The following is a 115,343-nucleotide window of genomic DNA, read 5'->3' as shown; positions in this document are numbered from 1 at the left end:
AGAGCCTGTGCGAGCTCGTCCTTGCTGATATTCTCGCCGTTTACAGCCTTTGCCATATACTTGCTGCCGTTGCGGATATAGCTGTCGAGCACGTAGGTACACTGATGGAACGCAAACTTGGACATATGTCTCTCATATTCGAGGACAGCCTTCTTTGCCTCTGCTAAGAACTTCTCCTCGGGTGCGAGGTCAGGCATTACGCCGTCGAATTCCTTCTGAGTAGTGTAGAAAGCGGTGCGTATCATGCGATTGTACACATTCGAGAGAAGCAGACCGTCCTTTACTACGGGGTCGGCATCCTCGGGCTTTGCATCGGGATTAAAGGGTTTTGGCATGAAGCTTACCGAGCGCTGACCGAGACCGAGACCGAGCCAGTGCATACGAAGCTGCTCGGGAGTGTAGTAATTGAGGAGGTCATCGGCCATAGGAGGTTTGACTGCTCCGGAGCTTGAAGCCTTCTTATCGAGGAAGAGAATGTGGTGGTTTGCCACAATAACGGGCAGCTGGAGCTCTCCGTCGGGAACATCAGCTGTCTTGGTATCGGAGCTCTGCTGTGCCATCCACATGGCAGGCTCGGCAATGCCGTAGAAGTAGATATTGTCCTGACCGATGAACTGATATACGGTCGAATCCTTGCTGCACCAGTAATCCTTCCACTCATCGCGGTCTCTGCCCTCTTTTTCAAGGTAGGTCTGTGTGAACGAGATAGGCGCCCAGAGAGATTCGGGCCAGACCCACACGGTCAGCCCTTCAACACCGTCCATGACGGGTGCGGGAACTCCCCATTCGATGTTACCCGTAAGACGGAAGGGAACAAGTGTCTTGCCTGTTCTGTAGCGTATGCCGTTCGCGGTGAGTATACGGCACGCCTCGTCGCAATCGGAGAGCTTGGTGAACTGTACCGTGAACGAAGGTTTCTTGGGCTCCTCGAGGTACTCATGTTCGGGCATGGTGTCCTTGAGAGTGAGGTATTTTTCCTCGAACTCGCGCTTTACATAGATAACGGGCGGCTTGAGGAACTCGTCTATAGTCTTCCATACAACGGGACGGATATCCTTGCGCTTTTTGAGCTCCTCGACCCAGTCCTTCATCAGCTGCTCATAGTCGCGGAGCTTGAAGTACCAGTTGGTGACGGGCTTCATCGTAGGAGTCTCACCTGTGAGCGTGCTGACGGGGTCAACAAGGTTCTCGGGCATATACTGATGTCCGAGGTCGCACTCGTCAGCGTAGCCCTTTTCGGAGGTACATCCTTCTACGGGACATTTTCCGATGACCTGTCTGCCGTTGAGGAAGCAGCCTGCCTTCTCATCGTAGAACTGCATGGTAGTTATCTGATTGAGCTGTCCCTTCTTGTGGAGCGAGCTGATGAACCAATCAGTGACCTCGGCGTGTATCTCCTTGGAGCGTCCGAGACCCGAAGCTGCAAAGAGGTTCGGTGATATGCCGTAGTCGTCGAGCGTCTTCTGCTGTTTGTCGTGGTTGCGCTGTACAAACTCTTCAAGGGAACCGCTGAACTCGCCGTTCTTGACCTTGACGCGCCAGCCCTCAGCTATAGGGGAGCCGTAGCAGTCGGTACCTCCGACGAAGATGACATTTTCCTTGCCGATACGGTCGCGCATGAAGCGGGCGTATGTGTCAGCAAACACAAACATTCCGCCGACGTGTCCGAAGTGGAGTTCCTTGTTGCCGTATGGCATACCGCCCGTGATGACAGCTCTCTTCGGGAAAACAGGGCGCGGTATCTCAAACGGCTTGTTGTTTTTTTCTTTCTTGTCAGACATATTTATGATTCCTTTCGGTGGATTATCAATCACATTTTATTATATCACATAAAGCACAAAATAGCAAGTGGACGCGGCGAAAAACTTTCGTTCCATCAAGCCTTGCCGCGAAAACTGAGGCTGCGTAGATCCTGATTATTGCTGAGCGCAAGCTATTTGTTGACAAAACCGCCCGACGGTGATATAATTGATTTGTATTTTACAGACATTTTCAAAAGAAAGAGGAATGACAAATGAAAACAGCGGTAATGACCGACACAAACAGCGGTATCACACTTGATGAGGGCAAGACAAACGGGATTTTCGTACTGCCCATGCCGGTAATGATCGACGGCAAGGATTATATGGAGGAGGTCACGCTCGACCACACTATGCTGTATAAGGCTCTCAGCGAAGACAAGGACATTGTTTCCTCGCAGCCTTCGCCGGGTGATCTCACTCAGATGTGGGATGATATACTTTCGCAGGGCTACGATGAGCTCGTGTATATCCCGATGACGAGCGGACTCAGCGGCTCTTGTGCGACTGCTACAGCTCTCTCCGCAGACTATGACGGAAAGGTCATTGTAGTTGACAATCACCGCATATCCATAACTCTGCTCGACTCCGTGTACGATGCGCAGTACATGGCTGAAAACGGTATGACGGGACAGGCAATCAAGGAATACCTCGAGGAGCAGACCTATAACAACGACATTTATATCACACTCCAGAGCCTTAAACGCATAATCAAGACAGGCAGGATAACCAAGGCGGGTGCCGCTATAGCGACAGTGCTCAACCTCAAACCCGTGCTGAAGATACAGGGCGGCAAGCTTGATGCATACGCAAAAGTAAGAGGTATGGACAACGCCGAGAAGAAGATGTTCGAAGCGATCCACAACGACCTCGAGAACAAGTATAAGGGCGTCCCGAAGGAGCATATGAGCATCGGCGCTTCGGGCACAATGGAAACTCAGGAGCAGATAGACCGCTGGGTCGGAATGATAAAAGCGGAATTCCCGGGGTATCACGTTACATACAGACCTCTGGCGTGCAGCATAGCGAGCCATGTCGGTACAGGCACTCAGGGTGTGGCAGCAGGTATAACGAAGCGTACGCTTGAACTGCCTTGAAACTGATAGTTAAAAGATTACAGGATCGTTTGAAGAAAAGTCTTTGATGCATTTAACGAAACTATAAAACGAAAAACAGCGGCACGCAAAATGAGTGCCGCTGTTTGTATACGGTTATTCTCTGCGAAGATAGCGTGAAGTCGCTTTCTTCTTTTTCTTTTCGTACATCATCTCATCCGCCTCGGTGATAAGCGTGAACAGCGTCAGGTCGTCCGTAACCTCGGACATTATCGAGCCGATGCTCGCCGATATCTCATACGGCTTATTGATAACGGAGTTGATATTCTCGAGATGCTTCTTGAAGTTCGTTTCAAGGTGCTCTATATCTCCTTCGTGGACTCCCGAGCCAAGTATGATGAACTCGTCTCCGCCGAAGCGTGCGCAGATGTAGTTCTTATCGCAGCAGCTGGCGATGACGCTTGCGAGACGCTGGAGCGCAAAGTCGCCCTCCTTGTGCCCGAAGTTGTCGTTGATGAGCTTCAGGCCGTCCATGTCGATGAAGGAAATGAGCATCTTGTCGCCTGTACGCTTGCAGCGGGTGAATATCGTGTCGGCTGCTCTGATGAAGCCGCTTCTGTTGTAGATGTTGCACAGCGGGTCGTTCACGTAGAGCTTGTCGAGCTCGTGTATCATGCTGTTGAGGTTTAGCAGCTTGCGGATATTCTCGATGGAGTGGCTGATATTGAGCATTATCGAGTGGCAGAGCATACTCTTCAGCGGGAATGGCGTATTCGTGATGATGTAGTAGCCGAGGCACACCTCACGGAAATGAAGCGGCAGGAAAAAGCTGACATTACCGCTGCTGCCGTCGCGGTAGGGATACATTGCGCTGCTGCTAAAGCTCTCGACCGCAAACTTTTTCTCGCCGTCGATTATTAGCGGTGCGCTCATCTTCTCGGTGTAGCCGCGTATCTGAGGCTTGTGTTCCTCGTGCTGCTTCCAGCCGTCGCGGAACGATTCGTCCCAGTTCGAGCAGAGGCATAGCGAGAAGCGTCCGAGATGAAGCTCATTGACATATCTTGCGATATCATCTATAACGTCCTCGAGGGTATCGTTGTCGGCGAGGTCGGTGGTCAGGCGGTTGAGCACCGCGATGTCGTGGTGACAGTCGTTTAGTCGCTTGAATACGTTCTGCTTGTAGCTGCTGACGTTCTCGTCATATTCGCTCTTGCAGCCGCAGCTCTCCGCAAAAACGGGAGTTGCCTGAAGCGATGATTCCTCGTCTGTATTCTTTCCCGAGATAATGTCGAGTATAGCCTGACACGCATGATATCCCGCGGCGTCGAGCGGTCTGTCTACCGTAGTTAGCGAGGGGGAGTAGTGGCGCGCGTTGAATGTGTTGTCAAAGCCCGTGACTATCACGTCATCGGGTACGCTGTATCCCTGTGCGCGGAGCTCCTCAATTGCCGCGAGCGCCATATTGTCGTTTGCACATACTATAGCGTCGGGTTTGGACAGCTTTGAGTCATTAAATTCCTTGACGGCTCTCTTTCCGTCCTCAGCGCGGAACTCTCCGAAGAATACGCGCCTTGTGTCAACGGTCAGACCGTGCTCTGCCATGACGCTGAGGAATGCCTGATATCTGTCCTCAGCCTCGGGATTTGTCAGAGGTCCAGATATATAGTTGACGAGCTTTGCGCCGTGTACCTCTATGACGTGCTCGACAATAGCGCGCATGGCGCTGGTGTTGTCTATCCTGATGTTGTAAAGCTCGGGATAGTCGTTGCAGTCAAAGACTACAGCGGGCAGCTTTGAAGCCTTGACGCGGTTTATAAGATTCTCCTTCTCGCTGGGGTCGCTGATGGTGTTGGTCATCAGGATAACTCCGTCGAAGCGGTCGAAGTTTATGAGCGAGTATATATTGTATTCACCGATATCATACTTTGAAATGGAGATAACTCCGCCTATCGGTGCAAAGCATGAGATGTTGACATCATGCTCCTTGGCAAATGCGATAATGCCCTCAAGTATGGCGTTCTGGTATTCCTCGTCTATGCCTGCTACTATAACGGCTATCTCGATTGGCTTTGACATTGGCTGTCACCCCTCGTTTGCGTTTATTTCAGCACATATTGCTGATAACCCTATATACACATATTAATTATATAATCTTATTCACTTCTTGTCAAGACGTTTTCACTAAATTTTCATCCAGAACGTCTGAACGATTTATACTAAATTGGTCTAAGAATTTTTAGGTTTACCTCACTTGAATTTTGTACGCGAATCTGCTATAATAGTACCTGACACATTTTAGGAGGTCTCTTATGAACAGGATATTCTGCATAATGGGAAAGAGCTCGTCAGGCAAGGACAGCCTGTATTCGGCTATAATAGGCAGTCTGGCACTCACCCCGCTCGTCATATACACCACCCGTCCCATGCGCGAGAATGAGAAGGACGGAAGGGAGTACCACTTCGTCGACCGTGAGACCTTTGAGAAGATGAGCTCTGAGGGAAGGGTCATTGAGAGCCGTACTTACAATACCAAGCTCGGAGACTGGACATACTTCACAGCAAATGACAACATTGACCTTGATTCACACAGCTATGCCGTCATAGGCACGCTTGAGTCGTTCGTGCCGATACGTGACTACTTCGGCGCGGACAGGGTAGTCCCGCTGTATGTCGAGGTCGAGGACGGCGAGAGGCTCGCACGAGCAGTGGAGCGCGAGCGCCGTGAGGAGGAACCGAAGTTCACCGAGCTCTGCCGCCGATTCATCGCTGACACTGAGGATTTCTCCGACGAGAAGCTTGCGGCGGCGGGAGTTGAGCGCCGTTTCGACAATACGGGCTCGTTCAATGAGTGCCTCAACGAGATGAAGAAATATATACTTTCGTTTGAATGAGAAAACGCTGTCTACCGTAATGATAGACAGCGTTTTTTTAGACTTTGCAGGTGTGTATGACCTTGACGGGACAAGCCGCCATGCATTCACCGCAGTTCTCGCACTTGTCGTAATCTATCGACGCGTGGAAGTTTTCGACCTTGATTGCGCCTGTCGGACACTTCTTCTCGCACATTTTACAACCGATACAGCCGTTCTTGCAAGCAAGCTTGGTCGCCTTGCCGTTATCGCCCGAAGAGCAGAGCACATCTATGTGTTTGGTTTTGGGCTTGATGCTTATCAGCAAATTCGGACATACAGCTGCACACTGACCGCACGCACCGCACAGAGCAGGGTCTACCTTCGCGACGCCGTTCACTATCCTGATAGCGTCGTGCTCGCAGACAGCCGCGCAGTCTCCGAGTCCGATACAGCCGAATTTGCACGAGCCGTTACCGCCGTAGAAGCGCTTTACAGCCTTGCAGGACTGCACACCGTCAAAGTCGAACTGAGGCTTTGTAGCTTCACAGTCGCCCGAGCAGTGTACCACAGCCGTCATAGGGACGACTTCCGCAGCCGTAGTACCGAGTATGTCGGCTATCTTGCCTGCGGCATCAGCTCCGCCTGGACGGCATAGATTAGTGGGAGCTCCCTTGGTGATGATAGCGTCGGCGTAGTCAGCACAGCCTGCGAATCCGCACGCGCCGCAGTTCGCCTGCGGCAGAGCCTCCGATATCTTCTCGATGCGTTCGTCCACCTTGACGTAAAATACCTTTGACGCTATAGTCAGCAGCACGCCCGCGAGAATGCCGCAGCCTCCGAGGATAAGAGCGGGGATCAGATATGTTTCCATGTCGGCACCCCCTTAGCTCATAAGTCCCGAGAAGCCCATGAAGCTTACGGAGACTATCGAAGCGGCGATGAGCGTTGCAGGCACGCCCTTGAATGTTTCGGGTATGTCGGCGTATTCGAGCTTTTTGCGTACACCCGAGAAGATGATGAGCATCAGCGCGAATCCGATTCCGCCGAACAGAGCATTCACGAGTGACTGTATGAAGGTGTAGTTGTTGTCGATGTTGATTACAGTTACGCCGAGAACAGCGCAGTTCGTCGTGATGAGCGGCAGATAAACGCCGAGTGACTTATACAGCGCGGGAACGCACTTTTTGAGAAAGTTTTCGACGAGCTGAACGAAAAGCGCGATAACGAGTATGAATACTACCGTCTTGAAATACTCGATATGATTCGGAACGAGGAGCCCGTGATAAATGGGGTACGTAACACAGGTCGCGCATATCATGACGAATGTTACCGCGATGCCCATGCCCGTTGCACTGCCGAGCTTCTTTGAAACGCCGAGGAACGGACAGATTCCCATGAATTTCGAGACAATAAAGTTGTCGGTTATCATTGCCGAGAGCATTATTGCAAGTATTGTCTTCATTACTTATCCGACTCCTTTGTACCGCATTTTTCTGCCATGGGACAGCCTTCACAGCCTCCGCAAGAGAGCTCCTGAGGAGGCTTCTTGTTTTTGAGTTTGTTTACTGCCGCGATTATGCAGCCGAGGGTGAAGAAGCCGCCTGCGGGCATGATAAACAGCAGCATTGGGTTAGAGTGCATTACGGGAATGTCCATGCCCATCCACTGACCCGCGCCTATTATTTCGCGGATACTGCCCATGAGGAAGAGGGCGAGCGTGAAGCCTATACCCATTCCTATCGCGTCGAACGCGGAAGCTATGACGTTGTTCTTGCTCGCGAACATTTCTGCACGTCCGAAGATTATGCAGTTTACGGTGATGAGCGTGAGGTAGATGCCGAGGCTGTCATACAGGCTCGGAACGAAGCCCTCGAGCAGGAAGCCGATGAGAGTAACGAAGCTTGCGATGATGACAATGAATGCGGGGATACGCACCTTGTCGGGAATGACCTTGCGCAGAGCCGAGATAACGATGTTAGAGCCGAGAAGAACGAACGTTGTGGCAAGACCCATTCCGATACCGTTCATTGCCTGTGTCGTAACAGCGAGCGTGGGGCACATACCCAGCAGCATTACGAGCGTGGGGTTCTCCTTGATTATGCCCTTTGTAAGCTCGCCGAAAAGTGAGTTCTTCTTATCAGCCATTGAGTATCGCCTCCTTGTTTTCATTGTAAGCATCGAGTGCCCGACCTACTGCTTTCATCATGCCGTTTGATGAGAAGGTCGCACCGCTGATGCCGTCAACGGCAGAAGCCTCGGCGTTCGAGCCTATGCCGTAGAACTGCTCACGGAATTCGGGGATATCGCGTACCTTCGAGCCGAGACCGGGAGTCTCGCCGAGAGATACGAACTCTATTCCCGATACCTTGCCGTCGGCGTCTATGCCGACCAGTATGTTTATTCCGTCCTTGGAGTAGCCGTCAGCTATGACCTGTATCGCAGTTCTGCCGTCGGAGGTAACAGCGACTGCCTCTATGCCGTCGCCGAAATCGCCCTCAACGAGCTTTGAATCGGTCTTGCCGAAGAGTGCCTCGACAGACGAGCTGAATTTGAGCTCCTTCTGCTCGGCGATGTTCTCTTTTGTGAGCTCATGAGCGAACACGAGAAGAGCCGAAGCCACAAGGCATATTATCGTGAGAACGAGGGAGGGGAGTATCTTATTCATTCTTCTCAGCCTCCTTTGCTCCGAGCACCTTTGTGCGTGTTAGCTGCTCTATGTACGGAGTCAGTACGTTCATCAGCAGTATCGAGAACGATACGCCCTCCGGGAATGAGCCGAAGCGTCTGATGACAAAGGTGATGAGTCCGCAGCCGAGACCGAATACTATCTTGCCCTTGGTGCTGATAGGAGTGGTGGCATAGTCCGTAGCCATGAAGAAGGCTCCGAGGAACACGCCGCCTGCGAGTATCTGATAAACGGGGTCGCCGCCGCTTACCCATGTGAGCACGAAGAGGCTGCCGATGAATGAGAGTGGGGCTGCGAGGTTGATTATTTTGCGTACTGCGAGGTAGAGTCCGCCGATGAGGAGCGCAAGAGCGCAGGTCTCGCCGAGACAGCCGCCTGTCTTTCCGAGGAAGAGGTCGAGATATGAGGGCATGAGTATCTCATCGGTCGTACCTCTGAATGAATCGAGGACAAGCGGGGTAGCACCCGATACTGCGTCAACAGCTTCATGTGTGAACGGCTCCACCCACCTTGTCATAGCGGCAGGGAAGCTCACCATGAGAACTATTCGTGCAGTAATGGCAGGGTTTGCGAAGTTCTGACCGATGCCGCCGAAGAGCTGTTTTACTACAACGATCGCAACGAATGAGCCTATCACCGCCATCCACAGTGGAAGCGTTGAAGGCAGGTTCATCGCCAGTATCACGCCTGTGACGACCGCCGATAGGTCGCCGATAGTGTTTTCACGCTTCATGAGCTTTCTGGTGAGGAACTCAAACAGAACGCACGAGCCGACACATACTGCCGTCAGCAGCAGAGCACGCAGTCCGAAGTATACACATCCCACTATGAGCGCGGGCATAAGTGCGATAATGACATTGAGCATTATCGTCGAGGTCTTCAGGTAGTTTTCGTCGTGCGGAGACGGCGAAACAATAAGTCTGTTCATGTTCTCACCTCACTTTCTTGGTATAAGAGCCTTCGCGAGCTGATTTGTCTCCGCGAGCTTTCGGTTCGCGGGACATACGTAGGTGCAGCTTCCGCAGTTCATGCAGAGCAGCACTTTCAGCTTCTTCAGGTCGTCGATATCTTTTATCCTGTATGCCCTGTCTATCTCGGCGGGCATGAGTCCGAGAGGGCATACGTTCACACATCTGCCGCAGCGTATGCACGCAGACGTCTTTCTCTCATCGTAGCTCTTGAATGCGAGCAGTGCGTTCGAGGTCTTGACAACGGGCATATCTATATCGGGTACGGACATCCCCATCATTGGTCCGCCCGCAATGACTTTTTTCAGTGCGTCGATGTCGGTCTTGCAGAACTCCATTACCTCGCGGAAGCTTGTGCCTATGGGGACGAGCACATTTTGGGGCTCGCCTACAGCATTTCCGTCGACGGTCATGCGGCGCGTGATGAGCGGCATACCGTCCTTGCTGTAGCGGTAAAGGAACGCGATAGTTGACACGTTCATGACTATCACGCCTGCGTCTGCGGGGAGAGTTCCTTCGTTGACGATGCGTCCCGTAGAGTTGTAGATGATGACCTTTTCTGCTCCCTGCGGATACGCAGATGGGAGCGTGATGATGTCGATGGTGTCATCCTTAGCAGCCATCTCGGTGAAGTTCTTTATCGCCTCGGGCTTGTTGCCCTCTATGGCGAGTTTTGCCTGCTTTATCCCGAGCATATCCTTCACGAGATTTATTCCCCCGATGACATCTTCGGGGTGCTCTATCATCTCGCGGTAGTCGGCGGTTATGTAGGGCTCGCACTCGGCGCCGTTGATGATGAGGGTGTCTATCTCAGCCTTGGGGTTCATTTTTATGTGTGTCGGAAAACCAGCTCCTCCGAGTCCGCATGAGCCGCTCTCACGAACAGCCTTGATGAAGCTCTCCTTGTCGGTGAGCACGGGAGGCTTGACCTCCTCCGAGACCTCCTGCTTTCCGTCTGTCTCTATCTCAACAGCCTTGCACACTGTTCCCATGGCGTTGCGGTAATCGGTCAGAGCCTTTACCGTGCCCGACACGCTCGAATGTACGGGGACGCTGAATGGCGCATCGCACTCGCCTATTTTCTGTCCGACCTTTACTGTGTCGCCGACCTTTACGAGAGGAGTGCACGGAGCTCCCATGTGCATCGACATGGGTATCCTCACCATTGCGGGAACGGGAAGCTCGACAGTAGCGCTGTTTTCCGTGTTTTTACGGTGATTCAGCTTTATACCGTTCAGTTTTTTCATATTTAGCTCCTTATAAATAAGAAATAAGTGTATTGTCCGAATGACAGCGAACATTTCTATTATACATTATATTATCATTTATTTCAAGTGGTTACTGCAAAAAAATTATGTTTTGGCAATAATTTTTCAAATATTGCGGTATTTTTAGCCTTTGCTTGCATTATCGGCATCGTTGTGATATAATATAACAAATATTTGGAGAATTGACGGGGCCTTTGCTGATGGTAGCCGAAAAATGATATTGGGGGAATCTATGATAAAGAAGTTTTTTTCAAGAGCAGGGAACATTCTTATTTATGCAGGGCTCGACCGTGAACAGTATGAAGCTATCAGAGCCGATATTGCGAACGAGAATACGAATCTGCTCAAATTTGCGTCATTCGTGGGAATGGTGATGTTTCTTCTGCTGATGATAATGGAGATGCGCACCGATAACTTTGCCAATGCTAATGCCTACAACTATATGCTTTCCTTAGTTGCTATGGTAATTATCCATTTCGGGGTGCGTTTCTTTGGAGAACAGCATCCGCGGATGATACTCGCACTCGTTTATCTCTTTATGATACTGCTGAATATCTATTCAGTTACGCTTTCGCTCCTCCACCCCGAATATCCTGCTGTTTCCGCGGAGGTATTCCTTGTGGCGATACCGCTTGTATTCATCGAAAGACCTGTTCGCCTTATCTTTATGACGCTTATTACGGGAGCTGTCATCTGCTTGTTTTCGTGGAAGATGAAAGAGCCCACCTATGCTGAGATGGACATTTGGAACACGGTATCTTTTTCGGCGCTCGCCATAATCGCGAACACTCTCCTTATGTGTATGAAAACTACTTCCATATACCGCAATCATCGAATAAAGTACCTCAGCGAGACAGACCTCCTTACAGAGGTCAAGAACCGCAACTGCTTCGAGAGGCGGCTGAAGCGCTACCCTGAGATGTGCAAAGAAAGGCTTGTCTGCGTGTATGCCGATATCAACGGACTGCATGAGCTCAATAATACTAAGGGGCACGAAGCGGGCGATGCTATGCTCAAATTCGTTGCTTCGGAGCTGAAAGATTTCTTTGGTCCCGAGCATACCTACAGGCTCGGAGGCGATGAATTCCTCGGAGTAAGGCTCGATGCTTCCGAAAGCGAAGCAAATGAGGCGGTCAAGGTGATACGCGAGCGGTGCAAGGTGAACGGGTATTATGTTTCGTTCGGCATTTCCGCTTGTAACAGGAACGGCGGGGATATGGACCTTTCCGTCAAGAAGGCCGAGGAGCTCATGTACCGCGAGAAAAAGGCTTTTTACGGCGAAGCCGCGAGAATATGATACAGTCGGAATTTGATATGAGGTGATGAAGATGAGATTATTCAAAAGAGCTGTATGCACGGTAACAGCGGCGGTGATGCTGCTGTGCGGTTCGGCATTCAATACTTCGGCAGCAGACGATATCGCTCATGACCCGTCCCGCGATGTACAGGCGGAGGGCGTGGGAAATCCATTCAATTACGGCGAGAGAAACACTCCTGCGGACGCCTCAACCGAAGAGATACGCGCGATAAATCATAAGATGTCCGTACAGGAGGTCAAGTACGCGCTTTACAAGGAGATAGACGAACACTGGGAACTGCTCCGCGTGAGGCTCGGTCAGGAAGAGCGTGAGAAGGTATACGCGCTGTTTCTCGGCATAGGTACGCGCGAGTCCACACTCGGTGAAGGCAAGGTCGGCGCTGACCATGAGACAGCTTTTTCTCAGGGCTTCGGCGTGAGCTCCGCCCACGCGTACGGCACTCTTCAGACCGCCGTCACTGCTTTCAAGGACTGCGACCCTACTTTTATGCCCGAGGACAACGTCCCCGAGATGTACCAGTACAGTCTCAGTGAGTCTACCTTCTATGACGCGATCATCTCGAACCATATGGGGATCCGCAAGATACTGCACTTTGTAGAGATAGGCATAAACGAAGAGGGGCTCGAGGGCTATCAGGTAGTACGCGGAGCTCTCAAGGGCTTCAATACGGGTTGGTGCGACTATCAGGAGCAGAATCCAGGCTACTATAAGGACTACCCCGACGAGATAATTGCCCTCGCTCACTGGTACTACGACGAGGGGCACCTCTACGACAACGAGTTCACTTGGACGAATGACCAGCGCGCCGAGAAGTACCGTTCCGGCGACAACAACTGGTGGGGCTGGTGGGGCGACGTCCAGCCGAGTATGGCTGAGATACAGCAGCAGGCTCCCGTAACGAGCTCCTCTGCTGTTTCAGAGACAACTACAGCGACCACAGCGGTCTCCGCAGCTTCGTCGTCAAGCGAAGCTATGTCCGATGTGAAGTACGGCGACGCGAACTGCGACGGAAATGTCTCTATTGCTGACGCGACGGCTATACTCCAGCACCTCGGCAACCGCGACAAATACGGCCTGAGAGCACAGGGGATGCTGAATGCCGATGTTGACGGACAGTCAGGCGTTACCGCCAACGACGCCCTTGTATTACAAAAACTGGACGCGGGACTTTATAAGCTTACCGACCTGCCGCTTGAGAACAAATAATGGCATCTGATATTTATTTCTCCACAGGCACTCTCCTAAGATATGCCGCGACGGGTATATTCGCAGCTGTCGTGCCTTTCCTGCTTGCATATCTGTGGCGCAAGCGCACGAATGAGAGCTGGTTGGTCTTTCTGGCGGGATTTCTTGCATATTTTGCGGCGGGAACTGTCCGCATCATACTTAGAGCCTTCATTTTCAGAGAGGGGAGCGCTTTCACGACCGACCCTTTCCTGTTCTATCTCGTGCAGGGGCTACTCTCCGGCGTATGTGAGGAGTCTGCCCGATATCTCGCTTTCAGGTACCCGCTCGGCAACAAGACGGCGCGCACGACCTCGGTAATGTACGGGCTGGGACATGACTGCTACGAGACTATAGCTGTAGGCACTATGGCGTCCTTCCATTACGTGCTCGACGGCATTGATTGGAATAATCTCGGTGAAGCCGAATTCACAAAAGGACTCGACGAAAAGGCGGCACGGAAGATGCTTGAAGGAGTGGCTGCTGCTGCCGATTATTCAACGCTTGACGCCGTGCTTGTGTGCCTCGACGGTCTTGCAGGAACGTTTACCCACATAGCGCTGTCAGTCATTGTGTTCAAGGCGGTGCAGACAGGCGATCGGAAGCGCTGGCTGCTGCTGGCGATAGGACTGCACACGCTCGGAAACTTCCTTTGCGGCTATCTGCCCCTCTCGGATACGGGTATGCACCTTTTCAGCATATTCTGGGCTATGTGGATATGCTGGTTCGCATACAGAGAGTATCAGAAGCTCCCGTATGCATAAAATTTCATAAAAATGCAAATTACCCCTTGACAATAGTCAGGGGGTGTGCTATAATATTTGGGTATCGTGTGAACGGTACATATTATCCTTGCCCGCATAGTGCTACGGGCGAAATCCAGAAGGAGGTGTACAAAAATGGCAAAGGTATCCGCAAAGTATGAAGTAATGGTTGTTTTCAGCCTCAAGGACGGAGAGGAGCCCATGAAGGCTCTCGTTCAGAAGTTCAAGGAGAGGATCGAGCGTCATGCCGAAGCTGTTGAAGTCAACGAGGAGTGGGGTAAGCGCAAGCTTGCATATCCTATCGAAGACGAGACAGAGGGCTACTACGTAATCTATACGTTCCAGTCGACACCCGACTATCCCGCTGATCTTTCAAGACGTCTCAACCTCAGTGACGGCGTTCTTCGCTCACTCGTTACAGTTATCGACTAATTTCTTCATCGTTTAGGAGGCGCCATATGAATAAGGTTATTTTGGTCGGAAGACTTACCGCAGACCCCGAGCTCAGACAGACTCAGAGCGGCGTTTCATCGTGCAGATTCACTGTTGCGGTGGACAGACGCTTTGCTGACAAGAATACAGGCGAGAGACAGGCTGACTTCATCAGCTGCACCGCTTGGAGACAGACTGCCGAGTTCGTTTCACGCTACTTTAACAAGGGCAAGATGATCTGTCTTGAGGGCAGCCTCAGAACAGGCAAGTATCAGGACAAGAACCACTCCGATGTAACACATTATACCACCGAGGTATTTGTTGACAATGTGGAGTTTGTCGGCGGAAAGAACGACAACGGCGGCTCACAGCCCCAGAATAACACTTATCAGGCTCCCAGACAGCAGCCTGCTGCTCCTGCGCAGCCCGCTCCTGCAAACGATAATATGTCTTACGGTAACTTCGGAGAATACGAAGAGCTCCTCAACGAGGACGATATGCCGTTCTGAAAACGGACTGAATCAATATTACGAAAGGAGAAATTGTCATGGAAAAGGAAAGAAGTGCTCGTCCTGCAAAGAAGCCCCGCAAGAAGGTATGTATGTTCTGCGCAGACAGGATCGAGAGAATTGACTATAAGGACCTTGCTAAGCTCAGAAAGTGCGTAACAGAAAGAGCTAAGATCCTTCCCAGACGTGTGACAGGTACTTGCGCATTCCATCAGCGCGAGCTCACATCTGCTATCAAGAAGGCAAGACAGGTTGCTCTTATGCCCTACGTTAGCGACTAATCAATAAATATTGGGGAGACGTGATCCGTCTCCCTTTTTATTTTGCCGAAAAAAATCGCGCCCCACCTCGGGACGCGAATGTGTATTCTGCCGCTGCGGCATCTAAGCGGCAGGATATGCGCTCAGCGCTCTACAGTGCTGACCGCGAGCTCCTCATTCCTGCGGAAGAGGAAGGAAATGCACCATACCGCAGAGACTGCTACAAGGATGTAGACAGCTCGTGCGAGGACAGTGCCCGCACCGCCGAATGCAAAAGCAACGAGGTCGAGGTCAAAGATACCGACAAGACCCCAGTTTATACCTCCGACGATGAGAAGTATGAGGGCGAGTTTATCCCACATAGATGTGACACCTCTTTTCGTGACGTTTATTCCGTTTGAAACGTTGATAAGCGCCTGAGAGTATTATGTCGGAGAACAGCATCTTTAAAACAGGAAATTACTGTAAAAAGAAAAAGGGCGCTTCCGAAGAAGCGCCAAGGTGTGTGTACTGTCATTTTTTATTGTTTAGCTTTGTTTTACTTAACGATGTACTTTTCAATGTCCTTCATGAACTTATCAGCGTCGTCAGTGTGAGCATTGAGCTCGATGGGCTTTGAGAGGTCCAGGCTGAAAATACCCATGATAGACTTTGCGTCTACAGCGTATCTTCCGGATACAAGGTCAATATCGAAGTCGTACTTCATAACGATATTAACGAAATCCTTAACGTCGTTGATAGCCTGAAGTGAAACGGTAGTCTTTGTCATAATTCATTACCTCCTGTTTTCGCTTGCGTGTGTGTGGGTTTCATATATATCTTCTCTTCCTTGCGGGCTCTTCCCTGTCCGCAACTATATATTACCACTTGTAAACGGCTATGTCAAGGCGATTTTTATAAATTCGGCATTTTGGCATAAAGAAATATGAAATCAATTTGACTTTTTAGGTATAAAGAATAATTATTTATACTGCACAAAAACGGATAGTCATTTTTGTGTAGTATTAACATGACAATTATGGTAATAATTCGTGATAAATGGGTGAAATATGTATAAAATATTTTTTATAACTTTCGGTTGCAAGGTCAGTCAGTACGAGACCGAGCTCTTGCGAAGCTGCTTCTCTGATTCGGGATTTGTTCCTGCGGACAAAGCGACCGACGCAGATGTCATTGTTGTGAATTCATGCACTGTTACGGGAAGCGGTGACAGTAAGTCTGTATACGCAGTAAGGAAGCTGCGAAAGGACGTGCCCGATGCTGTCATCGTGCTGACGGGCTGTATGCCGCAGGCTGCTCCCGAAGCGGCTGAGAGGGTCACGGAGGCTGACATAATCACAGGGACAAAGGAGCGTGCGAAGCTGCCCGAACTCGTTCTCGCTGCCCTGACTGAGAAGCGCCGTATCGTTGATATACAGCCGCTTGATAAGGACGAAACATTCGAGGAGATACCTTACGTTCCGACGGACAGCCATACCCGCGCCTTCGTTAAGATACAGGACGGCTGTGAGTGCTACTGCACCTACTGTATGATACCCTACGCGCGCGGACGCTTCCGCAGCAAGCCGCTCGATGACCTGCGGCGTGAGGTCGCTATGCTTGCCGCTCACGGACGGCGTGAAGTAGTGCTCACGGGCATAAATATCGCGTTTTACGGGCACAGAGAGGGGCTTCGCCTCGCGGATGCGGTGGAGGTCTGCTGTCAGACCGAAGGCATCGAACGTGTCAGGCTCGGCTCAATAGAGCCCGAGATGATGCTCCCCGACGACCTCGACAGACTTGCTGCCCTTCCGCAATTCTGCCCGCAGTTCCACCTGTCGCTGCAAAGCGGCAGTGCGGCTACGCTCAGACGCATGAACCGCCGCTATACGCCCGAAGAGTACGCTTTTCTCACCGAACAGATACGCGCACGTTTCCCTCAGGCTGCCTTCACTACTGATATCATGGTGGGATTTCCGAACGAAACTGAGGAAGAATTTGCCGAATCTATGGCATTTGCCGAGAAAATAGGGTTTTCGAGGATACACGTTTTTCAGTATTCTCCGAGACAGGGGACTCCGGCCGCGAAAATGGAGCAAATACCCGATGCGGTCAAGCACGAGCGCGCCGACCGAATGAAGGCTCTCGGAGAGCGACTTTCACGTGCGTATATGCAGAGCCTCGTCGGTCAGACTGTGCCGGTGCTGTTTGAACGCGAAAAATCGGAGGATTTCCATAACGGTCACGCTCCGGACTACACCTTAATAAAAATTTCACGGAAAAATTCAAAAAAAAGTTTGCGTAATCACATTTTTTATGTTACAATAGAAGATGTAGGCGATGACTGCTGCCTCGGACGTATCGCGTCGGAGGACGAGGTCTGACCTGAAAGGGGAGTTTCCCGTATTTCCAAGCTTAACGTTATTTTTATACATAAGGAGAAGAATAATATGGCTGTATTCAGAATCTATGCAGAAAAAAAGCCCGAATTCGCCGTCGAGGCTAAGTCTATCCTCAGCGACATCAGAACGTCCCTGCGGCTCGATGTCAAGGGTATCCGCGTTCTCAACCGCTACGATGCGGACAAGCTCAGCGAGGCTGACTTCAAAGCCGCGATACCTACCGTTTTCTCCGAACCCGCAGTAGACGTTGTATATGACAAGCTCCCCGACCTCGAGGAGGGCGACAAAGTTTTCGCAGTTGAGTACCTTCCGGGTCAGTTCGACCAGCGCGCCGACAGCTGTGAGCAGTGTATACAGATACTCCGTCAGGGCGAGCGCTGCCGTGTGAGAAATGCGAGGGTGTATATTGTTTCGGGCGGTATTTCCGATGCTGACCTTGAGCGTCTCAAGGCGTACATGATAAACCCCGTTGAGTGCCGCGAGGCTTCCCTTGATGAGGTCGATTCTCTTGATACAAACTATGAGATACCCGAGACAGTTGAAACTCTTGAGGGCTTTATCAACCTCAACGAGAAGGGACTTCACGCTTTCGTTGACCAGTTCGGTCTTGCTATGGACTATGACGATATCAAGTTCTGCCAGGACTACTTCCGCAGCAAAGAACACCGCGACCCCACTATCACCGAGATACGAATGATAGATACATACTGGTCTGACCACTGCCGTCATACCACCTTCCTCACGAATGTCGAGAACGTCAGCATCGTTACTCCCTACATCAAGGACACTTACGATATGTACCTCAATGTGCGCGAGGAGCTCGGCAGGAGCGACCGTCCGATAACACTTATGGATATCGGTACTCTTGCGGCTAAGAAGCTCAAGGCAGACGGACTCCTCCCCGACCTCGACGAGAGCGAGGAGATAAACGCCTGCTCGGTAAAGATAAAGGTCGATATCGACGGCAAGCTCGAGGACTGGATACTCATGTTCAAGAACGAGACCCACAACCACCCCACCGAGATAGAGCCATTCGGCGGTGCGGCGACTTGTCTCGGCGGAGCTATCCGCGACCCGCTCTCGGGCAGAAGTTATGTTTATCAGGCAATGCGCGTAACAGGTGCGGCAAACCCGCTCGTACCCGTTGCGGATACTATACAGGGCAAGCTCCCGCAGAAGAAGATAGTAGTCGGAGCTGCAAACGGCTACAGCTCGTACGGCAACCAGATAGGTCTGGCTACAGGTCACGTTGCTGAGGTATATCATCCGGGCTATGTAGCCAAGCGTATGGAGATAGGTGCTGTTCTCGGTGCTGCTCCCGCGGAGAATATCCGCCGCGAGGCTCCTGTTCCGGGAGATGTGGTCATACTCCTCGGCGGAAAAACAGGCCGCGACGGCTGCGGCGGAGCTACAGGTTCATCAAAGTCACACACTCTCGAATCTCTCGAGAGCTGCGGTGCCGAGGTACAGAAGGGCAATCCTCCCGAGGAGAGAAAGCTTCAGCGTCTGTTCCGCAAGCCCGAGGTGACAAAGCTCATCAAGCGCTGCAACGACTTCGGCGCAGGCGGAGTGTCGGTCGCTATCGGCGAGCTGACAGACGGTCTTGTTATCGACCTAAATGCCGTACCGAAGAAGTACGACGGACTTGACGGTACCGAGATAGCTATTTCCGAGTCACAGGAGCGTATGGCAGTAGTCGTTGCTCCCGAGGACGTTGAGACATTCATGGCTGAGGCTGCAAAGGAAAACCTCGAAGCTACACTTGTTGCTGACGTTGTCGAGGAGCCTCGCCTCAAGATGAACTGGAACGGCAGAACTATCGTTGACCTCTCGCGCGAGTTCCTCAACTCGAACGGAGCGCCCAAGTTCACTGATATAACCGTTGAGCTCCCCGAGGATACTTCTCCCGAGGAGGTAGAGGACAATGCCGAGGCGTGGACAAAGCTGATGGGCGGACTCAATGTCTGCTCTCAGAAGGGACTTATCGAGAAGTTTGACTCGACTATCGGTGCGGGAACGGTTCTCATGCCCTTTGGCGGAGTGTATCAGATGACTCCCTCACAGGCAATGGCAGCAAAGATACCTGTACTCAGAGGCGAGACCAATACCTGCTCGCTCATGGGCTGGGGCTACAATCCCGATATATCCTCAAAGAGCCCCTACCACGGCGCAATGCTCGCAGTTGTTGAGTCTATCGCCAAGGTAGTTGCGGCAGGCGGTACTTATAAGAAGTGCTGGCTCACTTTCCAGGAATACTTCGAGCGTACTCAGAACGACCCGAAGCGTTGGGGCAAGCCCATGGCTGCTCTGCTCGGAGCCTTCAAAGCTCAGCTCGAGCTCGGCTGCGGTTCTATCGGCGGCAAGGATTCGATGTCGGGCACATTTGAGAACATCGACGTTCCGCCCACACTCGTTTCGTTTGCTGTATCCACTGCAAAGGCTGACAAGGTAGTCTCTACCGAGTTCAAGCAGGCAGGAGATAAGGTAATATACATCGCTCCCGATTACGACGAGAACGGCCTTCCCGTATTTGACAGCGTTAAGGCTGTATTCGACAAGGTCGAGGACATAATTGCTGCGGGCAGAGCTGCTGCTATCTGGACTATCGGCTACGGCGGCGCAGCTGAGGGCATCGCAAAGATGTGCTTCGGCAACAGGCTCGGATTCGAGTTCACATCACGCATGACAGCTCGTCAGTTGTTCACGCCTTGTTATGGTGCATTCATCATTGAGCTTACAGGCGAGGCTTCCGATGATGAGAACGTTATCGGCAAGACCACCGATACATACAGGATAGATACGCTTGACTACACTCTCGGACTTGATAATCTCCAGCGCGTATGGGAGGGCAAGCTCGAGCCTGTATTCCCGTGCCGCATCAATACAACAGACGCTACACCTGCCAAGTACAGCTACAAGAATACCGTAACGCTTGCTTCCTCTGAGAAGTTTGCAAAGCCGAGAGTCGTTATCCCCGTATTCCCGGGCACTAACTGCGAGTATGACACTGCAAGAGCCTTCGAGAAGGCGGGTGCGTCGGCTGAGGTCATCGTTATCCGCAATCAGGCGGCAGGCGATATCGAGGCGTCCGTCGAGCAGTTCGAGAAGGCTATCCGCGAGTCGCAGATGATAATGATTCCGGGCGGATTCTCAGGCGGTGACGAGCCCGAGGGAAGCGGCAAGTTCATCACAGCATTCTTCCGCAACCCCATGATAAAGGACGCTGTTCACGACCTCCTCAAGAACAGGGACGGTCTCATGCTCGGTATCTGCAACGGCTTCCAGGCACTTGTCAAGCTTGGTCTTGTACCATTCGGCGAGATAGTTGACATGACAGATGATTCACCTACACTGACGTTCAACACCATCAACCGTCACCAGTCGATGATGGTCAACACACGTATCGCCTCGAACAAGAGCCCATGGCTCTATGGCACAGAGGTCGGCGATATCCACACAGTTCCGATCTCGCACGGCGAGGGACGCTTTGTAGCTCCCGAGAGTCTGATACAGAAGATGGCTGAGAATGGACAGATCGCTACTCAGTACGTTGACCTCGCGGGCGACCCGACTATGGATATCCGCTACAATCCCAACACATCGGTCGACGCTATCGAGGGCATCACTTCGCCCGACGGACGCGTTCTTGGCAAGATGGGTCACTCCGAGCGTAAGGGCAGCTTCATCTGCAAAAATGTTGCGGGCGAAAAAGACCAGCGCATATTCGAGAGCGGCGTGGCTTACTTCAAGTGATAATATGAATGAAAAAGCTCGGAAGCGGTATGCTTCCGAGCTTTTTGCTTTTATTCGGGGATATCATCTGATATCAGGCGATCGCTGTAGCTGTCTATCTTCCATTCATCGCTCTCCTTGACGCAGACAATGTTCAGCAAATGCTGATTGTTGTCTTGTGTCCTACAGGCAACAGTAAAATTAAAACTTGTCTCGTCGAAGCTGTTTATCTTGATATCATTCTGAGTGTAGCTGTAGATTACGGCATCTATGTTTTCACTGCGGTGGTAGAGCTTGCCGTCGAAGACCTTGAAAATCGGAGTTTCGACCACGTGTTCGTTCCAGAGGTATTCGTATCTGTTGAGAAAACTTTCCGTGAAATATTCCCTGTATTTCGCCTTTACATCCTCGGGCTTATCGAAATCGTAGCAGCGGTAATACTCGACCGTTCCGCTGCTTGTTTCGAGCTTTTTTTTCACCTGTTTATCTTCGCCGACATTCCAGCCAATCGTAAGATTCACAAATTGATTCAGTTTCATCATCAAACTGTCCGCAACGGCGTGAGGTTCATTACGGAGCATATCTTCCATACCAGCCTCAATTTGTGAGACCTCTGCGCTGAAGTCGTATTCCTCGGTCGCAACAGTTGTTTCAGACGTGGTCGTCACCTCTGTCATAGGCTCGTCGGGGACATGAGCGTTCCTGCTGAGGTATATCCCTCCGCCCACAATGCCGCCCACAAGGAGCAGGCTTGCTGCCGCAGTTGCAAAGCCGTACCATTTCGGACGCTTGTACTGCTCTACGCCGCTGACCTGTAACTCGTCGTCTGAATTGTTATTCATTTTGTTCAGCTTATCCATACTCATCTTCAACATCCTCTCTTTTTCTTTCGCGGTCAGTACCCTTCGCTCGGAAAGGCGCTCTAAACTCTTGTCGGATGCATTTTCAAGCATATTGAATCCATGTTCCATTTCACGCATCTCCTTTACAATGTGATACCGACTTCTGCCAGTGTTTTTCTGAGTTTGTCGAGGGCTCTCGATGCACGCATACGCACTGCCGAGGGCTTCATCGACAGCATTTTTGCTATTTCTGCCGAAGAGCGGTCATAGTAGTATTTTTGCAGGATGATCGTAGAATCGGGCTCACCGAGTTCGTCTATCTTGTTGAGCAGTATACAGCGGCGCTCCTCGAGTTCATGCTCGGATTCGATATCCGTACGCGATGCAACACCCGCGAGATAGTCGTCGGACTCTCCCGAATCATGTTCCGAACGGGAGGCGAATCTGTGATATGCGTTGATAGCGCGGCGCTTGGAGACAGTTCCGATGAAGCCCTTCATATCGCCTGCAAACTCGCCGCTGTTGCTGTAGGTGAGGAAAATGTCCGCAAAGATGTCGCTCACGCATTCCTCTATATCCTCGCGCTGAGCTACGCTTCGCAGCTTGTTGTATACAATTGCGTAGACGTAGTCGCAGTAGTTCCCGAACAGCGCGGCGTACGCCTTTTCGGGCGAGCTTTCCCGCAGTGCGCTGTATTCTGCTCCCGTCATGGCGCTGCCTCCTCTCTGAAAGTATCCCATGGAATTTGTGCTTTCATATATAACATTCAAGTTGAACACGCTGATTGTCACAAAAGCTGGATAAATATTAGCATATTTCGGGCAGGGAAGTCAAGTTGAAACGAAATATCCTCCTTCGCCCGCTTGCTATTATAGGAAGAGTATGGTATAATATAGAGTAACGTCTTTTTATGAGGTGAATTTATGGAACTCAAAGAAGTAATATTTTCGCTTGCCGATGCATACGGGGCTTCGGGAAGCGAGACTCCTGCGGCTAAGAGAGCCTGCGAGCTGCTGAGCAAGTATTGTCCCGATGCGAGGATCGTCAGCGGCAACGTGATAGGTTCATTCGGTACAAAGCGCGACGGACTGCCTCATTTAGTTCTCGACGCGCATATAGACCAGATAGGCTTCGTCGTTACAAGCATTACCGACGAAGGTTTTGTCAAGTTCGACCAGCTCGGAGGGATAGACCGCCGCCTAATCGCTGCTCAGCCTGTAATTATCCACGGAAAGCGTGATATATCAGGGGTCATCTGTTCGATACCTCCGCACCTGAGCGGAGGAAGTGAAGTCCCCAAATACGATGATACCGCCATAGATACTGGCATGAGCCATGATGAGCTCACGGAGATAGTATCGGAGGGCGACAGTGTGACCTTTGATGTGAAGTGCCGCTCACTCCTGAATGAGCGAGTAACAGGCGGAGCTCTTGACGACAGGTGCGGAGTTGCGGCGATTCTGTACGCATTGGAGCTCGCACAGGGCAGGGAACTCGCGTTTAATGTCACAGTTGTTTTCTCTTGTCAGGAGGAAGTGGGTGAGCGCGGAGCCAAGATAGGTGCATTTCAGCTTGTCCCCGATATAGCTCTCGCTGTGGATGTAAGCTTTGCAGCAGCGATAGGAGAGGACGAGCGCAAGTGCGGTAAGCTTGGCGCGGGACCTATGATAGGCGTGTCACCGTCGCTCTCGCGCGAGGTAACGGACGGGCTCATCTCCGCTGCGAAGACGGCTTCGATACCGTATCAGCTCGAGGTCATGAACAGCGGCACGGGTACCAATGCAGACCGCTATTCCGTGAACTGTTCGGGATGTAAGGCTTGTACCGTTTCTATCCCGCTCAGGAATATGCACACGCCTGTTGAGGTCATCGACCTCTCCGACGTGAGAACGACCGCGGAGCTCATTGCCGCGTATATAACGGAGGAAAAATGATGAAAGAACTGCTAAAGGAGCTTTGCCTAATCAACGGCGTATCGGGCGATGAATCGGCAGTCCGCGAGTATATCATCGGAAAGGTGAAGGACTTCTGCGATTACCGCGTCGACCCGCTCGGCAGCCTTATCTGCTTCCGCAGGGGCAGGAAGAGCTCGGACAAGAAGCTGATGATATGTGCCCACATGGACGAGGTCGGCTTCATAGTTACATATATCAATCCTGACGGCACACTTTGCTTCGACGAGGTCGGCGGAGTCAACACCACTGTCGCTATAGGCAGGCAGGTCAGAGTCGGAAAGAGCGGCATTGCGGGAGTTATAGGCTCCACTGCGGTACACAACCTTTCAAAGGAGCAGAAGGAGAAAGCTCCCGACTACGACGGTATGTACATCGACATCGGTGCAAAAGACCGAGAAGATGCAATGCAGTATGTCTCTCTCGGTGACTGTGTGTATTTCGATTCAGAGTTCACGGAATTAGGTGCAAATATAAAGTCCAAGGCAATAGACGACCGCGCAGGATGCGCTATGATGATTCGTCTGATACGGGAGCAGCCCGAGTACGACACTTACTTTGTGTTCAACGTACAGGAGGAGATAGGACTGCGCGGCTCGGGAGTGTCAGCGTTCAGCGTGGCTCCTGATTTTGCCGTTGTTTTAGAGGCGACCACTGCCGCCGACATTGACGGGGTGTCAGGAGCTAAGCGCGTGTGCTGGCTCGGGGACGGACCTGTCATCAGCTACATGGACAGGCGCACCATATACGACAGGGGACTGTACGACCTCGCTATGGATACAGCTAAGGAGCTGAGTATCTGCTGCCAGACCAAGACCAAGATCGCAGGCGGCAACGATGCGGGAGCCATCCACATCAGCGGCAGCGGAGTCCGCACCATTGCTGTATCGCTCCCGTGCAGGTATCTGCACAGCGCGTCCTGCGTTATCGCAGAGCGTGACCTTGAGCCATCGTACAAGCTTGTAAAGCGCCTTGCCGAGAGGATACACGAACTATGATAAAACTGATAAAAAGCGACAGTGAGCTCGACAGCGAGCTTCTGATGAAAACTCTCTCGGGACGCAAAATGCTCGCTTATATGAAGGCTTACGGCGCTGAGTACGACTTCTGCCGCTTCTACAAGATAATCGGCGAGTACGGCAACATAGGCGAGGGGTATATGTTCATCATCAACTCTACTCTGATAATATGCGGAGACGGTCAGCTCGAGGCTGATGAGGAGCTCCAGATATTCGTCAACATGAACCAGCCTTTCCGCATAGAGGGCGACCAGAAGATACTTGCGGGGATAGACAGGGGAGACCGCTATCAGGAGCTCAACCGTACCGTATTCGAGCTCGTTCCAGACAAAGACAGCTACAAATTTGCGGAAGAATACGTCGACTTTGACCCCTATCTCCCCGATGTATACCAGATACTGAGTGAGGGATTCCCGAATATTGCGGACTTTTCACTGTGGTACACCGATACGTCTCACCGCTGCCGACATGGTATCAGCCGCGTATTCACCTACCGTGACTGTACTACAGCTTCTATCGTTTTCGATATCGGCAACGAAGCACTGATAGGACAGGTCGCGACCAAGGTCTCGGCTCGCGGAAGCGGCTATGCGCGCGAGTTTTTGAAATGGCTCGCTCTTTTCCTTAATAACAACGGCAAGAGAGCCTTCCTTCTCGCGCTTGATGTAAGAGTGAGCTTTTATCGTGAGATAGGTTTCCGCGAGGTCGAGCACGAAGTCGTCCTCGAGCGTATCGACGTTGAGAAGGACAGCGTGACAAAGGGCATAATGAACTGAGAAAGGATAGTTTTGATGAATAACGGGATAAAGGATATATACGGATTTGACGACAAGCTCATGGAGCTCGCTCAGCAGGCGGAGGAGAACTGCCGCGAAGCGTTTGAAAGGATAGACTCCGTGGCTGAATACTGCGGAGCTAAGGTGCTGAAAGCGTTTGCGGACAACCGCGTCAGCGAGCCGTGCTTCTACGGTTCGACAGGCTATGGCTACGGAGATGTCGGCAGAGATGTCATAGATAAAGTTTTCGCGCAGGTACTCGGCACAGAGGATGCTCTTGTGCGCTTCAATTTCGTATCGGGTACGCACGCGCTCTCAACGGCGCTGTTCGGCGTTCTGCGCACGGGAGACAAGATAGTTTCCGTCACTGGCAAGCCTTACGACACGCTTGAGGAGGTCATCGGCATCGCGGGTGAGAAGGGGAACGGCTCACTCATGGACTACGGCGTCGAGTACGGACAGGTAGACCTTCTCGCTGACGGAACTCCCGACTTCGAGCGTATCACCGAAGCTGTCAGAGGAGCAAAGGTAGCGTATATCCAGCGTTCACGCGGGTATTCGCTGCGTCCCGCCTTCACTGTTGCGGACATTGAGAAAATGGTAAAGGCGATAAGGAAGGGCGCCCCCGATGCTATTGTTATGGTAGACAACTGCTACGGCGAGTTCGTAGAGACCCGAGAGCCCTCGGAGGCAGGAGCTGATATCATCATCGGTTCGCTCATCAAGAACGCAGGCGGCGGTATCGCCCGTACAGGCGGATATATCGCGGGAAGAGCAGACCTGGTGGAGCTGTGCTCCTACAGACTCACCTGCGTGGGAATGGGAAAGGAAGTCGGCTGTACGCTCGGAATGAACCGTGAGATGTTGCTCGGATTGTTCATGGCTCCGGACGTGGTAGCAGCGGCGCTCAAAACATCGGCGTTTGCGAGCGAGCTCTTCACAATGCTCGGCTACGAGTGTTCGCCGCGTAAGGACGACCCGAGAGGTGACATCATCACAGCCATCAGGCTCGGCAACGAGGAAAAGCTTTGTGCATTCTGCCGCGGCATACAGGCAGGAGCTCCCGTTGACGCATTTGTAACACCCGAGCCGTGGGATATGCCGGGATATACCGACAAGGTCATCATGGCTGCAGGAGCCTTTACCATGGGCGCTTCGATAGAGCTTTCTGCGGATGCTCCGCTGCGCGAGCCATATGCTGTTTGGATGCAGGGAGGCATAACATACACCAGTGGAAAGCTCGGTGTAATGCTTGCGGCGCGTGAGCTTGCATGAGCCAATAGTTACAAATAAGCGGAATATTGTAATAAAATTATTACAGAAATAATACAAAATGCTATAAATGGGCGGAATATTACCAATATAGGTTGACATTTGCGGTGATTACTGCTAAAATAGATATGATACATTGAAATAGTATCGCTATAATATAGGGTAAAGGAGGAACTGCTTTGGGAGAACGTAGATTCTGTTATAAGTGTATGGAAAAGTTTGACATGGATCAGCATATCTGCCCCCATTGCGGATTCGATGACACAACGCCGCACAATGCCATGTATATAACCCCGGGGACTGTCCTGCGCGACAGGTACCTTGTAGGCGTGCTTCTCGAGTATAACGGCGAGGGCGCTACATACATGGGATATGATATATCCACATCATGCAAAGTCATGCTCAGGGAGTATATGCCGATAAACCTCTGTACAAGAGTAAAGGGCAGAGCTACTATCAGCGTAAATTACAATAACCTCGCCAAGTACAAGGCATTCATGGCTGAGTATACCGAGCTCAACAAGTCGCTTGCAAGGCTCAGGAACAACTCTAACATCAATCCTGTTCTCGATATGTTTGCTGAGAACAACACCACTTATACAGTTTTTGAGTATATCAACGGAGTGAAGGTGCTCGATTACCTCAAGGAGAATGCGGGCGAGCTCAGCTGGGAACAGGTCTCAAAGATATTCCCGCCTCTCTTCACTACGATAGGCATACTTCATAACGCAGGGATAATCCACCGTGCTATCAGCCCCGAGACCATATACATCACCGATAAGGGCGAGCTGAAGCTCTCGGGTTTCTGCGTATCCGCAGTGAGAACGGCAAATGCCGGCCTCGAATACGAGCTTTTCAAAGGCTATGCCGCTCCCGAGCAGTACTCTGCGAGCAGCAGCAGCCGTCAGGGCTCATGGACAGATGTTTACGGAGTCTGCGCACTTCTGTACAGAGCGCTCACGGGTTGTATGCCGGTTGATTCCGTAACTCGTATGCAGCACGATGACCTCTGCGAGCCCGCCATGCTCAACAAGAGCATTCCCGCACACGTTTCGCGTGTGATCATGGAGGGTATGAACCTCGCAGGCAGGGATCGTATACAGACTATCACAGAGCTCGTGACAAGGCTTTTCGAGCAGCCCCCGAATGTTAGACCTGCTTTCGAGCAGGCTCACGTCGACAGCTATGCTAACGAGCCGGTACGTCAGGCAGCTCCAGTATACCAGCAGCCGCAGCAGCAGGCTCCGCCTCCGCCGCAGTATTATCAGCAGCCTCCTCAGCAGCCGTATTATCAGAATGATGACGACTACGACGAGTACAGCTATGAGAAGGTCAATACGGTTGACCGTATCAAAGTGCCGATAATCATTGGTATACTGCTTCTTGCGATACTTCTGATAATCGTTGTGTTCTTCATGAAAACTTTCGTGAACAGCGGCGATGACGAAAGCGATTCGTCAAGCTCGTCTATATCGAGTAATATCGTTACTACTGAAGCAGGCTTCACTACTGCTGATTCCTCGATGCCGGATACTGAAATGCCCGACCTTGTCGGAAAATTCTATAGTCTCACCGAGGAGAAGTACAAGGATTACTTCAAGTTTGAGGTAGAGTACGAATTCGACAACGAGACCGACCCCGACGTTATCCTCGAGCAGGATGTCAAGGCAGGCGAGACAGTTAAGCAGTACACTGTTGTCAAGCTCAAGGTCAGCAAGGGCAAGGAGGGCGCGAATATCCCGCCTTATGAAGGCCTTACTGTTTCACAGTATGAGAACGAGCTTCGCAAGGCAGGTATCACGAATTACTCCAAGGTCAAGTCGAGCCAGACATGGGGAACTCCCAACAGCATCACACAGCTTATGGTAGACGCTAAGGTGGTAGCTCCCGGAACATATTACAGCAACAAAGATTCAAAGAAGCTGATAGTTTACTATCTGCCAGAGGATGCACAGGTTACGCCAACAACAAAGGCTACAGAGGCACAGCAGCAGGTAATAACAACTACCGCTCAAGCGGTTGTCACACAAGCGCCCGAGACTACAAGTCCTCCTCCGGTGGTAACTACTCCGCCTCCGACAGACCCGCCTGTTGTTGACCCGCCGCCTGTAATAGAGCCTACGGAGCCTGCAACGACACCTGAGTACGGCGAGTGGTAAGTACGGCTTATAAACCAAGAAATCGGCACTCTTAGAGGAATGCCCTCTTGTGAGGCATAAACGATGATGACAGGCGCGATAATAAAGGCGCTCTGCATTACAAAAGTTTTGTCAGCAAAAAACAGCGGCACCTGTTATCAGGTGCCGCTGTTTTGGTAATAAGGAGGGTAAAAATGATTAGCGCTTACTTTTGTGAATCTATGACCTGTAACTCATAGGCGTCTGCGGCTGTAAGACCGTCGTATTCGCCTGTTACATCGCCGTTGAATTTGCCCTGTGCAGAGAGGTTGTATTTGTCCTTGTTAGCGATATTCTGCAATATCGCCACAGGGTCGGCAATAGTTACCTTGCCGTCACAGTTGGCGTCGCCTTTGAGTCCATTACATACGTCTATGCCGTCGCCTCCGCCAACAGTTGAACTTGATTGCCGCCAATGAATGTCAGGTTCCAAGTGTGTTGCTTCGTATATGTTTCGTGATATTTCCAGTTTTTCATCAAGGCTTATATCGTCGAGAGACTGACCGTTTGGCGGAACAAGTTCTACCATGCAATAATCTTTGTTTGTATAGGACATCCACACGGTATAGCCTTCAAGTTCTTTTTCAACATAATCACAGAAAGCTCCATACAGGTCAGTATCTCCATAAACTATTGTGTACGTCATAAGCCCTCTTCTGTATGGGCTATGTAGTTCTTTCATACTATACTTGTTTGTTATAAGCTTTCCGTCAGAAATAAGCTCTCGCTCTTTCATGAATTCCAGATACTCTATTGCTTCCTGCATTGTAATTCTTGAATGGGTACAGTTCCTCATCAGGCAGTATTTTCCTCCAGATGCCATTGACAGCCAGAACTGGACTTTCTCGAAGTCATCCTTGTACTCTTCATACAGAGCATTCTCAACATCCGCTTTGCTCACACCATCAGCAAGCTTGACCTGGATATCATGAGCGTCGTCGATTTTGTTGAACGTGCGAAACAGTGTGCCATCTTCGTTCACAAAAACACGATAATCATCTGATTTCTTTTCAGTGTCAAAAGTCCAGTCAAAGAAATCAATGTCATATATTTCTGTAAAACCCTCTGTAGCCTTTGCGATACCGTCAGAGTCTCCGTCGATATCCCATGCATTTGCCGCTGTCGGGGTCAGCATAACTGTTGCTGCCATTGCAGCCGCGATGATACCTGCTAATGTTTTTTTCATAAAAATGACCTCCTTTTAATATTGGTTTTCAACGAATTTAATGAACTCTTTAGCTCTGTCTTTGCCGATAAGAAAGCTCAACTTTTTGTTTGTGGGCGTGGTGATATAAAGATAGCCGTTTACCCTGACTTCAAAACTCAGAAAATCCTCTGGTATTGGAATGACAGTCGCTCCGAGCCAGACAGGCGGATCGGAAGCCCCCGGTCCGGCTTTCGCGTTTTCGTCCTTTTCCGCGAAAAGTATAGCGAAAGCGTCGTCCTTGTTTGCGGGGCGGGGACGGATGTTTGGATGATTATTGTCATTTACAAACTCTACCTTAAGATTGTTCTGAACATCGAGGTCTTCTGCAAACTGTTCGAGAGATGCAGGCTTGTAATCAAGATTGTGGTATATCAGGTTAAGGTCGGTGCCTTCAAATCTGATTGCAACAGCGTAATCGCCGCTGATACTCCCTATCTGATACACGTCTGCATTGAGGGTTTCGGGAAGTAACTCGGTGTACTCCGTCGGCTCAACGGATATCTCGGTCAGCAGCTCGCCGATATCCTCGTCAGCGATTGACTTGGTCTTCGGACTTGAAGATGTGCGTCTGTCGCTGGGAAAATAGTAATATTGCCAAAGCTGGTATTGGTTACCGTCGAACAAATCCAGATTCTTTACATTAGCTGCAACTAAGTCGAGATAAGTCATATCGCTCGGCATTGTTACGGCGGGCTGTGCTGCTGTCGTGGTTTGCGTGGTTTGCATAGAGACAGCGTCGGTTTGTGTGGTTGTCTGCATTGACGTTGATGTTGTCTCATTTGAGAAAGTGGTGGTTGTGACGGATGTCAACGTCGTTTCTGTTTTTATTATTGTTGTGGTCGTGACAGCGACCGTGGTCGAAGGGGCAGTTAATAAAGTATTGTTTGAGACGCTGTTATATTCCGCGGCATATTTTTTGTTAGTCTCAATTACAGTGTTAGACTGCTCGGGAACAGGTTTCTGCGGAGGCTTGAGAGCATTCGCACAAATACCTATGCCGATAACCGCCGCTGCTCCCGTACCAATAGCGAAAGTGCGAATTAACGATGTTCTGCGTCGTTTACGCTCTGCAATTATCACGTCACCGCGAGCCATTATGCTCTTTGCCTTTTCCTCATATCTGTCCATTGCTCTCCCTCCTCTCCAGTTCTTCCTTCAAAGCTTGTTTGGCGCGATATATGAGATTGGAGAGCTGACGGCTCGTTTTTCCCATGACTTTTGCAGCCTCCTCATTTGACATCTCCTCAAAGAATATCAGATAGAGGACCTGCGCATACTCGCTATTCAGTGCCTTGATTGCATGGTGCAGACTGATGTTTTGTTCGCCCTTTATGTATTCATCTTCGATATCAATTTCATCCGATAGGTAGACGTAGTCCTCGATAGGTACGACCGAGCCCCTTTTCAGCTTCTTCACATAGTTAAGAGCAGTATTCTTGCCTATTGTGTAAAGCCAGGTCTTAAACGAGTATTGTTCCTTATATACGGGTCTGTTGGTATAGAGCTTAAGGAAGGTCTCGTCGGCGGCTTCCTCGGAAACATGGATATCATCAACAATTGTGTTCAGGAAGAGCACGAGTTTATCGTTGTATTCCCGAACGAGCTCAATAAAAGCATCATTATCACCATTAAGGAAACGGAGGTAGCTACTTGCACCGTTACCCATAGATTACTCCTTTGCGAGAAACATATCCGAATTTGTTCTTCACTTATTATACAACCGCAACGTAATGGTTTTCTCACCAAAATCATATATTTTTATTATTTAACAGTATTTTACTGCATTACAAAAGTTTTTCAACGAAAGCAGCGGCACTCATTTATGTTGCCGCTGTTTTCTATCCATTGACAGAATAGACCTCGTAGTATATAATACAAGTTAAATAATAAAAATTTATTGAATCCGTGAGACTTTTTGACTTCTGAAAAGACTAACTTATAGAGCATAAAAAAATCTACAGAAAGGATATTTTTATGGATAACGGTGCAAGTAGCTACCGCCGTTTCCTTGCAGGAGATAGAGAAGGACTTGCAGAAATAGTCCGCGAATACAGTGACGGTCTTATCCTTTACATAAACAGCTTTGTAAAGAATATATGTGTTTCCGAGGAGCTCATGGAAGATGTTTTCGTTGAGATCGCTATGGTAATCAGGCTATCGGAAAATGAGGTGCTTGTCAGTGGCGTTGTCGAGGCAGACTCTGATTCACTTGGAGAGCAGGTCAACGAAATCACACTTCGCCCGACCTGTTACACGAACTTTCTGCCCGAGGAACTGACTGCACAGATTTACATCATTAATAGTAACAACTTAAAGAAACAAGTTGCCGTAAGATTTACGGGCTCGGAAAAATTTATTATTTACAATATCGTAAAGGCATAGAAATGACAATATAAAAAGGAGGGTTCACTATGAAAAAAACCATGATAAGAATGGCAGCGGCTGTACTGACTGCCGCAGGAATGCTAACACCTATGACTGCAAATGCTATCTATACCGAGGTATCGTTCGATTCTGAGCGTACGTCATTAATGCTTAAAGGATACACAGAAATTAATGATTGTTTTATCAGAGACGATCGCATTTTTATGAACGAGGACGGCACGCACTTCATAGCCTTCCACAAACTCAGAGATGAAGTTATGTTCACGAAGGCTGATGGCATTGAGCGACAGGATATTGAGGAATTGATAAGAAAGGACTATGCTGCTCCTGTATTCTTGACAGACAGTTTTTTCGGCGAATGGGAAAAAAGTTTCACAGTCGCAAACGCAGATCTGAAGACGCAAACCGAGATATGCGAACTACTCAAGGAAAAAGGCATGATAACAGACTGCACTCTTATAACTGAAAAATATTCCATGGCTGACTGGTATGGCAGGAGTGTGACAAGTTATTATACATGGTATCTCAAGTATAAGGGAGGAGAACTGTTCTGTGAAGAAAATGGAGTTCCCAAAAATTACAGTACAATTGACGCACTCTCTGAATACGTAAAAACCAAGCTTGAAGGCTACAGCGTAAGAGAGGTTAAAGATGATAAAGAAAAAACGACCTATGTCGAGCTCGTTCCTCCTGAGGAAACTACGCTGCTTGAACAGGTCGAGGTCGCGACAAGAATCGCAAATGATTTGGAGATCTATCCATTTTATGAATCTCCAGAAACTGCGGCGGAAAATGTTGAGTTTGGTACCAGCATTGATTTGTTCAACTCGGTGAAGGGCGATGCCAACTGCGACGGAAAGGCAACGGTCGCCGATTCGGTTGCAATACTCCAAAGCATCGCCAACGCCGATAAATATGCATTGTCTGCGCAGGGCAAGTTCAATGGCGATATTAGCGGAGACTATGATGGAATAACAGCCGCCGACGCACGTACCATTCAAGAGTGGGACGCCAACAGGTGACACAACTCTCCTCCACATTACCAAAACAGCGGCACCTGTTATCGGGTGCCGCTGCTTTCATCTCGTTCAGTCATATAGTTGACAACCGCGAATAATCCATGAGTACCTCAGATGCATCTGACGCATTGATTTTTCCGTCGCCGTTATAATCGTAGTTCATAAAAGTCAAGGATAAGGAATCATATGTTTGAGACAAGTCTAAAAACAGATCATAGTGAGTTGACAGCCATGAATACTTGGAGAGTATTTCAGAAGCATCAGCTGCATCTATTCGACCGTCGCAATTGATGTCTCCTGCCTTAACTTTATCAGTGAACTCGCCGTCATTGTCACGGTCAATATACAGGCTCAGCCCGCCTTTCTTATCAAATCTGATGAATACATCCTGTACAGCATTGAACTCGTAGTTGTACTGATTTCCATAGTCGCTGTCATCACTTTTTCCGCTAAGTGTCGAGCAGAGATATTTCCCGTTCACATCTCCCTTCAGCACGAAGCCGTTATTCTCACGTATTACGTCGATCTCAGATGAAGTACCCGATATACATACAGCGGTATAGCGTGTGCTGTCCGCAACTTCGTTCGGATAGTATCTCATCGACCACCTCAGCTTTTCACCGTTGGTCGACATTAAATGAGAAGTTCTGTCCTGAATGGTGAGTACAGCCGGCTGCTCATGGGTCTCGGTAATTGTTCTCGAAGTATTATCCCAAACAGTTATCATAGCAGTTTTATCGTTGTTCAGATCTCTGAATTCAGTTGATTCGGCAATAATTTTGTCAGCTTTGGTATAAAATATGTTCGTTTCATATCCTGTGATGTTCTTTATGGGCGAAACTTCTTTCCCGTACTCATCAAAGAATTTCGTATCGTAAATGATCTTATCCGGTATACCCAATACCACAGCTTTCATTTGAGGCTCGACATTTCGGTAATCACGCAGCAGGTCGGATCTGAATGCGTAGTATTCGGTGAGAGTAGCAAGATCCTCGTAGCTTTTGTCAGGATCTGCGGCCTTTGCCGTCATGCCTTGACTTGACAGCAAAACAATTGCTGCTGTAAAAAATGATATTGCTTTTTTCATAATAAAACCTCCGTTATTTTATAGTTGAAATAATACTGTTTATTTGTTCGGCTTCCATGTTCTCAAAGCCGAATATAGTCATGATACCATTGCTTTCATAGATGACCGATACTTCATAGTTATCGTTCACGGTCTGCTCGAACCACTTCGCCTGATGACCGTTGACAATAGTATCATGCTCTGAGATTTCTGAATCTCCCTGTGATATCAGGTCCTTATACTCATCCGGTGATACAGGATTCTTGAAGTATGCAAAGCTCATAAATCTCTCATCGTAACTATAAGTGAACTGGACTATAAAAGGCTTGACATCGATCATATCTGCGACAAATCCTGCGGGTATCATTTCCGGCGCTTCAACATACATTCCCTGTTCCTGACAAGCAGCGATTATATCCACGTGTTTGTAATCGGTGTTTTTATCACTTGAAACCGAAGACTCAATGATTTCCGGGCTATTGTTGATTACGCGATATATAGCGAATGCTCCACCTGAAATAATGATAAGAGCAGCAGCGATACCGGCTATCCTTGAGATAATATGAGGTTTGTATTTTTCAGTTCCGCTTACAGTTATTCCACCATTGTATGTTTCGGTGGAAGTTTTATGTGACTCTGCTTTATTTATGCTTCTGTTGAAAATTATCTCTCTTTGAGCAGGAGTAGTAAACTCGACAGCAGCTGCAAGTTCTTCGATAGTATTGTCATCTGCATGGTTGAGGATATCAAAAAAATTCTTTTCGTTCACTGTATATCCTCCTCTCCAATTCCGGCTTCAGAGAGCATTTCTTTCAGTCTCCTGACAGCTCTTGTACAGCGCATACGCACCGCTGAGGGCTTCAGCGAAACGATTTTTGCTATTTCTTTTGAATTCCTCCCGCAGAAATACTTCTGAAAAACTATCGTGCTGTCAGGTTCTCCGAGTTCAAGAGTCTTTTGTATGAGAAGTCTTCTTATCTCTGCTTTTTCAAACTCTCTGGACAGATCAGTCGTATCAGGAGCAGCATTCAATTCTTCTAACGGACTTGTAATTCCTTTAGAACTCAGACGCTTGTAATAATTAGCAGCATTCCTCCTTGCAATAATAGCAATAAATCCCTTCATTTCGCCGTCAAAAGCACTATTCTTGTCATAACCCGAAAAAATATCAGAAAAAGTATCGCTCACGCATTCGTCTATATCCTCACGTTCTGCAACGCCGCGAAGAAGTGAGAATACTATGGCATAAACATAGTTGATGTATTCGTCAAAAAGCATTTTCTGAGCGTTGTATTCCGATTTTTCAAGTTCATTACGGTAATCCTTGTCCGTCATCAGTATTCTCCTTTCATTTTATCTACTCCCTCGGTCGGGTTAAAGTGCAACACGCTAATGCATATTTTATCATAATAAGTCTGAGATGTATACAATGATCTTGGAATGAACAACTATTTCAAAATTTTAATATAATCCACACGAAAATAATACTTGACAAATCATTTCATCTGTGATAAAATATTTAAGCAATGCGGATATGGCGGAATTGGCAGACGTGAATGGTTCAGTTTGCGCTATAATAGTGAATAGAGTAATCGGTCTTGTTTGAGACCGATTTTTTATATAATAAGAACAGCGGCACTCATAACGAGTGCCGCTGTTTCGGTAATATTGGAGGATAATTCTTTTGTTCAGCGTATTCCTGCGTCCCACTGCATGATTACGCGGGCATCGTTGGCGGTAACGCCTTTTACACCGTCAACGTCGGCATTGTAGAGTCCCTGCTCCTTGAGAGCGTACTTGTCGCGGCAGCCTATATGCTGTAGAATCGCTACTGCGTCCGCGAGAGTGACATTGTCATCAAGGTTTGCATCGCCGTACTTAGTAAAGAGTAGGCTTGTATTCAATGTGGTCTCGGTTTCTGCAGCAGTTGTTGTGGTAGAGGCGTTAGCGGCTGTGTGCAGCGCGTCGGTGGTAGTCGCTTTATCAGCGTCAGCGCACGCAGTATTCACATACGGCTCCTTCGGTATCTCGGGAGTACCGATATAGAGGTAGCCGTCCCAGTCCTCAGCCACGGACACGATCTTTATCTTTTCACAGGCTTCAGCCTTTGCAAGCTGCTCTCTGTTCATATTGCACCATATCTGTCCGAAGTTTGGATAAGCGGTATCATCGTCGGGAACAACGTCTATTTCTGCGAGTATCTCATCGCCCATCTGCTTTCTCTGTTCGTTGAGCATTAGGTCATTGATTTCGTAACGTATGCGGCTGATTATCGTTTCTTTTATGATATAGAATTCTGTTTCCGAGGGAGGCTTGCTTTCGTCGAATGTCCAAACACCAATGTTTGTTTTATTCGGCTTTGAGAGGACATCTCTGTAGTTGGTACTGTCGAGCCCGTCCAATACCTCAGCGATCTTTTCCTCATATGTCTTAACTCTGAGGTCACGCTCTGCATTGACTCTTTCTTGGTCAATCTCATAGCTTATCTTTACGTATGCGTTCCCGTCAGCGGAATCAAATGCGGTGTAGGCGTTGTCGGAAACAAACTTGTAAGCCTCCGCTCTGAACGGCACGGCATTGGCTCCAATGAGCATTGTTAATGCAGTTATAGCTGCAAGTGTACGTGTTTTTTTCATAAGAATACCACCTTTCTGTTTTTTATTGTGTAGGGTCATAGTTTTCGTCGAATTTGCAGATAAATTCGTCTATTTTATCCTTATTTACCGAATAGAGGCTTTTAACGCCCAATACGTCAAATGCGACGTATCCATATCCGTCCCGGGGCTGTTTAATCACGGTAATAATACCTATTCCGTCATCTAATTCAGGCATTCTTACTCTGATTATGTACGAGACAGAAGAAGGAAAGAACTTTTGGGCGATACACTTGGACTCTTTGCTGTTCAGTAATTCTGCTAAGTCACTATATGATGGATAGCCAATAGGCTCTTCTCCAGGTTCATCATATCCTTTGTAAATGCCATTCAAAACGAGGTTTTTCTCAAGCTGAGTTCCTTCTGTCAATTCTTCAAATGTATCGAATTCAGCAAGATATTTCCAATAGAGCTTTGGTCACCGTTTACGTCACCGAGGTATTTCATATTAATCACTGTTGCGTAGTCGCTTGCAATATTTACGGATTGCTCTGAGTAGTATGTGAGTATCTTTGATGACTCCGTCGCGGTTTGCATCGGGGAAGTATTCTCCCGAATCTATCTTGCCGAACATCTCGAGCTGGTAGTCAGAGTAGACGTGTTCCTTGTTGAGGTCTTTGTACAGGAAGTCGTACAGCTCGTCATAGTATTTCTTCTTCGCAGTGACAGAGAGTAAAACATCGGAGAAAGCCTTCTCGGGGATGTATTGAGCGACTTCCATACTGCAAGGAGTTTTTCAAGCTCGTCATTTGTAACGGGAGTTTCAACCGTATATCCGTCGGGAACCATAGCTTCAAAATCTTCCACCCTGTAGCCGATAAGGCTTTCATCAAGTGCTTTTTCCTTTACAAACGCCTTTATATTCGCAAGAATTTCCTCATTATCCGCAACAACTATTATTTTCTTGTCCTTGTCCAGCTCGATAAAGGCGTCCATTGTTGGTGTGTTTGTTTCCTTGTCCCAGAGGTAGGTGCTGAGTGTTTCCGAGATATATGCTATATCTTCGGGCAGAATAAGCGACTCCTCTATCACCTTGTCCCTGTTCTCAATCTCCGCACCGCTCGCAAACGCCATATTAGGCGCGGAAGCCGCGCAGATACCGCACATTGCCGCAGTCATAGTTGCCAGTAATCTTCTTTTTTTCATAGTATTCACTCCTTTTCATTCTCAGCCCGTAAGCTGTTTTTCGCTGTTTGTTTTTTTCGTGGTGTACAGATAGTACCTTTCGTCGCCTTCAAACCTTACCGCTATTTTTTTTCCGTCATCATCTCCCGTGACCCTGTACGCGTCCGTTTCGCAGTGGTAGTAGACCTCTCCGAGCCAGTCATAGCCGCTCATATACGCCCTGCCGATATACTCGCCGACCTCGTCCTCCGAGACCTCCGCTTTGGCAGTCGAATAGAACGTGCGCGGCTCGCCGAGCTCCGCCATTATATACTGCTGATTGACCGTCATCTCGTCCCATGGTATGTATTCGCTCGGCTCTGTAGCGCCTTCATCGGGCGGCTGCTCCGTCAGAGAATGTCCCGACGGCTCAGATGTGGTAATGCTTGTCGTCGGCTCGGTAGCGGCTGTCTTCGTCTCGGTAACGACAGCTGTCGGAGCTGTTTCCGTTGGCGTCTGATACTGCACATCCGCTTCGCTTGTTGTGACGTTTACCTGTGTGCTTACTGTTGCAGCTCCCGTAGCAGCGGCTATATTTGTACTCCTTTGCTCTGTTTGGCGGCTGGTAGTTTGTGTGCTTTCAATCGAAGCCCAGCTCGCCGTTGTTTCTTCCGTTACTGCTACGCTTGCAGTCGGAGGCTTAATGCTCCTATGCTTCCAAAATCCAAATCCGAGAATAACGGAGAAGCAAAAACAGGCTAATACCGGCACGGTACGCTTGACTATCAGCCTGTGTCTGCTCTTTTTCTCCTGATACTCATCATATCTGGAAAGCAAGCTCTGGTACATTTCATTATGGTTCTTCATATTCAAAGCCCCTCCTTTCCAGTTCGGACTTTAACGCGAGTTTAGCTTGATACAGGTAGTTTTTGACCTGCTTTTCAGATTTCTTCATTATCAGAGCAATTTCAGAAATAGTGAATCCTTCAAAGTAATTGAGAAACAGTGCCTGCCTGTATTCAGCCTTTAGTTGGTGCAGTGCCTGATGAACCAGGCGTTTTTGTTCGGATTTTATGTAATTGCCCTCGATACTGTCCTCGACGGCAAGGTATTCCTGTGATTCCAGCGGAACGACACTGAGCTTTGAGTGCTTTCGGAGGTGTTTTGCAGTGATATTGCGCCCGATAGCAAAGAGCCATGTTTTGAATGTGCTTTTACTTGAAAACTTCGGACGTTTTGTCATTAATTCCAAGAAAGTGTCCTCGGTCATATCCTCAGCCAAATGGATATCTTGGACAAAGCTGTTCAGGTATAGCATTAATCCAGCTTGATATTCACATACGATTTCAAGCATTCCTTCATTGTCGCCCGCAAGAAAACGGCGGTAGCTACTTTCACCGTTATCCATAGGGGAGTCCTCCTTTCAGAAGCTCTGTTTTGCTTCTTTACTTATTAGTACCTTTTTTGAGAAAAAAGACTTAGTATTGTATCGATTTATTTTGAATAATCAAAAAGTTTGTTGAATGAGTACAAATATTATAATACAAAACTGGTTGAATTGCTATTGGAAATGCGATATGAAAAACATGATATAATATTAAAAAAATAAACCTAATATAAAGTTGAAAAAAATGCTTGACAACCTCTCTTGTTTGTGGTATAATATTTAAGCAATGCGGATATGGCGGAATTGGCAGACGCGTATGGTTCAGGTCCATATGTTCGCAAGGACATGCAGGTTCAAGTCCTGTTATCCGCACCATTCAGAATCCCCGAATTATCGGGGATTTTTTGTTTGCGTGGTTCCTTTTCCTGCACAGGCAATAGGCAATCTTTCGCGCGGATGTCAGGCTTTTGTGTCTGGCAATGGCTAACGTAATATAGCTGCTTTTCACTATCGTAGCGTATGAAAAGGCATTTTTGGACTATTGCGTCTGCCAATTAAAATAAAAGCCACAGACGCAATAGTCTGTGGCCTTTACAATAAACCAAATCAGAATCTACTGTATTTACTGAACAGATAGTATTTCAGTTTGTATAAGGAGCTTATTTTCGATGAAAAGAATAAAATCAAAAAAGAAAGTTGCAATTATCGTTCTTTTGAGTGCTATCGTATTATTGCTAATAGGCTGGTGGGCGTTTTGTGTGATGATGTATAATGAGAATTTTAATGTTCGCTGTGACAGCTACGAACCGCTGATGCTCCGAACAGAGGATTTCGATTCGCTGGAGTGCAGGGAATATTCCTTTTCCTCTGATAACGGACAGAAACTGGCAGGGTATCTATACAGTGCCGGTAACGATCAGCACGGCATCGTAGTCATTGCTCATGGATTCGGCGGAGGCGGACATAATTCCTATATGGACGTTGCAAATTTTTTTGCAGCAAATGGGTATTATGTATTTGCCTACGATGCTACCGGCTGTGATAAAAGTGAAGGTGAGGGTGTAGGCGGTGTTCCGCAGGGTGTGATCGATCTTGACCATGCGATCGCCTTTGTTGAAGATAATGATGAGATACCTGAGCTTCCGATCGTGCTTTTCGGTCATAGCTGGGGTGGATATAGTGTATGTGCTGTTCTGAACTACCACCCCGAGGTCAAAGCTGTGATCGAGTGTTCGGGCTTTAACAGTTCATCTGATATGTTTGAATCAGGCGGTAAGTCTCAGGCTGGAAATGTGATCTATGCGATGACTCCGTTTATCAAGATATATGAGCGTTTCAAGTATGGTAAATATGCTTCAGACACTGCGATGGACGGCTTTGAGAACACAGATGCATCAATACTGGTTTTGCATAGTGCAGATGATAATGTGATAGGTATTGAATATGGATACGATAAGTATTATGAGGAATACAAGGGCGATCCACGTTTTACCTTCATAAGATTTGAGGACAGAGGGCATAATGAAGTATTCAACGATCCTGATAACACATACAAAGATGAGTTTAATGCCGGATTTGACAAATGGCTCGAATCAATTGATTATGATTACAAAGCTGAAGAGAATACAGAGCGGTTTAAGGAAGACAAGGCTGAGTATATAACTGAAAATCTCGATCACACAAAATGGAGTACAAGATTAGATGAAGAATTGTTTGTCCAGTTTTTAGATTTTTATAATACAGCTATAAAATGACGTTCAGCAGGCAAAAAACATCTCATAACAGAATCTATGAGTCTATCCTGAAGCAAGATGAAAAAACTCTTTGTTTCGCGGTTCAGTTTTATGAGCCGTGATATTCTTGTATCACGAAAAAAGCGCCCGGAAGTGTTATGCTTCCGGACGCTGTTTATTTTATTCTCACTTTTCAATGAGCAGTTTTCTGAGCAGAACAAGGTCGAATGTGTCTATCCTGTTGTCCTTGCAGATGTCGCCGTTTCGCCAGCAGGTGAGAGTTTTGCTCTTGCTTATCAGCCACTCTTCGAGCATTACCAGATCTGCAATAGTCACCTCGCCGTCAAGGTTGACGTCGCCTGAAAGACTGTCGTTCTCGTACGGATAATTGATGCTGAACCAGTTGAGATTGAACAGGTATCCTTCGCCGCCCTTGAAAACAAAATATACATCGTTCACGCCGGTTGTCTTGTCTATCCTGCACTTCTGCGTAGTCCAGCTCTGCCAGCCGCCTGTTTCACTGACATCCATACTGCCGATGAGTTTTCCGTCCGGCGAGCCGAGATGTACTTCTACCGCACCGCTGCTTCCGTTAGAAGCAACGCGGAGGTTGATAGATTCTGCACCTCTGCCGAAATTGACGCCCTTGAATCCGATATAGTCGCCGTTTTCAATGTAAGCGACATCCCTTCCGCCTTCGTTACAGCTCTCGATGTCGATGCCGGACTGATCGTTGAAATCCTCTGCTTCGATGACATCGCCGGCAGGTGCAAGCGTTCCTGTTACCGTTACTCTGCATTTTGCTGTGAACTGTTTATCGCTCGGTTCAAGTGTTCTTACGATTATTTCGGCAGTACCTTCTGATAATCCGGTAACATTGCCCTTGCTGTCTACGGCTGCAACGAGGGGATTCGACGATGTGAACAGCGCGACCTTATCAGTGGCATTATCGGGGAATATATCAGCCTTTATCTGTGATGAATCACCGGCGTTCAGTGCGAGCGATTCTTTATCAAGCCGCAGTCCTGCAACATTCACACGGCCGCCGTTGAGCTTCCATTTTGCCTGTATCCGCTGATTGTACTCAGGCATTATAAACGTGGAGCGAGTGCCGTCAGCGCTGACAGGAGTCAAGTCCATTGCGTCTATTCCTACCTGCCATCCGTCAAATGTGTAGCCGGGTCTTGTTTTAGCGTCGATAGTGACGAGCTCGCCGGGCTTATGATACTCAACGACGGATGTTCCCATAGAATCGCCGACATTATTGAGCACGAGCACGCGCTTTTCTGCACGGGCTATCCTTATAAGATGCATATCTCTTGCGCCGACTGCCTCAAGCTTGGTTGAGCCGGCAGGTGTGAGGCGGAAAACGAGGAGCTGGTCGAGGTCGTAGCCTTCAAGTATCTTCACACGGACTGTCTTGCAGGTATCGCCGGAGCGGAATGTGACCTTCGGGTCGTCAACGAAGCTGAAATCCTTATCGACTCTTGCATCGCCGGCAACAGGAGTAACTTCAAATTCCATATTGCCCGAGGCAGGCTTGCTGAGCTTCAGTTCAAGCTCTATGACATCGCCGGGCTTTGCGGAGGAATTCAGAGCCGAGAAGCTCACATTCACATCTTCCGTGAGTCCGAGGCTCATGTTGCAGCCGACATCAGTTTTGGGATATACTGCGTATGCGCCGCGGTCAACACCGTTGTCTCCGGAGCCTATAGCAGGACTTCCTGCCTTCAGTCTGAAATCGTAAGCAGCAGCATTTTCAAACATCGGGTCCTGTGCAAGTTCGGTTTTTGAGCCTATCTGCTTGTTGAATGCGTCCACCGTAATCGACGGCTGCGACGGGTCCATATAGCGGACGTAGGTAGGCTTTCGTGCTGAATACCAGAGATTGCTGCGGAAGATATTTGAGCCGCCGCCTTTCAGGTCGATACCGTGCCATGCGTGGAAGCCGTTAACTGAGGTTTCCTTGACGAGAAGACCGACGGTGTCATTTCTGTTGTACATACTGTTTTCGTCTTCATAGGCGATATTGTTTCTCACCTCGTTGTTCCATGAGCGATCGAGAGAGATACCGTTTTTCAGATTGTATGTTACGTTGTTGACCCATCTTGCGTCCCATGTCGAGCCGGTGTCCCAGAAGGCGGAGAAGAGTCCGGATTCGATGCGCTGTGCCGGGAAATTCATAAAGTATTCCGAGCTGACAGGCATACGCTTGTTCGCATCAAGAGGCTTATTGTAGACGATGTTCTCATATGCCCAGTTACGCGTGCATTCCGATTCGTTGAACATAAAATATGCGGTGTTGTGCGCAACGTTTCTGACAGCAGTAAAATCGCGGACACTTATATCGAGCCAGATAGTACCGCCGTTCACCGAGCCGCCGGAGTAGTTGAAGGCGAAGGCATTATTTCTGTTGCCGTCAGCTCTTCCGCCGAGAGTGGACGACTCTGCACCGCCTGCACCCGCATTTTTACCGATAGCGCCGATAAACGTGTTTTCGGAGATTATGCAGTTCTGCGAATGATTGTCATAGCAGAGAGTCTCGCCGTATACGTTCTCGAAGTAGTTGTTGCGGATAACATTATCGGGTCCTGCTACCGGAATGGTAACATCGGGACGGTATACGCCCTGTGCTGACCACGACCACGGTGCGTTGTAAACACAGCCGATATTCTTGAACTGGTTATTCAGAACGACATTTCCTCTGCCCATAATATCAATGGTGCTGCGGGCATACTTGTAATCCTCGAAAACGAAGCCTTCTATCCATATATAATCACGTCCGAAGAGATTGAAAACGTCAGTAAGCTGATTTTTGCGTCCGGCGATAGAGTATTCGATACCGGCATTGTCATAGTGCTGTACCTCTGCTTCCTTCCATCCGGTGTCCTGAAGCCACTGAGCGCGCACCTGCGGAGTAACGGAGGAGCCGTCAAAAACGTCCTTGTGCTTGATTATGACCTTGCCGATGTCAGATGTCTTTTCGGGACGGAAAACTATCATTGCATCGACTTTTCCTGATTCCTTCGGTCTGATGTCGTCCTCGATGTAGGTGCCGGGACGGATAAGTACGGTCGTGCCGGCTGTAGCTTCTTCAGCGGCTTTTTTTATGGAGCGGTACGGATTTTCAGAAGAGCCGTTTCCGGAGAAGTCGTTTCCGTTCTCTGCAACGTATAGCACCCTTCCGCTGATTTCGGCTGCTTCAGCCTTTATCGTATTCATAAATCCGGTGTTTGCCGGAGTTGCGATACCGGCATAGCTGCACAGCAGAGCCGGTACCATTGCAAGGCTTAGAATGCCTGAGATGCGTTTTTTCATTTCCCAATTCCTTTCTGCGGTCGTATTACTTGCAGTAAATATCTGCATATTATCCACCTGTAACTATTATAATCGAATACGCTTCGATTAGCAAGATTCTATTGTATCACGCTATGAGACAATTTCACATAAAAGCGCATAATGATATGTCGGATCGTGTTGTGTCCTTATTCATAATATCACATATCAGTATGGCGGCATCAACGGTATCTTGGCAAAGATGTACTGCAACGGATCACTTTTCTGTACCTGTTGCCATTTATGGAATAATATGTTATAATGTGAACGGGAAGGGAGGGAGCAGCCAATGAAAAAAAGGCTGACCGTCGGAGTTGTCACAGCGGAATGCTACCGCGATTATATAGCTGAGATGATATGCGGTGTCATTGCTCAGAGCAACTGCGCAGACTGCAATGTCATCGTGCTTGCAGCAAGAAATAATTTTCAGGAGCCCATATCACCTCATATAGAACATGAAGCTGATATTTTCAAGCTGATAGAGCTTCCGGATCTCGACGGATTCATCTATGATCAGAATGCTTTTGCCCACTTCGGGATACAGAAGAAGCTCGATACTCTTCTCAAACGCACCGGAAAGCCGGTTATGATGCTGGACGCACGTGAACACCCTTTTTTTGAGAACACCGTTTCCCATGACCCTGAGACTTTTGCCATGCTTATCGAGCATATGATACAAGTTCACGGCCACAAAAAGATATACTGCCTGACCGGAACCAAAGGCACTTCTCAGGCTGAGGACAGGCTACAGGCATATTTCAGCGTTATGAAGCGGCACGGATATTATTACGATGATACATACTATACATACGGAGATTTCTGGCGGAATGCTCCGGTAGAATATGCGCAGCGTCTCATCAGCGGAGAGCTTGCGATGCCGGAAGCGGTAGTCTGTGCCAATGATATTATGGCAGATTCTCTGATCGCCGCTCTCAGCAAGGCAGGTATCAACGTTCCGTCTGATATTGCAGTAACAGGCTTTGACGGCTATCTCGACGATCCACAGAGCGACGTGAGTCTCACGACATTTCCGAAAAGCTGCTATCAGCTCGGTATCGACGCCTTCCGACGTCTTTACACGTTCATGACCGGAAGGAACTGCCGCAGAGCACCTTCAAGGAACGCTCAGATACAGATAGGGCACAGCTGCGGCTGTGTTCCGGTTCAGCGTCAGACAGAGAAAAGCCGCCGCGAGAGACACCTCGTCTCAAGATACAAGGAGTGGTTCTATCACAGTGAGGTACTGTTTGAGCTTATCCATACAAATACGCTTTATGACCTGCTATATCTTATCGCAAGCAGGATCTATCTCGTCTGCCATTGGAGAGATTTCCGCATATTCCTGACAGACCGTTATCTAAGGTCGCTGGAGCCGCATACTCATTTCCCGGCTCACGCTGACTTCTGCGAGGTACTCTGGACTGACAGGGCAGGAAAAAGCGGCGGAATTAAGGATGCCCCGATGAAGCAGTCGGACATCATTTCTTATCTGACGAATGATCCGGAGCATCCGAGCGCATATTATCTTTCACTTCTGCATATGGACGAGCGGCAATTTGGTATAGCAGCGTTGTCATTCGGCAGGTTGCCTTGCTGCTATCAGTCGGAATACTGCACACTTATCAGCTATCTGTGCCTTGCCTTCGAGCAGCTTGAGGAGAAAGTGAAACTCGGAGCAAATGGAAGGGATGCTGTAAGAAACACTGAGAATCCCCAGCTTTACAATAAGCTTGTGCAGATACGTGAGGAGATGCAGCAGAATCCTGAAATAGACTGGAGCGTGCAGGAATTGTGCAGACGGACACACGTCAGCAGAAGCTATTTGCAGAGAACATATAAGAGATGTTTCGGGAAGAGCATATTTGAAGAGCTGATAGATTTTCGCATAATGAAGGCGAAGGAACTCCTCTTCAGTGAAGACCTCACTTTCACAAAGGCAGCGGAGCTGTGCGGTTATTCGTCATATGCGCATTTTGCCAAGCAGTTCAAGGTGCACGAGGGGATAACTCTTTCGGAGTTCCGCGAAAAGCTGAAGAGCAAGCCGTAGTCTTAAATTGATCGGACATAAGTAAAAAAGGTCATAATATACAAGCTATTTTTTCACTAATGTAACATATCCCTCAGGTCCATATGTTCGCAAGGACATGCAGGTTCAAGTCCTGTTATCCGCACCAGCGCCGAGCGGGCGCACGCAGTTTCGCGTCTCAGTTTTTCTGGGACGCGAATTGTTTTCCGCGCATGAAATTCATCTGTTTCGTATAGATAACACATTGGAAAGCTCGATTTATCGAGCTTTTTTCTTTTGCCAACTTGTTTACCTATGTTGTCACTATGCAAACTTTCGCACATAAGTTATGGTAATGCGTATGCCGAGAAAAAACAGCCGCAGGGGAGTTTCCCACGGCTGTTTATTGCTATATTTCGTTGCTTCAGCTCATCTCGGGCTCGATATCGGTCAATGTGTTACAAAGGGATAAATTTTTCGTTCACACCCGCTCTGATTCAGGGCAGGTGCAAGATGGTGAACGATTTGTTTACCGTGAGCTGACGTCGTGTTTAAGGTGACTCCCTATATCGAGGAGTCACGTTTCGTTACCCCATGTGCATACCAAGTTCTTCATTTTTCCTGAGCTCCTTCGCCAGTGCTTTGCGGTCAACGTGTTCCCGAGCGTACTCGGTATCGTCGGCAGGCTCGTCCTCGATCAGCAATGCCACCGACGATATCAGGTGCAGTATGAAGATTGGAAATGTCTGAAGGGTCGCCGCCCTTCGCGACAGGAATTATGTGGTCAATACACGGCGAGAGCGGGTGTGGAAATTTCAGCTTGAAGTCTACTCGCTTCCCGCAGATACCGCAGACCGTCTGCGTCGCGTATATCTTTTTCTTGTTGCTGTTGAACTGCGCCCTCTGAGTGCCGTTATGGTCAGGGCGTACATTAGGTTTCGCCACACATCAACACCTCTTTCAAGCAGGCATAAGAAAACCGCCTAATTACTTAGACGGTTCATTGTTACTGTTCTTTGGTTCAAAGCCTACTCCGTTGTTACATTCCTTTAATGCTTTCAAATCTTTATCCATGTGGGCATAAGGTATTCCGTTAGGAAAAGCTTTACATATACCATGTCCATTTTTGAAACCAGTACAATTCTTACAATAGTCACAGTCAGATGTAATAATCATAACAGTCCTCCTATGTATTTATTGAATATTTTGCGTGCCTCTTCAGGTAAGTCATCTGTTTCACCACGTTCAAATAATACACCTACCTCAGCAATACATTCGTTTCCGTCTTTGAAAGCAGTTTTACTGATACCATCAATATTTATTTCTGACAGTTCTTCATATATAGCGTCGAGTTGACCTTGATTTAATCCGTTGATAAGTTTTGCATGGTACTTTTCGTGTATTATTGCTTCTCGGAACGAATTACAAACAGTAACTTTTGAATTAAAAATTTCACTGTCAAGTTCATCTATCGTCTTCCCACCTAAAAAGTTTTCATTAAGGTTCAGACGAATATCAAAAAATGTTCCTTTTTTCACAGGATCGGTTTGCATTATGATCCTATAATCTTCTTTTACAACAGCAATCTCATCAAATAAGTATTGGCTATCATCTTCACTTAGAACATCAATGATAGTTTTTATCACATTATCATTTATTTTTGTACCTTGTATTGCGGCTCGAGCATCATCTATCTTTATATTTCTTATTTTATCATTTTCTGTAGAAATGTCAATAGATGAATTGTTAATTTTCAGTCCTCTGACTTGTGCAAGATTCCTCTGTTCAATGGCTCTTCCCTGCTCCTCAGAAATCGACGGCGCCGTGTAGTCAGCCGCGTTTGCGTTCGGGAGTTCTTCCCACGTCTTTGAGCGTGAGCCGTCGGCGTTCTGCTTGCATGGAGCGCCTGCCCGTCGTAGATGATACCATTGCTCCAATATCGCAGTGTCTATTATCCAGATCGCAAAATCCAGTATGAGGAGCCATGTATACCTGAGCGAACTCAAAGCGCAGCGTTCCGAATTTCATATTTCATTTACTGTGACTCGCTGAGGTAAAGCTCGATGCGGTTCTGAAGTATATTTACACATTGATCTATCGTGCGTTCACCTTCAAAAACGTAATCGCTCTCCTCCTTGATGATCTGCTCCATGGCGGGGTCAACGAACGGGTCTATCTCAAGGTTTTCGAGAAAGTCGCCAAGTTGACGGATCTGCTCGCTGTTCAGCCTCATTAGTTCTCCGTTCGGCACCTCGACGGATGCAGTTATTGAGGTGTCGAACGGTGGCTTCGCACCGGCTGAAGCATCTTCTGCGGACGTGATATCGGATGTCGTCTCGGGGTGAAGAAGACTCTCAAGCGTGTTCTTTCTGACAGGGACTCCGTAGCTGTAGTCGCTTATCTCACGCTGAAAATCATCACTGAAAAACAGTTCGGAGATGGCTTGCCAAGCTTCTTCTTTATGCTTAGAATTTTCCATTATCCCGAATCCGCAGGATATCTCCGCATAGCTTCCTTTACCGTTATTTGTCGGATAGCCGACAAAGGTCATCGGTTCGTTTCCGAATGTGCGCAGGATCTCGCTTGCGTAGAACTGATTGATACCGCTGATCTGCTGCTCCTTGACAAGAGCGGAGTTGTCGTGTATCTGTCCTATAATAGCGGTGCCGTCGCCCAGACGCTTCTCCATCGGAGGCAGCTGCGTGAGAAAATCAAGAACGGGAACGAGACTGCTGTCAAGGTCGCAGGTGTGAGACTTGCAGTCAATACTGTCAAGCATAACGCCGTTGAAGAAGTAGTGGCGAATGTCATACTTGGTAAACATATCTGCTAAAAAGTCGCCGCTGAAGCTGTTATAGGCAGCAATTGCCTCATCGACCGTCCAGTTTTCCTTATCACCGACAAATTCAGGCTTTGCGGCGGCAGTATAAACATCGAATGCGGGGTAGATGACGTTTGTTTTGCCGTCTTCATTGACGCTTTCCATAACGTTGTCAAGGAGGTCCGACTTCACTATTCCCGAGCCCGAATCCATAAGAGGGGAGAGGTCGGTAAGGTAGCCGTGCCTGCTGAATTTGTCGAGCTGAAATGGTGCAGCAGATACGACATCTGGAGCCTTGCCCGCGAGGATATCCATAGAAAGTCTGGATATAGAGGTATCTCCGTTGTAGTCGTCCTCATCGAACTCATAGTGCTTTATTTCGACGGTGTAAGGACTGTCGCTTTTGTTCAGCTTTTCGATCCTGTCCCCGATATGCTGCCAGCCGCGCCACGTATTCGGCGACTCGGCAATTGCTATCGTGATGTGAGACTTTTCGCCGCTTGTAGTGTTATCTGTATTTGCAGCGGGACTCTGAGAGGTTGCATCGTATGATGTTTTGACGTTCTTACTGCTGCACGATACCGAGCACGTCAGCATAGCTGCTGCGAGAAATAAAGCTGCCTTTTTCATTTTTCTTCCTCCGCTTCGTAGATGATGTGGCGCTCTGCGGTAAGGCTGCCGTCAGATAGTTCAAACACGTATACACTTATATTTTCGATACAGCTGACGGGGACGGGTTTGCAGTAGCTGAAAACGTTTGAGAACCTGTTGGCAAAACAGAAGGAGTTTTGTCCGTTTATAATGCCGTTTTCGGCGAACCATTCTTTCTCTCGCGTGCCTCCGTCGTACATGACCGAGCCGTCTTTTGCAGTCACGACGGGTACAGCGATTTCAGTTTCGGAGAGCTCCCTGTCGTTGTCGAGAGTCAGTGAGAGCGTGTCTGCGGTGACGGTAAATCCGTCCCTGCTGAATACAGAAGCCTCATCTGCATCGGAGATATAGAGCTCTGCCGTCCACTCTCCTTCGATGATACTGTCGCACTTGAGTATATACTCGTCGAGCAGTTTTCTTGTACGGAGATCAAAGTCGTTTTCTTTCCAGTAAAGTTTCCATTCATCTTCTGTGTGAGTGCCGAAACCGAATTCCTCTCTCCATTTGGTCTGCTCGGCGATAATACGGCTCTGAATATCAGATATGTCGTCTGCTGAGATGATCCTGTTTATGGACACTCCTATTCTGCTGTTCGCTATATCCTGCGATGTCAGGTAGAAGGTCGCGTAATATGTGTAAGGGTCATCGCTCCGCGTGAGCGCTGCGGTGTTGGCGAGACCGCTCTGCCCCGTGAGCACCGTACTTGTACCGTTTCCGAGCTTGCTGAAATCAGCGATCACTACCACATTTTCGGGAACAGTGATACCTTCGCGGACTTTCATCTCGAGTGAGAGCATGAGAGTGTTCCTGTCGTAGTACATACCCGCGGTCGAGACTGTCATATCGCCTTCGCCCGTGAATACTATACGGTTCTCGGAGATGTTGCGCTCCATTCCGCTGACATCCTCGCCGTTCAACAGCGGGAGCTCGCCTGTCATGTTTGCGCTCGGCTCAGTCCTGTGAAGGATATCGCGGAAGCGGCTGAAGCCGTCGGTAGTTGCAGCTGTGACGGTCATACCTGTGACAGCGGTCATAACAGCCGCAGCACAGATGATGAACATTTTTGGCTTGATATGCTTTTTGGGGATCTTTTTTTGTGTCCCTTCAAGCACGAGCTGCCTGATGCGGTCGGTGTTGCAGGGCTGCTCATCTATTTCGGGGAGTTCCCTGTCATAATCCGAAAACAGCTCATACAAGTTATGTTTCATTGCCGTACCCCCTTTCGGTAAGCTTCTTTTTCAGTTTGTTGCGTGCGCGGTGGAGCGCAGTTTTGCAAGCGGTCTCGCTCATACACATTTCCGCCGCTATCTGCGGGATCTTCTGATAATAGTAGTAAAATCTCAGCAGCAGCTCGCGGCTTCGAGGCTCTATCTCAAAGAGGGAATCATTCAGTTCGTCGGCGAGCATCTGCCGCTCCGTTTCAGCTTCGATGTCCGAACCGTCGCCAAGTTCAATCTCGTCGAGCGCGACGGTGAAGTGTTCACGTCTCAGACGGTCGATAGCGAGATTGCGAGCAATAGCCGCCATATACGAACGCAGAGTCTCCGCACGCAGCTTATCGGAAGTGTTCCAGATACGAATAAAAACGTCGGCTGTAATCTCTTCGATGTCACTTTCGGAGAGCACACCGCTGACGATGTTTCGTACAATGGTGCTGACATATGCGCTGTACCGCTCGACGAGCACCACGAGCGCTTTTTCATTCTTCTTTGAGAGCTGTCTTACGAGCTTTTTGTCCTCCACCCGAACGCCTCCTTTCATCCTTCTGCTTTATGTACGTGTCATCCGACCGAAAGGTTACACTATGATTATAACATTTGTCAGAGAATTTGAAAAGACAGTAATATATTGCAAATTCTGATGCGGGAGGTTATAATGAATGTGTCATCAATGACTGCCGTAATGCTGTTATATCTCCCGAATAATATTCGTGGAGCGAAAACATATTTATCGGACCGCTGACAGAAAAAAATCTGACAGGTGAAATATTTACAAAGAAAAATCGACTGAATAGATAGAGGACCTCAGCACTCAACGGAAGGGGGCTTATCAGTGGAAGATATAAAGATAATTGAACTGTTCCGTGAGAGAGATGAACGTGCGATCGCAGAATTGAAGCAGAAATACGGTAAGCTCTGCTTGTATGTGACGGGTAATATCCTGTCGGTTCACGAGGATACGGAGGAGTGTGTGAATTCTGCATATTTCGATGTGTGGAACAAAATCCCTCCCGAATCACCGAACGACCTGAAAACTTACCTTTGCCGTATAGTGAAGAATAAAGCTATAGACAGGCTCAAGTACAACTCTGCGGCAAAGCGCAGCCCTGAGCTGACAGTCTCGCTGGATGAGCTTTCCGAGTGCATACCCGCACCCGCAGAAGACAGGCTCTCGGCGTCGGAGCTTGCTGAGCTGATAAGCCGCTTCCTGCACAGTCAGGACGAGAAGCACCGCAAGGTGTTCGTGCGGCGTTACTGGTACGGCGACCCACTGTCGCGTATCGCGGAGCTCTACGGCATGAACGAGAAAACGGTCGCTACATATCTCTTTCGGACAAGAAACAAGCTGAAAGATTTTTTACGGAAAGAAGGTTATGATCATGAATAAGCTGAAAATTTATGAAGCCATGAATATGATCGACGATGAGCTCGTTAAAGAAGCAGCTGCACCTTCCGATACCGTTTCGGAGGCAGTCGGGGACGAGAAGCTCGGCGCTGGGCTCACTGTCTCGGGCGTTGAGATATACCGCAGGAGCGGTCTGCGCACGTTCGCAACTGCTGCGGCAGCAGTAGTGCTTGTCGCGGGACTGGCAGTCGGTGGAGGTTTGTATATCAAGCACCGCGGCACATCTGCTCCCGACAACGATATCATCGAGTCGGAGGCTCTTGCTCCGACTACCGAGGACAGCGAGAATGTTGTTACTACAGACAATGCAGCTAAGACCACAACCAAGAAGGGCGACAAGTCGTCCGCTGCAACTACAGCCGCGAATGAAGAAGCCGAGCAGCTCGCGAATACCACAGGGCCTCAGCTGCACGGGAGCAAATCGGACGAAGCGACGACAAAGGCTGCAATCATCAGAACCGTGGCTCCATCTGCCGCTTCGGGGCGTGCAGGCACAACTACAACAGCAAAGCGCAGCAGCAGCACTACTACCGCGGCAAAGACGACAACATCTCCCGCGACTACGACTGCTCCCGTGCCGATACCTCCCGCAGACGGCAGAATGACGCTGCACCGTGTTCAGGAGCTGTCTGAGTACGGCGACAAGCTGACATTAGGCGACTTCGCGCCATATAACCACGAGGACATCGGTTCGGGCGTATGCGTATGGCAGATACCTGTCTATACCGAGAATAAGGACGGCAAAATGGAATTTGAGTTCACGCTCGTTGTCAACGCAATGACAGGCGACAGCAAAGAGCCATGCGGCGTTGTAGAGCTATTCTACGGCAAATGCACAAATCCGTCCAAGCAGGAGCATATCGACATACGCTATGAAGATGTGTGGGATTTCGTAGTAAAATGCCGCCGCACGGAAGGCGACCCCGACTATCTCGACAACGTACTCGGTAACATCAAGGACTGCCATGTCGACTACATCAGATGTGTCGAGCTCAGTCACCCGATGTACGATTATCCTGTATCTCTCGGATACGACGAGATAAAGGAGCTTATCCCGATGATACAGAAGCTCAGCTTCACCAAGAGCGTCGGCAACGAGTGGCGTTACCTCGACGGGAGCTTCACTCATATCTATGTCACTGACAATAGCGGAGTGATACACGAGTACACGCTTGCAGGCAACAAGTATTTTGCTATCGAAGGCACAGGCTATGAGGCAAACTACAACGACCTGCTCGCGATAGACACCTACACGCTGTCTCTGCTCGGCAAGTGCGAGCCTGCCGCTCCCGTAGACGTGGACGGCGTATGGTGCTGGCATGACACATCAGTGGAGAGCTTCAATACCCGCAGCTTCGAGAATATCACGATAGAGCAGTACCCCGACTACGTGTTCTCATGGAACGGAATGAAGCGCACAATAGAGATATACAACAAGAAGACCCGTGAGAAGTTCGGAAGTGTGGCGACTGGCGGACAGGCTTACTTCGCTGATATCAACGGTGACGGCTATCCCGAGCTCTGCACGACCTACGACATGGGACTCAGCAGCAGGATATGCGGACAGCTTGCAGTCTGGGATATCCACAACGGCTATATTTGCACCTCGTTTGACAGAAATGGCGAAGAAAGGGTGTACTGGCTGTACGAGGAGGACGGCGAGCTCCGAATCAACAGACAGTCCGTGAACAGCAACTGGGACGTCACCTCAAAGCACGGCGAGCTGAGCACGTTTGAAATTGAAGACCACGGAATAAAATTCATACCTGTATAATTTACCAACAAGAAAACCTCTCGGTTATCCGAGAGGTTTTCTTATGGAGGATTGTGTGTTTACCAGCCGTATATGTCCTCGCGCATTCCTATATCAGCGCCACGTATCTCAAGGTAATACCACTCGCTGAAAGTGAGCTTTGTTTCCTCGGGCTCTATGGGCTGACCTATCATATCGGGAGTTCTGCGCCATGCCCACTTATCTGTCAGATTGATAAGATACTCCGTTCCGTCGGGAGCTACAAGTCTGTATTCTGGTATGCCGTCGCAGGTATAAGGTGAGTAGCTGTTGTTTGCCAATTGTGCGAAAATGTCGTAGTCCTGGTCATAAGGGTCGATGCCGGGATACCAGTTAGGGTCGATACGGGTCGTCTGCGGGAACTGCGTCCATACGGGTATCGCCGTTGTCTGAACGGCAGTCGAGTCAGCAACTATTTTCCCTGTTGTGACAGTGGTCTGCGGAGCAGGGGAGGTTGGAGTTGCTGTGGTAACGGGCGTGTCGCTTATGGGCTCGCGCTCCTCGCCGTCCTCGGACGGGTCAGATACGGGCTGTGTATCGGTACTTTCTCTTGTTTCGCCTTTTATGGTGGTCTTTGCCAGTGTATCTCTTTTTCTTGTCGGCACAGTAGTCACCTCCGCCTGCTTGTCTGTCTCAGCGGAAGTTGTTTCTGTTTCTGCGGTTGAAGCGGCGATTATGCGCTCTTCTTCGGGAGCAGGCGCACCGCGGTGGGTGAGATAGTACGTACCTCCCGCACCGACACCTACAACGAATACGAGTGCCGCCGCAAGAGTTGCAATTCTCTTCCAAACGGGTCTGTGGTACTGCTCTACACCCGAAACGGACTCCGCATATTCAGTCTCCGCAGTATTTGCGGGAGCGTCGGCGTCGCGCAGAAGTTCATCGTCTATCATGGACAGCGCCTTCATAAAATCCTTCTTATTCATAGTCATACCCCTCTTTCTTCAAAAACTTTCTGAGCTTATTCCGTGTGCGGAAGAGATAAGTCGCAACTGTTTTCTCATTGAGCGAGTACCGCCGCGCGATATCTGCGAGCGAGTCGCCGTATGTGTACCTGCGGACGAAAACACGCCTGTGAACATCGTCCTGTGACCGCAGGAAGCGGCTGAGCGAGTCCGCGAGGTCGGAGAGCGAGATGTTCTCATCGGGAGTCGCGGGTACACAGTCGGCTATCTCGTCGAGCGATACCGTTAGTCGTCTGTCGCGCTTGGCAGCGGAGTTGTACTCATACCTGTTAATGGCTATGTTACGCACTATTCGGCAGAGGTAGCTCTTCAGGTCGTTCGGAGCGGCAGGCGGTATGGTGTTCCAGACCTCATAGTAGGCGGAACTCACACATTCCTCGATATCCTCCCTCTGAGAGAGCACATTGCCCGCGATATACAGGCACAGATGGTCGTACTTGTGTTTCAGCTCGTTTAGTGCGGCTTCGTCCCGCTGACGCAGCAGCTCAATAATTGATGCATCATCCACTGGATTAGCCTCCTTTCGTGAGGCGTTGAGGTCCTCTGACTATATAGTAAGATTTGGTGAGGCAAATATTTCACTTCAGCGAAAAAAGCGGCACAAATAAATGTGCCGCCTTGCAGATATAGTATTACTCGCCTGTCTCGTGGAAGAAGTAGGGGAGCGCGTCATATACGTAGTGTCTTACATAGCCCCACCAGTGTGTCTTGCCTGGAGCGACCATAAAGTAGAAGTTGCCGTCTGAGAAGTCGGAAGTGAACTTGAACTGGCTCATCTTCTTCATCTCGTCAATCTGCGGATTAACGTTGGGGTATGCTATGTCGTCCGAGCCGGTAGCAGCAAAAACGAAGAGCTGTCTGTTGGTATAGCCGAAACGGTCAACGGCGTCAGCGAGTGATCTTGCCTTGCCGTAAGCACCTTCGCCCTGCCAGTGGTCACCGCTGAGAGGCATGAGATAGCCGACGATATCGAGGTCATTCTGCATTACAGCCCAAGTCGAAACAGAGCCCATGGAGAAGCCGCCGTATGCACGGTGCATTCTCGAAGCTTCAAGGTCCTCGGGAGAGGTGGATTCGGCGTAAGTGGAGTATTTGCCCTCGACGAAGGGAACAACGCTCTTGCGGAACTCCTCATAGAAGTTGCCTGCCTCACTGCCTGTACCGTTGAAAGTGGGAGTTACAACGATGAGCGGTTCGAGCTCGCCGTTCATTATCATGTGGTCGAGCATATTCTGTATCATGGTGTCGTCCTGGAAGAAGAGGGTGTTCTCATTTTCTCCGCCGCCGTGCATGAGGTAGAATATGTTGTATTTCTTCTCGGGGTCGTAGTTGTAGGGGGTATAGACGTACAGCGACTTGTTGCCTCTTATACCGTTGTAGCTCTCCTTGGTTACCTTTCCCTGCTGCTCGCAGGAGTTGAAGTAGTTGCTCGGAGCTTCCTTGAACTGCTTGTTCGCCTCGTATTCAAATGGCGTAACTTCTGCTTTAGGAGCATTATCCGGGAACTCGCTTATCTTGCCGCTGATGAATCCGTCGAGCAGAACAAGGTCATTGACGGCATACTCACTGCTGTTGTAGACATCGGCGTTTACGGAAGCTTCCGCTTCTTTATCGGGAGAAACGATGAGTTTTCTCGCGCAGATGAGGTCGAAGGTATCAACAACGCCGTCCTCACAGAGGTCACCGGGGATGTACTTTCCGCCCTTTGCTCCGTCGATAGCAGTACCCTCAGCCGCTATCTTGACGTCGTCTACAAAGAAATCACCCGTACCCTTTGCGGTTTCGATATAAACGGAGATATCCGACGCTCCCGCGGGGATAGTAAACTTCGGGTTTGCGAGCTGAGCCCACTTGCCTTTGATGATCGTAGCGCTTGCGATCTTGGTATAATTGGTCTCTGAACCGTTGTTGTACTGCATGGTGAAGTGGTACAGTGAGGTGTCCTTGCCGCTGTCATACCTGACATTTGCACTGAAGCTGTAGGTCTCGCCTGCGTTGAATCCGTTTCCGAGCTCAATAGCGGCGCCGTTCCACGAATCGCTGCGGTTCGAGCAGTAAAGCGCGCTGTTACCGTCGAAGCAGGTATTGTTCGAGGTCTCGATACTGGCTCCGCCTCTGCCCGACCAACCGTCCTCGCCGCTTTCAAACGAGCAGCTCATCAGGAAACCTGCGTCATCCGCGTCGGCAGTCGCAGACGGCATCACTGACGCAGCAGAGAGAGCAAGAGCTGCGGCAGCAAGTGAGAGAAGTTTTTTCATAGGTATTCCCCATTTCTATAATTATTTACCCTTTAGAGGGCAATTTACCCAATATAATTATATTTTTCTAAGGCGATATTTTAATATAATGATTCACAAAAACATTCTTTTAACTTGTTATAATATAAACTTATATTTATATTAGCACGTGCGAACATAGATTGCAATTCAATTTTTGTGGATAGCAAGCCAGATATTGCGACATTTAATTGTAAATAATAGCAGAATAATGAACAAAAATGCAAGGTGCATTCGGGACTTAAAATTATGTTGCCCCTGTTGCTTTTTTCAAAATAATATGATATAATGAATGCAAAAGCATTCATTATAGTTTATCTTAATGCCCTTGCAGATACGCAAATCGGAGATTTGCTCCCTGCATATCGGGCAATTATATCATAACGCTTCGCTTTTATGATATAATTATGTACATAAACTATTCGGAGGTAATTATGCGTATCCGACATAAACCGTGGGCAAAGCCCGAGCTTGAGGCTTGTCCGTTCTATATACCAGACCCGCAGGAGCAGAAGGGCAAGTGGACGTCCCTGTTTTCCGAGCCCGAACGTCCGCTGTACGTGGAACTCGGCTGCGGCAAGGGAGGCTTTATTTCACAGGCAGCTCCTGCTCATCCCGAAATAAACTTTGTCGCAATGGACATCAAGAATGAAATGCTCGTGCTTGCAAAGCGCAAGCTCGAAGGAGCATACACCGAGAAGGGAATGAAGCCCGATAATGTCCGTATCGCGATACAGAACATCGAGCGCCTTGAGCTCGCTTGGGACGAGAATGACCGTGCGGACAGGATATACATCAATTTCTGCAATCCATGGCCTAAGAAAAAGCACAAGAAGCGCCGTCTCACGCATACGCGGCAGCTCCTTAACTATAAAAAATTCCTGAAGGGAGAGCTTTGGTTCAAGACCGATGACGACGAGCTCTTCGACGAATCTTTCGAGTATTTCGCAGAGGCAGGCTACCGTATCAAGTTCGCTACCCGTGACCTCCACAGCGAGACTGGGATAGAGAACTTTGTCACCGAGCACGAGAATATGTTCACAGCTGAGGGAAAGAATATCAAATTCCTTATAGCTGAACCTATAAAGGAGGACTGATGTATGAAATATCAGAAGGACTTTAAAAAAGTTTCGTTCGGTTTCGGAAATGAAACTGTAGCCGGAAAAGGCAGTCTCGCAGAACAGCATACTCCTCCCGAGAAAAACGCCGACGACAAGACTGCGCTCATAACAATCATTATACAGGTGCTTATCGGAGTGGTCGCAATTGCTATAAAACTCTTCTTCGGAAAGAAATTTTTTGACAAGGCGACGAAAAAGAAGAATAAAAAAGAGAAGAAAAAAGCTAAAAAGCTCGCAAAAAAGGCGGCAAAAGGAAGATAATGAGAAATTTCCGTATTTTCGCTTTCCCCCTTTACAAAGAAGCGAGGATATGTTATAATCATTAATGTTGAAAACTACTACCCTTTAATTCGATCCTGAGAGGTTGACAAGGCGTGTTGCTTAATATTATAACTATGTCATAGCTATAGCTGTAAGTGTGCCCGTCTGTCAGTTCAGACGGGCATTTTTTTGTGAAAGGAGCAGGCTATGGAGAAAAAGCACGTTATTATGGACGATGCGGCAGTAAGCCGTGCCGTCGCGCGTATATCCTACGAGATAATCGAGCGCAACAAGGGTGTCGAGAACATCTGCGTCGTTGGTATAATATCTCGCGGAGCTCCCATCGGAAGGCGCATTGCCGATAAACTCGGAGAGCTCGAGCACGCCGATGTACCGTTCGGAACTCTTGACATTACTCCGTACAGGGACGATGTTTCCGAGACTACAGGCGACGAGGCTACGGATATACCTTTTTCCGTGACCGACAAGAATGTCATCATCGTCGATGATGTCATATTCACGGGCAGGAGCGTCCGCGCCGCTATAGACGCGATAATCAAACGCGGCAGACCCCGTTCGATACAGCTTGCTGTACTCATAGACAGGGGACACCGTGAGCTCCCGATACGTCCCGATTATGTTGGCAAGAATCTGCCGACCTCACACAGTGAAAAGGTAAAGGTATCGGTCACGGAGCTTGACGGCTGTGATTCCGTGGCTATATACGGCTGAATCTGCAAAGGAGGAACTAATGTCATCACTGATAATCAAGAATATTCGCGCGGTAGACGCAAAGAACGACTTCATTACAGATGTTCTTATCACGGACGGTAAGATAGCAGAGGTCGCGAATAATATCCGCGACGGTGCTGAGAATAAAATCGACGGTACCGACCTCGTCCTAATGCCCTCACTGTTCGATATGCACGTACACCTTCGCGACCCGGGATTTACGCATAAAGAGGATATAATCACAGGCTGCGGCGCTGCTCTTGCGGGAGGCGTTACGGGAGTGCTCGCAATGCCGAATACAAACCCGCCGTGCGATGATCCCGAGGTCATACGCTACATAATCAACAAGGCTGAGGGAACGGGAGTAGACGTTTACCCTGTCGGCTGTATCACGGGAAAAATGAACGGAGAGGGCCTCTGCGACTACGAAGCCCTCAAAGCGGCAGGCTGTATATGTATTTCGGACGACGGCAAGCCCGTCAAGAATGCCGAGCAGATGAGAGAAGCGCTCGAGCTGTCTAACACAAACGGACTTCTTGTAGCATCGCACTGCGAGGACTTGGACATTATCCGCGGCGGTATCATGAACAAGGGCGAGACCTCAGCAAAGCTCGGTGTCAAGGGCATGGACAGAGCTTCCGAGGACTACATCACCGCTCGTGAGATAATACTTGCTTCTTCGGTCGATGCACGTATACATATCTGTCACGTTTCCACTGAAGGAAGTGCTGCTATCATCAGATTTGCGAAGTCTCGCGGCATAAAGGTGACGTGTGAGACAGCTCCGCACTATTTCATGCTCACGGACAAGCTTCTCGAAAAGCGTGATGCGGATTACAGAATGAACCCGCCTCTGCGCACTCCCGAGGACGTGAAGGCTATCATCGCCGCCATAAAGGACGGCACCATAGATTGTATAATCACTGACCACGCTCCGCACGCTGCAAATGAAAAGGCTGATTTTGAGAAGGCGCCCAATGGTGTTGTCGGACTTGAAACATCGCTTGCGGCTACGCTCACCGCTCTTTATCATACGGGTGAGATCAGCCTCAACATGGTCGTGGAGCTGATGTGCGTGAATCCGAGACGCATACTCGGCCTCGAGATCCCCGCGATACAGGTCGGCAAGACCGCAGACCTTGTCATTGCCGACATCAACAGGAAGTGGACTGTCGAGCCCGAAAAGCTCCGCTCGAAGTCTCACAATACCGTATTCAAGGGCATGACGCTCACGGGCAAGCCCCTCGTCACGATATCCAAGGGCGTTATCCGCTATGACGCAAGATAAACTCGGACACACAGTCCGCTAAAAAAAAAAACGGAGGTAAAGAATATGTCATTTGACAGACTTATCGACAGAATCATTGAACTGAAAAATCCTACGGTTGTAGGTCTCGACCCCAAGCTCGAATATGTGCCCGAGTACATTCAGCGCCGCTATCTCGACAAGGACGGCTGGACTCTCAAGGCAGCGGCAAAGGCAATATATGACTTCAATCAGGCTATCATCGACGAGATACACGATATCGTCCCTGCCATAAAGCCGCAGGCTGCATACTATGAGATGTACGGTCACTACGGCATACGAACTCTCGAGAAAACGATTCGTTACGCCAAGCTCAACGGTATGTTCGTTATGACAGACGGCAAGCGCAACGACATCGGCGCAACTATGGAAGCTTACACAAATGCTCACCTCGGCGTTACCGCTGTCGGAGAGAATGAGCTCGAAGCATTCGGCGCAGACGCTCTTACCGTCAACGGTTACCTCGGCAGTGACGGTATCACTCCGCTCCTCAATGTGTGCCGTCAGCGTGACAAGGGCATATTCGTCCTTGTAAAGACATCGAACCCGTCAAGCGGCGAATTACAGGATATGAAGCTCGCAGACGGTCGCACGATATATGAGGCAATGGGCGATATGTGCGAGAAATGGGGCAGTGAGGCAGTCGGCAGGTATGGTTACTCAGATGTCGGAGCTGTTGTTGGAGCCACATATCCCGAGATGCTCACAGAGCTTCGTCAGAGACTTCCACACACGATGTTCCTTGTCCCGGGCTACGGTGCTCAGGGCGGCGGAGCCGAAGGTCTGAAGGGCGGATTTGACAAGGACGGTCTCGGAGCGATCGTCAACTCCTCACGCGCTGTAATGTGCGCATACAAGAAGGAGGGCTGCGACGAGCGAGACTTTGCAAAGGCAGCCCGCCGCGAGGTCATCCGAATGAGAGACGATATCTGTCGGTATATCAGCCTCAAGTAAGAATCAAGTTTATGCTGTCGCCTCACAATGGCGTGAGGCTGACATAGAATAAATCCACGAATATTGCGAAAGGAATGATCCCATGTCTTTATTCAACATGAGCGAAAAAGCCTACCTGATGCTTGCAAACGGTCAGGTATTTGAAGGCAGGAGCTTCGGTGCGAAGGGTACTGTCATCGGCGAGGTCGTTTTCACGACGGGGCTGACAGGCTATCAGGAAACGCTCACCGACCCCAGCTACTACGGACAGATAGTTACTCAGACTTTCCCGCTTATCGGCAACTACGGAGTAAACTCCGAGGACAGCGAGTCAGCGAAGTCATATGTCAGCGGATACATAGTGCGCGAGTGGTGCAATGCTCCGTCGAATTTCCGCTGTGAGGGCAACATCAACGACTTCCTTACCGAGCACAACATCATCGGTATCCATGGCATAGATACGCGAAGCCTTACCCGTGTTATCCGCGAGGCTGGAGTTATGAACGGCGTCATCACTACCGAGAACGTATACGACAAGAAGGACGAGCTCCTTGCTCAGGTGAAGGCGTTTGCTGTACGCGACGCAGTCAGGAGCGTTACTAATACCGAGACACTCACCTATGAGCCCGAGGAGAAGAAGTGCCGTGTCGTGCTGTTCGATTTCGGATACAAGAGAAATATCCGCCGCGAGCTTGTAAAGCGCGGCTGCGAGGTCATCGTAGTTCCCGCTTATACGACTGCGGAGCAGGTGAAATCACTCGCTCCCGACGGCATCATGTTCTCGAACGGTCCTGGAGACCCCGCTGAAAATGTTGAGATAATCGCAAATATACGTGAGATACAGAAGCTCGGCATACCGATATTCGGTATCTGTCTCGGACATCAGCTCATGGCTCTTGCCAACGGCGGAAAGACCGAGAAGCTCAAATACGGTCACCGCGGAGCCAATCAGCCTGTTATCGACCTTGAGAGCGGTCTGACCTACGTTACCAGCCAGAACCATGGCTACGCTGTTATCGGTGACAGCATTGCTCCGTCGGTCGGCAGAGTATCACACATAAACGCAAACGACAAGACTTGCGAGGGCATACATTATACCTCCGTAAACGCAAGAACGGTGCAGTTCCATCCCGAAGCCCACGGCGGACCGCTTGATACTGCGTACTTGTTCGACGATTTCGTTGAGACTATGAAGGAGGGTAAGTGAAATGCCGCTGAGAAGTGATATAAAGAAAGTACTCGTTATCGGTTCGGGTCCTATCGTTATCGGACAGGCAGCCGAGTTCGACTATGCGGGCACACAGGCTTGCCGCGCGCTCAAGCAGGAGGGACTTGAAGTAATACTCGTCAACTCCAACCCCGCCACGATAATGACCGACAAGGCAATGGCTGACAAGGTCTATATAGAGCCGCTGACACTTGATGTAGTCAAGCGCATAATCGAAATGGAAAAGCCCGACAGTCTGCTGTCGACCCTCGGCGGTCAGACTGGTCTGACGCTGTCGATGCAGCTCGCGGAGGAAGGCTTCCTTGAATCGCACGGAGTAAAGCTCCTCGGAGCCGACCCTGAGACTATCCACAAGGCAGAGGACAGACAGGCTTTCAAGGACACAATGGAAAAGATAGGCGAGCCGTGTATCCCGTCTAAGGTCGTTGAGACCGTAGAGGATGCGCTTGACTTCGCTAAGGTCATAGATTACCCTGTTATCGTTCGTCCCGCGTTCACTCTCGGAGGAACAGGCGGCGGTATCGCCCAGAACGAGGAGGAGCTCCACGAGATAGCTACCAACGGACTTCGTCTTTCTCCTATCACGCAGATACTTGTCGAGAAGTGCATAAGCGGCTGGAAGGAGATAGAGTTCGAGGTCATCAGAGATGCCAAGGGAAACGTTATCACTGTCTGCTCTATGGAGAACTTCGACCCCGTAGGTGTCCACACGGGAGACAGCATCGTTATCGCTCCTGCTGTAACGCTCAGCGACCGCGAATACCAGATGCTCCGTACCGCTGCCATAAACATAATCAAGGAGCTTAAAGTCGAGGGCGGCTGCAACTGTCAGTTCGCGCTTCATCCTACAAGCTTCAAATATGCAGTTATCGAAGTAAACCCGCGTGTATCGCGTTCATCAGCGCTCGCATCCAAGGCGACGGGCTACCCGATAGCCAAGACTGCGGCAAAGATAGCGATAGGCTACACGCTCGACGAGATAATCAATCAGGTCACGGGCAAGACCTACGCATGCTTTGAACCTGCGCTCGACTACGTTGTAATTAAGTTCCCGAAATGGGCATTTGATAAATTCGTATATGCAAAGCGCACGCTCGGCACTCAGATGAAGGCTACTGGCGAGGTCATGGCTATCGGTACGAGCTTCGAGCAGGCTATGATGAAGGCTGTCCGCTCGATAGAGCTCGGACTCGATACCATGACTATGAAGAAGTTCACCAAGCTGACTGATGACGAGGTAAGAGCAAAGCTCCATGATGTGGACGACGAGCGCTCGTTCTGCGTATTTGAAGCTCTGAAGCGCGGTATCACCCCCGAAGAGATACACGAGATAACCATGATAGACAACTGGTTCCTCTATAAGCTCCTCAACCTTGCAGAGCTCGAAAAATGGCTCGCTGAGGGTGAGCTCACCGAGGAAAAGTACGATACAGCCAAGCAGTACGGCTACCTTGACAGCACTATCGAGCGCCTCTCGGGACAGAAGTGCCCCAAGCGCCGCAGAGCTGTGTTCAAGATGGTCGATACCTGCGCGGGCGAGTTCAAGGCTGAAACGCCGTACTTCTACTCTACGTTCGATGAGGAGAACGAGGCGAAGCAGTTTATCGAGCGCACCGACACGGGCAAGAAAAAGGTCATCGTTTTCGGCTCGGGACCGATACGTATCGGTCAGGGTATCGAGTTCGACTACTGCTCGGTCCACTGCGTATGGACGCTCAAAGAGCTCGGCTACGAGGCAGTTATCTGCAATAACAACCCCGAGACCGTTTCCACCGACTTCGATACAGGCGACCGCCTCTACTTCGACCCGCTCACCAAAGAGGATGTCGAGGCTATAATCGAGACAGAGAAGCCGTATGGCGTAGTAGTGCAGTTCGGCGGACAGACTGCTATCAAGCTCACTCGTCATCTTTCGGATATGGGCGTGAATATTCTCGGCACTTCCGCTGATATGATAGATGCCGCAGAGGACAGAGAGCGCTTCGACGAAGTGCTTGAAAAATGTGGAATACCGCGTCCTGCGGGGCACACCGTTATGAATACGGAAGAGGCGCTTGTGGCGGCAAATCAGCTCGGTTACCCCGTACTGCTCCGTCCGTCATATGTACTCGGCGGACAGAATATGATAATCGCTCACTCCGACGCCGACGTCAAGGAGTACATGGGCATTATCATGAGCCACAACATCGATAATCCCGTCCTCATCGACAAGTACATGATGGGAACGGAGGTCGAGGTCGACGCTATCTGCGACGGCGAGGACTTCCTTATCCCGGGCATTATGGAGCATATCGAGCGTGCGGGCGTCCACTCGGGCGATTCTATCTCGATATATCCTGCACAGCACCTCTCAGACCGCATCAAGCGCATAATCGTCGAGTACACCCGCAAGCTCGCGAAGGAGCTCAATGTCATCGGACTTGTGAATATCCAGTATGTAGTATACAACCACGAGGTATTCGTCATAGAGGTCAATCCGCGTTCGTCGAGAACGGTTCCCTATATCAGCAAGGTAACAGGCATTCCGATGGTCGACATCGCGACGAAGATAATGTTCGGCGCAAAACTCAAGGATATGGGCTACGAGAGCGGACTCTACCCCGCAGGCGACTACGTAGCCGTAAAGGTGCCGGTATTCAGCTTTGAGAAGCTCACAGACGTTGATACAATGCTCGGACCCGAGATGAAGTCAACGGGAGAGTGCCTCGGTATCGGCAGAAACCTCGAGGATGCCCTTCTGAAGGGACTTATCGCGGCTGGCTTCGACCTCAAGCGTGAGGGTGGAGTGCTCATCTCCGTCCGTGATTCGGACAAGCGCGAGATACTGCCCATAGCGGACAAGTTTGAGCGTATGGGCTTCGAGCTGTACGCGACCTCAGGCACCCAGAGCGTGCTGACCAGAAACATGATAGCTTCGCATCTTGTACGTAAGATATCGGAAGGCGAGCCGAATGTCGTGACACTGCTCGAAAGCGGCAAGATACACTATGTTATCTCGACCTCTGCGAAGGGCAGACTTCCCGAGCGTGACAGTGTCAAGATGAGACGCAAGTCCATTGAGCGCTCGATATGCAGTCTGACAGCGATAGATACAGCAAAATCGCTTGCGAAGGTGCTCGAATCGGGCAGGACCATAAACGATGTCGAACTTGTAGACATCACAAAGATATAACAGTAATATACTTAACAACTGCAAACCGCCTTATACAAAAGGCGGTTTACTTTTGGCGTTTAGCTAAATTACCAGTTTATTTTCTCAAATCACTTTTCAACCGAATCTACTTGACTTGACGTAACAGCTATGTTAAACTATGATTATAGCATACTCTTAATTTAAGGAGGCTGTAATTATGAGTTTATTATCATTTAAGAAGACAGCAGCGGCATTGCTTGCTGTTGCAGTCACTTTCTCGGGGGAGATCATTGCTCCTATGAAAATGTTCACACAAGCCGTTGCGGAGGACAATATGAAGTATGAATTTGAGGAGGCAAAGGCAGAAGGCGCAAAGCTTTACACTAACGGAACAGAAGGCGTAAACTATGACGACTTCCCCGAAGGTCTTGATCTTGACGGATTCTCGGGCAAAGGATTCGCTTACCTCGACCAAAAAGGCACATCTTTGCAGATGGAGGTCGATGTTCCCGAGGCAGGGCTGTACGAGATGACGATATCCTACTGCGAGCCTGGCGACCCTCGCAAAAAGGTGCAGTACCTCAACGTCAACGGCTCGAATCAGGGTGAGGTCACCTTTCCTTATACGATGTCATTTAAGGAGACATCGGGAGGACTTGTCAACTTAAAAAAGGGCAAGAACATTATCGAGCTTAAAGCATACTGGGGCTACACTTTTTTTGACTACCTTACTCTTAAACCCGCAGATGAGAAGATAGCCAACCTCTCACCCACGAAGCAGCTCAGCAACCCCAACGCTTCAGACTCCGCAAAGCGGCTGTACAGCTACCTTCTTGACCAGTACGGAAGCCACATCATCGCAGGTCAGCAGGAATACTGCGGAGAGCACAACTACAACAGCTGGAACAGTCCCGATGTTTTCATAAAGGACAATGAGGCTGAATTTCAATACATAAAGGAGCAGACAGGCAAGCAGCCCGCTATACGCGGTATCGACTTTCTCGCGTATAATACTTCGATGGACTGGCGCGACCACGCTCCCGAGCGCTGTATAGAGTGGGTAAACAAGTACCACGGCATCGCGACGGTGACTTGGCACTGGAACGTTCCCTCGGACGAGGATTGCACCGAGGGTGGAATCGCATTCTATGTTAAATCCACTGGCAACACGCCCTATACCACATTCAGCATATCACGTGCTCTCGAGGAAGGCACATGGGAGAACAAGAAGCTCCTTGCGGATATTGACCTAATTGCGGGTGAGCTCAAAAAGCTTCAGGAAGCCGACGTCCCGATATTGTGGAGACCTCTCCACGAGGCTGAGGGAGCATGGTTCTGGTGGGGAGCCGAAGGCCCCGAGCCCTGCAAGCAGCTCTACCGTCTGCTCTATGACAAGCTCACCAATGAGTACGGTCTCGACAATCTCATCTGGGAGTGGACAGGCTCGACATCTCCTGCCGCCGCTGACTGGTATCCGGGCGACGACGTAGTTGATATTGTAGGCTATGACAAGTACAACGCTATGGACGGTCAGCCGAATCTCAGCTCGATTGCTTCTACCTTCTACAGCCTCGTACAGGGTACTGACGGTCAGAAAATGGTCGCTATGACCGAGAACGACTCGATACCTTCTCTCGATAATCTTGTCAATGACAGGGCAGCATGGCTCTATTTCTGCCCATGGTATATGAACTACCTCACAAGCGAACAGAACAATCCCGTTGATAATCTCATAGAGATATACAACAGCGAATACTGTATCACGCTCGACGAGCTTCCCGACCTCAAGACCTACCCTATGGCTGATGAGGGCGGTACACGTCCGACTGCGACAACAGCAAAGACTACGACCGCTACTTCCTCTGCTGTTACCACTTCCACGACCAAGCAGACCGTTACAACGGCTGTGAGCGGCGAACAATTGTGGGGAGACGCAAACCTTGACAAAAAGGTAAGCGTTGCAGACGCTGTTGCAATATTGCAGAGCATCGCCAATAAGGATAAATATGCCTTGAAGCCCGAGGGAGAGGCTAACGCTGATGTCTGCGGCAACGGCGACGGTATAACTGCCAAGGACGCGCTGTCTATCCAGAAACTGGACGCAGGACAGATATCAGAGCTTCCCGAATCCTATAAGACATAATCTAATATTCATACTTCTCTGACTTACCGAGCCGAATTGCGGCTCGGTAAGTTTTTTTCTTGACAGAATCGGCTTGTATGTTATAATAAGTAAAAGAAATTCTCTGTACAGTGTCCGAAAGCGAATGTGTAGTGCGAGTAGTAATATTGAAACGTTTCAAAGGTGGTGACCATATGACGGACAGCGAACTCAGAGAGCTTATGCAAGTGTCTGCCGAAAAGGGGAGACGCACGCTTTTCGACGAGTACTGTGCATACGTGTACGCGATAGCAGCTATAAAGCTGAAAAGCTGTGCGAGCCGTGAGGACATTGAAGAATGTGTCAGCGACGTTTTTGCGGAGGTCTACCGCGCGTGCAGCGGCGACAACGGCTACGACGGCGACCTTCGCGGGATCATCGGACTCATCACACGCAGGACGGCAACGGACTATTTCCGCAGACTGTCAGCACGAAGCGGGCGTTCGGTACCGATAGAAGACACAGCAGGGGAGCTGCATTCCGAAGAGGATATTGCAGCAAACGTTGAACGTTCCGAGCTCAGCAGCATACTTATGAGCTGCGTCGCGAGCCTCGGAGAGCCCGACACTACAATAATCACACAGCAGTATTATTACGGCAGGACAGTCCGCGAGATAGCGGCAGTTCTGAAAATGACTGACTCGGCAGTCCAGAAGCGAAGCGTCCGCGCGCGTGCAAAGCTGAAGGAGCTGCTGTCGGAAAGGGGAGTTGAGGACATATGAGCAAAAAGCACGATATAGACGACCTGTTCAGCCGCATTGGGAATGAGTTTCCCGAGCAGCTGCCTCTCCTCTCAGCCGAGGAAAGGAACAGGATATATAAAATGAGCGAAAGAAAGTTCAATAAGGATACAGGCGATGTATCCTTTAACGAGGGCATAACAGTCAGCGGCGTGGAGCGTTATTCACGTCCCGTATGGAAGCGCAGGCTTGCCTCCGTGGCAGCCGCGGGAGTTCTCCTTGCAGGCTCGGGCGGGCTTGTGTACTACGTGAAAAACGGCACTCTTGACGGCTTCAACGACAGAGTTGCGGTAGATATGATGTCGCCGTCAACTCAGGAGGACTACGAAAAAATAGCAGCTTACCTTCTCGACGGCTATGCTGATTTCTGTACGCGCATAGAGTGCCCTGAGTCAGACCCGAATACTAAGGTAGTGTTCTCCGTAGATGGAGAGGATGTCACGATCGCACGCTATGCCGATACAAGTATAAACAGCATGGCTGATTTCCGCGAACTCGGCGCGAAGTATATGACTGACGGATTCCTCAATGATAATTTTGATCTGAGAGATGCGATCGACAAGAGCAGTTTCGTTGATGGAGAGAGCTATTCTTCCTACGATTTTTACGCGGGTGACGCTAATGCAAGATTCTTTATCTATAACGGAGAGCTTTACACCTACTATGTCGATTATATTATTGATGTCAGCAAACACCTGACCTATGATAAATTTGAGATCACCGATAAAAGCGATGATTCATTCACCATAAAGGTCGATTTCAACTCAGAGGTAATGGTATTTGATTCATCAGCCGATGATATCGTCAAAAACACTGCCGTAATGCCTTATGTTTTTGAGGTAGCACGCAACGATCAGAGTGAATGGCGCATAGCATCGAGAATAATTGACGGAGAAAAGGCAAATGTCAAGCCGTTGGAAGCACAAATCGACGTTCTTGGTACGGCAAAGAATCTATCCGACCGCTATGTTCAGCTTATGGAGTATATCCATGAACGTCCCGCGAGCACCGAATGCAGTTTCACGTTCTACAATAAAGTTATAGACAACACCGTTATAGACAACACCGAAGTCAGACTTTACAGGATAGAGGACGACTACAGCAACAGGAACAATCCGTTCTGGAACGCCCACACTATTGACGAGATAAAGAGCAGTTCAGGAATGACTGACTTCGCCTTCGGGCTTTATGTCGATGCTTTCTACAAGCTTGACGACAACGTAAACGAGGGCGATACGATAAGTGATGACGCACTTCGCTCTCTCTGCGACTATAAGGGGGAGGCTTTCGTGGAGTACAAGGGCGAAATGTACAGACTGTTGGAGAATAACGAAAACCTCCGATATATCGCTCCCTTTACAGACGAGCCGAACATAATCAGCAAGACCGATTCTGAGATAGTGTTCCGCCGCGAGGCAGGAATGAAGTTTACTAATGCCGAGGTAAACTCACTTCCTTTTAAGTACGAGTTTAAGCTGACAAAGGATGCAGAGGGCAGGTGGCTTATCTCTGAGGTCGAGCAGCTCGTGAGCGAAACAGCACCGGAAACCGTATACTTTGAGAGCATGGTATACTCTTACAATTATACTATTAATGCGCTCATGTCATACGATTATATAGACAGTTCCAGAACAATAGTATACAATACCAATATCAGCGACAAGACAGAAATCAGCGCTTATTTTGCACCTTACTCTCACCCTGACAAGAGAACGCCCGAAGATATCGACAACTCACTGAAGGAGCTGTTCACGCAGGACTACCTCAACAATTTTTCATCTCCCTATTACAGCGCGCTACGTTCCATACCCATTGTAGACAGAGACTTTGGCGACTATCCCGACGGCTATACATGGGAGAATCCGTCCAGCGAGGAGCTCCAGAACAGCCCGTTCGTTTCGATGTTTATTTACAGGAACGGCGAGCTTTATAGGAATACAAACAGGACGATATGCTGGATGCCGTGGTATCCACTCAATGCACGATTTACTGTCAGCGAGCCTGAAAAGCGCGGTGATTCATACATTGTCATAGCTGACTATGTAAGCGGAAATCCAAGTGAGATTGATTCGGGTATAGTAACGACTAAAACGCGGTGCGAGTTCAGATTCGAGTACGAAGACGACCGCTGGAAAATAGCTGAGGTCGGTCTGCTTGAAAACAATTGAATCACTGTTGATTTTTCATGATACCTGTGCTATAATATACGTATCCTGATAAGGAGGCGTTATTATGATACTTTATTTCACAGGCACAGGAAATACAAAATTTGTCGCAGAATACATAGCCGACCACGTCGGTGACGAGTGTGTAGACCTCGGCGAGGTGCTCAAATACAAGCGTCCGCTAAGATTCAACTCAGTCAAGCCGTTCGTATTCTGTGCACCGATATACGCATGGAGATTCCCCAAGCTGATAGAGAAGGTCATTGCCCGCGCGGAGCTCACAGGCAGCGAGCAGATATACTTCATCGCGACCATGGGCTCACAGACAGGCGACTTCGAGTATCCTCTCGAAAAGCTTGCTTACGCGAAGGATATGGCTTATATGGGGTCGTGCGGGGTGCCTATGCCGAATAACTACCTAAGCGGCAGCGACCTTTCCACCCCCGAAGAGGCAGAGGTCAAGATAAAGGCTTCGCTTCCGCTGATGAAGACACTCTCCGACCGCATAATGCTCGGCTCTATGATTGAAAAATTCGACGATACGCCGTTTGCGGGACTTGCTTCGGGAACGGTCAACTATATGTTCAACCGCTTTTTTGTCAGCAGCAGCAAGTACATTGTCAGCGAGGACTGCGTGAGCTGCGGCAGGTGCGAGAGCGTCTGTCCCGTCAACAACGTGCGCCTCTCACCAACAGGAGTTCCGCATTTTGACCGCTATTGCATAGGCTGTTACTCCTGTGTGAACAGATGCCCCGCAAAGGCGATAAACATCGGCAAAAAGACTGAGGGACGGAACAGGTATGTCTGTCCCGAGTACAGCGACTGGAAGTCTGCGGGGAAGATAACGGAATAAAAAGTCACTCCCGAAGGGAGAACTCTCGGGCAGTTTCGTGGGCTGCCGAATACGTAATGCAAGATTACGGTTCGGCAGCCCACTTTTTCTGTTAAGGGAAGCGCGAAAAACAATAGCTTATTGCGGGTGATTTTAATTCATAGTAAATTTATAGGAAAAAATTCAAAAAAGGTATTGACAAACCGCAAAACACCTGATATAATATAAACATAGCAAACCTATAGGAAATGAGTTGTAAGGCGGTATTGATATGTTTATTATGGATAAACGATGTTGAAGCACTTCATTCGTACCCAACATCAACTATTATATATAAAGGAGAAATATTATGAAAGTTTACAGCAAAATTACTGACCTCATCGGCAATACACCTATCCTCGAACTCGGAAACATTGAGAAGGAGCTCGGACTTGAAGCAAAGCTTCTTGTTAAGCTCGAGTACTTCAATCCCGCAGGAAGTGTAAAGGACAGGATCGCAAAGGCTATGATCGACGACGCCGAGGAAAAAGGACTTCTCAAAGAAGGCAGCGTTATCATCGAGCCTACCAGTGGCAATACAGGTATCGGACTTGCATCTGTTGCAGCTTCGCGCGGATACAGACTCATCATCACAATGCCCGAGACAATGAGCATCGAGCGCCGTAATCTCATGAAGGCATACGGAGCAGAGCTCGTACTAACAGACGGTTCCAAGGGCATGAAGGGCGCAATTGAGAAAGCGAATGAGCTTGCAGCAGAGATACCGAACAGCTTCATTCCTTCGCAGTTCACCAATCCCGCTAACCCTGCTGTACACGAGCGTACCACAGGCGTCGAGATATGGAACGACACAGACGGTAAGGTCGACATATTCGTTGCAGGAGTCGGTACAGGCGGAACCCTCAGCGGTGTAGGCGCATATCTCAAGTCTCAGAACAGCAATGTTAAGGTAGTAGCAGTCGAGCCCGACAGTTCTCCCGTACTCTCCGAAGGCAAGGCAGGTCCTCACAAGATACAGGGTATCGGAGCAGGTTTCGTCCCCGAAACGCTCAATACAAGCATTTACGACGAAGTTATACGTGTTCAGAACGAAGACGCATTCGAGACAGGCAGAAAGATAGTACGCAGTGAAGGTGTTCTCGTAGGCATATCCTCGGGTGCATCTCTGTGGGCAGCTATTCAGCTCGCAAAGCGTCCCGAGAACAAGGGCAAGACGATAGTTGCTCTCCTTCCCGATACAGGTGAGAGATACCTTTCAACTCCTATGTTTGACTGATTTAAAAGCAAAGAATTACTCCCGCTTCGAGCTAAAGCGGGAGTTTTCTTTTATCTGTAGTTGAAAAAAGTTCAGACTCTGGGAACTATGGTATTGCGAGGAGTTCCCTTACACGGTTTGTCAAGTTTGTCTGCACCGAGAAGGAAGCGTTCGAGCATAACGAGGTCAGCGACACCTGCTTCACCGTCATCGTTGACATCTGCCGCACTTGCAGCGGTACCGCCCGCAACACTTTGTCGGAGCAGAATGAGGTCGAATGTGTCGACCCTGTCATCGCTGTTCAGGTCGCCGAAAAGAACGTATTCCTCAACAGGCTCAAGCTTCCATGAAAGGTTCTCCACAGCGTTGCTGAGTTCGCGTCTGACATTGCCGTCCGCGTCGGACACGACCTCATCTATCTCGACAGGAAAACGCCCCTTGCTCGACTTAGTCGTGATGTAAATACCCTTGTCAGAGGCGACGAAAATGAACTTCTGCGAGTCGCTGTCGGAGCGTGTAAAAATGCCAACATTTACCCTGTCGCTCGACTTGTCGGAGTAGAGGTCGAGGAGATAGGTCTGTCCGCCATCGACAGCTGACCATATTTCGTAGGTACCATCACCGACGGTGCGGACATTCCACGTATTATAGTCGGCGGCTCCGTCGGCTTCATACTGCGTGACCGAAACACCTGCCTTGCCTTTGCCGTTTGCGACAGTGAGATACTTGCCGCTGTTGACATTCTTTATGCGGTACTGTCCATCAGAGATTTCAATTCCCTGAACGGGCTTGACTTTCTCCTGCTGAGGGAGTATTCGTGTGAACACCTTCAGCGAATCGAGAGGCTTGCCGTTCTTGTCGAAAAGCGCCTGATTATCGTAGCTGGAGCCGCCTGCCTCGGTGCAGTCCTTGTCGTACTCCTTGGCTGCATCAGCCGCCCAGCCGTTGCCGCAGGTATTCCACTGAGCCCTGCGCTGCTCCCACGGTATATTATCGGCAGTTCCGAGCCACGCGGGCTCCCAGTAGAAAACGCCGAGCCCCCATTTGCCCGTATTTGCAACTGCTTGGAATACGTCGGTCAGACACTGAGCCTGTCCGTCGACTGATATCGGATATCTGAGGTCGGCGTTAGCGGACTGCGAGGTCACGGTATTGCCGAAGCCGTCTCCGTCATCGTTAGTGTACGGGTAAGCGGTTTCAGCGACCATTACGTACTTATGATAGGTGTCACCGATGTATTTGAGCACGTCAGTGAGGTTGTCAAGCGAACCGTGCCAGTACGGATAATAAGAGGTCGCGAACACGTCATAGTCGAGCCTGCACTCGTTCATGACCTGTGCGTACCACTTGTAGTAGTCGGTCTTATTCGGGTTGGCGAAGTGGTGTGCGATGAGGATATTTCGGTCGAAGTCACGCACAGCCTTGTTGCCGCTCGCGAAGAGGTCACATATCTTATACATATCCTTTTCGCCGCAGAAGAAGCAGTTAGTTTCGTTGCCGACCTGGACCATACCGATATCTCCGCCGTCATTGGTAATTGATTCAAGCACCCATTTTGTCCACTTGTATATCTCGCCTTTGAGAGTATCATGGTCGTGCGAAGCCCAGTATTTCGGGCGCGTCTGTTTGGCGGGGTCAGCCCAGAAGTCTGAATACTGGATATCGACGAGCAGCTTCATTCCGTACTTAGCTGCACGCTTGCCTATCTCTCCCGCGACCTTGACGTCATTATTTCCGCCGCCGTAGGTGTGACCGTTTCCGTCGTTCGGCTCATTCCATACACGGATGCGGATATAGTTGACGCCGTTCTCGGAAAGGGTCTGGAAGATGTCCTGTTCCTGACCGTACTCATTATAGAACTTCACTCCCGCGTTTTCAATGGAGATTATGGAGGAGATATCAACGCCGCGAATGGGCTCACCGCCGTTTATATTGGTGTCGAAGTAGCTGAAAGTAACGGACTGCTCAGCCGCCTGTGCATTCTGCGGAGCTCCCGCAAATGCAGGAGTAAGAGCTATCAGAATCGACATAACCGACGAAATTATTCTTTTCAGCCGCATAGGAAAACTCCCTTCTGCTTTTTTGATAATTATACTAAAAATAATAGTGTATGTCAACTGTTAAAATAGCTTATCGGTGGATAAAAAAGGTGCTTCAATGACTATGAAGCACCTTTCTGCTTATTAGAGAAGTGTTATACCGTTCTCGGCGCATTTCTGCACCATTTCGTCCGTCCATATCGAGGACTGGACCTCGCCGATATGCGCCTTGTTGAGCAGGAGCATACACAGTCTCGACTGACCGATGCCTCCGCCTATGGTGAGCGGGAGCGTGCCGTCTGCTATCATCTGGTGGTAAGGGTACTTCATTCTGTCCTCAGCACCGCATTCAGCAAGCTGAGACTTGAGCGAATCAGCGTCAACTCTGATACCCATAGATGATACTTCGAGCGAATCGTCGAGCACGTCGTCCCAGATGAGGATATCGCCGTTGAGCGACCAGTCATCATAGTCGGGAGCACGTCCGTCGTGCTTTTCTCCGCTCGCGAGCTTACCGCCTATCTGCATAAGGAATACGGTCTTGTGTTCCTGAGTGATGAGGCGTTCACGCTCGTGACCCGTCTTGTCGGGGTACTTGTCTTCGAGCTCCTGAGTCGTGATGAAGTACGGCTTCTCACAAATCTGACCTGCTATCTGCGGGTAGCGGAGGCTGACCTTGCGCTTTGTGTAAGCGATAGCCTTGACGACTGATGTTACCGTATCTTTGAGGAACTGAATGTTTCTGTCCTCGCGTGTGATGACTTTTTCCCAGTCCCACTGGTCCACGAAAATGGAGTGGGTGTTGTCGGTATCGTCATCGCGGCGGATAGCGTTCATATCGGTGTAGATTCCCTCGCCTGCTTTGTATCCGTAGCGGTAGAGAGCCATTCTCTTCCACTTCGCAAGCGACTGCACGACCTCGCCTTCGCCGTCGATTTCTTTTATCGAGAAGTCGACCTTTCGCTCAACGCCGTTTAGGTCGTCATTGATACCGCTGCCTTTTCTGACGATGAGGGGAGCGGACACACGGTCGAGAGTCAGTGCAAACGAGAGAGCCTGCTGAAAAATGTCCTTGATGTACTTGATAGCGTGCTGAGTTTCTCTCAGCGTGAGAGCAGATTTATAGCCCTCGGGTATATAAAGTGACCTTGACATATAATTCACTTTCCTTTCGTGGATATATAACAACAGTCGGCGCCATTGACGGCTGCTGTGCGGAGAATTGTGATATTAGTCTGCGCGTTCAAAGACGGATCTGGAGCCGTCTGAAGATTTCATTATCATCTTGTTTCCTTCAAATTCGATGCCGATGTCATTCTGTCCCATAAGGTTCATAGTTTTCTTTTCGGCATCGTAGGTGTACTTCAAAGAAAACTCAGCGATCATATACGCTTCTTCGGGGCTTCTGAAATCAAAGAAATACTCATAACTATTGAACTCATCGTCCTCAAACTCATCTTCTTCGAGCTCATCGCAGGTATACTTTCCATACTTTGAATTCGGGTCGGGCGAGCCGCAGCGCTTGAAGTCGATTGTTTCACCGTCTGCATTCAGAGTCAGAACAGAGCCGTCATATTTGATATCCTTATAAGTAATGTCATAGAATTTGAAACCTTCATCAGTCAGGCACATCATACTTGAAATGTCTGATTCGACCTGTAATTTACAATACTCATTGTCGAATTCAAAGACGAGGTCGCTGAGATTTACCTCGCCTGAGGAATCGGCTAAGTATTCAGCTATTTCATTGTCTTCGTCACCCGAAACTTTCCACTTTCCGATAGGTGAAGCGGAATCGGTCTTTGAAGTCTTTGTAGTTGTTTCAGTGGTACGGGCAGTAGTAGTGGTTGCTTTTGTAGTTTTTTTCGTCGTAGCCTTTGTCGTAGTAGTTGTGGTGGTAGTAGTGGTAACAGTAGTTGTCATAGTAGAAGGCGGCTCAGGCTTTTTTATCTCCTCGTTATCAAGGCTGTCCTTGCCGCAGGAGGCGAGGGAAACAGTCAGTATCAGAGTTGCTGCAAAAATAGAAAGATTCTTTTTCATAGTAATTCATCCTTTTCAAAGCCGTTATCTTATTGAGCCAACAGTTCTCGGGAACATGATCACGTCACGGATATTAGCCATTCCCGTCGTGTACATGATAAGTCTCTCGAAGCCGAGACCGAAGCCGCCGTGCGGAACAGTACCGTACTTGCGGAGGTCGAGGTAATCGGAGTAGAGGTCGAGGTTCATATTTCTCTCCTTCATAGCAGCGACGAGCTTGTCATAGTCAGCCTCACGCTCGCTTCCGCCGATTATCTCGCCGACGCCGGGAACAAGGAGGTCAACAGCCGCAACGGTCTTGCCGTCGGGATTCTGCTTCATGTAGAAGGACTTTATCTCCTTGGGGTAGTCTGTAACGAAAACAGCCTTCTTGAATACCTTCTCGGAGATATATCTCTCGTGCTCTGTCTGGAGGTCACAGCCCCACTCTACGGGGTATACGAACTTCTCACCCGAATCCTGAAGGAGCTTGATAGCCTCTGTATAGGTAACTCTTCCGAAGTCGTGGGAAATGAGTTCTTCAAGGCGAGATTTGAGACCCTTCTCGAAGTGAGCATCGAAGAAAGCGACCTCGTCGGGGCAGGTGTCGAGCAGCTCGCGGATAACGAACTTGACCATGTCCTCAGCTATCTCGATAACGTCATCGAGTTCGGCGAAAGCAATCTCGGGCTCGATGTGCCAGAATTCGGCGAGGTGCTTGGGGGTGTTCGAGTTCTCGGCACGGAACGAAGGTCCGAACGTGTAGATCTTACCGAAAGCAGTTGCGCCCATTTCGCCTTCAAGCTGACCCGAAACGGAGAGACCGGCCTTTCTGCCGAAGAAGTCGTTAGCGTAGTACTCCTCCTCGGTCTTGAAATCGTGCGAGAAACCGTTTGTAGTCACGGTGAACATCTCGCCCGCGCCCTCGCAGTCACTGCCTGTGATGAGGGGAGTATTTACGTAAATGTAGTTATGGCTCTGGAAGTATCTGTGCAGAGCCGCCGCGAGGACCGAGCGAACGCGCATAACAGCGTTGAAGGTGTTCGTTCTGCCGCGGAGGTGGGGGATAGTACGCAGGAATTCGAGCGTATGTCCCTTCTTCTGGAGCGGATAATCTGTGGGAGCGTCGCCGAGTATGGTTATATTTTCGGGAACAGTGTTTATCTCGAAGGTATTGTTTCTGCCTTCAACGACCTTGCCGACGACCTTCACGGAAGTGCCGACACGGGGCTCCTTGAAGTCACCCTCGCCCTTTTCGACTACGACCTGCAAATTCTTGAGTGAAGTACCGTCATTGAGCTCAATGAACGCAACGCTCTTGGAGTTGCGTGATGTGCGGACCCAGCCGCAAACTGTGACTTCCTTGCCTGCGAACTCACCTGTGACGATAATGTCTTTGATGTCTGTGTGCTTCATAATATTCTTTCCTTTCGCAATTTAATCAGACGAGAGAATACGAAAAGCTCCCGCCCTGAAACAGGACGGGAGCATAATACCCGTGGTGCCACCTGAATTTACCGCTTTGTCATCGAAGCAATAACTTCTCCCGATATCGCGGGAACACAACAAAAGCAGTCACTCTTGCCCGCTGTAACGTGCGGAAACGTCGCCCCTACTCGGAAAAACCTTTGGGTTTGCTGCTCGGAAGTGTTATTCACAACGGCTCTGATACGCGGCTCACACCTTACCCGCGCTCTCTGAAAACGAACTCCGAAGCTACTTCTCTTCGTCAAAGCATTTCAACTAAGTGTTATTTTAACACCATTCAGTGTATTTGTCAATACCTTTTTTAAAAAAACTTACAGCAGCTCTGCGATGTCGAGAACGAGACGCTCGGATTTTTCCCATCCGAGGCAGGGGTCGGTAATGGACTTGCCGTAGATATTTTCGCCTATTTTCTGGGCGCCGTCCTCGATGTAGCTCTCTATCATCAAGCCTTTTACGAGCTTAGCGATGTCTGTGCTGTGACGCATACTGTGGAGTATCTCTTTTGCGATGCGAATTTGTTCGAGGTACTGCTTACCTGAATTTGAGTGGTTCGTATCGACTATGAGCGCGGGGTTCTGCAAGTTCTTTTCAGCGTAAGTCTGCGCGAGACGGTATAAGTCCTCATAGTGGTAATTCGGGAAGGACTGACCCTTGTCGTTTACGTATCCGCGCAGGATAGCATGAGCGTAGGGGTTGCCGTCGCTCTTGACTTCACAGCCTCGGTAGATGAAAGCGTGACGGTGCTGAGCGGCGGTAATTGAGTTCATCATTACCGAAATATCGCCGCCTGTCGGGTTTTTCATACCGACGGGGATAGATACACCGCTTGAGACAAGGCGGTGCTGCTGATTCTCGACAGAGCGCGCTCCGATAGCGATATACGCGAGAAGGTCATCGAGGTAGCTGTAGTTCTCGGGGTAGAGCATCTCGTCAGCGGCACTGAAGCCTGTCTCTGCGAGAGCGCGCATATGCAGATTTCTGACAGCGATGATACCGCTTTTAAGGTCGGGATTGCCCGTGGGATTCGGCTGGTGGAGCATACCCTTGTAGCCGTCGCCTGTAGTACGCGGCTTTCCCGTGTAGATACGAGGAATGATGAGCACCTTGTCCTTGACCTTCTCCTGTAATTCGCGGAGACGCGTGATGTAGTCGAGTACAGGTTCCTCGCTGTCGGCAGAGCACGGACCGATGATGAGCAGGAACTTGTCCGACTCACCCGAAAATACCTTCTTGATCTCCTCATCTCGCATATTCTTCTGAGCGATGAGTTCGGGAGAAAGCGGATGCTCGTTTTTTATTTCTGACGGGTGCGGGAGCTCCCTGATAATATTCATTGACATAAGATTCTTCCAATCATTTATTATATTGAGCGAGCCAGTCTGTGCCGAAACGGAGGGCAAGCTGGTCGCAGAGCACAAGTGCGGTGATGCTGTCGGCGACAACTCTCGCGCGGTGTACAATAGCGGGGTCGTGACGCCCATTTATCTGTAAGGACGTATTTTCACCCGTATTCATATTGATAGTCTGCTGTTCAATGTAAATAGACGGAGTAGGCTTAACGGCACATCTGAAAACGATAGGCATACCGTCGGAGATACCACCGAGAATGCCACCGCAGTTATTAGTAGAAGTAACAGTCCTGCCTTCCTCGGAGCGGAAAGGGTCGTTGTTCTGACTGCCTCTCAGCTCCGCGGCAGCGAAGCCCGCGCCGAATTCGACGCCCTTGACAGCGGGTATGCTGAACAGCGCATGGGAGAGCACTCCCTCCAGCGTATCGAACCACGGCTCACCGACACCGGCGGGAAAGCCGCAAACAGCAGTTTCGAGGATCCCTCCGACGCTGTCGCCCGCAGATTTCGCTGCGAGTATAGCATCTGTCATCCTGTCTTTGCAAGAGTCATCGAGAACAGCGAACGCCAGACCTGTGAGCTTGTCGATATCATCATTAATATTGCCGAAAAATCGGTCTCTTATACCGCCACACGCGAGTATGTGCGTACCTATCTTGATTCCTTTGCTGTTCAGTGCGGAGATAGCGACTGCACCCGCGGCAACAATTCCCGCGGTAATGCGACCCGAGAAGTGACCGCCGCCGCGGAAGTCCTGAAAGCCGTGGTACTTCATCTGAGCGGTGAAGTCCGCATGACCGGGGCGAGCCTTGTAGGCGAGCTCGCCGTAATCGCGGCTTCGGGTGTCCTGATTTTCAATGATAAAGGTTATGGGAGTGCCTGTAGTCGTGCCGTTGAACACACCGCTGACGATTTTTACAGCGTCAGCTTCCTTGCGGGGAGTAGAGATATCACCGACCGACTTTCTCAGTGCCATCTGCGAGGCGATGAAGTCCTCGTTCACGGGTATGCCCGCGGCGAGTCCGTCAAGGATGCAGCCTATAGCGGCACCGTGGCTTTCTCCGAATATAGTGAGCGCTACGCTCGATCCGAATGTATTTTTCAAAGCTGTCAACTCCTGATATTATCAAATGAGACTACTTGATATTTTACCACATCAACGTGCTAATGTCAACAAAATCTTTTACTTTCAAATACGATTATAAATTAAATCTGTAAATTTATCAAAAATACTTGAATTCATATTAAACCTATGTTATAATAGGTATATAAATTCGTACCGAATTATCGCGATTTAGTATAAGGAGAACTTTAATGAAGATTTCAACAAAAGGAAGATACGCACTGCGTATGCTCATAGACCTCGCCTCGCACCATGATGAAGGTTTTGTTTCACTTAAAGATATAGCCGATAGGCAGGGGATATCGAAAAAATATCTCGAGCAGATAGTTCCTATGCTCAACAAGGACGGCATCCTGCGCACTAACCGCGGCAATCGCGGAGGCTACCAGCTTGCCAAATCTCCCGCCGACATAACCGTAGGAGATATCCTTCGCTCGACAGAGGGTAACCTTGCGCCTGTTTCGTGCCTTGAATTCAGTCCGAACAAATGTCCGCGCATGGAAGATTGCACCACGCTCTATATATGGGAGGGGCTGTACAAGGTCGTTACCGAATACCTTGACACCATCTCGCTTCAGGACGTGATCGAGCGCTCGATCAACCTCAATGGCGGCGATTACTGCATATGACCTTTATACGCATTTAACGGGGGAGCCTTTAGGAGGCTCCCCCGAATCTTATACAGTATAGTTTTCAGCTTCCTTTTGAAGCTTGATGTCAACGAGCGCATCTATGAGAGTGCCGTTTTCGGCATACTCTTCGGAGAAGACCTTGCCGTCGATGCGTATGCGGCTGATGAAAGAGGTTTTGTCGTAAGGGATAAGAAGCTTCATACGCTTAGCAGTTTCGGGCAGAGTACGCGCAATACAGTCAAGCAGCTTATCAAAACCGCCGCGGTGCTTAGCGGAGATGATAACGGTATTGTCGTCCTCAAATACAGTGTCAGGATAAAGCGCCGCATCAGACTTGTTCATAACGTTTATCTTCGGTATCCCGTCACATCCGAGTTCGGACAGCAGCTGCATCGTTACTTCTGCCTGCTGCTCTCTTTCGGGCGAGGACATATCCTGCACGTTCAGGATTATGTCTGCGGAGGCAGCTTCTTCAAGTGTTGATTTGAACGCCTCGACGAGGTTATGCGGAAGACGCCGTATCAGCCCGACCGTATCTGTCAGCAGCACGCTTCTCCCGTCAGGGAGCTCGATAGCGCGCGAGGTAACATCAAGCGTCGCGAAGAGCTTATCCTCCGCGAGCACGCCTGCGTCAGTCAGAGCATTCAGCAGAGTTGACTTGCCTACGTTCGTATATCCCACTATAGCCGCACAGAGAACGCCGTCCTTTTTTCTGCGGGAGCGCGAGAATGTGCGGTGTTTTTTCAGTTCTTCGAGTTCTGCTTCAAGGTAGGAGATACGCTTGCGGATATGGCGCTTGTCGGTCTCAAGCTTTGTCTCACCGGGACCGCGTGTGCCTATTCCACCGCCGAGACGCGAGAGCGCAGTACCCATACCCGTCAGCCTCGGCAGGCGATACTTTTGCTGTGCGAGCTCGACCTGAAGCTTTCCTTCTTTTGTACGTGCACGCTGAGCGAATATGTCGAGGATAAGCGTTGTTCTGTCAATTACGCGAACATCGAGGATATCCTCGATATTTCGGACCTGAACGCCGCTCAGCTCGTGGTCGAAAATAACAAGCTCGGCTTCAAGGGAACCGAGCTGCTCTTTCAGCTCCTCGAGACGTCCCGCACCCATACAGGTAGCAGGGTCATAGGAAGCTTTTTTCTGGATTATCTTGCCGACGACCTGAGCGTTTGCGGTCTCAGCGAGCTCTTCGAGCTCATCAATGGAGGTCTCGGCGTCAAATTCTCCTGTATCCACACAGGCGAGGACAGCCTTAACGGGCGACTCGTCCGTTTTATTATCAAACATAGCGTCTCCTTATTGGTCAGTCTCGGTCACTGTAGCAGGCTCCTCCTCAATGATGGTATCATCGAGTGTCTCGTTGCCATTTGAGTCGTAAATGTAGATATCCGTATGTTTTTTCTCGTCGTTATAAGAGATGTAGGTCTCGGTCCTGCGTATTTTTTTGAGCTTATTACCATCCCACTGATAGACGATGAAACAGTCGATGTAACCGTCGTCCTGCTCTTCGACGAGAGTATTATTCTCACCGACCTTCATCAGTCTGTTTACTTTCATCAGCTCATCATTGAGGACAAAGTCGTTTTTTTCGGGGAGATAGCAGTAGTAGTATCCATATCCCGAATAGCTGTTCTCATAGGGGATGAAAATGTCCTGATAGCCGTCAAAGTTGAAATCGGCAACGGAGATATACTTTTCGTCGGGAGTGTAGTAATAGGACAGTGCCTTTACAAGTCTGTCATTTATACGAAGCTCGACGGTAGTACCGTTGAGAGCGTATGTGAACCTCTTTTCCTCGGTCGGAACGGTAAAATCCTCTGTGAAAGCCTGAGTACCGTCCTGCGGGAGGGGAGCGGTCGTATAGACCGTGAAATTCTCCGTGCGTATATGTGCCTCGGGGTCGTCCTTGCTCCTTCCGCAAGAGAAGAGTGCAGCAGACAGTATTACAGCTGTTATAAGCAGTTGCTTTTTCATTTATTCCTTTGACGCTCCTTCCGCGAGTCGGGATATCTCTTCGGGTGTGAAAACGTAATTCTTTCCGCAGAAATGGCACTTTACCTCAGTGTCCTTGCCCTCGGCGGCAATGGAGCGAAGCTCCTTCTGTCCGATGCTTATGAGCACTTTTTCTGTACGTTCGCGGCTGCAATCGCACCTGTAGACGGGTGAAGCTGAGTCAAGTTCATTCGGTTCAAGCCCTTTGAGCAGCATATTTGCGATCTCCTCGGGAGTGACTCCTTCATCAAGAAGAGCGGAAACAGGCCTCATGTCAGCGACATTTTTTTCAATGATGTCAATACACTTCTCGTCTGCAAAGGGGAGGAGCTGTACGATGAAGCCGCCTGCGGACTTCACGGAAAGATCGGTGTCCACAAGAACACCGAGCGCACAAACAGTAGGTATCTGTTCACTAATTGCGTAGTAGTTAGCGACATCCTCGGCGATCTCGCCCGAGACGAGGGGGATAACACCGACGTAAGGGTCACGCAGCCCCATATCCTTGACAACAGCGAGAGTTCCGTCTCTGCCGACAGCTCCCGCAACGTCGAGCTTGCCCTTGTCATTCAGAGGCAGCTCAACAACGGGATTTGAAACGCAGCTCTTAACGTTGCCTCGGCTGTCTGATACAGCGACGAGCTGACCTGCGGGTCCGTCCGCGTCTATACGGAGTGTCAGGCTGTCATCCTCGCCTTTGAGCATATATCCCATGAGAGAGGCAGCGATCGTGAGTCTGCCGAGTCCCGCAGTAACGACAGCGGAGGTCTTGTGGAGTTTCTCGATCTCCGAAACTATATCCTTAGCGTCGAGTACAGCGGCAAAAGCGGAGCCGTCTTCAGAAATAGCTCTGTAAAGCTTACCCATAAAAGTGAATTCCTTTCATATTGATTGCCCGTTGACGATACATTTTGCAGCGTAAACGATACGCTGACAGTCGGGGGCAGGGGAGTCGAATGTATCATCGCCGTATTTTGCGACGATCTCGAACCCCGCATCAGTCAGAGCCTTTTCAAGCTCTTCCTCATTGTATGCTTTTTCCGAGAAGCAGTCGGAGCTGCGCGAATAGAGCCCGTTTTCCTCTTTCTCGAAGAATTCAAGATGCATTTTGACCTCGTCCGTATCCGAAACGAGGGAATTCTCCCAGATGCAGTAGATATTATCGGTCTCGTAGGTGAAGGTATTGTTTGCGAGGATACAGCGGTGCTTATAAAGGGTATTAACATCGAAAATGAAAAGCCCGCCTATTTCCGAGAAAAACGCGACCTTTTTAAAAACCTCCCTGACAGAATCCATATCGGGGAGGTGATTTATGCTGTCGAGAGCGCATATCGTAATGTCGATAGTGCCGTACATATCGAGTTTACGCATATCCTGACAGAGATACTGAATATTCAGCCCGCTGTCGAATTTCTTGTCGAGTGCGATTCCGAGCATCTCGTCGGAGCAGTCAACGCCGATAACGTCATAGCCGAGACGAGCCATTTCCTCGGATATACTGCCTGTCCCGCATGCGAGGTCGAGGAGGATACGGCCCTCGGTCGATTTGAATCTGTCAATGATCGAGTTGAAGTAGGCAGCACGTTTGCCGTAGTCGATATTGGCGGTCAGTTCATCGTAATACCGTGCAAAAACATCATAACCGGCCATCAGTCGAGCTCAACCTCTTCTGCGCCTGCTTCGCGGCCGTCCGCATCAAAAAGGACTCTCTCACGTTTTACGAGGACTTCCTCGCCGCTTGTATACTCAAAGTAGTCTATGAGGAGCTCATCCTTGTCCTCAGCAGACCTGTACTTCTTTTTCATAGTCTGTATCTCGGGAGCGTTTCCGTTCCATGCAAAGTGCTTTTCCTCGTACTCGTCCTCGCTGAGCTTAACGGTAGTAGTGAAAGTCATATCCTCTTTATTTACGTCGGCACGCGAGTCTATCTCACCAAGCTCCTCCCATTTTACGAATTGTTTTTCCTCGCTGTCAAAGCGGTAGTAAACGCCGAAGGTATTCAGCGTTCCGACCTGCTGTGGGATAAAGATGTCGTCGTTCCCATCGAGGTCAACGTCTTCAATGATGATGCTTGCTTTCATTTCCGTTTTGATATCCGAGAGCGCATTTATGAGCTCCTCGGTATCTATCTCGATGGTCTGGAGCTTTTCGTTGTCTACAAATATGTCTATGCCCTCTCTTGTGACTCTGCATTCAAGATCGTCCTTGGTAAAGACTTTATGTACAGTAACAGCCGTAGTTGTGGACACAGCAGTAGTCGTAGTTGTGTCCTGTGCAGTGGTGACATTTGTATGCTTTGTGGTAGCTTTTACCGATGTATTGGTACGTCTGGCGACAGTCAGGGTAGTGCCGCCGCGGGCAACAGTTTTTGTGGAAGTCGTCGTAGTATTGGCAGACGACTTCGTACCTGAAGCTGTAGTTGCGGCAGTGGACGCAGCAGACACGTCGGAAGAGACAATCGGCGCAGTGGTTGTTACTTCGGTTTTCTTTTCGACTGCAACAGTCGTCTCAGCGGTCTCGGGGTCGGATACAACAGGGTCCGTCCTACCGCAGCCTGTCAGGAGAACAAAGCTTAAAACGGCAATAATCGCTGATTTTTTCATTTTCATCACCTCATAAAATGCACGGACTTTTCACGTCAAATGGGCGACCGACACAGCCGCCCATTAAGTATAGACTTACTTTTTGCCTGCTTCCTTGAGCTTGCAGCACTTCTTGTACTTCTTGCCGCTGCCGCAGGGACACGGGTCGTTGTCGCCGACCTTGTTCGAGCGGACAGGCTCCTTATCGAAGCTGCCGTCGCCTTCGCCCGCATTGGGAGCATCGGGCTTAGCTACCTGCTCGCGCTCGGGTGCTTCATGCTTCTGGAGCTTTACGGTGAGCAGAGCACGTACAGTATCCTCGCGGATAGATTCGACCATAGCGTCGAACATCTCGAAGCCTTCATAACGGTACTCGATAACAGGGTTCTTCTGACCGAACGAGCGGAGACCGATACCCTTCTTGAGTTCCTCCATATCGTCGATATGAGCCATCCACTTGGTATCAACAGTCTTGAGGAGGATAACTCTCTCGAGCTCGCGGAGTATCTCTCCGCCATACTCCTCTTCCTTAGCCTGATAGATCTCGCCGCACTTTTCGTTGAGAGCGTTGATTATCTGTTCCTTTGTAACGGTCTTGAGCTCATCCTCAGTGAAAGTGAGGTCATCATTGTCGATGAGCCAGCCGAGGAAGTACTCCTTCAGACCGACGATATTCCAGTCTTCGCGGTTTTCATCGTCGATGAGGTAAGTGTTGACGGTAGAAGTGATAAGGTCCTCCATCATCTTGAGGATATCCTTGTGGAGGTCCTCGCCGTCGAGCACCTGTGAACGCTGCTTGTAGATTATCTCACGCTGAGTATTCATAACGTCGTCGTAGTTGAGGACGTTCTTTCTGATGCTGAAGTTTCTGCCCTCGACCTTCTTCTGTGAGGACTCGATGATCTTAGTGAGCGACTTGCTTTCGATTGGCATATTCTCATCGACCTTGAGTACGCTCATCATTCTTTCGAGACGGTCGCCTGCGAAGATACGCATGAGGTCATCTTCCACGGAGAGGAAGAAGCAGCTCTCGCCCTCGTCGCCCTGACGACCCGAACGTCCGCGGAGCTGATTGTCGATACGTCTTGACTCGTGACGCTCGGTACCGAGGATATAGAGACCGCCTGCCTCCTTGACAGCAACAGCCTTTTCCTTTATCTCAGCATTGAATTTATCGTAATACTCACGGTATTTCTTTCTTGCATCGAGGACCATCTGGTCATCGGTATCCGCGAAGCCGATAGCAGCTGTGATGAGCTCTTCCTCCATACCGTCCTTGCGGAGAGCAGCTCTTGCGAGGAATTCGGCATTACCGCCGAGCATGATATCGGTACCACGGCCCGCCATGTTGGTCGCGATAGTAACTGCGCCGTATTTACCGGCCTGAGCAACGATCTCGGCTTCCTTCGCGTGGTGCTTTGCGTTGAGGACTTCGTGCTTGATGCCCTTTCTCTTGAGCATAGCGGAGAGGAGCTCGGATTTCTCGATAGATACAGTACCAACGAGTATAGGCTGACCTTTCTCGTGGCACTCGATTATCTTATCTATGATAGCGGCATACTTGCCCTTTTCCGTGCTGTATACCTGATCATTGTGGTCGATACGGATAACGGGCTTGTTGGTGGGGATAGCGATAACGTCGAGTTTGTATATCTCCTTGAACTCGTCTTCCTCGGTCATAGCAGTACCTGTCATACCCGAGAGCTTGTTGTACAGACGGAAGAAGTTCTGGAAAGTGATAGTAGCGAGAGTCTTTGACTCGCTTTTTATCTTAACGCCTTCCTTAGCCTCGATAGCCTGATGCAGACCGTCGTTGAAGCGGCGGCCGAGCATAAGACGGCCTGTGAACTCGTCAACGATGATTATCTCGCCGTCCTGAACGACGTAGTCTATCTCGTTCTTCATAACGCCGTTAGCCTTGATAGCCTGATTTATATGGTGGAGCAGAGTCATATTCTCGGGGTCCATGAGGTTGTCGATTCGGAAAGCCTGCTCAGCCTTCTTTACGCCGCGCTGAGTGATAGTAGCGGTCTTAGCCTTCTCGTCGATGATGTAGTCGGCAGTCTCGCTTACGGTATCCTGGTCCACCTTGTCGTCCATTTCGACAACTGTAGTAGGAGTGAGCATCTTTGCGAAACGGTCAGCTATAGAGTAGAGCTCAGTGGACTTGTCGCCGCGTCCCGAAATGATAAGAGGAGTACGAGCCTCGTCTATGAGGATAGAGTCGACCTCATCGACGATAGCGAAGTTAGGCTCACGCTGAACGCGCTCCTCCTTATGAGTGACCATGTTGTCACGGAGGTAATCGAATCCGAGCTCGTTATTGGTAGCATAAGTAACATCGCAGAGGTAAGCCTCGCGGCGCTCGTCGTTGGTGAGTCCGTGGAGGATACAGCCGACGGTGAGACCGAGCCAGCGCAGAACCTTGCCCATTTCCTCAGCCTGAGTCTTAGCGAGGTAGTCGTTGACGGTAACAACATGAACGCCCTTGCCTGTGAGCGCGTTGAGGTAAGAAGCGACGCAGGCAACGAGAGTTTTACCTTCACCTGTCTTCATCTCGGCGATACGACCCTGATGGAGAACGATAGCACCGATTATCTGAACGGGGTAGGGCTTTTTCTCGAGAACACGCCAAGCAGCTTCTCTGACGGTAGCGAGTGCCTCGGGGAGCACATCGTCGAGAGTCTCGCCTGTTTCGAGTCTGTCCTTGAATTCCTGAGTTTTTGCTTTGAGCTCGGCATCGGAGAGCTTCTGATACTCCTCGTCGAGTTCGAGAACTTTATTTTTAATTGGCTCAATGCGCTTGAGCTCCCTGTTGGAGTAAGCGTTAGCGCCGAAAATGCTTTTAAAAAGACCCATTTGAATGATTACCGCCTTTACAATATTTTGCAATGTACCTGTATCTTGAAATACATATAAATACATTTTACTACAAAAGCGCCGATTTGTCAATACCTTCTCGAAGATATGCGGCAAATCGGCGTATTATCAGTCCAGACCGTAGAAAATACGGTGGTTTCTGCTTATATATCTGCTTATACGAGCGTAGTAGTCGTCCCCGTAGGGGAGAAAGAGGTAGGTTTCGTCGGCAAATTCCTCGCATTCATACTTCTCCTTGCCGAAGTATTCGAGCGCGACTCTGTCCACATCCTCGGGATAGCACGGAGAATCGGGCTCGGCGTAGAAGTCGTAGTAGAACGACGCAAAAGCCTTGCCCTCTTCGTTGAGTATTTCTTTCGTGAGTTCACCGCTGAGGGAGTTCAGCAGAAATTTGCGTATATCGAGCTCTCCGCGGCGTATGGACTCAAGCTCGTCGGCGAAGAAATCCTTGAATTCGTCGTCGATGAGGTCACGTTCAATGCACCAGCGCAGGAACATCGCGATGTGGTTTGCACCGTTTATCTCACTGATATCGAGCTGTTTTTCCTCGATTTTAGAGGAGTGGTCTTCCACGCGGTCGATGAGCTCGAAGGTCGAAGCATCGACCACAGGTCTGCGGTCAAGGTCGACAACAGGGTCGAGCTCGTCGCCGAAGCGGTCGAGCAGGGCATCGGTACCGTGGTCTATCTTGTAGCGCATTTCTATATCATACAGCGGAATGACCTGATAAAAATTGACCTTTTCACCGTTCGGGAGGGTGCAAACCGATGATTCTTTGCCGAATGACGGTGAGAGCAGCAGAACGGCACTGAGGTCGGTCTCCTCGGTGAACGGCTTACTGTAGTCGACCGAGTGTCCCCGACCTATCCACGAGCGGTGACGAACGGGCAGGTGAGCTATCCTGTTTAAAAGCTCAACAGGCCACATTGTTTCGGGAACATCGGTGTCGAAGTCCCAGTTTGCGGGCAGGCAGAGCACGAGCTCGGCACGTTCAAGCCCTTGTCCGCGGAGTTCCTTTGGGAGGTTCATTTTATATGCGCCGAGCCCCATAGTCACGAGCGTAAGGAAGTACCTGTCATCGTCTGGCGGGATGACAGCGATATCTATTTTCAAATCTTTGGGTGAATTGTCACGGAAAACCTTAGGAAAATCGCCGATGTGCTCGGTGATATGCTCTTCTATCGCGTCGGTCTGGTCGGGAGTATAAACGGCGATATTCTGGTCAAAATTGCTGTTGAACTCATTCATTGCCGTCACACTTTCCTGTCAGTCTGTCGAGCTTAGCGCTCAGCTCGGCGACTCTCATATCGAGCCTTTCATTTTCATCACATAATCTGGTCAGAAGTCCGATTACGGAGTCGAGTTTTGCGGCGATATCCGAGCTGCCCGCAGTTCCCTTAGCAGACACGATATTTTTCCTGATGAGTTTTTCCAGAATGTTGTGAAAGCTGATAAACTCCGAGCTCAGGGTACCTTCGGACTTCATACGCTTTACTGTCGGGCTCTTCTGAAAGAACTGGAACATAAAGCAGTCAAAGGAATTGAGAAAGTCGAGACAGCGCGAGCTGTCGAAGCACCCGCCGTTTTCGGAATCGAGAGAGAGCTCTTTTCGTAAGGCGTTGATATTCCTGATGAAGCTTTTCTGCTCCGAGCTCACGTCAGAGGAGGACATAACGAGCCTGCCCGCGCTTCTGTAGCACTCCTCGCGGTCATTAGCGGTATCCTCGAGCGCGAGCACCACAAGAGCGGACTCAAATATATTAGACAAGCTCGAAACGATCACAGCCGTCGGGTCGAAGTCTTTCCGCGAGAGGTCGGTATGACCGATCACAGCCGCGGAGCGTTCCGTCTGTTCGGCAATACTGTGAACGAGCTCTTCTTCGGTTAGCATTATCATGTTATCACCTCAGTATTATCTGCGGTATATCGGCGGGAGCGTCAGCGATGAAGTCAGCGCCCGCGTCGGCAAGCTCGGTCTTTCCGCGGAATCCCCACGCACAGCCGACCGAGAGCAGCCCCGCGTTTTCAGCGGTCTGAATATCGACATTGCTGTCGCCTATCATATAGACTTTATCGAACTCATCCAACACCGACACGGTATCAAATTCACCTTTCATGTCAGAGTGATAGTTTGAATATATATCGGAGAACACGTCGTCGATAATGGCTCTGTCAGGCTTTTTCGGACGTTCCTTGCATCCGCCGAGAACGCACTCGAATCGGATATCGGGGAGAAGTCGTGCTACTATCTCGCGTGCGAAATCCTGTGGTTTATTTGTAGCCACGGCGAGTCTTACACCCTTGTTCATCAGCCTGTTGAGAGTCTCCTCCATGCCGTCGTACAATTTTGTTTTGTCGAGGTAATGCTCCGCATAGTATTCGCGGAACAGCTCATGGAGCTTATCCGCTTCGTCCTTGTGCCCCTCGGGCAAAGCCCTCTGACACAGCACGGGAGCGCCGTTCCCAACGAGCAGCTTGTACTCCTCATAAGTATGCCCCTCATATCCGAGCACACCGAGCCCGTAATTCACAGCGTCGCCGAGATCGGCGATAGTATCGGCGATAGTTCCGTCAAGGTCAAAAATTGCTAAAATCATTCTAATCTCCGTTTATTTCATAAGTGTTGCGAGTGAGCGGGAGTACCGTCCGCGGAACTCCTCGAACCTGTCCTCGTCGATAGCCTCGCGTATCTTTTCGGTAAGTGTGTTGTAGAAGTAGAGGTTGTGCTGAACGGCGAGACGTCCCGCAAGCTGTTCATTTGCCTTGAAGAGGTGTCGGATATAGGCGCGGGAGAAGTTCTTGCAAGTCGGACAGTCACACTGCTCGTCCACAGGACGCGGGTCTGTCTCGTAGCACTTGTTTCCGAGGTGCATGATGCCGCTCCATGTGAAAACGGTAGCATGACGGGCGTTTCGGCTCGGCATGACGCAGTCGAACATATCCACTCCGCGTGCAACAGCCTCGATGATATTCGAGGGAGTACCCACGCCCATGAGATAGCGCGGCTTATCAACAGGCATAAAGGGTTCGACCACGTCGATTATCCTGTACATCTCGGAGGTCGATTCACCGACAGCGAGACCGCCGATAGCGTAGCCGTCGAGGTCGAGCTTGGCGATATCCTCCATATGCCTGATGCGCAGGTCATCGTAGGTCGAGCCCTGATTGATGCCGAAAAGCATCTGCTTCTTGTTTATCGTATCGTGGAGGCTGTTGAGGCGCTCCATTTCATCCTTGCAGCGATACAGCCAGCGTGTCGTACGCTCTATTGACTTGGCGGCGTACTCGTAGGTAGCGGGATTCTCGACACATTCATCGAACGCCATAGCGATAGTCGAGCCGAGGTTTGACTGTATCTGCATACTCTCCTCTGGACCCATGAAAATTCGGTGTCCGTCGATATGGGAGGCGAAGTAGACGCCCTCCTCCTTAATGCGTCGGAGCTGAGCGAGCGAGAACACCTGAAATCCGCCGCTGTCCGTGAGAATGGGCTTATCCCAGTTCATGAACTTGTGCAGACCGCCCATTTCCTTCACGACCTTGTCGCCTGGGCGGAGGTGGAGGTGATAGGTATTGCAGAGCTCCACCTGTGTTTTCAGCTCCTTCAGGTCGACTGAAGAGATACCGCCTTTTATAGCGGCAGCAGTACCGACGTTCATGAAGCACGGAGTCTGAAAGCTGCCGTGAACAGTTTCGACGATACCGCGGCGAGCCTTATTGTCTTTTTTGAGAAGTGTGAACATATATGATTCCTTTCGGTTTACATTCTTATCAGCGATTTGCGAAGAACACGGGGATTAATGAGAGTATTCCACCGATATACAGAGCCGATGCGACAGCAGTAACGATGTATGAAGCAGTCATCAGGATTTTGTACGGCTTGGTAGCGACCGTGCCGTGCTCGGTATAGATGAATCTTGCAATTGAGGAGAGCGAGCCGATGATCAGCCCGATAGAGGCGGGGATGATACCCATAATGATCATTGCACCGAAAACGATGATATACATTGCGAGCATGAAGGGCAGCAGAAGCAGGGAGAAAAAGCTCGAATACTCGTTATCCCAGTTTAGCACGCCCGAACCGCCTTCAAGCATTACGGCAAAATAAGCGCAAACGCAAAAGCATACCAGACCGAAAGCGGTGTAAAGAGCCGCAACAGTGATGTTGATGGCATAGTCTGTGTTTATCCTGAACTTATCGTTTTTCATAGAAGTGACCTCCTGCCTTTTTTCTATATTATACCTTTCGGGCAGGCGAAATACAATGTGTCAAAGGTCACTTTAGCAGTTACAAATGTAATTGATTCAGAAAACGGAATACGGCTCGGACTCGTCGGGGACACGAGACTTGCGCTTATTGCAGAAGCCGATCAGTCTGCCGTTATCATCGCGAAGAGCATAGACATAACCGTCTATCGAAGCTTTGATCTTGCAGGCAAAAACGCGGTTGTTTTCGGGGCTTTCCTTAAACCATTCAACGACCATATTTATCTTGCTTTGGGTCTCGAGGTCGATGTAGGTGTTCAGTGACTTGCCCACGATATCATATCCGCCTATTTTCGCATAAGCGGAATCAGCGGCTTTGTTTATGAAGATGATGCGAAAGTCGAGGTCGCAGATAGTGACAGGCTCTTCCTCGGTCTCAATAAAGCTTTTGAAAAACTCGGTTAATTCCATTTTGGTGAAGTTCCTTCCTTAGAGATATGTCGGTTTTCGGAACTAAAAACAGCATCTCCGAAAACAAAGCATTTATCACAGTATGCACATCGAATCGCCGAAGCTGAAAAAGCGGTACTTTTCATCTACAGCGACTTTGTAAGCATTCATAGTGTTTTCGTATCCCATAAACGCCGAAACGAGCATGATGAGCGTACTTTCGGGGAGATGGAAATTTGTGATGAGACCGTCGATACACTTGAACTCATAAGACGGATAAATAAAGATATCGGTATAGCCCTCATGCTCGGAGATATCTCCGTAGAATGTGGCAACGCTTTCGAGCGTGCGGCAGGTCGTGGTCCCGACGGCAATAACACGTCCTCCTGCGGCTTTAGTCTGATTTATGAGGTCAGCTGTTTCCTTCGGGAGGAAGTAATGCTCGCTGTGCATTTTATGATCGAGCACATTGTCCTCTTTTACGGGGCGGAAGGTCCCGAGCCCGACATGGAGCGTAACGAAAGCAGTCTTTATACCTTGCCTGCGAAGGTCATCGAGCATTTCCTCGGTGAAGTGCAGACCCGCAGTCGGAGCAGCCGCCGAGCCGAGCTCATTTGAGTAGACCGTCTGATAGCGCTCCTTATTTTCGAGCTTTTCCTTTATGTAAGGCGGGAGCGGCATCTGCCCGACGTCCTCGAGAGCTGTGAAGAAGTTGCCCTCGCACTCGAACTGCACGACGCGGTTGCCGTCGTCCTTGACCTCGACAACTTCCGCAATTAGCCGTCCGCCGCCGAAGCTGAACCTTGTTCCGACCTTTGCTTTTTTACCGGGACGGCAGATTATCTCCCAGAGCTTGTCGCCCTTCTGCTCAAGGAGCAGGAACTCAATAAAAGTTCCGTTGCCTATCTTTTCGCCGTAAAGTCTGGCAGGGATAACGCGGGAATCGTTCATGACGAGAAGGTCACCTTCTCTGAGGTGCTCGCATAGATTGTAGAAGTGGTCGTGAGTTATTGCCCCTGTTTTACGGTCAACGCACATCATACGCGAGGCATTGCGCGGCTCGATGGGAGTCTGTGCGATAAGCTCCTCAGGCAGGTCGTAGTAGAAATCTGACTTTAAAAGTTCCAAATTCAAGCTCCTTTAACTTTTAGTGTGCGGAGAAACTGCTTCTGCTCATCTGTGATGCGGAAGCTCTCCACAGCCTTCTGTATCGTTTTATTATGAGTCCATACATCGAGCTTCTTCTGCACGATATAGGGAAGCACTTCATTGTAGTTCTTGGCAAGAGCGGTGGCGAAATACCAGGCTCTCATCATGTTTATGTAGTATTCGTCCGAGCTGACCGCGGCGACTCTGTCAGCGTACTCGCTGCGGAAGCTGTCGCCGAGGAAATATCTCATCAGCGAGCAAACGGCGAATCTGACCGTATACGTAAGCTCCGAGGCAAGCCATTTATCTATATACGGCAAAAGCTTGTCCGAGTGTTTAGCGAATACATTCGGAGAAAGTTGGTCACAGGTAGCCCAGTTGTCAATATACGGGAGAAAGTCATCTGTAAGGCGGATACATTCATCGAAGTCCCTCACCTCTGAGATGATGAAGGAATGGAGCTGATACTCCTCGAAGAAACGGTGGGGGAGAGCTGCGAGAAAATCGCCAGTATCATCGCGCTTTGCAAGTTTTTTGCGAGTTTTCGCAGGTCGGGAGTGCGAACTCCGATAAAGCTCTCTTTATTGAGCGTGGGTATCGTTTTCTGAGTCAGCAGAGCAAATTTTTCGTCTTTTGCCTCTGTGAGAGCACTTTCAATATCGGTAAATATGCTCATAAGCATCCCTTTCGGAAAATAAATTTTAAAATCATGAAAAAAACTGTTGACAACGCGCCTGTAAAGTGTTATTATGTAAACAAGGTAGAGGTGCGGCTGCGAAGAGTAAGCGTACAGAGGGCGACCCGTCCGATGAAGTGCGCCGAAAGGCAAAGCTGCCGAAGAGCGGTATTTGGTACATTCCGTTCTGGCTGTATGTCGAACAGGTATACAGCTGTCATCATGTGTTTGATGGAGAGCTATCGCATAACGAAACTGCTATGCTAACATTTCTATTATAACTCATGATCGACCGGTTTGCAACCGGTTTTATTATTTTTTTGAAAATTTTTTTAAAGGAGTCAACATTATGAAACAGTATAACGTAGGGATCATAGGCGCAACGGGCATGGTCGGACAGCGCTTTGCAACGCTTCTGGAGAACCACCCGTGGTTCAATGTCAAGGTGCTTGCCGCTTCACCGAGAAGTGCAGGTCAGACATACGAGCAGGCAGCAGGCAGCCGCTGGAAGATGGCAGTTCCGATGCCCGCAGCAATGAAGGACATGGTGCTGCTTGACGCCACATCCGATATCGAGAAGATAGCATCAATGGTAGACTTCTGCTTCTGCGCAGTCGATATGAAGAAGGACGAGATAAAGGCTCTCGAGGAGAAGTACGCAAAGGCTGAGTGCCCGATAGTATCGAACAACTCGGCACACCGCTTCACGCCCGACGTTCCTATGGTAGTACCGGAGATAAACCCCGAGCACATTGAGATAATCAAGGCACAGCGCGAGCGTCTCGGCACAAAGAGAGGCTTCATCGCAGTCAAGTCCAACTGCTCGATACAGAGCTATGTACCCGCACTCCACCCGCTCAGAAAGTTCGGACTGAAGAACGTGCTTGCCTGCACATATCAGGCAATTTCGGGCGCAGGCAAGAACTTTGAGACATGGCCTGAGATGGTCGATAACCTCATTCCCTACATTGGCGGCGAGGAAGAGAAGTCCGAGCAGGAGCCTTTGAAGGTTTGGGGCGAGATAAAGGGCAATGAGATAGTAAAGGCAACAACGCCCAACATCACGACACAGTGCCTCAGAGTGCCCGTATCTGACGGCCACACGGCAGCAGTATTCGTAAGCTTCGAGAACAAGCCCTCCAAGGAGGAGATACTCAAGCTTTGGGCAGACTTCAAGGGTGTACCGCAGGAACTCGAGCTCCCGAGCGCACCGAAGCAGTTCATTCACTATTTCGAGGAGAACGACCGTCCGCAGGCTAAGCTCGACCGCAACATCGAAGGCGGTATGGCAGTTTCTACGGGACGTCTCCGCGAGGATACACAGTACGATTACAAGTTCGTATGCCTCTCGCACAATACACTGAGAGGAGCAGCAGGCGGCGGAGTCCTTCTTGCAGAGCTTCTCGCAGCAAAGGGCTACTTTGACTGATTATCTGAGATGAGAAAGGACAGACCACTTATGAAGAATACGATTTTTACAGGTGCAGCAGTAGCGATAATCACACCTATGAACGCCGACGGCTCCATCAACTACGATGAGCTCGGATGTGTTATCGACGACCAGATAGAAAACGGCACCGATGCAATAGTTATCTGCGGCACAACTGGCGAATCCGCCACAATGACCGACGACGAACACCGTGACTGCATCAAGTTTGCGGTTAAGCACGTTGCAGGCAGAGTCCCCGTTATCGCGGGTGCAGGCAGCAACGACACACATTACGCGGTAGAGCTCTCAAAGGAGGCAGAGGCTGCGGGCGCAGATGCTCTGCTCCACGTGACCCCCTACTACAATAAGACGACACAGAAGGGACTTATCGCACATTTTACAGCGATAGCCGACGCGGTAAATATCCCGATAATCCTTTACAATGTACCGAGCAGAACAGGCTGCGGACTTGATGTTGCGACTGTCAAGGAGCTCGCAAAGCACAAAAACATCGCAGCCATCAAGGAAGCAAGCGGAAACATCAGCTATGTTGCGAAGCTTGCAGCAGAGTGCGGAAACGACATCGACATCTACAGCGGCAACGACGACATGGTCGTACCCGTTATGTCGCTTGGTGGAAAGGGCGTAATTTCGGTTGCTTCCCACGTTATCCCCAAGGAGATGCACGATATGGTGCAGTTCTGCCTCGACAACAACTTCGAGGAAGCTGTGAAGCTCCAGCTCAAGTACCTTGATATCATCAATGACCTTTTCATAGAGGTAAACCCGATTCCCGTAAAGGAAGCGATGAATATGCTCGGCTGGAACGCAGGTCCCTGCCGTCTGCCGCTCTGCGAGATGACGGACGAGCACAGAGCAAAGCTCCGCTCTTCACTCGCAAACCACGGACTTATCAAATAAAAATACGCGGTGATACCGCAAGGAAGTGAAATTATGACAAATATAGCAATATGCGGCGCAAACGGTAAAATGGGCAAAAATGTCTACAACTGCATCGCCGACCGTGACGACTGCAAAGTCGTTGCAGGTATCGACATCTTTACGAAGGAGTACGCCGACTTCCCGATAGTAGCATCTCCCGCAGAGCTCCCCGTGAAGCCCGATGTTATCATCGACTTCTCCAACCCTGCTTCGCTCGACGGACTTCTCACGTACTGCCTTTCCACGGGTACTCCGCTTGTTATCGCCTCTACAGGCTACAGTGACGAGCAGATAGCGAAGATTAAATCCGCTGCGGAACAGATACCCGTATTCTTCACATTCAATATGTCGGTGGGCATCAATCTGCTCGTAAATCTTGCAAAGAAGGCAGCCGAAGTTCTCGGCGACCGCTTTGACATCGAGATAGTAGAGAAGCACCACAACCAGAAGATAGACGCTCCGAGCGGAACAGCCATAATGCTTGCGAATGCTATAAACGAGACATTCGACAACTCCAAGCAGTATGTCTATGACCGTCACTCGCGCCGTCAGAAGCGCGAAAAGAGCGAGATAGGTATGCATTCGATACGCGGAGGCACGATAGTCGGCGAGCACGACGTTATCTTCGCAGGCAACGACGAGGTCATCACTCTTTCGCACTCTGCCGCTTCAAAAATGGTATTTGCCGAGGGCTCGGTCAAGGCAGCGATATACCTCAAGGACCAGCCCGCAGGTATGTACGATATGCAGATGCTCTTAAAGGATTGATAGCTTACGGGCAGCAAAGCCCACAAGAAGACATATCACGATAAGCCCCGAAGATTCGCTTGGGGCAGACAGTTCAAAAGCTCATTGCTTTTTGTCAATGGCGACAGGAAGTAAATATAATTTCAAAGGAGAATCCATCAATGAACAAAGTAAGAATCGGTATTGCAGGTTACGGCAACCTTGGAAAAGGCGTCGAGCTTGCTATCAGACAGAATGACGACATGGAGCTTGCAGGCATCTTCACACGCCGCGATCCCTCCACGCTCAAGCCCCTCACAGCAGGAGTTCCTGTATTCAGCATCAACGATATACAGACGAAAAAAGACGACATCGATGTTCTCATAATCTGCGGAGGCAGTGCAACAGACCTTCCCAAGCAGACTCCTGAGCTTGCCAAGTATTTCAATGTGATCGACAGCTTTGACACACACGCACGTATCCCCGAGCACTTTGCAAACGTAGACAAGGCAGCAAAGGAGAGCGGACACCTCGCATTCATCTCACTCGGCTGGGATCCGGGTCTGTTCTCGCTCAATCGTCTTTATGCGGAGTCGATACTCCCCAACGGCAAGAGCTACACATTCTGGGGCAAGGGCGTATCGCAGGGACACTCCGATGCTATCCGCAGAGTTGAAGGCGTAAAGCGCGGCATACAGTACACAGTACCGATAGAGTCGGCAATGGAAGCCGTAAGAAGCGGAAGCCAGCCCGAACTCACCACACGTCAGAAGCATCTTCGTGAGTGCTGGGTTGTACCCGAGGAGGGTGCAGACCTCGCGAAGATAGAGAACGACATCAAGACCATGAAGAACTACTTTGATGAGTACGACACAACAGTAAACTTCATCACAGAGGAAGAGTTCGACGCCAAGCACAACAAGATGCCTCACGGCGGCTTCGTAATGAGAAGCGGACTCACAGGCGACGGCGAGCAGACTCACCAGATGATAGAGTATTCGCTCAAGCTCGGTTCAAATCCCGAGTTCACAGCAAGTGTGCTCATCTGCTTCGCAAGAGCAATGGCTCGTCTCAAGGCAGAGGGAGCTACAGGCTGCAAGACCGCATTTGATATTGCACCCGCATATCTTTCTCCTCTTTCGGGCGAGGAGCTCAGAGCGAAGATGCTTTGATCTCGCGACAATAAAAAGCATAACGTGCATAAAAAACTCCTTTCGGCGGATAATAACGCTGAAAGGAGTTGTTTTTATGGTTGAACGAGACACGATACGTCTGCTTCGCGAGTGCGACTCGGGCGTAAAAATGGGAATAACGGCGATTGACGAGGTCATAGGTCATGTCAAGGGAGCGGGGCTGAAAAATGCGCTCAGTGACAGCAAGCATGAGAGCGAGCGCCTACAGACAGACCTGCAAAAGGTACTGCACGACTATCACGACGAAGGCAAAGACCCGAATCCGATGGTGCAGGGGATGTCGTGGGTCAAGACGAACTGGGAGATGCTCATTGACGGCACTGACAGCAAGATAGCCGAGCTGATGATGGACGGCTGCAATATGGGTATAAAGTCGCTGAGCCGATATATGAATCAGTACAAGGCAGCAGACGAGCGCTCGAAGGAAATAGCCAAGCGGCTTATAAGCTCCGAGGAGAAGCTCTCAGCGGATATGCGCACCTATCTGTAAATCAAAAACCGCCGCAAAAAATCTGATTTTTGCGGCGGTTCATTATTATGCTGTAACGATACTGTCAGCGTTGTGGAGCTTGAGCTTTTCAACAGCCTGCTCTCTCATCTTGTACTTGAGGATCTTTCCTGCGGCATTCATGGGGAAGCTGTCAACGAAGTCGACATATCTCGGACATTTATGCTTTGCCATGCGGGCAAGGCAGAAGTCCTTTATTTCCTGCTCGGTAGCCTCAACGCCGTCCTGAAGGATGATGCACGCCATTATCTCCTCACCGTAATCAGCATCAGGCACGCCGATGACCTGAACATCCTTGACCTTGGGATAAGTGTAGAGGAAATCCTCTATCTCCTTGGGGTAGATATTTTCGCCGCCGCGGATTATCATATCCTTGATACGTCCTGTTATCTTGAAGTATCCGTCAGACGAGCGGCGTCTTGCGAGGTCGCCCGTGTGGAGCCAGCCCTCGCTGTCGATAGCCGCAGCAGTTGCCTCGGGCATCTTGTAGTAGCCCTTCATGATGTTGTATCCGCGGGCAACGAACTCGCCGTCCGTATCATCGGGGAGCTCCTGATTGGTCTCGGGGTCAACTATCTTGCACTCAACGCCGAAGATAGGACCGCCGACGGTATTAACGCGCTGTTCAAGGGTATCGGTCGTCTTGCTCATGGTAGTCGCGGGAGAAGCTTCGGTCTGACCGTAGGTAATGCATATCTCGCTCATATGCATCTTCTCAACGACCTCTTCCATAGTTTTTATCGGACAAGGCGAGCCTGCCATGATACCCGTACGCATATACGAGAAGTCTGTCTTGTCGAAATTCTCGTGACCGAGCATAGCGATGAACATTGTAGGCACACCGTGGAAGCAGGTTATCTTCTCGCGGTTGATGCAGTCAAGACCTTTTCTCGGGCTGAATCTGGTGATAGGAGACATTGTGACGCCGTGAGTCACGGAAGCTGTCATGGCGAGAACCATTCCGAAGCAATGGAACATCGGAACCTGTATCATCATGCGGTCGGCAGTGGAGAGGTCCATGCAGTCACCGATAGCCTTTCCGTTGTTCACGACGTTGTAATGTGTGAGCATAACACCCTTGGGGAAGCCTGTAGTACCCGAGGTATACTGCATATTGCATACATCGTGTATATCGATGGTCTTGCGGACAGCCTCTACCTCGCTGTATGCGACCTTTCTGCCCTGAGCAAGAGCTGTCTCCCATGTAAAGCAGCCCTTGTTCTCGGAGTCGATAGTGATAACGTTTCTGAGGAATGGGAGTTTGGCTGAGTGGAGCTGACCTGGCTCGCAGTGATCGAGCTCGGGGCAGAGCTCTTTGATTATGTCAACGTACTTGATATCCTTGATACCGTCGATCATAACGAGAGTCATAGTATCAGACTGGCGGAGGAGATACTCAGCCTCATGAACGCGGTATTCGGTGTTCATGGTCACGAGAACGGCGCCGATCTTTGTAGTAGCCCAGAATGTGATATACCACTGGGGAACGTTCGTAGACCAGATAGCAACGTGGTCACCCTTCTTAACACCCATAGCGAGAAGAGCGCGGGCGAAGTTGTCAACGTCGTCGCGGAACTCGGGATAAGTGCGGGTATAGTCGAGCTCGGTATAGCGGAAAGCGTACTGATTCGGGAACTGATCGCAGATACGGTCGAGGATATCGGGGAAGGTGTAGTTGAGGATGCGCTCCTTCGGCCACGGGTACTGACCGTCGCCGCGCATATTGGTCTGGAGCGGGTGCTTGTGCTTTCTTTTGTAGGGAGCCATATACTCGGCAAACTGCGGTATAACGATACCTGCGTCGCTGAGGTCGGGAGCCCAGCGCTTGACCCATTCGAGCGAGATATAACCCGTGTAGTTGATAGTATCGAGAGCGGCGATCATCTCCTTAACGGGGATATCTCCTGTTCCCATGATACGGTACTGTACCTTGCCGTCAGCGCCCATTACGGAGTCCTTGACCTGGATATACTTGATAAACTCGCCGAGATTAGCGACAGTAGTCTCAGGGGACTCGTTATTGTAGCGGTAGGGGTGGTGCATATCCCAGAGAGCAGCGACCTTGCGGCTTCCAACAGCTCTGAGGAGGTCAGCGAGACGTGCGGAGTCGCTGTAGACGCCGTTTGTCTCGACGAGGAGAGTCACATTGAACTGTTCGGCAACGGGAACGAGTTTGCGGAGACATTCCGCAACATATTCGTCGTCCACCTCGCCGCCGGGAGCGGGTTCGAGGTCGCCGAGGATCCTGATATAAGAAGCTCCGAGCTTGTTAGCGAGCTCGGCATAAGCGGTAATCTCATCCTTGACCGCGTCGAATTTGTCCTTGAATTTAAGGCAGGCGCCCGAGGTGAGACAAGGAATTTCAAGTCCGAGTGAGGATAGTTTTTCGATAGTCTTGGGTAGATTTTCTTCCTTGAATGGCTGAGCGTTCACGGAGAATATCTCGTTGCCGAGTCCGCGGATCTCGATTCCGTCAAATCCGAAATCCTTTGCCATAGAGTAGATGTCAGTCCATGAGAAGTCGGGACAAGCAAGTGTCGAAAAGCTGATTTTCACTTTACATCATTCCTTTTAATAAAAAATTAACAGAACTATTATACCATATTTATGCAGAAAATGCAATAGGTTACCGAAGTTTTTTCTCGCATTGAAGCAAAAAGCCCGACCATTACAGTCGGGCTTAAAGCTTATTCGTTATAAGGCAGTTCGGAGATCTGACCTGCATCCAGAAGCTGGATTGCATATGCGTCCTTAGCGGTAACGCCGTCACCCATATTGAAGACGTCGGCGTTTGCACGGGCGGTATCGTTCAGGTCGAACTTATCCTTATTGGCAAGGAACTGTAAAATAGCGACAGCGTCGGCAACAGAGACCCTATTGTCGAGGTTAGCGTCGCCGAGGAGCTCAGCTCCCGAAGCTCGGCTGCTCGTAGTAACGGTTTCGGAAGCGGTAACTGTAGTTGCAGAAGATGTCGAACCCGTATCAGTTGTCGTCGTTGTAGTTGCTGTGGAAGTAGTAGTTGAAGTCTCGCGTGAAACAGGAGGAGTTACCGTACCGTTGTAGTAGTCGCTGAGCGAAATGCCGTTGCCGGCTGTACCGAGCGGAATCTTGTGGTCGAGGCTGATGAACATACCGCTGTCGGTCTGCCAGAGAGCCTCCTTGACGAACGCGTACTTCTCCTCGTCCCATTTGCCGAAGTCGTCGTAAACAAGTCCGCCTGTATCGCCCGAATTCTCGTTGAAGCACCAGAATGTGTGGTGGATACGCTTGTCTATCATATAGTCACGGAGCTCCTGCATCCAGTGCTTGTTCTCGCCTGTCGGGTCGTGCTCCTTGTCGATGAAGCCTCCCCACTCGCCCATAAGGAGCGGATACTTCTTTTCTTCAACGAGGTATGCCCATGTATCGTACCAGTAGTCGTCGAGCAGTGACTGGCGGTCAAATGTCTTTGATGGGTCGTCCATGTAGAACCACTTCTGCTTCCATACGAGCGGACCGTAGTCATGAGGAGAGTAAACTATCTGCTTCTTGTATTCGCCGATATCAACGGGGTCATTCTTTACGCCGCGGAGGTTTCCGCCCCACCATGCGCCGAATACCAGCGAGGGCTCGTCGTAGTGAGCGTAGTCGACGCAGGGAGTTGTCCAGTCTGCGCCCTTCTCAAAGTCGGGGTAGCACTCTATGCCCTCTATCATGATGAGCAGATTCGGGTTCTGCTCGAGGCAAGCCATAGCGCCTTTTTCTGCCGCATATTTCCAGTTATTGGCGTCCTTGGAATTGTCCCACTTCGCGAATGAACCCTCCTCGGGCTTGCCGTGGGGCTCGTTTTTGAGGTCGATAGCGATAATGGTATCGTCGTCCTTGTAGTACTCGCAGAACCATGAAAGTGCCTCGAGCCAGTCGTCCTCGGAAAAGTTGTCGTCGTACCAGAGGGGCTTCTGATGACCCATAGCGGCAGTCGTCGCACTGTGGATATCTATCATTATCTTCATGCCGTTCTCGCGGCACCACTCAACAGCCTTGTTCCATATATCGAAGCTGTACATGAGCTCGTACTGTCCCGCGGCGTCAACTCCGCCGCCTACAGTGAGCTCGGGGTTCTCATAGGGATTGACCATCATTGTGACCTCGCCTACGCCTCCGCCTGTGTCAGGACCGTGGTTCTTCCACTGGAGGATTATCTGTGTGGACATCGGTACACGGAGCAGGTTGAAGCCGTGGTCGGCTATCTGGTTGAGCATACTGTGCATATTCTTCGACCATACGCCGTCAAATACCTGTCTGCCTGCATTGTAGCCGAACCAGTTACAGCCTGTCATCCAGACGGGGTTGCCGTCCATATCGACGACCTCGGCATTCTCGTTTACATGGAGCCAGTCATCGTGGAACTCATCGGGAGCAGCCTGCGTGGTAATGCCCGCAGGGACATTTGAAGCGGCTGAAACTCCCAGCGTTACGGCAGAAAGAACGACTGCCGCAGCTCTTCTGAAGAATTTGTTTATCATTTTATTCCCTCTCTCGCAGAACAAACCGTACAAGATTTGTTCACAATAATTTACTTCATTATACACTATAAAAAAATAGATGTCAACGATTTCAAGCATAAATTCTCAATATACGGCAGATTAACAACATATAATGCTGAATTCGGAAAAAAACAAATGAGCCTCCGAAAATGGAAGCTCATCTGCCATGATATAGGGATTATTGGGGATGTCAATAAGAATAATGTCACTTTATAGATGTCTGATAAAGTCGTTTCCGACATTGACATTATTATATCAGATAAATATGAATATATTATTAAGAAAAGGTTCGTTTGAACTCCGAAAAAGCCAAACAAAATTCGGAGAAATTTATTCATCTTCAACACTTCTGACGTCTTTGGCGCTTATCCTGAACCAGAATACCGAACCTTCACCGAGCTTGCTGCGTACACCGTAGTCATAATTGTGGAGCTTGAGCACAGCCTTCACTATCGAGAGCCCGAGCCCTGTACCGACAACTTCGCGCTTGTGGTTCTCCGAGCGGTAATACTTATCGAAAATGAGCTTTATCTTCTCTTCCTCGATCCCGTCACCCGTATCGCGGACTTCGATAAGGACGCCGTTCGGTTCGTTTTTCTGACGAACAAAGACCTGCTTGTCCTCACCTGTATAATTTATAGCATTATTGATAAGGTTATAGATGACCTGTTCGATCTTAACGACATCGCAGCGTACGAGCATTTCCTCGTCGGGCTCAAAGTGGATACTATAGCCCATTTTCTCGGAAATACCTTTAAACCTGCCTATTATCTCGCCGAGTTTCTCACGAATGCGGAACTCTGACGGAGTAAGCTTTTGTCTGCCGCTCTCGAGCTTGGAGAGGTCGAGGATATCATTGACCATAAGGGAGAGCCTGTCCGTCTCGTTGATGATTATTTCGAGGTGTTCGTTTCGCTTGACGGGGTTGTCGCCCGAGAGGTCGCGGATCATCTCTGCATAAGCTTTAAGCATAGTCAGAGGGGTACGCAGGTCGTGCGAGACATTGGCGACAAGGTCGCGCTGCATAGTATCGACGCGCGAGAGCTCTTCTTCGGCATATGTCAGGGTCTCCGCGAGCTTTTTGACTTCGAGATAGCCTCTTCCGTCGAATTCGGTATTGAAGTTACCTTTTGCAAGGCTTTCCGCAGCTTCGGTGATACTGTCGATAGGCTTAGCTATCCTGTTTGACATATACAGCGAGATGAAGAAAGCGAAAATTAGCAGGATAACAGTAATTATCATCAGCTGCCGCTTGATGATGGTAACAGTCGAGCCGACTGGTACGAGCGTTGTATTGATCAGCAGGTAGCCGTCGGGGTTATCGGAAGAACCGAGGACGCAGCCATACAGAACAGTCGAGCAGTTGTTTCGCGGATTGTTGACCTTGAGCCAGATAGGCTTGTTACCGTTGTCGGTTATACGTTTCTGGTAGTAGTAAGTGCTGTTTTCGCGGCCGTGGATGATACAGCACACCGAATACTCCTTGGTGTAGATCGAGCGACCGAACCTGTCAGTGACCTCTATGCAGAGGTCGTTCGCGGAGGCGATTTTTGAGAGCTTTTCGCTGAATTCGGTCGATGTGTCGTTATTGTACGAAGCGATGATAGCATTTGATGCGATCTCGACGTCCTTCAGCTTAGACTGCGAGTAAAACTTCTCGAGGAAGAAGATCTGAAACAGCCAGAGCAGGAGGAAAACGAGTATCGTGAAACCGAGGAAATACAGCCATATGCTGAATTTCAGCGGTATGCTGCCGAATACGCTGCGGATCTTTTTAATCAGCTTCAAACTTGTACCCCATTCCTCTCAGAGTAACGATGAACTTCCTGTACTCGCCGAGGCTGTTGCGGAGCATTTTGATGTGAGTGTCGACAGTTCTGTCGTCGCCGAAGAAATCGTAGCCCCACACTTCTTCGAGCAGCTGGTCGCGTGAGAGGGCGATATTCTTGTTGCGGACGAGATAGAAAAGCAGGTCGTACTCTTTTGGAGTCATCGAAGCCTTCTGACCGTTAACGTAGACTTCTCTTCCCGAGATATCGACCTCAAGCCCCTCGAATACGAACTTGTCTGCCTGATTAGGATCGGAAGAAGGCTTATTGCGCTTCAGCACGACCTTTACGCGTGCCATCAGCTCCTTGGGGGAAAACGGCTTGACAACGTAGTCGTCTACGCCTATCTCGAAGCCGAACAGCTTGTCGTATTCCTCGCCGCGTGCAGATAGCATGATAACGGGGATATTCTTGGTCTTGTGTATCTCCTTGCAGGCTGAATAGCCGTCAAGGCGCGGCATCATAACGTCCATGATAATGAGGTCGTAATCGTTCTCATGGCATAGACTGACGGCTTCCATGCCGTTTTCGGCTTCGGTGATGTCGTAGCCCTCGAATTCGGCATATTCCCGTACAACTTTTCGGATATTGACTTCGTCGTCAACGATAAGGATGTGTGGCATGATAATAGTCCTCCGTTCTGATATCATCAAGTATAAGTATAACACAATCGACTGAAAATAGCAACAGTTTAAATATAATTCAAGAAAAGTATAAACGGCAAAGGTGTATATACTGTGATACTTTTATGTTAGCGAGAGATAATTTTATAGAAGATGTATCGTATCGGCAAAAAAATTATTGACAATTTAGTGTAAATTTGCTATAATGAAAACGAATGGGAATATCTTTCCAAAATATTACAGTTAGGGGAGTGATAGAAAATGAAGGCAGGGAACCCGCTTGCAGCTGCGATAGTCATCGCACTTGCAACAGCACTGGTCGTATTCTACGCATTTCTTCGGCCCGAGCAGACCGTCGCTGTCATCATAATCTATCTTGTAACAATCGTATCCCTTTCCGTTATAGTATATCTCATCAGCAAGATGTACGGCAAGCTCAAGACCTCTGTTGACGCTGAGGACTTCGCAAAGATAACCGAGACGCTCAACACCGAGATAATCATCTGGACCGATGATTTTTCGTATGTGGCGATGAACAAGCGTATCCGTGACCTGCTCGGTATCGGGAACGACAAATATAACGAGAAGGAAATGCTCGGGAAGGCGTTCGAGCTGCCCGACCTTACTGACGAGAGCTTCATGCATATCACGGAGATAGGCTCCCACGAAGCTCACTTCCTCACATCAGAGGACAAGCTCATAACTATAGCATGGAGCACTTCTGTTGTCAAGAAGCGCAAGAAGAACTGTGTATATCTCAGTACAGGCTTCAATCTGACCGAGATGAAGAAGATGCAGGTCAACCTCGACAGCGCCAACGATTTCTTCAACACATCCATGGACCTTGCCGAGATCGGCGTAATGATGACGACCGACCGCAAGAAGTTCATCGTATCATCGATCGCGATGGAGGCACTCGGACTTACAGCGAGCAGCATCGACGTAGGAACGCTCCGTTCGCTTATCCACCCGAATGACCGCATACAGTTTGACAGAGCTGTAAAATCGGGCGAGACCGAGAGTTCCGAGGTGCAGAACGTTGAGCTCCGCATAAAATCGCTCAACGGTTCGGCATTCCGCTGGTATTCCTTCCGTTACAAGTCGATAGAAGCATCCGCAAATACGCTCTCCCTTTTCGGCGGAGCTCTGCTTGATATCACACAGGAGCACGAGAAGGACATACTCATCGAGCGCCTTGCCTATATCGACGAAGTCACCGAGATAGCGAACCGCAACAAGCTCATGGATATCGGACAAAAGACCTACGAATGCAGCCGTCTGCTCAATTATTCCTACTGGATAATTGTTCTTGATATCGACAGATTCCACATCATCAACGATACCTGCGGCTACACGAATGGAAACTATATCCTCAAGAACTTTGCTCACATCCTTTATAAATTTGTAACTCCCGGAGGTCTTGCGGCACGAATAAGCGGCGACAACTTCGCGCTCGTGCTTCGCGATTACGGAGACGACGAGCTCCCGATACGAACTGCCAAGACCATACAGGACGAGTTCGCCAAGCTTGCGGTAGACGATTTTGCAGCAATAAACCTTAGCTGCTCGGCAGGCTTTTCAAAGCTTCCCGACGACGGCAACTCCTTCCTCGACGTCATGGAGCACGCGGAATTCGCCCTTAAATCAGGCGACGCGAACAACAGCAGTATTTACGGCTACGAGCCGAGTATGCATGATTCCATAATCGGCAATACCGAGCTCGAGAAGTCGCTTGCACTCGCTATCGACCACAACGAGCTCCAGCTCTATTATCAGCCGAAGATAGACCTCAAAACAGGAAAGATAATCGGTGTGGAAGCACTTATCCGCTGGATAAAACCCGACGGTACAGTCATAAAGCCCGATTCCTTTGTACCTATCGCAGAGAGCTCTCACCTCATCGGCAGGATAAGCGAATTCGTGCTTAACGAGGGATGCCGCCAGAACAAGCTGTGGCAGAAAATGGGCTATCCGAATATAGTAATGTCCATAAACTTCACATCCACTGATTTTTACCAGAACGACCTGAAGGAAAAGGTCCTCGACGCTCTCGCGATGTCGGGGCTTGACCCGCAGTGGCTCGAGGTCGAACTCACCGAGACTCTCGCCCTCAGCGATATCGACTTCGCGGTCGCACAGATGAACAAGCTCCGCGACCTCGGCGTAAAGCTTGCAATGGACGATTTCGGCACAGGCTACTCGTCACTGAGCTATTTGCAGATACTCCCGATAACGCTGTTGAAGCTCGACCGCTCCTTCATCACCGATATCCAGCATGACAATATCGCATATGAGATAGTATCCGCAGTCATACGTATCGCAAAGTCCAAGCGTATCGAGACTATCGCGGAGGGTATAGAGAACACAGGTCAGGAGGATATCCTCCGACAGGCAGGATGCGACTACGGTCAGGGCTATCTCTACGGAAAGCCCATGCCCGCAAACAAGCTGGAGGAATTCTTTGAGCACAACTCTGGGGTACACTACTGAAAAAACAGTTTATAACAATAAAAGACGGAGGTATGAAATTATGAAAAGACGAATCGGCATTCTCACAAGCGGCGGCGACTGTCCTGGACTTAACGCGACCATCAGAGGTGTAGCAAAGGCTTGCTACGAGCGTTTCGGCGAGGACAACGTCGAGATAGTCGGCATATCCAACGGCTACTACGGACTTATCAATAATCTCTGCAAGGATATGTCACCATCCGCATTTTCGGGTATTCTTACTCAGGGCGGAACTATTTTCGGAACAAAGCGCCAGCCGTTCAAGATGATGCAGGTCATAGGCGAGGACAACATCGACAAGGTCAAGAATATGAAGGACACTTACAAGAAGCAGAAGCTTGACTGCCTGCTGACTCTCGGCGGCAACGGCACACATAAGACTTCAAAGCTCCTTTCCGACGAGGGACTTAACGTCATCGGACTGCCCAAGACCATAGACAACGACATCTACGGAACAGACGTTACATTCGGCTTCCATACTGCTGTAGACATCGCGACCGATGTTATCGACCGTCTGCACACAACAGCCGCGAGCCACAGCCGCATACTCGTATGCGAGATAATGGGCAATAAAGCTGGCTGGCTCACGCTTAATGCAGGTATCGCAGGCGGAGCGGATATAATCATTATCCCCGAGATACCGTACGATATCGACAAGGTCTGCGAAGCAGTAATGGCAAGAAGCGCATCGGGCAAGACATTCTCTATCCTCGCCGTAGCTGAAGGAGCATTTGATGTTGCAGAGGCAAAGCTCAAGAAGAAGGAGCGTGCCAAGAAGCGTGCGGAAGCTGGAATAATCACAGCCACAGGACGTATCGCTGCTCAGATACAGGAGAATACAGGAATTGAAGCAAGAGTCTGCGTACCTGGACATATGCTCCGCGGCGGTGCTCCGAGCGCATATGACCGTATTCTTTCCACACAGTTCGGAGTTCACGCAGCATATCTCATCGCGCAGGAGAAATACGGCAGGACAGTTGCCAAGATAGGCAACAAGATAACATCCAACAAGCTTGAAGATGTAGCAGGAAAGACGAAGTTCGTAGATACCGAGAACCACCTTGTTATAGCGGCTCGTGATATCGGAGTTTCTTTCGGAGACTGAACACAGGCACTCTGAAGAGCCTGAATGATAAGAGAAAAAATAAGGGAGCTCCTTGCGGAAAGGAGCTCCCTTTTACGTATGTTGAGAACCAAAACGGGCTGTCAGTGGTCGATGCTGTTGTAGTAGGCTTCAAGCCGCGGACGAGCGCTCTTGTAGTAAGGTTCGAGGCTCGGGTCAAACTGCGACCCCATACCGCTTGTGATGATATCGTTAGCTTTTTCAAAAGACATACTGTCCTTGTAAACGCGTTTGCTGACAAGAGCGTCGTAAACATCGGCAATAGCCATGATACGGGCTTCAATGGGGATATTTTCGCCTGTCAGACCGTCGGGGTACCCCGAGCCGTCCCAGCGTTCATGGTGATAGTGAGCGACATTCTCGGCGATGAGCTTGAATGATTCGTCGTCGGTCTTAAGCAGTATCTCATGTATCACGCGTGCTCCCTCGGCGGAGTGGTGCTTCATCTTCTCGAATTCCTCGGGAGTGAAGCGCCCGGGCTTGCGGAGAACAGCGTCATCAACGGCAATTTTTCCAAGGTCATGCATAGGAGCAGCCTTGATGATATTGCGGCAGAATTCGTCCGAGAGGTGCATTTTTCCGCTTTTCTGAATCTCGTCGATAAGAATGCGGACGCCGATGCTTGTTCGTTTGATATGCCCGCCCGTGGAGTTGTCACGGCTCTCGACCATAGCCGCAAGGCTCATGATGAGGTTGTCGTGCATTTCCACTATATGACGAGTTTTTTCGTCTACTTCATTTTGCAGGTCCTCGTTATAGTGATCGAGGAGCTGAATATATTTTCTGTTCTGGGTGTCATCAGTCAGAGTGACCATATATCCGCGTTTTTTAACACCGTCGTAGAGGTAGCTGACATTCGCGATATAGATCCTGTCTGAGGCAGGATCACTTTCCGAGTGAAGTTCGTGAATGAATTCGTGCTCGTACACATTTTTTGTAAAGGAGGAGAGCCAGCCGAGGATATTGCTTGCCTTCTCATTATTTATCCTCTCGTCGACATAAAGCTCTCCGAGCACGGGAAGAATTTTTTTAGCTGTTTCATTAGAGCCGATATACCGCTGTTTGAGGTCGAAAGCGATAAAGCCTGTCTCGCCGTTCTGAACAAGAGAGTCGACGACAGTATCGTCGATATCGTAGAGGCAGAGACGGTACGAGATAAGCAGGTAAATGACTTCTGCGAAAATGTAAGCAACGGGGATTATATCCAATTTTTTTACGAGAGTCCTGCCGACAAAGTAGCTGAGTATCGAGAAGACATACGGCAGGAAGAGCAAATAGATTATGCTTCGCGGGATCTGTTTCTTCTTGAAGAAGCTGTAGATAATAGCGACAAAGCTGATGATGAAGAATAGGACGATCATCGCGAGGAAAACAGTATGCATGAACCCGTATTCACGTGTAAGCTCGGGATTCCCGTCCACTATTGAGAATGAGATGCTCTTATAGAAAATAGTCGTATGACCGATGGAGAGGACAGAGCCGTACAGGACCATACAGCATATGAAAAGCAGGTCTTTGACGCATTTGCTCAGCTTTATCTCGCACATATTCAGAATGCTGAGCATAATGAAGTATTGCAGAAAACTTGCGCCGAGGTAGATGATCTTGTTAGAAAGGATAGATTCGCCGATAGTTTCTGAGTGCGAATACATCACATAACCGAGACAAGAAATGGAAATGAATGTGAAAATCATTGTCAGAGTGATGTCGAAGTGCTTGTGCCACATAAAAACGTAGACTACAAGAAAAACAATCGAGAGCAGAAAAAGAACGGAATAATAAGCCGCTACCAAGCCGCAGCCCTCCTTTCGCGGAAATATTGCCGAGTACGCAGTGAAGCTGTAAAAATAAAAAAGTCTGCTCAACTTCATCAGATTAAAGGATTTGCGCTCCCCGAGCGAAGTTCGTGACAATAACCGACCAAAGGCGGCTATTGGGGACACATTAATTATAGCAGAAATCAACCGTAAATGCAACAGTGAACGTGAATTTTTACAGTATCCGTCCCAACGTATTCGGATACTGCCTCATCCGACAGATATCGGGCGATGTTACGAAAATACAGGCGGAAAGAGCAAGGCGGGCGAACTGCGTAGAGGCAGATGAGATAATTAAAAAATAAAAATAAAGGAATTAGCTTGCAAAGCGGAGTAAAATGTGGTAAAATATTAAAGATGTCCCAATAGCTCAGTAGGATAGAGCGACTGCCTCCTAAGCAGTAGGCCGGAGGTTCGACTCCTCTTTGGGACGCCAGCGGTTTACCCCCGCAACAAGATTCGCGGTTCAGTTTTACTGAGCCGCGAATTTTTTTATGAAAGACAACAATTTAGTTATGGTCACACATATTACCATGAATAAATCGAATGTCTATCCGAAATAAATCGGCAAAAAATCCCCGCGCGGCTTGCTATTATTAGAATAATATGTTATAAGCGGCGTGTCGCCGCCTCCGGTTTCGCGGCAAAGCTGAAAAAACGGAAGATTCCCTCGCGCGGCTTGCTATTTCTGTAAATATATGTTATAAGCGGCGTGTCGCCGCCTCCGGTTTCGCGGCAAAGCTGAAAAAAACGGAAGATTCTCCCGCGCGGCTTGCTATTTCTGTAAATATATGTTATAATGAAAATAAGTTTTTTCGGGAGTTGATAATAATGGAGACTACGTCGGTCACTGTCTCCTCATCTGACGCATCAGTCACGACATCGGATGTCAACGCGGCAGTTGAGAGCATACAGGAGCAGGTCGGTATCGCCTCTGATATCATGTCAAAAATGGGTGAATATCTCAAAAAGTATCTGCCTCTGATAATATTTGCATTGATCATCATTTTAGTCGGATATGGAGTAACAAAGCTGATAACGAAGCTGATAGACCGCGCGATGAAGCGCTCGAAGATAGAAGTTGGAGCGAAGAATTTTCTTCTTTCGGTCATCAGGATAGGGCTGTATACGGTCGTACTTGTAATGGCTTTGTCCGTGCTGAAAGTTCCGATATCGTCGATAATCACCATTCTCGGAGCGGCAGGACTTGCAGTCAGCCTTGCCTTGCAGACCTGCCTGTCAAATCTTGCGGGAGGCTTCATAATCCTTTTCTCGAAGCCTTTTGTTACGGGTGATATCATCGAGATAGACGGAACAGTCGGCACAGTCCGCGCGATAAGCATACTAT

General features: G+C 49.5%; 100 protein-coding genes, 2 tRNA genes, 1 pseudogene, 1 riboswitch and 1 other annotated feature (2 of these 105 running past the window's edge). Of the genes and pseudogenes, 44 read left to right on the top strand and 59 right to left on the bottom strand.

Going from position 1 to position 115,343, the window contains the following annotated elements; translation table 11 throughout:
• Window positions 1–1,781: the 5' portion of a class I tRNA ligase family protein gene (locus BMX22_RS02095; RefSeq protein ID WP_074740271.1), read on the bottom strand. 238 nt of this gene lie to the left of the window's left edge; only the first 1,781 of its 2,019 coding nucleotides appear in the window; it begins with the start codon at window positions 1,779–1,781; the stop codon falls past the left edge of the window.
• A gap of 233 nt (window positions 1,782–2,014) precedes the next feature.
• On the opposite strand from BMX22_RS02095, the gene BMX22_RS02090 reads away from it, so the two are divergent.
• Window positions 2,015–2,896: a DegV family protein gene (locus BMX22_RS02090; RefSeq protein ID WP_074740270.1), complete on the top strand. Its 882-nt coding sequence runs from the start codon at window positions 2,015–2,017 to the stop codon at window positions 2,894–2,896.
• 114 nt (window positions 2,897–3,010) lie between these two features.
• Here the strand turns inward: BMX22_RS02090 and BMX22_RS02085 are convergent, their stop codons facing one another.
• Entirely contained in the window at window positions 3,011–4,930 is a 1,920-nt protein-coding gene (locus BMX22_RS02085) for a GGDEF domain-containing protein (protein WP_074740269.1), read from the bottom strand.
• Between the two features lie 233 nt (window positions 4,931–5,163).
• Here BMX22_RS02085 and BMX22_RS02080 point away from each other — a divergent pair, with 233 nt between their 5' ends.
• On the top strand, window positions 5,164–5,745 hold the full coding sequence (locus tag BMX22_RS02080; protein ID WP_074740268.1) for a guanylate kinase: 582 nt from the start codon (window positions 5,164–5,166) through the stop codon (window positions 5,743–5,745).
• A 37-nt stretch (window positions 5,746–5,782) separates the two neighbouring features.
• Here BMX22_RS02080 and BMX22_RS02075 read toward each other — a convergent pair whose 3' ends face one another.
• From BMX22_RS02075 to rsxC, 6 genes are read right to left on the bottom strand one after another with little or no spacing between them, the layout of a single operon-like run.
• Complete coding sequence (locus BMX22_RS02075) at window positions 5,783–6,577, bottom strand: RnfABCDGE type electron transport complex subunit B (protein ID WP_074740267.1); 795 nt, start codon at window positions 6,575–6,577, stop codon at window positions 5,783–5,785.
• A gap of 12 nt (window positions 6,578–6,589) precedes the next feature.
• Window positions 6,590–7,168: an electron transport complex protein RnfA gene (locus BMX22_RS02070; RefSeq protein ID WP_074740266.1), complete on the bottom strand. Its 579-nt coding sequence runs from the start codon at window positions 7,166–7,168 to the stop codon at window positions 6,590–6,592.
• A complete protein-coding gene (gene rsxE / locus BMX22_RS02065) occupies window positions 7,168–7,851 on the bottom strand; it encodes an electron transport complex subunit RsxE (RefSeq protein WP_074740265.1) in 684 nt (227 codons plus the stop codon). Before rsxE ends, BMX22_RS02070 begins: the two co-directional genes overlap by 1 nt.
• Entirely contained in the window at window positions 7,844–8,371 is a 528-nt protein-coding gene (locus BMX22_RS02060) for an FMN-binding protein (RefSeq protein WP_074740264.1), read from the bottom strand. Before BMX22_RS02060 ends, rsxE begins: the two co-directional genes overlap by 8 nt.
• Entirely contained in the window at window positions 8,364–9,320 is a 957-nt protein-coding gene (locus BMX22_RS02055; protein ID WP_074740263.1) for an RnfABCDGE type electron transport complex subunit D, read from the bottom strand. The genes BMX22_RS02060 and BMX22_RS02055 overlap by 8 nt, the downstream gene beginning before the upstream one ends.
• A 9-nt stretch (window positions 9,321–9,329) precedes the next feature.
• Window positions 9,330–10,607, bottom strand: coding sequence for an electron transport complex subunit RsxC (rsxC, locus tag BMX22_RS02050; protein WP_074740262.1), 1,278 nt, complete (start codon window positions 10,605–10,607; stop codon window positions 9,330–9,332).
• A 253-nt stretch (window positions 10,608–10,860) separates the two neighbouring features.
• Between rsxC and BMX22_RS02045 the strand changes: the two genes are divergently transcribed.
• From BMX22_RS02045 to rpsR, 6 genes are all read left to right on the top strand, one after another.
• Complete coding sequence (locus BMX22_RS02045) at window positions 10,861–11,925, top strand: GGDEF domain-containing protein (protein WP_074740261.1); 1,065 nt, start codon at window positions 10,861–10,863, stop codon at window positions 11,923–11,925.
• Between the two features lie 31 nt (window positions 11,926–11,956).
• Complete coding sequence (locus tag BMX22_RS02040) at window positions 11,957–13,153, top strand: dockerin type I repeat-containing protein (RefSeq protein WP_081349018.1); 1,197 nt, start codon at window positions 11,957–11,959, stop codon at window positions 13,151–13,153.
• Window positions 13,153–13,935, top strand: coding sequence for a YhfC family glutamic-type intramembrane protease (locus tag BMX22_RS02035; protein ID WP_074740259.1), 783 nt, complete (start codon window positions 13,153–13,155; stop codon window positions 13,933–13,935). The genes BMX22_RS02040 and BMX22_RS02035 overlap by 1 nt, the downstream gene beginning before the upstream one ends.
• A gap of 135 nt (window positions 13,936–14,070) precedes the next feature.
• The gene (gene rpsF / locus BMX22_RS02030) at window positions 14,071–14,367 is read left to right on the top strand and encodes a 30S ribosomal protein S6 (RefSeq protein WP_074740258.1); all 297 of its coding nucleotides are present in this window, start codon (window positions 14,071–14,073) and stop codon (window positions 14,365–14,367) included.
• Between the two features lie 26 nt (window positions 14,368–14,393).
• A complete protein-coding gene (locus tag BMX22_RS02025) occupies window positions 14,394–14,876 on the top strand; it encodes a single-stranded DNA-binding protein (RefSeq protein ID WP_074740257.1) in 483 nt (160 codons plus the stop codon).
• Window positions 14,877–14,914: 38 nt separating this feature from the next.
• Complete coding sequence (gene rpsR, locus BMX22_RS02020; RefSeq protein ID WP_031561675.1) at window positions 14,915–15,157, top strand: 30S ribosomal protein S18; 243 nt, start codon at window positions 14,915–14,917, stop codon at window positions 15,155–15,157.
• Between the two features lie 122 nt (window positions 15,158–15,279).
• On the opposite strand, the gene BMX22_RS02015 is transcribed toward rpsR, so the two are convergent.
• Window positions 15,280–15,498, bottom strand: a complete 219-nt coding sequence (locus BMX22_RS02015; RefSeq protein WP_074740256.1) for a DUF378 domain-containing protein — start codon at window positions 15,496–15,498, stop codon at window positions 15,280–15,282.
• Window positions 15,499–15,674: 176 nt separating this feature from the next.
• Entirely contained in the window at window positions 15,675–15,905 is a 231-nt protein-coding gene (locus tag BMX22_RS02010) for an HPr family phosphocarrier protein (RefSeq protein WP_074740255.1), read from the bottom strand.
• A gap of 280 nt (window positions 15,906–16,185) precedes the next feature.
• Here BMX22_RS02010 and mtaB point away from each other — a divergent pair, with 280 nt between their 5' ends.
• Complete coding sequence (mtaB, locus tag BMX22_RS02005; RefSeq protein ID WP_074740254.1) at window positions 16,186–17,499, top strand: tRNA (N(6)-L-threonylcarbamoyladenosine(37)-C(2))-methylthiotransferase MtaB; 1,314 nt, start codon at window positions 16,186–16,188, stop codon at window positions 17,497–17,499.
• Between the two features lie 66 nt (window positions 17,500–17,565).
• Window positions 17,566–21,270, top strand: a complete 3,705-nt coding sequence (locus tag BMX22_RS02000) for a phosphoribosylformylglycinamidine synthase (protein WP_074740253.1) — start codon at window positions 17,566–17,568, stop codon at window positions 21,268–21,270.
• A 50-nt stretch (window positions 21,271–21,320) separates the two neighbouring features.
• Here BMX22_RS02000 and BMX22_RS01995 read toward each other — a convergent pair whose 3' ends face one another.
• Complete coding sequence (locus BMX22_RS01995; protein ID WP_074740252.1) at window positions 21,321–22,220, bottom strand: hypothetical protein; 900 nt, start codon at window positions 22,218–22,220, stop codon at window positions 21,321–21,323.
• Window positions 22,221–22,234: 14 nt separating this feature from the next.
• Window positions 22,235–22,801, bottom strand: coding sequence for an RNA polymerase sigma factor (locus tag BMX22_RS01990; protein ID WP_074740251.1), 567 nt, complete (start codon window positions 22,799–22,801; stop codon window positions 22,235–22,237).
• Between the two features lie 213 nt (window positions 22,802–23,014).
• On the opposite strand from BMX22_RS01990, the gene BMX22_RS01985 reads away from it, so the two are divergent.
• The 5 genes from BMX22_RS01985 to BMX22_RS01965 all read left to right on the top strand — a co-directional run bounded on the left by BMX22_RS01985 (window position 23,015) and on the right by BMX22_RS01965 (window position 29,269).
• Window positions 23,015–24,025, top strand: coding sequence for a M42 family metallopeptidase (locus tag BMX22_RS01985; protein ID WP_074740250.1), 1,011 nt, complete (start codon window positions 23,015–23,017; stop codon window positions 24,023–24,025).
• Window positions 24,025–25,041: a M42 family metallopeptidase gene (locus tag BMX22_RS01980; RefSeq protein ID WP_074740249.1), complete on the top strand. Its 1,017-nt coding sequence runs from the start codon at window positions 24,025–24,027 to the stop codon at window positions 25,039–25,041. The genes BMX22_RS01985 and BMX22_RS01980 overlap by 1 nt, the downstream gene beginning before the upstream one ends.
• On the top strand, window positions 25,038–25,838 hold the full coding sequence (locus BMX22_RS01975; RefSeq protein WP_074740248.1) for a GNAT family N-acetyltransferase: 801 nt from the start codon (window positions 25,038–25,040) through the stop codon (window positions 25,836–25,838). Before BMX22_RS01980 ends, BMX22_RS01975 begins: the two co-directional genes overlap by 4 nt.
• A gap of 15 nt (window positions 25,839–25,853) precedes the next feature.
• A complete protein-coding gene (locus BMX22_RS01970) occupies window positions 25,854–27,113 on the top strand; it encodes an aminotransferase class I/II-fold pyridoxal phosphate-dependent enzyme (RefSeq protein ID WP_074740247.1) in 1,260 nt (419 codons plus the stop codon).
• A gap of 176 nt (window positions 27,114–27,289) precedes the next feature.
• Window positions 27,290–29,269 (top strand): protein kinase domain-containing protein, encoded by a 1,980-nt coding sequence (locus BMX22_RS01965; protein WP_143055455.1) that lies wholly within the window; start codon window positions 27,290–27,292, stop codon window positions 29,267–29,269.
• 184 nt (window positions 29,270–29,453) lie between these two features.
• On the opposite strand, the gene BMX22_RS01960 is transcribed toward BMX22_RS01965, so the two are convergent.
• From BMX22_RS01960 to BMX22_RS01950, 3 genes are read right to left on the bottom strand one after another with little or no spacing between them, the layout of a single operon-like run.
• Window positions 29,454–30,473, bottom strand: coding sequence for a hypothetical protein (locus BMX22_RS01960; RefSeq protein ID WP_074740245.1), 1,020 nt, complete (start codon window positions 30,471–30,473; stop codon window positions 29,454–29,456).
• A 15-nt stretch (window positions 30,474–30,488) separates the two neighbouring features.
• Window positions 30,489–31,622 carry a hypothetical protein gene (locus tag BMX22_RS01955; protein ID WP_074740244.1) on the bottom strand — a complete coding sequence of 378 codons (1,134 nt, stop codon included), beginning with the start codon at window positions 31,620–31,622 and terminating at the stop codon, window positions 30,489–30,491.
• A complete protein-coding gene (locus BMX22_RS01950) occupies window positions 31,609–32,160 on the bottom strand; it encodes an RNA polymerase sigma factor (protein WP_074740243.1) in 552 nt (183 codons plus the stop codon). Before BMX22_RS01950 ends, BMX22_RS01955 begins: the two co-directional genes overlap by 14 nt.
• A 308-nt stretch (window positions 32,161–32,468) precedes the next feature.
• Between BMX22_RS01950 and BMX22_RS16755 the strand changes: the two genes are divergently transcribed.
• Both BMX22_RS16755 and BMX22_RS01940 read left to right on the top strand, forming a co-directional pair.
• Entirely contained in the window at window positions 32,469–32,876 is a 408-nt protein-coding gene (locus BMX22_RS16755; protein WP_318259666.1) for a hypothetical protein, read from the top strand.
• A 29-nt stretch (window positions 32,877–32,905) separates the two neighbouring features.
• The gene (locus BMX22_RS01940; RefSeq protein ID WP_074740242.1) at window positions 32,906–33,901 is read left to right on the top strand and encodes a hypothetical protein; all 996 of its coding nucleotides are present in this window, start codon (window positions 32,906–32,908) and stop codon (window positions 33,899–33,901) included.
• Between the two features lie 70 nt (window positions 33,902–33,971).
• On the opposite strand, the gene BMX22_RS01935 is transcribed toward BMX22_RS01940, so the two are convergent.
• The 8 genes from BMX22_RS01935 to BMX22_RS01900 form a co-directional block, all read right to left on the bottom strand.
• Window positions 33,972–34,985, bottom strand: coding sequence for a dockerin type I domain-containing protein (locus tag BMX22_RS01935; RefSeq protein ID WP_074740241.1), 1,014 nt, complete (start codon window positions 34,983–34,985; stop codon window positions 33,972–33,974).
• Between the two features lie 13 nt (window positions 34,986–34,998).
• Complete coding sequence (locus BMX22_RS01930) at window positions 34,999–35,733, bottom strand: hypothetical protein (RefSeq protein ID WP_074740240.1); 735 nt, start codon at window positions 35,731–35,733, stop codon at window positions 34,999–35,001.
• Window positions 35,730–36,299, bottom strand: a complete 570-nt coding sequence (locus tag BMX22_RS01925) for an RNA polymerase sigma factor (RefSeq protein WP_074740239.1) — start codon at window positions 36,297–36,299, stop codon at window positions 35,730–35,732. Before BMX22_RS01925 ends, BMX22_RS01930 begins: the two co-directional genes overlap by 4 nt.
• 353 nt (window positions 36,300–36,652) lie before the next feature.
• Window positions 36,653–37,600 carry a dockerin type I repeat-containing protein gene (locus BMX22_RS01920; RefSeq protein WP_074740238.1) on the bottom strand — a complete coding sequence of 316 codons (948 nt, stop codon included), beginning with the start codon at window positions 37,598–37,600 and terminating at the stop codon, window positions 36,653–36,655.
• Between the two features lie 22 nt (window positions 37,601–37,622).
• The gene (locus tag BMX22_RS01915) at window positions 37,623–37,988 is read right to left on the bottom strand and encodes a hypothetical protein (RefSeq protein ID WP_074740237.1); all 366 of its coding nucleotides are present in this window, start codon (window positions 37,986–37,988) and stop codon (window positions 37,623–37,625) included.
• Between the two features lie 188 nt (window positions 37,989–38,176).
• Complete coding sequence (locus BMX22_RS01910; protein WP_074740236.1) at window positions 38,177–38,764, bottom strand: hypothetical protein; 588 nt, start codon at window positions 38,762–38,764, stop codon at window positions 38,177–38,179.
• A 21-nt stretch (window positions 38,765–38,785) separates the two neighbouring features.
• Window positions 38,786–39,589 carry a hypothetical protein gene (locus BMX22_RS01905; RefSeq protein ID WP_074740235.1) on the bottom strand — a complete coding sequence of 268 codons (804 nt, stop codon included), beginning with the start codon at window positions 39,587–39,589 and terminating at the stop codon, window positions 38,786–38,788.
• Window positions 39,576–40,130: an RNA polymerase sigma factor gene (locus BMX22_RS01900; RefSeq protein WP_074740234.1), complete on the bottom strand. Its 555-nt coding sequence runs from the start codon at window positions 40,128–40,130 to the stop codon at window positions 39,576–39,578. The genes BMX22_RS01905 and BMX22_RS01900 overlap by 14 nt, the downstream gene beginning before the upstream one ends.
• Before the next feature lie 267 nt (window positions 40,131–40,397).
• Here BMX22_RS01900 and BMX22_RS01895 point away from each other — a divergent pair.
• Window positions 40,398–40,484: transfer RNA gene (locus tag BMX22_RS01895), tRNA-Leu, on the top strand.
• A gap of 293 nt (window positions 40,485–40,777) precedes the next feature.
• Window positions 40,778–41,863, top strand: a complete 1,086-nt coding sequence (locus tag BMX22_RS01890) for an alpha/beta hydrolase (RefSeq protein WP_177172952.1) — start codon at window positions 40,778–40,780, stop codon at window positions 41,861–41,863.
• A gap of 165 nt (window positions 41,864–42,028) precedes the next feature.
• Here BMX22_RS01890 and BMX22_RS01885 read toward each other — a convergent pair whose 3' ends face one another.
• Window positions 42,029–45,160, bottom strand: coding sequence for a carbohydrate-binding protein (locus BMX22_RS01885; protein WP_177172951.1), 3,132 nt, complete (start codon window positions 45,158–45,160; stop codon window positions 42,029–42,031).
• A 307-nt stretch (window positions 45,161–45,467) separates the two neighbouring features.
• Between BMX22_RS01885 and BMX22_RS01880 the strand changes: the two genes are divergently transcribed.
• Window positions 45,468–47,225, top strand: coding sequence for a substrate-binding domain-containing protein (locus BMX22_RS01880; protein ID WP_074740232.1), 1,758 nt, complete (start codon window positions 45,468–45,470; stop codon window positions 47,223–47,225).
• A 606-nt stretch (window positions 47,226–47,831) separates the two neighbouring features.
• On the opposite strand, the gene BMX22_RS01875 is transcribed toward BMX22_RS01880, so the two are convergent.
• The 6 genes from BMX22_RS01875 to BMX22_RS01850 are packed head-to-tail and all read right to left on the bottom strand — an operon-like array spanning window position 47,832 to window position 52,398.
• On the bottom strand, window positions 47,832–48,128 hold the full coding sequence (locus BMX22_RS01875) for an HNH endonuclease signature motif containing protein (protein ID WP_081349017.1): 297 nt from the start codon (window positions 48,126–48,128) through the stop codon (window positions 47,832–47,834).
• 42 nt (window positions 48,129–48,170) lie between these two features.
• Window positions 48,171–48,359 (bottom strand): hypothetical protein, encoded by a 189-nt coding sequence (locus BMX22_RS01870; RefSeq protein ID WP_074740231.1) that lies wholly within the window; start codon window positions 48,357–48,359, stop codon window positions 48,171–48,173.
• A complete protein-coding gene (locus tag BMX22_RS16330; RefSeq protein WP_074740230.1) occupies window positions 48,356–49,189 on the bottom strand; it encodes a hypothetical protein in 834 nt (277 codons plus the stop codon). Before BMX22_RS16330 ends, BMX22_RS01870 begins: the two co-directional genes overlap by 4 nt.
• Window positions 49,190–49,218: 29 nt before the next feature.
• Window positions 49,219–50,634, bottom strand: a complete 1,416-nt coding sequence (locus tag BMX22_RS01860; RefSeq protein ID WP_074740229.1) for an extracellular solute-binding protein — start codon at window positions 50,632–50,634, stop codon at window positions 49,219–49,221.
• A complete protein-coding gene (locus BMX22_RS01855) occupies window positions 50,631–51,863 on the bottom strand; it encodes a hypothetical protein (RefSeq protein ID WP_074740228.1) in 1,233 nt (410 codons plus the stop codon). The genes BMX22_RS01860 and BMX22_RS01855 overlap by 4 nt, the downstream gene beginning before the upstream one ends.
• A complete protein-coding gene (locus BMX22_RS01850; RefSeq protein ID WP_074740227.1) occupies window positions 51,853–52,398 on the bottom strand; it encodes an RNA polymerase sigma factor in 546 nt (181 codons plus the stop codon). The genes BMX22_RS01855 and BMX22_RS01850 overlap by 11 nt, the downstream gene beginning before the upstream one ends.
• 309 nt (window positions 52,399–52,707) lie before the next feature.
• Here BMX22_RS01850 and BMX22_RS01845 point away from each other — a divergent pair, with 309 nt between their 5' ends.
• Both BMX22_RS01845 and BMX22_RS01840 read left to right on the top strand, forming a co-directional pair.
• Complete coding sequence (locus BMX22_RS01845; protein WP_074740226.1) at window positions 52,708–53,262, top strand: RNA polymerase sigma factor; 555 nt, start codon at window positions 52,708–52,710, stop codon at window positions 53,260–53,262.
• Window positions 53,255–55,054 (top strand): hypothetical protein, encoded by a 1,800-nt coding sequence (locus BMX22_RS01840; RefSeq protein WP_143055453.1) that lies wholly within the window; start codon window positions 53,255–53,257, stop codon window positions 55,052–55,054. The genes BMX22_RS01845 and BMX22_RS01840 overlap by 8 nt, the downstream gene beginning before the upstream one ends.
• 59 nt (window positions 55,055–55,113) lie before the next feature.
• Here the strand turns inward: BMX22_RS01840 and BMX22_RS01835 are convergent, their stop codons facing one another.
• From BMX22_RS01835 to BMX22_RS15745, 3 genes are all read right to left on the bottom strand, one after another.
• Window positions 55,114–55,998: a hypothetical protein gene (locus tag BMX22_RS01835; RefSeq protein WP_074740224.1), complete on the bottom strand. Its 885-nt coding sequence runs from the start codon at window positions 55,996–55,998 to the stop codon at window positions 55,114–55,116.
• On the bottom strand, window positions 55,991–56,545 hold the full coding sequence (locus BMX22_RS01830; RefSeq protein WP_074740223.1) for an RNA polymerase sigma factor: 555 nt from the start codon (window positions 56,543–56,545) through the stop codon (window positions 55,991–55,993). The genes BMX22_RS01835 and BMX22_RS01830 overlap by 8 nt, the downstream gene beginning before the upstream one ends.
• A gap of 124 nt (window positions 56,546–56,669) precedes the next feature.
• Window positions 56,670–58,295 (bottom strand): carbohydrate binding domain-containing protein, encoded by a 1,626-nt coding sequence (locus BMX22_RS15745; protein WP_081349015.1) that lies wholly within the window; start codon window positions 58,293–58,295, stop codon window positions 56,670–56,672.
• Window positions 58,296–58,747: 452 nt separating this feature from the next.
• Between BMX22_RS15745 and trmB the strand changes: the two genes are divergently transcribed.
• The 12 genes from trmB to cysK all read left to right on the top strand — a co-directional run bounded on the left by trmB (window position 58,748) and on the right by cysK (window position 74,201).
• Window positions 58,748–59,410 carry a tRNA (guanosine(46)-N7)-methyltransferase TrmB gene (gene trmB / locus BMX22_RS01815; protein ID WP_074740222.1) on the top strand — a complete coding sequence of 221 codons (663 nt, stop codon included), beginning with the start codon at window positions 58,748–58,750 and terminating at the stop codon, window positions 59,408–59,410.
• Between the two features lie 3 nt (window positions 59,411–59,413).
• A complete protein-coding gene (locus tag BMX22_RS01810; protein ID WP_074740221.1) occupies window positions 59,414–59,695 on the top strand; it encodes a hypothetical protein in 282 nt (93 codons plus the stop codon).
• 207 nt (window positions 59,696–59,902) lie between these two features.
• Window positions 59,903–60,427, top strand: coding sequence for a bifunctional pyr operon transcriptional regulator/uracil phosphoribosyltransferase PyrR (pyrR, locus tag BMX22_RS01805; protein WP_074740220.1), 525 nt, complete (start codon window positions 59,903–59,905; stop codon window positions 60,425–60,427).
• 19 nt (window positions 60,428–60,446) lie between these two features.
• Window positions 60,447–61,715 carry a dihydroorotase gene (locus BMX22_RS01800; RefSeq protein ID WP_074740219.1) on the top strand — a complete coding sequence of 423 codons (1,269 nt, stop codon included), beginning with the start codon at window positions 60,447–60,449 and terminating at the stop codon, window positions 61,713–61,715.
• Window positions 61,716–61,760: 45 nt separating this feature from the next.
• Complete coding sequence (gene pyrF / locus BMX22_RS01795; protein WP_074740218.1) at window positions 61,761–62,687, top strand: orotidine-5'-phosphate decarboxylase; 927 nt, start codon at window positions 61,761–61,763, stop codon at window positions 62,685–62,687.
• A gap of 82 nt (window positions 62,688–62,769) precedes the next feature.
• On the top strand, window positions 62,770–63,873 hold the full coding sequence (locus BMX22_RS01790; protein ID WP_074740217.1) for a carbamoyl phosphate synthase small subunit: 1,104 nt from the start codon (window positions 62,770–62,772) through the stop codon (window positions 63,871–63,873).
• Window position 63,874: 1 nt separating this feature from the next.
• Window positions 63,875–67,066, top strand: a complete 3,192-nt coding sequence (gene carB, locus BMX22_RS01785; protein WP_074740216.1) for a carbamoyl-phosphate synthase large subunit — start codon at window positions 63,875–63,877, stop codon at window positions 67,064–67,066.
• A gap of 178 nt (window positions 67,067–67,244) precedes the next feature.
• Window positions 67,245–69,170, top strand: a complete 1,926-nt coding sequence (locus BMX22_RS01780; protein WP_074740215.1) for a glycosyl hydrolase — start codon at window positions 67,245–67,247, stop codon at window positions 69,168–69,170.
• A gap of 173 nt (window positions 69,171–69,343) precedes the next feature.
• Window positions 69,344–69,910 carry an RNA polymerase sigma factor gene (locus tag BMX22_RS01775; protein ID WP_074740214.1) on the top strand — a complete coding sequence of 189 codons (567 nt, stop codon included), beginning with the start codon at window positions 69,344–69,346 and terminating at the stop codon, window positions 69,908–69,910.
• Complete coding sequence (locus BMX22_RS01770; protein WP_074740213.1) at window positions 69,907–72,096, top strand: hypothetical protein; 2,190 nt, start codon at window positions 69,907–69,909, stop codon at window positions 72,094–72,096. Before BMX22_RS01775 ends, BMX22_RS01770 begins: the two co-directional genes overlap by 4 nt.
• Before the next feature lie 64 nt (window positions 72,097–72,160).
• Complete coding sequence (locus tag BMX22_RS01765) at window positions 72,161–72,946, top strand: EFR1 family ferrodoxin (protein WP_074740212.1); 786 nt, start codon at window positions 72,161–72,163, stop codon at window positions 72,944–72,946.
• Window positions 72,947–73,274: 328 nt separating this feature from the next.
• A complete protein-coding gene (gene cysK, locus BMX22_RS01760; RefSeq protein WP_207645870.1) occupies window positions 73,275–74,201 on the top strand; it encodes a cysteine synthase A in 927 nt (308 codons plus the stop codon).
• Between the two features lie 71 nt (window positions 74,202–74,272).
• Here cysK and BMX22_RS16325 read toward each other — a convergent pair whose 3' ends face one another.
• From BMX22_RS16325 to aroC, 6 genes are all read right to left on the bottom strand, one after another.
• Window positions 74,273–76,240 carry a glycosyl hydrolase 53 family protein gene (locus BMX22_RS16325; protein WP_074740210.1) on the bottom strand — a complete coding sequence of 656 codons (1,968 nt, stop codon included), beginning with the start codon at window positions 76,238–76,240 and terminating at the stop codon, window positions 74,273–74,275.
• Between the two features lie 123 nt (window positions 76,241–76,363).
• Window positions 76,364–77,374, bottom strand: a complete 1,011-nt coding sequence (gene asnA / locus BMX22_RS01750; protein ID WP_074740209.1) for an aspartate--ammonia ligase — start codon at window positions 77,372–77,374, stop codon at window positions 76,364–76,366.
• Window positions 77,375–77,449: 75 nt separating this feature from the next.
• Window positions 77,450–78,259 carry a hypothetical protein gene (locus tag BMX22_RS01745; RefSeq protein ID WP_074740208.1) on the bottom strand — a complete coding sequence of 270 codons (810 nt, stop codon included), beginning with the start codon at window positions 78,257–78,259 and terminating at the stop codon, window positions 77,450–77,452.
• A 24-nt stretch (window positions 78,260–78,283) separates the two neighbouring features.
• Window positions 78,284–79,654 (bottom strand): asparagine--tRNA ligase, encoded by a 1,371-nt coding sequence (gene asnS, locus BMX22_RS01740; RefSeq protein WP_074740207.1) that lies wholly within the window; start codon window positions 79,652–79,654, stop codon window positions 78,284–78,286.
• A gap of 58 nt (window positions 79,655–79,712) precedes the next feature.
• Window positions 79,713–79,980 (bottom strand) — a binding site (T-box leader).
• A 57-nt stretch (window positions 79,981–80,037) separates the two neighbouring features.
• Window positions 80,038–81,066, bottom strand: coding sequence for a 3-deoxy-7-phosphoheptulonate synthase (locus BMX22_RS01735; RefSeq protein ID WP_074740206.1), 1,029 nt, complete (start codon window positions 81,064–81,066; stop codon window positions 80,038–80,040).
• Between the two features lie 13 nt (window positions 81,067–81,079).
• Window positions 81,080–82,180: a chorismate synthase gene (aroC, locus tag BMX22_RS01730; RefSeq protein WP_074740205.1), complete on the bottom strand. Its 1,101-nt coding sequence runs from the start codon at window positions 82,178–82,180 to the stop codon at window positions 81,080–81,082.
• Window positions 82,181–82,389: 209 nt separating this feature from the next.
• On the opposite strand from aroC, the gene BMX22_RS01725 reads away from it, so the two are divergent.
• Window positions 82,390–82,827 carry an RrF2 family transcriptional regulator gene (locus BMX22_RS01725; RefSeq protein ID WP_074740204.1) on the top strand — a complete coding sequence of 146 codons (438 nt, stop codon included), beginning with the start codon at window positions 82,390–82,392 and terminating at the stop codon, window positions 82,825–82,827.
• Window positions 82,828–82,875: 48 nt separating this feature from the next.
• On the opposite strand, the gene hflX is transcribed toward BMX22_RS01725, so the two are convergent.
• From hflX to BMX22_RS16750, 15 genes and pseudogenes are all read right to left on the bottom strand, one after another.
• Window positions 82,876–84,123: a GTPase HflX gene (gene hflX / locus BMX22_RS01720; protein WP_074740203.1), complete on the bottom strand. Its 1,248-nt coding sequence runs from the start codon at window positions 84,121–84,123 to the stop codon at window positions 82,876–82,878.
• A 9-nt stretch (window positions 84,124–84,132) separates the two neighbouring features.
• The gene (locus BMX22_RS01715) at window positions 84,133–84,810 is read right to left on the bottom strand and encodes an XAC2610-related protein (protein WP_074740202.1); all 678 of its coding nucleotides are present in this window, start codon (window positions 84,808–84,810) and stop codon (window positions 84,133–84,135) included.
• Entirely contained in the window at window positions 84,811–85,695 is an 885-nt protein-coding gene (gene hslO, locus BMX22_RS01710) for an Hsp33 family molecular chaperone HslO (RefSeq protein ID WP_074740201.1), read from the bottom strand.
• Window positions 85,696–85,710: 15 nt separating this feature from the next.
• Window positions 85,711–86,478, bottom strand: coding sequence for a class I SAM-dependent DNA methyltransferase (locus tag BMX22_RS01705; protein WP_074740200.1), 768 nt, complete (start codon window positions 86,476–86,478; stop codon window positions 85,711–85,713).
• Window positions 86,478–87,431 (bottom strand): hypothetical protein, encoded by a 954-nt coding sequence (locus tag BMX22_RS01700; protein ID WP_074740199.1) that lies wholly within the window; start codon window positions 87,429–87,431, stop codon window positions 86,478–86,480. The genes BMX22_RS01705 and BMX22_RS01700 overlap by 1 nt, the downstream gene beginning before the upstream one ends.
• A 75-nt stretch (window positions 87,432–87,506) precedes the next feature.
• The gene (gene secA, locus BMX22_RS01695) at window positions 87,507–90,269 is read right to left on the bottom strand and encodes a preprotein translocase subunit SecA (RefSeq protein ID WP_074740198.1); all 2,763 of its coding nucleotides are present in this window, start codon (window positions 90,267–90,269) and stop codon (window positions 87,507–87,509) included.
• A 129-nt stretch (window positions 90,270–90,398) separates the two neighbouring features.
• Window positions 90,399–91,538, bottom strand: coding sequence for a suppressor of fused domain protein (locus BMX22_RS01690; protein WP_074740197.1), 1,140 nt, complete (start codon window positions 91,536–91,538; stop codon window positions 90,399–90,401).
• On the bottom strand, window positions 91,531–92,187 hold the full coding sequence (locus tag BMX22_RS01685; RefSeq protein ID WP_074740196.1) for a hypothetical protein: 657 nt from the start codon (window positions 92,185–92,187) through the stop codon (window positions 91,531–91,533). Before BMX22_RS01685 ends, BMX22_RS01690 begins: the two co-directional genes overlap by 8 nt.
• 4 nt (window positions 92,188–92,191) lie before the next feature.
• A complete protein-coding gene (locus BMX22_RS01680; RefSeq protein ID WP_074740195.1) occupies window positions 92,192–92,887 on the bottom strand; it encodes an HAD family hydrolase in 696 nt (231 codons plus the stop codon).
• A 12-nt stretch (window positions 92,888–92,899) separates the two neighbouring features.
• Window positions 92,900–94,033, bottom strand: coding sequence for a tRNA guanosine(34) transglycosylase Tgt (gene tgt / locus BMX22_RS01675; RefSeq protein WP_074740194.1), 1,134 nt, complete (start codon window positions 94,031–94,033; stop codon window positions 92,900–92,902).
• A gap of 28 nt (window positions 94,034–94,061) precedes the next feature.
• Window positions 94,062–94,499 carry a hypothetical protein gene (locus tag BMX22_RS01670; protein WP_074740193.1) on the bottom strand — a complete coding sequence of 146 codons (438 nt, stop codon included), beginning with the start codon at window positions 94,497–94,499 and terminating at the stop codon, window positions 94,062–94,064.
• Between the two features lie 96 nt (window positions 94,500–94,595).
• Window positions 94,596–94,967, bottom strand: a complete 372-nt coding sequence (locus BMX22_RS01665; RefSeq protein ID WP_074740192.1) for a hypothetical protein — start codon at window positions 94,965–94,967, stop codon at window positions 94,596–94,598.
• Window positions 94,968–95,042: 75 nt separating this feature from the next.
• Window positions 95,043–96,074 (bottom strand): tRNA preQ1(34) S-adenosylmethionine ribosyltransferase-isomerase QueA, encoded by a 1,032-nt coding sequence (gene queA, locus BMX22_RS01660; RefSeq protein WP_074740191.1) that lies wholly within the window; start codon window positions 96,072–96,074, stop codon window positions 95,043–95,045.
• A gap of 2 nt (window positions 96,075–96,076) precedes the next feature.
• Window positions 96,077–96,580 (bottom strand): annotated as a pseudogene (locus BMX22_RS01655) (DNA alkylation repair protein); the annotation flags it as partial.
• Window positions 96,529–96,771 carry a hypothetical protein gene (locus BMX22_RS16750; protein ID WP_318259665.1) on the bottom strand — a complete coding sequence of 81 codons (243 nt, stop codon included), beginning with the start codon at window positions 96,769–96,771 and terminating at the stop codon, window positions 96,529–96,531. The gene BMX22_RS16750 and the pseudogene BMX22_RS01655, both read right to left, overlap by 52 nt.
• A 77-nt stretch (window positions 96,772–96,848) precedes the next feature.
• A riboswitch (Lysine riboswitch) is annotated at window positions 96,849–97,021 on the top strand.
• Between the two features lie 99 nt (window positions 97,022–97,120).
• Between BMX22_RS16750 and asd the strand changes: the two genes are divergently transcribed.
• The 5 genes from asd to BMX22_RS01630 all read left to right on the top strand — a co-directional run bounded on the left by asd (window position 97,121) and on the right by BMX22_RS01630 (window position 101,551).
• Window positions 97,121–98,200: an aspartate-semialdehyde dehydrogenase gene (gene asd, locus BMX22_RS01650; protein ID WP_074740190.1), complete on the top strand. Its 1,080-nt coding sequence runs from the start codon at window positions 97,121–97,123 to the stop codon at window positions 98,198–98,200.
• A 30-nt stretch (window positions 98,201–98,230) separates the two neighbouring features.
• Entirely contained in the window at window positions 98,231–99,121 is an 891-nt protein-coding gene (dapA, locus tag BMX22_RS01645; protein ID WP_074740189.1) for a 4-hydroxy-tetrahydrodipicolinate synthase, read from the top strand.
• 33 nt (window positions 99,122–99,154) lie between these two features.
• Entirely contained in the window at window positions 99,155–99,910 is a 756-nt protein-coding gene (gene dapB / locus BMX22_RS01640; protein WP_074740188.1) for a 4-hydroxy-tetrahydrodipicolinate reductase, read from the top strand.
• 140 nt (window positions 99,911–100,050) lie between these two features.
• Window positions 100,051–101,040 carry a diaminopimelate dehydrogenase gene (locus BMX22_RS01635; protein WP_074740187.1) on the top strand — a complete coding sequence of 330 codons (990 nt, stop codon included), beginning with the start codon at window positions 100,051–100,053 and terminating at the stop codon, window positions 101,038–101,040.
• A 76-nt stretch (window positions 101,041–101,116) separates the two neighbouring features.
• Window positions 101,117–101,551, top strand: a complete 435-nt coding sequence (locus BMX22_RS01630) for a hypothetical protein (RefSeq protein ID WP_074740186.1) — start codon at window positions 101,117–101,119, stop codon at window positions 101,549–101,551.
• Between the two features lie 45 nt (window positions 101,552–101,596).
• On the opposite strand, the gene BMX22_RS01625 is transcribed toward BMX22_RS01630, so the two are convergent.
• From BMX22_RS01625 to BMX22_RS01610, 4 genes are all read right to left on the bottom strand, one after another.
• On the bottom strand, window positions 101,597–104,125 hold the full coding sequence (locus BMX22_RS01625) for an AMP-binding protein (protein ID WP_074740185.1): 2,529 nt from the start codon (window positions 104,123–104,125) through the stop codon (window positions 101,597–101,599).
• Window positions 104,126–104,256: 131 nt separating this feature from the next.
• Window positions 104,257–106,074: a cellulase family glycosylhydrolase gene (locus BMX22_RS01620; protein ID WP_074740184.1), complete on the bottom strand. Its 1,818-nt coding sequence runs from the start codon at window positions 106,072–106,074 to the stop codon at window positions 104,257–104,259.
• 351 nt (window positions 106,075–106,425) lie between these two features.
• On the bottom strand, window positions 106,426–107,883 hold the full coding sequence (locus BMX22_RS01615; protein WP_074740183.1) for a sensor histidine kinase: 1,458 nt from the start codon (window positions 107,881–107,883) through the stop codon (window positions 106,426–106,428).
• Window positions 107,870–108,547, bottom strand: a complete 678-nt coding sequence (locus BMX22_RS01610) for a response regulator transcription factor (RefSeq protein ID WP_074740182.1) — start codon at window positions 108,545–108,547, stop codon at window positions 107,870–107,872. Before BMX22_RS01610 ends, BMX22_RS01615 begins: the two co-directional genes overlap by 14 nt.
• A gap of 261 nt (window positions 108,548–108,808) precedes the next feature.
• On the opposite strand from BMX22_RS01610, the gene BMX22_RS01605 reads away from it, so the two are divergent.
• Both BMX22_RS01605 and BMX22_RS01600 read left to right on the top strand, forming a co-directional pair.
• Window positions 108,809–111,037, top strand: a complete 2,229-nt coding sequence (locus BMX22_RS01605; RefSeq protein WP_074740181.1) for a putative bifunctional diguanylate cyclase/phosphodiesterase — start codon at window positions 108,809–108,811, stop codon at window positions 111,035–111,037.
• A 40-nt stretch (window positions 111,038–111,077) separates the two neighbouring features.
• Complete coding sequence (locus BMX22_RS01600) at window positions 111,078–112,160, top strand: 6-phosphofructokinase (protein ID WP_074740180.1); 1,083 nt, start codon at window positions 111,078–111,080, stop codon at window positions 112,158–112,160.
• Window positions 112,161–112,261: 101 nt separating this feature from the next.
• Here BMX22_RS01600 and BMX22_RS01595 read toward each other — a convergent pair whose 3' ends face one another.
• Entirely contained in the window at window positions 112,262–113,971 is a 1,710-nt protein-coding gene (locus tag BMX22_RS01595) for an HD domain-containing phosphohydrolase (protein ID WP_074740179.1), read from the bottom strand.
• A 383-nt stretch (window positions 113,972–114,354) separates the two neighbouring features.
• Between BMX22_RS01595 and BMX22_RS01590 the strand changes: the two genes are divergently transcribed.
• Window positions 114,355–114,431: transfer RNA gene (locus tag BMX22_RS01590), tRNA-Arg, on the top strand.
• Between the two features lie 395 nt (window positions 114,432–114,826).
• Window positions 114,827–115,343 carry the 5' portion of a mechanosensitive ion channel family protein gene (locus BMX22_RS01585; protein WP_081349013.1) on the top strand. Its footprint extends 383 nt past the window's final position, so only the first 517 of its 900 coding nucleotides appear in the window; it begins with the start codon at window positions 114,827–114,829; its stop codon lies beyond the right edge, outside the window.

The organism is Ruminococcus sp. YRD2003 (genome assembly GCA_900109435.1).
In the GTDB taxonomy this organism is placed as follows: domain Bacteria; phylum Bacillota; class Clostridia; order Oscillospirales; family Ruminococcaceae; genus Ruminococcus; species Ruminococcus flavefaciens_G.
The sequence above is the reverse complement of the archived record's forward strand: the minus strand, read 5'-3'. Positions and strand labels throughout refer to the sequence as shown.

What these genes read in the sequence shown, in the direction of transcription:
- BMX22_RS02090 (WP_074740270.1), top strand. Translation starts at nt 2,015, where the DNA reads ATGAAAACAGCGGTAATGACCGACACAAACAGCGGTATCACACTTGAT.
- BMX22_RS02085 (WP_074740269.1), bottom strand. Translation starts at nt 4,930, where the DNA reads ATGTCAAAGCCAATCGAGATAGCCGTTATAGTAGCAGGCATAGACGAG.
- BMX22_RS02080 (WP_074740268.1), top strand. Translation starts at nt 5,164, where the DNA reads ATGAACAGGATATTCTGCATAATGGGAAAGAGCTCGTCAGGCAAGGAC.
- BMX22_RS02075 (WP_074740267.1), bottom strand. Translation starts at nt 6,577, where the DNA reads ATGGAAACATATCTGATCCCCGCTCTTATCCTCGGAGGCTGCGGCATT.
- BMX22_RS02070 (WP_074740266.1), bottom strand. Translation starts at nt 7,168, where the DNA reads ATGAAGACAATACTTGCAATAATGCTCTCGGCAATGATAACCGACAAC.
- rsxE (WP_074740265.1), bottom strand. Translation starts at nt 7,851, where the DNA reads ATGGCTGATAAGAAGAACTCACTTTTCGGCGAGCTTACAAAGGGCATA.
- BMX22_RS02060 (WP_074740264.1), bottom strand. Translation starts at nt 8,371, where the DNA reads ATGAATAAGATACTCCCCTCCCTCGTTCTCACGATAATATGCCTTGTG.
- BMX22_RS02055 (WP_074740263.1), bottom strand. Translation starts at nt 9,320, where the DNA reads ATGAACAGACTTATTGTTTCGCCGTCTCCGCACGACGAAAACTACCTG.
- rsxC (WP_074740262.1), bottom strand. Translation starts at nt 10,607, where the DNA reads ATGAAAAAACTGAACGGTATAAAGCTGAATCACCGTAAAAACACGGAA.
- BMX22_RS02045 (WP_074740261.1), top strand. Translation starts at nt 10,861, where the DNA reads ATGATAAAGAAGTTTTTTTCAAGAGCAGGGAACATTCTTATTTATGCA.
- BMX22_RS02040 (WP_081349018.1), top strand. Translation starts at nt 11,957, where the DNA reads ATGAGATTATTCAAAAGAGCTGTATGCACGGTAACAGCGGCGGTGATG.
- BMX22_RS02035 (WP_074740259.1), top strand. Translation starts at nt 13,153, where the DNA reads ATGGCATCTGATATTTATTTCTCCACAGGCACTCTCCTAAGATATGCC.
- rpsF (WP_074740258.1), top strand. Translation starts at nt 14,071, where the DNA reads ATGGCAAAGGTATCCGCAAAGTATGAAGTAATGGTTGTTTTCAGCCTC.
- BMX22_RS02025 (WP_074740257.1), top strand. Translation starts at nt 14,394, where the DNA reads ATGAATAAGGTTATTTTGGTCGGAAGACTTACCGCAGACCCCGAGCTC.
- rpsR (WP_031561675.1), top strand. Translation starts at nt 14,915, where the DNA reads ATGGAAAAGGAAAGAAGTGCTCGTCCTGCAAAGAAGCCCCGCAAGAAG.
- BMX22_RS02015 (WP_074740256.1), bottom strand. Translation starts at nt 15,498, where the DNA reads ATGTGGGATAAACTCGCCCTCATACTTCTCATCGTCGGAGGTATAAAC.
- BMX22_RS02010 (WP_074740255.1), bottom strand. Translation starts at nt 15,905, where the DNA reads ATGACAAAGACTACCGTTTCACTTCAGGCTATCAACGACGTTAAGGAT.
- mtaB (WP_074740254.1), top strand. Translation starts at nt 16,186, where the DNA reads ATGTATAAAATATTTTTTATAACTTTCGGTTGCAAGGTCAGTCAGTAC.
- BMX22_RS02000 (WP_074740253.1), top strand. Translation starts at nt 17,566, where the DNA reads ATGGCTGTATTCAGAATCTATGCAGAAAAAAAGCCCGAATTCGCCGTC.
- BMX22_RS01995 (WP_074740252.1), bottom strand. Translation starts at nt 22,220, where the DNA reads ATGGAACATGGATTCAATATGCTTGAAAATGCATCCGACAAGAGTTTA.
- BMX22_RS01990 (WP_074740251.1), bottom strand. Translation starts at nt 22,801, where the DNA reads ATGACGGGAGCAGAATACAGCGCACTGCGGGAAAGCTCGCCCGAAAAG.
- BMX22_RS01985 (WP_074740250.1), top strand. Translation starts at nt 23,015, where the DNA reads ATGGAACTCAAAGAAGTAATATTTTCGCTTGCCGATGCATACGGGGCT.
- BMX22_RS01980 (WP_074740249.1), top strand. Translation starts at nt 24,025, where the DNA reads ATGAAAGAACTGCTAAAGGAGCTTTGCCTAATCAACGGCGTATCGGGC.
- BMX22_RS01975 (WP_074740248.1), top strand. Translation starts at nt 25,038, where the DNA reads ATGATAAAACTGATAAAAAGCGACAGTGAGCTCGACAGCGAGCTTCTG.
- BMX22_RS01970 (WP_074740247.1), top strand. Translation starts at nt 25,854, where the DNA reads ATGAATAACGGGATAAAGGATATATACGGATTTGACGACAAGCTCATG.
- BMX22_RS01960 (WP_074740245.1), bottom strand. Translation starts at nt 30,473, where the DNA reads ATGAAAAAAACATTAGCAGGTATCATCGCGGCTGCAATGGCAGCAACA.
- BMX22_RS01955 (WP_074740244.1), bottom strand. Translation starts at nt 31,622, where the DNA reads ATGGACAGATATGAGGAAAAGGCAAAGAGCATAATGGCTCGCGGTGAC.
- BMX22_RS01950 (WP_074740243.1), bottom strand. Translation starts at nt 32,160, where the DNA reads ATGGGTAACGGTGCAAGTAGCTACCTCCGTTTCCTTAATGGTGATAAT.
- BMX22_RS16755 (WP_318259666.1), top strand. Translation starts at nt 32,469, where the DNA reads ATGGATAACGGTGCAAGTAGCTACCGCCGTTTCCTTGCAGGAGATAGA.
- BMX22_RS01940 (WP_074740242.1), top strand. Translation starts at nt 32,906, where the DNA reads ATGAAAAAAACCATGATAAGAATGGCAGCGGCTGTACTGACTGCCGCA.
- BMX22_RS01935 (WP_074740241.1), bottom strand. Translation starts at nt 34,985, where the DNA reads ATGAAAAAAGCAATATCATTTTTTACAGCAGCAATTGTTTTGCTGTCA.
- BMX22_RS01925 (WP_074740239.1), bottom strand. Translation starts at nt 36,299, where the DNA reads ATGACGGACAAGGATTACCGTAATGAACTTGAAAAATCGGAATACAAC.
- BMX22_RS01920 (WP_074740238.1), bottom strand. Translation starts at nt 37,600, where the DNA reads ATGAAAAAAACACGTACACTTGCAGCTATAACTGCATTAACAATGCTC.
- BMX22_RS01910 (WP_074740236.1), bottom strand. Translation starts at nt 38,764, where the DNA reads ATGAAAAAAAGAAGATTACTGGCAACTATGACTGCGGCAATGTGCGGT.
- BMX22_RS01905 (WP_074740235.1), bottom strand. Translation starts at nt 39,589, where the DNA reads ATGAAGAACCATAATGAAATGTACCAGAGCTTGCTTTCCAGATATGAT.
- BMX22_RS01900 (WP_074740234.1), bottom strand. Translation starts at nt 40,130, where the DNA reads ATGGATAACGGTGAAAGTAGCTACCGCCGTTTTCTTGCGGGCGACAAT.
- BMX22_RS01890 (WP_177172952.1), top strand. Translation starts at nt 40,778, where the DNA reads ATGAAAAGAATAAAATCAAAAAAGAAAGTTGCAATTATCGTTCTTTTG.
- BMX22_RS01885 (WP_177172951.1), bottom strand. Translation starts at nt 45,160, where the DNA reads ATGAAAAAACGCATCTCAGGCATTCTAAGCCTTGCAATGGTACCGGCT.
- BMX22_RS01880 (WP_074740232.1), top strand. Translation starts at nt 45,468, where the DNA reads ATGAAAAAAAGGCTGACCGTCGGAGTTGTCACAGCGGAATGCTACCGC.
- BMX22_RS01870 (WP_074740231.1), bottom strand. Translation starts at nt 48,359, where the DNA reads ATGATTATTACATCTGACTGTGACTATTGTAAGAATTGTACTGGTTTC.
- BMX22_RS01860 (WP_074740229.1), bottom strand. Translation starts at nt 50,634, where the DNA reads ATGAAAAAGGCAGCTTTATTTCTCGCAGCAGCTATGCTGACGTGCTCG.
- BMX22_RS01855 (WP_074740228.1), bottom strand. Translation starts at nt 51,863, where the DNA reads ATGAAACATAACTTGTATGAGCTGTTTTCGGATTATGACAGGGAACTC.
- BMX22_RS01840 (WP_143055453.1), top strand. Translation starts at nt 53,255, where the DNA reads ATGAATAAGCTGAAAATTTATGAAGCCATGAATATGATCGACGATGAG.
- BMX22_RS01835 (WP_074740224.1), bottom strand. Translation starts at nt 55,998, where the DNA reads ATGAATAAGAAGGATTTTATGAAGGCGCTGTCCATGATAGACGATGAA.
- BMX22_RS15745 (WP_081349015.1), bottom strand. Translation starts at nt 58,295, where the DNA reads ATGAAAAAACTTCTCTCACTTGCTGCCGCAGCTCTTGCTCTCTCTGCT.
- trmB (WP_074740222.1), top strand. Translation starts at nt 58,748, where the DNA reads ATGCGTATCCGACATAAACCGTGGGCAAAGCCCGAGCTTGAGGCTTGT.
- BMX22_RS01810 (WP_074740221.1), top strand. Translation starts at nt 59,414, where the DNA reads ATGAAATATCAGAAGGACTTTAAAAAAGTTTCGTTCGGTTTCGGAAAT.
- pyrR (WP_074740220.1), top strand. Translation starts at nt 59,903, where the DNA reads ATGGAGAAAAAGCACGTTATTATGGACGATGCGGCAGTAAGCCGTGCC.
- BMX22_RS01800 (WP_074740219.1), top strand. Translation starts at nt 60,447, where the DNA reads ATGTCATCACTGATAATCAAGAATATTCGCGCGGTAGACGCAAAGAAC.
- pyrF (WP_074740218.1), top strand. Translation starts at nt 61,761, where the DNA reads ATGTCATTTGACAGACTTATCGACAGAATCATTGAACTGAAAAATCCT.
- BMX22_RS01790 (WP_074740217.1), top strand. Translation starts at nt 62,770, where the DNA reads ATGTCTTTATTCAACATGAGCGAAAAAGCCTACCTGATGCTTGCAAAC.
- carB (WP_074740216.1), top strand. Translation starts at nt 63,875, where the DNA reads ATGCCGCTGAGAAGTGATATAAAGAAAGTACTCGTTATCGGTTCGGGT.
- BMX22_RS01780 (WP_074740215.1), top strand. Translation starts at nt 67,245, where the DNA reads ATGAGTTTATTATCATTTAAGAAGACAGCAGCGGCATTGCTTGCTGTT.
- BMX22_RS01775 (WP_074740214.1), top strand. Translation starts at nt 69,344, where the DNA reads ATGACGGACAGCGAACTCAGAGAGCTTATGCAAGTGTCTGCCGAAAAG.
- BMX22_RS01770 (WP_074740213.1), top strand. Translation starts at nt 69,907, where the DNA reads ATGAGCAAAAAGCACGATATAGACGACCTGTTCAGCCGCATTGGGAAT.
- BMX22_RS01765 (WP_074740212.1), top strand. Translation starts at nt 72,161, where the DNA reads ATGATACTTTATTTCACAGGCACAGGAAATACAAAATTTGTCGCAGAA.
- cysK (WP_207645870.1), top strand. Translation starts at nt 73,275, where the DNA reads ATGAAAGTTTACAGCAAAATTACTGACCTCATCGGCAATACACCTATC.
- BMX22_RS16325 (WP_074740210.1), bottom strand. Translation starts at nt 76,240, where the DNA reads ATGCGGCTGAAAAGAATAATTTCGTCGGTTATGTCGATTCTGATAGCT.
- asnA (WP_074740209.1), bottom strand. Translation starts at nt 77,374, where the DNA reads ATGTCAAGGTCACTTTATATACCCGAGGGCTATAAATCTGCTCTCACG.
- BMX22_RS01745 (WP_074740208.1), bottom strand. Translation starts at nt 78,259, where the DNA reads ATGAAAAAGAATCTTTCTATTTTTGCAGCAACTCTGATACTGACTGTT.
- asnS (WP_074740207.1), bottom strand. Translation starts at nt 79,654, where the DNA reads ATGAAGCACACAGACATCAAAGACATTATCGTCACAGGTGAGTTCGCA.
- BMX22_RS01735 (WP_074740206.1), bottom strand. Translation starts at nt 81,066, where the DNA reads ATGTCAATGAATATTATCAGGGAGCTCCCGCACCCGTCAGAAATAAAA.
- BMX22_RS01725 (WP_074740204.1), top strand. Translation starts at nt 82,390, where the DNA reads ATGAAGATTTCAACAAAAGGAAGATACGCACTGCGTATGCTCATAGAC.
- hflX (WP_074740203.1), bottom strand. Translation starts at nt 84,123, where the DNA reads ATGTTTGATAATAAAACGGACGAGTCGCCCGTTAAGGCTGTCCTCGCC.
- BMX22_RS01715 (WP_074740202.1), bottom strand. Translation starts at nt 84,810, where the DNA reads ATGAAAAAGCAACTGCTTATAACAGCTGTAATACTGTCTGCTGCACTC.
- hslO (WP_074740201.1), bottom strand. Translation starts at nt 85,695, where the DNA reads ATGGGTAAGCTTTACAGAGCTATTTCTGAAGACGGCTCCGCTTTTGCC.
- BMX22_RS01705 (WP_074740200.1), bottom strand. Translation starts at nt 86,478, where the DNA reads ATGGCCGGTTATGATGTTTTTGCACGGTATTACGATGAACTGACCGCC.
- BMX22_RS01700 (WP_074740199.1), bottom strand. Translation starts at nt 87,431, where the DNA reads ATGAAAAAATCAGCGATTATTGCCGTTTTAAGCTTTGTTCTCCTGACA.
- secA (WP_074740198.1), bottom strand. Translation starts at nt 90,269, where the DNA reads ATGGGTCTTTTTAAAAGCATTTTCGGCGCTAACGCTTACTCCAACAGG.
- BMX22_RS01690 (WP_074740197.1), bottom strand. Translation starts at nt 91,538, where the DNA reads ATGAATGAGTTCAACAGCAATTTTGACCAGAATATCGCCGTTTATACT.
- BMX22_RS01685 (WP_074740196.1), bottom strand. Translation starts at nt 92,187, where the DNA reads ATGATAATGCTAACCGAAGAAGAGCTCGTTCACAGTATTGCCGAACAG.
- BMX22_RS01680 (WP_074740195.1), bottom strand. Translation starts at nt 92,887, where the DNA reads ATGATTTTAGCAATTTTTGACCTTGACGGAACTATCGCCGATACTATC.
- tgt (WP_074740194.1), bottom strand. Translation starts at nt 94,033, where the DNA reads ATGTTCACACTTCTCAAAAAAGACAATAAGGCTCGCCGCGGTATCGTC.
- BMX22_RS01670 (WP_074740193.1), bottom strand. Translation starts at nt 94,499, where the DNA reads ATGAAAAACGATAAGTTCAGGATAAACACAGACTATGCCATCAACATC.
- BMX22_RS01665 (WP_074740192.1), bottom strand. Translation starts at nt 94,967, where the DNA reads ATGGAATTAACCGAGTTTTTCAAAAGCTTTATTGAGACCGAGGAAGAG.
- BMX22_RS16750 (WP_318259665.1), bottom strand. Translation starts at nt 96,771, where the DNA reads ATGAGCATATTTACCGATATTGAAAGTGCTCTCACAGAGGCAAAAGAC.
- asd (WP_074740190.1), top strand. Translation starts at nt 97,121, where the DNA reads ATGAAACAGTATAACGTAGGGATCATAGGCGCAACGGGCATGGTCGGA.
- dapA (WP_074740189.1), top strand. Translation starts at nt 98,231, where the DNA reads ATGAAGAATACGATTTTTACAGGTGCAGCAGTAGCGATAATCACACCT.
- dapB (WP_074740188.1), top strand. Translation starts at nt 99,155, where the DNA reads ATGACAAATATAGCAATATGCGGCGCAAACGGTAAAATGGGCAAAAAT.
- BMX22_RS01635 (WP_074740187.1), top strand. Translation starts at nt 100,051, where the DNA reads ATGAACAAAGTAAGAATCGGTATTGCAGGTTACGGCAACCTTGGAAAA.
- BMX22_RS01630 (WP_074740186.1), top strand. Translation starts at nt 101,117, where the DNA reads ATGGTTGAACGAGACACGATACGTCTGCTTCGCGAGTGCGACTCGGGC.
- BMX22_RS01620 (WP_074740184.1), bottom strand. Translation starts at nt 106,074, where the DNA reads ATGATAAACAAATTCTTCAGAAGAGCTGCGGCAGTCGTTCTTTCTGCC.
- BMX22_RS01610 (WP_074740182.1), bottom strand. Translation starts at nt 108,547, where the DNA reads ATGCCACACATCCTTATCGTTGACGACGAAGTCAATATCCGAAAAGTT.
- BMX22_RS01605 (WP_074740181.1), top strand. Translation starts at nt 108,809, where the DNA reads ATGAAGGCAGGGAACCCGCTTGCAGCTGCGATAGTCATCGCACTTGCA.
- BMX22_RS01600 (WP_074740180.1), top strand. Translation starts at nt 111,078, where the DNA reads ATGAAAAGACGAATCGGCATTCTCACAAGCGGCGGCGACTGTCCTGGA.